General features: G+C 72.1%; 109 protein-coding genes, 4 pseudogenes and 1 riboswitch (2 of these 114 running past the window's edge). Of the genes and pseudogenes, 58 read left to right on the plus strand and 55 right to left on the minus strand.

Features of this window, described 5'->3' with window-relative positions; genetic code table 11:
* From ACFZDC_RS27135 to ACFZDC_RS27145, 3 genes are all read right to left on the minus strand, one after another.
* On the minus strand, positions 1-104 hold the start of the coding sequence (locus tag ACFZDC_RS27135) for an extracellular solute-binding protein (protein ID WP_391327927.1). The gene continues 1,267 nt to the left of window position 1, outside the view; 104 of the gene's 1,371 nt are visible here — the first part of the coding sequence; its start codon is at positions 102-104; its stop codon lies off the left edge, out of view.
* Positions 105-180: 76 nt separating this feature from the next.
* Positions 181-951 carry a DeoR family transcriptional regulator gene (locus tag ACFZDC_RS27140; RefSeq protein ID WP_391327929.1) on the minus strand — a complete coding sequence of 257 codons (771 nt, stop codon included), beginning with the start codon at positions 949-951 and terminating at the stop codon, positions 181-183.
* A gap of 264 nt (positions 952-1,215) precedes the next feature.
* Positions 1,216-2,025, minus strand: a complete 810-nt coding sequence (locus tag ACFZDC_RS27145; protein ID WP_391327931.1) for an NAD-dependent epimerase/dehydratase family protein — start codon at positions 2,023-2,025, stop codon at positions 1,216-1,218.
* Between the two features lie 253 nt (positions 2,026-2,278).
* Between ACFZDC_RS27145 and ACFZDC_RS27150 the strand changes: the two genes are divergently transcribed.
* The 10 genes from ACFZDC_RS27150 to ACFZDC_RS27195 all read left to right on the plus strand — a co-directional run bounded on the left by ACFZDC_RS27150 (position 2,279) and on the right by ACFZDC_RS27195 (position 11,515).
* Positions 2,279-3,274, plus strand: a complete 996-nt coding sequence (locus ACFZDC_RS27150) for a 5-dehydro-4-deoxyglucarate dehydratase (RefSeq protein ID WP_391327933.1) — start codon at positions 2,279-2,281, stop codon at positions 3,272-3,274.
* Positions 3,271-4,434: a hypothetical protein gene (locus ACFZDC_RS27155; RefSeq protein WP_391327935.1), complete on the plus strand. Its 1,164-nt coding sequence runs from the start codon at positions 3,271-3,273 to the stop codon at positions 4,432-4,434. Before ACFZDC_RS27150 ends, ACFZDC_RS27155 begins: the two co-directional genes overlap by 4 nt.
* Before the next feature lie 221 nt (positions 4,435-4,655).
* Entirely contained in the window at positions 4,656-5,243 is a 588-nt protein-coding gene (locus ACFZDC_RS27160) for a TIGR03086 family metal-binding protein (RefSeq protein ID WP_391327937.1), read from the plus strand.
* Positions 5,244-5,525: 282 nt separating this feature from the next.
* Positions 5,526-6,287: an MBL fold metallo-hydrolase gene (locus ACFZDC_RS27165; RefSeq protein ID WP_391327939.1), complete on the plus strand. Its 762-nt coding sequence runs from the start codon at positions 5,526-5,528 to the stop codon at positions 6,285-6,287.
* A gap of 157 nt (positions 6,288-6,444) precedes the next feature.
* Positions 6,445-7,101: an FCD domain-containing protein gene (locus ACFZDC_RS27170; RefSeq protein ID WP_391327941.1), complete on the plus strand. Its 657-nt coding sequence runs from the start codon at positions 6,445-6,447 to the stop codon at positions 7,099-7,101.
* Positions 7,098-8,009, plus strand: coding sequence for a dihydrodipicolinate synthase family protein (locus ACFZDC_RS27175; protein ID WP_391327943.1), 912 nt, complete (start codon positions 7,098-7,100; stop codon positions 8,007-8,009). Before ACFZDC_RS27170 ends, ACFZDC_RS27175 begins: the two co-directional genes overlap by 4 nt.
* A complete protein-coding gene (gene araD / locus ACFZDC_RS27180) occupies positions 7,997-9,739 on the plus strand; it encodes an L-arabinonate dehydratase (protein ID WP_391327945.1) in 1,743 nt (580 codons plus the stop codon). The genes ACFZDC_RS27175 and araD overlap by 13 nt, the downstream gene beginning before the upstream one ends.
* Before the next feature lie 142 nt (positions 9,740-9,881).
* A complete protein-coding gene (locus ACFZDC_RS27185) occupies positions 9,882-10,019 on the plus strand; it encodes a hypothetical protein (RefSeq protein WP_391327947.1) in 138 nt (45 codons plus the stop codon).
* Positions 10,003-10,473 carry a hypothetical protein gene (locus ACFZDC_RS27190; RefSeq protein ID WP_391327948.1) on the plus strand — a complete coding sequence of 157 codons (471 nt, stop codon included), beginning with the start codon at positions 10,003-10,005 and terminating at the stop codon, positions 10,471-10,473. Before ACFZDC_RS27185 ends, ACFZDC_RS27190 begins: the two co-directional genes overlap by 17 nt.
* Positions 10,474-10,717: 244 nt before the next feature.
* Positions 10,718-11,515 (plus strand): HAD family acid phosphatase, encoded by a 798-nt coding sequence (locus tag ACFZDC_RS27195; RefSeq protein ID WP_391327950.1) that lies wholly within the window; start codon positions 10,718-10,720, stop codon positions 11,513-11,515.
* Positions 11,516-11,524: 9 nt separating this feature from the next.
* On the opposite strand, the pseudogene ACFZDC_RS27200 reads toward ACFZDC_RS27195, so the two are convergent.
* Positions 11,525-11,913 (minus strand): annotated as a pseudogene (locus ACFZDC_RS27200) (1,4-beta-xylanase); the annotation flags it as partial.
* A 115-nt stretch (positions 11,914-12,028) separates the two neighbouring features.
* Here ACFZDC_RS27200 and ACFZDC_RS27205 point away from each other — a divergent pair.
* A complete protein-coding gene (locus ACFZDC_RS27205; protein ID WP_391327951.1) occupies positions 12,029-13,480 on the plus strand; it encodes a solute carrier family 23 protein in 1,452 nt (483 codons plus the stop codon).
* Between the two features lie 158 nt (positions 13,481-13,638).
* On the opposite strand, the gene ACFZDC_RS27210 is transcribed toward ACFZDC_RS27205, so the two are convergent.
* From ACFZDC_RS27210 to ACFZDC_RS27225, 4 genes and pseudogenes are all read right to left on the minus strand, one after another.
* Positions 13,639-15,093 (minus strand): penicillin-binding transpeptidase domain-containing protein, encoded by a 1,455-nt coding sequence (locus ACFZDC_RS27210; protein WP_391327953.1) that lies wholly within the window; start codon positions 15,091-15,093, stop codon positions 13,639-13,641.
* 55 nt (positions 15,094-15,148) lie between these two features.
* Positions 15,149-15,727, minus strand: a pseudogene (locus ACFZDC_RS27215) (response regulator); the annotation flags it as partial.
* 125 nt (positions 15,728-15,852) lie between these two features.
* On the minus strand, positions 15,853-16,323 hold the full coding sequence (locus ACFZDC_RS27220; RefSeq protein ID WP_391327955.1) for a GNAT family N-acetyltransferase: 471 nt from the start codon (positions 16,321-16,323) through the stop codon (positions 15,853-15,855).
* Between the two features lie 42 nt (positions 16,324-16,365).
* Complete coding sequence (locus tag ACFZDC_RS27225; RefSeq protein WP_391327957.1) at positions 16,366-17,139, minus strand: IclR family transcriptional regulator C-terminal domain-containing protein; 774 nt, start codon at positions 17,137-17,139, stop codon at positions 16,366-16,368.
* A gap of 140 nt (positions 17,140-17,279) precedes the next feature.
* Between ACFZDC_RS27225 and ACFZDC_RS27230 the strand changes: the two genes are divergently transcribed.
* The 5 genes from ACFZDC_RS27230 to ACFZDC_RS27250 all read left to right on the plus strand — a co-directional run bounded on the left by ACFZDC_RS27230 (position 17,280) and on the right by ACFZDC_RS27250 (position 22,369).
* On the plus strand, positions 17,280-18,809 hold the full coding sequence (locus ACFZDC_RS27230) for an aldehyde dehydrogenase family protein (RefSeq protein WP_391327959.1): 1,530 nt from the start codon (positions 17,280-17,282) through the stop codon (positions 18,807-18,809).
* Positions 18,810-18,852: 43 nt separating this feature from the next.
* Positions 18,853-19,461 carry a DUF1349 domain-containing protein gene (locus ACFZDC_RS27235; protein ID WP_391327960.1) on the plus strand — a complete coding sequence of 203 codons (609 nt, stop codon included), beginning with the start codon at positions 18,853-18,855 and terminating at the stop codon, positions 19,459-19,461.
* 434 nt (positions 19,462-19,895) lie between these two features.
* Positions 19,896-20,411, plus strand: coding sequence for a GNAT family N-acetyltransferase (locus ACFZDC_RS27240; protein ID WP_391327962.1), 516 nt, complete (start codon positions 19,896-19,898; stop codon positions 20,409-20,411).
* A 73-nt stretch (positions 20,412-20,484) separates the two neighbouring features.
* Positions 20,485-21,210 (plus strand): DsbA family protein, encoded by a 726-nt coding sequence (locus ACFZDC_RS27245; protein WP_391327964.1) that lies wholly within the window; start codon positions 20,485-20,487, stop codon positions 21,208-21,210.
* A gap of 97 nt (positions 21,211-21,307) precedes the next feature.
* Positions 21,308-22,369 carry an aminotransferase class V-fold PLP-dependent enzyme gene (locus tag ACFZDC_RS27250; RefSeq protein ID WP_391327966.1) on the plus strand — a complete coding sequence of 354 codons (1,062 nt, stop codon included), beginning with the start codon at positions 21,308-21,310 and terminating at the stop codon, positions 22,367-22,369.
* A 61-nt stretch (positions 22,370-22,430) separates the two neighbouring features.
* On the opposite strand, the gene thpD is transcribed toward ACFZDC_RS27250, so the two are convergent.
* The 5 genes and pseudogenes from thpD to ACFZDC_RS27275 form a co-directional block, all read right to left on the minus strand.
* Positions 22,431-23,318: an ectoine hydroxylase gene (thpD, locus tag ACFZDC_RS27255; RefSeq protein ID WP_391327968.1), complete on the minus strand. Its 888-nt coding sequence runs from the start codon at positions 23,316-23,318 to the stop codon at positions 22,431-22,433.
* Between the two features lie 5 nt (positions 23,319-23,323).
* Positions 23,324-23,728, minus strand: coding sequence for an ectoine synthase (locus ACFZDC_RS27260; RefSeq protein ID WP_391327969.1), 405 nt, complete (start codon positions 23,726-23,728; stop codon positions 23,324-23,326).
* A 30-nt stretch (positions 23,729-23,758) separates the two neighbouring features.
* Entirely contained in the window at positions 23,759-25,030 is a 1,272-nt protein-coding gene (ectB, locus tag ACFZDC_RS27265) for a diaminobutyrate--2-oxoglutarate transaminase (protein WP_391327971.1), read from the minus strand.
* A 13-nt stretch (positions 25,031-25,043) separates the two neighbouring features.
* Positions 25,044-25,562 carry a diaminobutyrate acetyltransferase gene (gene ectA / locus ACFZDC_RS27270; RefSeq protein ID WP_391327973.1) on the minus strand — a complete coding sequence of 173 codons (519 nt, stop codon included), beginning with the start codon at positions 25,560-25,562 and terminating at the stop codon, positions 25,044-25,046.
* A gap of 310 nt (positions 25,563-25,872) precedes the next feature.
* A pseudogene (locus ACFZDC_RS27275) lies at positions 25,873-26,970 on the minus strand (aminotransferase class V-fold PLP-dependent enzyme).
* 150 nt (positions 26,971-27,120) lie between these two features.
* On the opposite strand from ACFZDC_RS27275, the gene ACFZDC_RS27280 reads away from it, so the two are divergent.
* The 5 genes from ACFZDC_RS27280 (at position 27,121) to ACFZDC_RS27300 (ending at position 31,737) form a co-directional block, all read left to right on the plus strand.
* Positions 27,121-27,966 (plus strand): transporter substrate-binding domain-containing protein, encoded by an 846-nt coding sequence (locus ACFZDC_RS27280; protein ID WP_391327975.1) that lies wholly within the window; start codon positions 27,121-27,123, stop codon positions 27,964-27,966.
* Positions 27,963-28,796: an ABC transporter permease subunit gene (locus tag ACFZDC_RS27285; protein ID WP_391327976.1), complete on the plus strand. Its 834-nt coding sequence runs from the start codon at positions 27,963-27,965 to the stop codon at positions 28,794-28,796. The genes ACFZDC_RS27280 and ACFZDC_RS27285 overlap by 4 nt, the downstream gene beginning before the upstream one ends.
* Positions 28,793-29,587, plus strand: coding sequence for an ATP-binding cassette domain-containing protein (locus ACFZDC_RS27290; RefSeq protein WP_391327978.1), 795 nt, complete (start codon positions 28,793-28,795; stop codon positions 29,585-29,587). Before ACFZDC_RS27285 ends, ACFZDC_RS27290 begins: the two co-directional genes overlap by 4 nt.
* Before the next feature lie 18 nt (positions 29,588-29,605).
* Positions 29,606-30,697: an amidohydrolase family protein gene (locus ACFZDC_RS27295; protein WP_391327980.1), complete on the plus strand. Its 1,092-nt coding sequence runs from the start codon at positions 29,606-29,608 to the stop codon at positions 30,695-30,697.
* Between the two features lie 143 nt (positions 30,698-30,840).
* Entirely contained in the window at positions 30,841-31,737 is an 897-nt protein-coding gene (locus ACFZDC_RS27300; protein ID WP_391327982.1) for an SCO1860 family LAETG-anchored protein, read from the plus strand.
* A 47-nt stretch (positions 31,738-31,784) separates the two neighbouring features.
* Here ACFZDC_RS27300 and cobC read toward each other — a convergent pair whose 3' ends face one another.
* The 6 genes from cobC to cobM are packed head-to-tail and all read right to left on the minus strand — an operon-like array spanning position 31,785 to position 38,132.
* A complete protein-coding gene (gene cobC / locus ACFZDC_RS27305; RefSeq protein ID WP_391327984.1) occupies positions 31,785-32,858 on the minus strand; it encodes an Rv2231c family pyridoxal phosphate-dependent protein CobC in 1,074 nt (357 codons plus the stop codon).
* Complete coding sequence (locus tag ACFZDC_RS27310; RefSeq protein ID WP_391327986.1) at positions 32,848-33,777, minus strand: CbiX/SirB N-terminal domain-containing protein; 930 nt, start codon at positions 33,775-33,777, stop codon at positions 32,848-32,850. The genes cobC and ACFZDC_RS27310 overlap by 11 nt, the downstream gene beginning before the upstream one ends.
* A complete protein-coding gene (locus ACFZDC_RS27315) occupies positions 33,774-34,361 on the minus strand; it encodes a precorrin-8X methylmutase (protein ID WP_391327988.1) in 588 nt (195 codons plus the stop codon). Before ACFZDC_RS27315 ends, ACFZDC_RS27310 begins: the two co-directional genes overlap by 4 nt.
* On the minus strand, positions 34,358-36,085 hold the full coding sequence (gene cobJ, locus ACFZDC_RS27320; protein ID WP_391327990.1) for a precorrin-3B C(17)-methyltransferase: 1,728 nt from the start codon (positions 36,083-36,085) through the stop codon (positions 34,358-34,360). Before cobJ ends, ACFZDC_RS27315 begins: the two co-directional genes overlap by 4 nt.
* A complete protein-coding gene (gene cbiE / locus ACFZDC_RS27325) occupies positions 36,082-37,317 on the minus strand; it encodes a precorrin-6y C5,15-methyltransferase (decarboxylating) subunit CbiE (RefSeq protein ID WP_391327992.1) in 1,236 nt (411 codons plus the stop codon). Before cbiE ends, cobJ begins: the two co-directional genes overlap by 4 nt.
* On the minus strand, positions 37,314-38,132 hold the full coding sequence (gene cobM / locus ACFZDC_RS27330) for a precorrin-4 C(11)-methyltransferase (RefSeq protein WP_391327994.1): 819 nt from the start codon (positions 38,130-38,132) through the stop codon (positions 37,314-37,316). The genes cbiE and cobM overlap by 4 nt, the downstream gene beginning before the upstream one ends.
* A gap of 118 nt (positions 38,133-38,250) precedes the next feature.
* Between cobM and ACFZDC_RS27335 the strand changes: the two genes are divergently transcribed.
* Positions 38,251-38,982 (plus strand): ZIP family metal transporter, encoded by a 732-nt coding sequence (locus ACFZDC_RS27335; protein ID WP_391327996.1) that lies wholly within the window; start codon positions 38,251-38,253, stop codon positions 38,980-38,982.
* 14 nt (positions 38,983-38,996) lie between these two features.
* On the opposite strand, the gene cobI is transcribed toward ACFZDC_RS27335, so the two are convergent.
* The 10 genes from cobI to ACFZDC_RS27385 form a co-directional block, all read right to left on the minus strand.
* Positions 38,997-39,746 carry a precorrin-2 C(20)-methyltransferase gene (gene cobI, locus ACFZDC_RS27340; RefSeq protein WP_391327997.1) on the minus strand — a complete coding sequence of 250 codons (750 nt, stop codon included), beginning with the start codon at positions 39,744-39,746 and terminating at the stop codon, positions 38,997-38,999.
* Positions 39,743-41,128: a cobyrinate a,c-diamide synthase gene (locus ACFZDC_RS27345; protein ID WP_391327999.1), complete on the minus strand. Its 1,386-nt coding sequence runs from the start codon at positions 41,126-41,128 to the stop codon at positions 39,743-39,745. Before ACFZDC_RS27345 ends, cobI begins: the two co-directional genes overlap by 4 nt.
* Positions 41,122-41,730, minus strand: a complete 609-nt coding sequence (gene cobO / locus ACFZDC_RS27350) for a cob(I)yrinic acid a,c-diamide adenosyltransferase (RefSeq protein ID WP_391328001.1) — start codon at positions 41,728-41,730, stop codon at positions 41,122-41,124. The genes ACFZDC_RS27345 and cobO overlap by 7 nt, the downstream gene beginning before the upstream one ends.
* Entirely contained in the window at positions 41,730-43,727 is a 1,998-nt protein-coding gene (locus tag ACFZDC_RS27355; protein ID WP_391328003.1) for a putative cobaltochelatase, read from the minus strand. The genes cobO and ACFZDC_RS27355 overlap by 1 nt, the downstream gene beginning before the upstream one ends.
* Positions 43,724-47,374: a cobaltochelatase subunit CobN gene (cobN, locus tag ACFZDC_RS27360; protein WP_391328004.1), complete on the minus strand. Its 3,651-nt coding sequence runs from the start codon at positions 47,372-47,374 to the stop codon at positions 43,724-43,726. Before cobN ends, ACFZDC_RS27355 begins: the two co-directional genes overlap by 4 nt.
* On the minus strand, positions 47,371-48,915 hold the full coding sequence (locus tag ACFZDC_RS27365; RefSeq protein ID WP_391328006.1) for a cobyric acid synthase: 1,545 nt from the start codon (positions 48,913-48,915) through the stop codon (positions 47,371-47,373). Before ACFZDC_RS27365 ends, cobN begins: the two co-directional genes overlap by 4 nt.
* Positions 48,912-49,856 (minus strand): cobalamin biosynthesis protein, encoded by a 945-nt coding sequence (locus ACFZDC_RS27370; RefSeq protein ID WP_391328008.1) that lies wholly within the window; start codon positions 49,854-49,856, stop codon positions 48,912-48,914. Before ACFZDC_RS27370 ends, ACFZDC_RS27365 begins: the two co-directional genes overlap by 4 nt.
* 100 nt (positions 49,857-49,956) lie before the next feature.
* Positions 49,957-50,095: riboswitch (cobalamin riboswitch) on the minus strand.
* A gap of 119 nt (positions 50,096-50,214) precedes the next feature.
* Positions 50,215-50,442: a hypothetical protein gene (locus tag ACFZDC_RS27375; RefSeq protein WP_391328010.1), complete on the minus strand. Its 228-nt coding sequence runs from the start codon at positions 50,440-50,442 to the stop codon at positions 50,215-50,217.
* 34 nt (positions 50,443-50,476) lie between these two features.
* The gene (locus tag ACFZDC_RS27380; RefSeq protein WP_391328012.1) at positions 50,477-51,739 is read right to left on the minus strand and encodes an inorganic phosphate transporter; all 1,263 of its coding nucleotides are present in this window, start codon (positions 51,737-51,739) and stop codon (positions 50,477-50,479) included.
* A 143-nt stretch (positions 51,740-51,882) separates the two neighbouring features.
* Complete coding sequence (locus tag ACFZDC_RS27385; protein ID WP_391328013.1) at positions 51,883-52,653, minus strand: GH25 family lysozyme; 771 nt, start codon at positions 52,651-52,653, stop codon at positions 51,883-51,885.
* Between the two features lie 187 nt (positions 52,654-52,840).
* Between ACFZDC_RS27385 and ACFZDC_RS27390 the strand changes: the two genes are divergently transcribed.
* The 3 genes from ACFZDC_RS27390 (at position 52,841) to ACFZDC_RS27400 (ending at position 56,426) form a co-directional block, all read left to right on the plus strand.
* Positions 52,841-53,509, plus strand: a complete 669-nt coding sequence (locus ACFZDC_RS27390) for a class II aldolase/adducin family protein (protein ID WP_391328015.1) — start codon at positions 52,841-52,843, stop codon at positions 53,507-53,509.
* Positions 53,510-53,681: 172 nt separating this feature from the next.
* A complete protein-coding gene (locus tag ACFZDC_RS27395; protein WP_391328016.1) occupies positions 53,682-54,809 on the plus strand; it encodes an alpha/beta fold hydrolase in 1,128 nt (375 codons plus the stop codon).
* Positions 54,810-55,148: 339 nt separating this feature from the next.
* Complete coding sequence (locus tag ACFZDC_RS27400) at positions 55,149-56,426, plus strand: hypothetical protein (protein WP_391328018.1); 1,278 nt, start codon at positions 55,149-55,151, stop codon at positions 56,424-56,426.
* A gap of 25 nt (positions 56,427-56,451) precedes the next feature.
* Here the strand turns inward: ACFZDC_RS27400 and ACFZDC_RS27405 are convergent, their stop codons facing one another.
* Complete coding sequence (locus ACFZDC_RS27405; RefSeq protein WP_391328020.1) at positions 56,452-56,862, minus strand: VOC family protein; 411 nt, start codon at positions 56,860-56,862, stop codon at positions 56,452-56,454.
* A 239-nt stretch (positions 56,863-57,101) separates the two neighbouring features.
* On the opposite strand from ACFZDC_RS27405, the gene ACFZDC_RS27410 reads away from it, so the two are divergent.
* From ACFZDC_RS27410 to ACFZDC_RS27420, 3 genes are all read left to right on the plus strand, one after another.
* The gene (locus tag ACFZDC_RS27410) at positions 57,102-58,700 is read left to right on the plus strand and encodes an ATP-binding cassette domain-containing protein (RefSeq protein ID WP_391328022.1); all 1,599 of its coding nucleotides are present in this window, start codon (positions 57,102-57,104) and stop codon (positions 58,698-58,700) included.
* Positions 58,701-59,035: 335 nt separating this feature from the next.
* On the plus strand, positions 59,036-59,257 hold the full coding sequence (locus tag ACFZDC_RS27415) for a helix-turn-helix domain-containing protein (RefSeq protein ID WP_004002281.1): 222 nt from the start codon (positions 59,036-59,038) through the stop codon (positions 59,255-59,257).
* Positions 59,258-59,382: 125 nt separating this feature from the next.
* A complete protein-coding gene (locus ACFZDC_RS27420) occupies positions 59,383-60,186 on the plus strand; it encodes an enoyl-CoA hydratase-related protein (protein WP_391328024.1) in 804 nt (267 codons plus the stop codon).
* Positions 60,187-60,237: 51 nt separating this feature from the next.
* Here ACFZDC_RS27420 and ACFZDC_RS27425 read toward each other — a convergent pair whose 3' ends face one another.
* The gene (locus tag ACFZDC_RS27425) at positions 60,238-60,957 is read right to left on the minus strand and encodes a nucleopolyhedrovirus P10 family protein (RefSeq protein ID WP_391328026.1); all 720 of its coding nucleotides are present in this window, start codon (positions 60,955-60,957) and stop codon (positions 60,238-60,240) included.
* A gap of 87 nt (positions 60,958-61,044) precedes the next feature.
* Here ACFZDC_RS27425 and ACFZDC_RS27430 point away from each other — a divergent pair, with 87 nt between their 5' ends.
* Genes ACFZDC_RS27430 through amaP form a run of 5 tightly spaced genes read left to right on the plus strand, consistent with a single transcriptional unit; the run spans position 61,045 to position 63,362 of the window.
* Complete coding sequence (locus ACFZDC_RS27430; protein WP_391328028.1) at positions 61,045-61,518, plus strand: Asp23/Gls24 family envelope stress response protein; 474 nt, start codon at positions 61,045-61,047, stop codon at positions 61,516-61,518.
* A gap of 47 nt (positions 61,519-61,565) precedes the next feature.
* The gene (locus tag ACFZDC_RS27435; RefSeq protein WP_391328029.1) at positions 61,566-61,760 is read left to right on the plus strand and encodes a hypothetical protein; all 195 of its coding nucleotides are present in this window, start codon (positions 61,566-61,568) and stop codon (positions 61,758-61,760) included.
* Positions 61,757-62,140: a hypothetical protein gene (locus ACFZDC_RS27440; RefSeq protein ID WP_391328031.1), complete on the plus strand. Its 384-nt coding sequence runs from the start codon at positions 61,757-61,759 to the stop codon at positions 62,138-62,140. Before ACFZDC_RS27435 ends, ACFZDC_RS27440 begins: the two co-directional genes overlap by 4 nt.
* On the plus strand, positions 62,137-62,775 hold the full coding sequence (locus ACFZDC_RS27445) for a DUF6286 domain-containing protein (protein ID WP_391328033.1): 639 nt from the start codon (positions 62,137-62,139) through the stop codon (positions 62,773-62,775). The genes ACFZDC_RS27440 and ACFZDC_RS27445 overlap by 4 nt, the downstream gene beginning before the upstream one ends.
* Before the next feature lie 5 nt (positions 62,776-62,780).
* A complete protein-coding gene (amaP, locus tag ACFZDC_RS27450; protein WP_391328035.1) occupies positions 62,781-63,362 on the plus strand; it encodes an alkaline shock response membrane anchor protein AmaP in 582 nt (193 codons plus the stop codon).
* Positions 63,363-63,564: 202 nt separating this feature from the next.
* On the opposite strand, the gene ACFZDC_RS27455 is transcribed toward amaP, so the two are convergent.
* From ACFZDC_RS27455 to ACFZDC_RS27480, 6 genes are all read right to left on the minus strand, one after another.
* Complete coding sequence (locus ACFZDC_RS27455; RefSeq protein ID WP_391328037.1) at positions 63,565-64,320, minus strand: SDR family oxidoreductase; 756 nt, start codon at positions 64,318-64,320, stop codon at positions 63,565-63,567.
* 5 nt (positions 64,321-64,325) lie between these two features.
* On the minus strand, positions 64,326-66,110 hold the full coding sequence (locus tag ACFZDC_RS27460) for a glycoside hydrolase family 15 protein (protein ID WP_391328039.1): 1,785 nt from the start codon (positions 66,108-66,110) through the stop codon (positions 64,326-64,328).
* Positions 66,111-66,192: 82 nt separating this feature from the next.
* Positions 66,193-66,990, minus strand: a complete 798-nt coding sequence (locus ACFZDC_RS27465; protein ID WP_391328041.1) for an SURF1 family cytochrome oxidase biogenesis protein — start codon at positions 66,988-66,990, stop codon at positions 66,193-66,195.
* A 49-nt stretch (positions 66,991-67,039) separates the two neighbouring features.
* On the minus strand, positions 67,040-67,273 hold the full coding sequence (locus ACFZDC_RS27470) for a hypothetical protein (RefSeq protein ID WP_330457017.1): 234 nt from the start codon (positions 67,271-67,273) through the stop codon (positions 67,040-67,042).
* A 78-nt stretch (positions 67,274-67,351) separates the two neighbouring features.
* A complete protein-coding gene (locus tag ACFZDC_RS27475) occupies positions 67,352-68,338 on the minus strand; it encodes a DEDDh family exonuclease (RefSeq protein ID WP_391328042.1) in 987 nt (328 codons plus the stop codon).
* 2 nt (positions 68,339-68,340) lie between these two features.
* Complete coding sequence (locus ACFZDC_RS27480; RefSeq protein WP_391328044.1) at positions 68,341-69,090, minus strand: TetR family transcriptional regulator; 750 nt, start codon at positions 69,088-69,090, stop codon at positions 68,341-68,343.
* A 102-nt stretch (positions 69,091-69,192) separates the two neighbouring features.
* On the opposite strand from ACFZDC_RS27480, the gene ACFZDC_RS27485 reads away from it, so the two are divergent.
* The 6 genes from ACFZDC_RS27485 (at position 69,193) to ACFZDC_RS27510 (ending at position 75,342) form a co-directional block, all read left to right on the plus strand.
* Complete coding sequence (locus ACFZDC_RS27485; protein WP_391328046.1) at positions 69,193-69,990, plus strand: acetoacetate decarboxylase family protein; 798 nt, start codon at positions 69,193-69,195, stop codon at positions 69,988-69,990.
* Positions 69,990-70,874, plus strand: coding sequence for an SDR family NAD(P)-dependent oxidoreductase (locus ACFZDC_RS27490; protein ID WP_391328048.1), 885 nt, complete (start codon positions 69,990-69,992; stop codon positions 70,872-70,874). Before ACFZDC_RS27485 ends, ACFZDC_RS27490 begins: the two co-directional genes overlap by 1 nt.
* 12 nt (positions 70,875-70,886) lie before the next feature.
* Entirely contained in the window at positions 70,887-72,170 is a 1,284-nt protein-coding gene (locus tag ACFZDC_RS27495; protein ID WP_391328050.1) for an amidohydrolase family protein, read from the plus strand.
* On the plus strand, positions 72,167-73,393 hold the full coding sequence (locus ACFZDC_RS27500; protein ID WP_391328052.1) for an amidohydrolase family protein: 1,227 nt from the start codon (positions 72,167-72,169) through the stop codon (positions 73,391-73,393). Before ACFZDC_RS27495 ends, ACFZDC_RS27500 begins: the two co-directional genes overlap by 4 nt.
* Positions 73,394-73,447: 54 nt before the next feature.
* Entirely contained in the window at positions 73,448-74,158 is a 711-nt protein-coding gene (locus ACFZDC_RS27505) for a VIT1/CCC1 transporter family protein (RefSeq protein ID WP_391328054.1), read from the plus strand.
* Positions 74,159-74,292: 134 nt separating this feature from the next.
* Entirely contained in the window at positions 74,293-75,342 is a 1,050-nt protein-coding gene (locus ACFZDC_RS27510) for a zinc-binding dehydrogenase (RefSeq protein WP_391328056.1), read from the plus strand.
* Between the two features lie 5 nt (positions 75,343-75,347).
* On the opposite strand, the gene ACFZDC_RS27515 is transcribed toward ACFZDC_RS27510, so the two are convergent.
* The 3 genes from ACFZDC_RS27515 to ACFZDC_RS27525 all read right to left on the minus strand — a co-directional run bounded on the left by ACFZDC_RS27515 (position 75,348) and on the right by ACFZDC_RS27525 (position 79,535).
* On the minus strand, positions 75,348-76,358 hold the full coding sequence (locus ACFZDC_RS27515; protein ID WP_391328058.1) for a CopD family protein: 1,011 nt from the start codon (positions 76,356-76,358) through the stop codon (positions 75,348-75,350).
* A 100-nt stretch (positions 76,359-76,458) separates the two neighbouring features.
* Positions 76,459-77,838 (minus strand): CoA transferase, encoded by a 1,380-nt coding sequence (locus tag ACFZDC_RS27520; protein WP_391328060.1) that lies wholly within the window; start codon positions 77,836-77,838, stop codon positions 76,459-76,461.
* A gap of 170 nt (positions 77,839-78,008) precedes the next feature.
* On the minus strand, positions 78,009-79,535 hold the full coding sequence (locus ACFZDC_RS27525; protein ID WP_391328062.1) for a S8 family serine peptidase: 1,527 nt from the start codon (positions 79,533-79,535) through the stop codon (positions 78,009-78,011).
* Between the two features lie 283 nt (positions 79,536-79,818).
* Between ACFZDC_RS27525 and ACFZDC_RS27530 the strand changes: the two genes are divergently transcribed.
* The 3 genes from ACFZDC_RS27530 (at position 79,819) to moaA (ending at position 82,942) form a co-directional block, all read left to right on the plus strand.
* Complete coding sequence (locus tag ACFZDC_RS27530) at positions 79,819-80,175, plus strand: DUF485 domain-containing protein (RefSeq protein WP_391328063.1); 357 nt, start codon at positions 79,819-79,821, stop codon at positions 80,173-80,175.
* Positions 80,172-81,797 carry a sodium/solute symporter gene (locus ACFZDC_RS27535; protein WP_391328065.1) on the plus strand — a complete coding sequence of 542 codons (1,626 nt, stop codon included), beginning with the start codon at positions 80,172-80,174 and terminating at the stop codon, positions 81,795-81,797. The genes ACFZDC_RS27530 and ACFZDC_RS27535 overlap by 4 nt, the downstream gene beginning before the upstream one ends.
* A 155-nt stretch (positions 81,798-81,952) precedes the next feature.
* Entirely contained in the window at positions 81,953-82,942 is a 990-nt protein-coding gene (gene moaA / locus ACFZDC_RS27540; protein ID WP_391328067.1) for a GTP 3',8-cyclase MoaA, read from the plus strand.
* A gap of 27 nt (positions 82,943-82,969) precedes the next feature.
* Here moaA and ACFZDC_RS27545 read toward each other — a convergent pair whose 3' ends face one another.
* Both ACFZDC_RS27545 and ACFZDC_RS27550 read right to left on the minus strand, forming a co-directional pair.
* Positions 82,970-83,206, minus strand: a complete 237-nt coding sequence (locus tag ACFZDC_RS27545) for a hypothetical protein (RefSeq protein ID WP_391328069.1) — start codon at positions 83,204-83,206, stop codon at positions 82,970-82,972.
* A 215-nt stretch (positions 83,207-83,421) separates the two neighbouring features.
* On the minus strand, positions 83,422-83,823 hold the full coding sequence (locus ACFZDC_RS27550) for a DUF3099 domain-containing protein (protein ID WP_391328071.1): 402 nt from the start codon (positions 83,821-83,823) through the stop codon (positions 83,422-83,424).
* Between the two features lie 244 nt (positions 83,824-84,067).
* Here ACFZDC_RS27550 and ACFZDC_RS27555 point away from each other — a divergent pair, with 244 nt between their 5' ends.
* A complete protein-coding gene (locus tag ACFZDC_RS27555) occupies positions 84,068-84,346 on the plus strand; it encodes a GlsB/YeaQ/YmgE family stress response membrane protein (RefSeq protein ID WP_391328073.1) in 279 nt (92 codons plus the stop codon).
* Between the two features lie 54 nt (positions 84,347-84,400).
* Here the strand turns inward: ACFZDC_RS27555 and tyrS are convergent, their stop codons facing one another.
* Genes tyrS through ACFZDC_RS27570 form a run of 3 tightly spaced genes read right to left on the minus strand, consistent with a single transcriptional unit; the run spans position 84,401 to position 88,640 of the window.
* On the minus strand, positions 84,401-85,669 hold the full coding sequence (gene tyrS / locus ACFZDC_RS27560) for a tyrosine--tRNA ligase (RefSeq protein WP_391328075.1): 1,269 nt from the start codon (positions 85,667-85,669) through the stop codon (positions 84,401-84,403).
* A 56-nt stretch (positions 85,670-85,725) separates the two neighbouring features.
* A complete protein-coding gene (locus ACFZDC_RS27565; protein WP_391328076.1) occupies positions 85,726-87,120 on the minus strand; it encodes a metallopeptidase TldD-related protein in 1,395 nt (464 codons plus the stop codon).
* Entirely contained in the window at positions 87,117-88,640 is a 1,524-nt protein-coding gene (locus ACFZDC_RS27570) for a metallopeptidase TldD-related protein (RefSeq protein WP_391328078.1), read from the minus strand. The genes ACFZDC_RS27565 and ACFZDC_RS27570 overlap by 4 nt, the downstream gene beginning before the upstream one ends.
* A gap of 247 nt (positions 88,641-88,887) precedes the next feature.
* Here ACFZDC_RS27570 and fabG point away from each other — a divergent pair, with 247 nt between their 5' ends.
* The 3 genes from fabG (at position 88,888) to ACFZDC_RS27585 (ending at position 90,876) form a co-directional block, all read left to right on the plus strand.
* Positions 88,888-89,592, plus strand: a complete 705-nt coding sequence (gene fabG, locus ACFZDC_RS27575) for a 3-oxoacyl-[acyl-carrier-protein] reductase (protein WP_391328080.1) — start codon at positions 88,888-88,890, stop codon at positions 89,590-89,592.
* A gap of 5 nt (positions 89,593-89,597) precedes the next feature.
* Complete coding sequence (gene fabI / locus ACFZDC_RS27580; protein ID WP_391328082.1) at positions 89,598-90,365, plus strand: enoyl-ACP reductase FabI; 768 nt, start codon at positions 89,598-89,600, stop codon at positions 90,363-90,365.
* A 160-nt stretch (positions 90,366-90,525) separates the two neighbouring features.
* Positions 90,526-90,876 carry a hypothetical protein gene (locus ACFZDC_RS27585; RefSeq protein WP_391328083.1) on the plus strand — a complete coding sequence of 117 codons (351 nt, stop codon included), beginning with the start codon at positions 90,526-90,528 and terminating at the stop codon, positions 90,874-90,876.
* Here ACFZDC_RS27585 and ACFZDC_RS27590 read toward each other — a convergent pair.
* The gene (locus ACFZDC_RS27590) at positions 90,854-91,546 is read right to left on the minus strand and encodes an FCD domain-containing protein (RefSeq protein WP_391328084.1); all 693 of its coding nucleotides are present in this window, start codon (positions 91,544-91,546) and stop codon (positions 90,854-90,856) included. The genes ACFZDC_RS27585 and ACFZDC_RS27590 overlap by 23 nt on opposite strands.
* Positions 91,547-91,670: 124 nt before the next feature.
* On the opposite strand from ACFZDC_RS27590, the gene ACFZDC_RS27595 reads away from it, so the two are divergent.
* The 4 genes from ACFZDC_RS27595 to ACFZDC_RS27610 all read left to right on the plus strand — a co-directional run bounded on the left by ACFZDC_RS27595 (position 91,671) and on the right by ACFZDC_RS27610 (position 94,115).
* Positions 91,671-92,966 carry a CynX/NimT family MFS transporter gene (locus ACFZDC_RS27595; RefSeq protein ID WP_391328123.1) on the plus strand — a complete coding sequence of 432 codons (1,296 nt, stop codon included), beginning with the start codon at positions 91,671-91,673 and terminating at the stop codon, positions 92,964-92,966.
* 52 nt (positions 92,967-93,018) lie between these two features.
* A complete protein-coding gene (locus ACFZDC_RS27600; RefSeq protein ID WP_391328086.1) occupies positions 93,019-93,135 on the plus strand; it encodes an SGM_5486 family transporter-associated protein in 117 nt (38 codons plus the stop codon).
* Positions 93,136-93,311: 176 nt separating this feature from the next.
* Complete coding sequence (locus ACFZDC_RS27605) at positions 93,312-93,518, plus strand: hypothetical protein (protein WP_391328125.1); 207 nt, start codon at positions 93,312-93,314, stop codon at positions 93,516-93,518.
* 78 nt (positions 93,519-93,596) lie between these two features.
* Complete coding sequence (locus ACFZDC_RS27610; protein ID WP_391328087.1) at positions 93,597-94,115, plus strand: histidine phosphatase family protein; 519 nt, start codon at positions 93,597-93,599, stop codon at positions 94,113-94,115.
* 85 nt (positions 94,116-94,200) lie between these two features.
* On the opposite strand, the gene serB is transcribed toward ACFZDC_RS27610, so the two are convergent.
* Together serB and ACFZDC_RS27620 are read right to left on the minus strand one after the other, a co-directional pair.
* Complete coding sequence (gene serB / locus ACFZDC_RS27615) at positions 94,201-95,409, minus strand: phosphoserine phosphatase SerB (protein WP_391328088.1); 1,209 nt, start codon at positions 95,407-95,409, stop codon at positions 94,201-94,203.
* A 301-nt stretch (positions 95,410-95,710) separates the two neighbouring features.
* Positions 95,711-97,525: a streptophobe family protein gene (locus tag ACFZDC_RS27620; RefSeq protein ID WP_391328090.1), complete on the minus strand. Its 1,815-nt coding sequence runs from the start codon at positions 97,523-97,525 to the stop codon at positions 95,711-95,713.
* 223 nt (positions 97,526-97,748) lie between these two features.
* On the opposite strand from ACFZDC_RS27620, the gene ACFZDC_RS27625 reads away from it, so the two are divergent.
* Complete coding sequence (locus ACFZDC_RS27625) at positions 97,749-100,304, plus strand: FHA domain-containing protein (protein WP_391328092.1); 2,556 nt, start codon at positions 97,749-97,751, stop codon at positions 100,302-100,304.
* A 79-nt stretch (positions 100,305-100,383) separates the two neighbouring features.
* Here ACFZDC_RS27625 and ACFZDC_RS27630 read toward each other — a convergent pair whose 3' ends face one another.
* The 3 genes and pseudogenes from ACFZDC_RS27630 to ACFZDC_RS27640 form a co-directional block, all read right to left on the minus strand.
* Positions 100,384-101,172: a transglycosylase SLT domain-containing protein gene (locus tag ACFZDC_RS27630; protein ID WP_391328094.1), complete on the minus strand. Its 789-nt coding sequence runs from the start codon at positions 101,170-101,172 to the stop codon at positions 100,384-100,386.
* A 299-nt stretch (positions 101,173-101,471) separates the two neighbouring features.
* Positions 101,472-102,598: pseudogene (locus tag ACFZDC_RS27635) on the minus strand (S-adenosylmethionine:tRNA ribosyltransferase-isomerase).
* Positions 102,595-103,293: an SDR family NAD(P)-dependent oxidoreductase gene (locus ACFZDC_RS27640; protein WP_391328096.1), complete on the minus strand. Its 699-nt coding sequence runs from the start codon at positions 103,291-103,293 to the stop codon at positions 102,595-102,597. Before ACFZDC_RS27640 ends, ACFZDC_RS27635 begins: the two are co-directional and overlap by 4 nt.
* Positions 103,294-103,520: 227 nt before the next feature.
* Between ACFZDC_RS27640 and ACFZDC_RS27645 the strand changes: the two genes are divergently transcribed.
* The 4 genes from ACFZDC_RS27645 (at position 103,521) to ACFZDC_RS27660 (ending at position 106,164) form a co-directional block, all read left to right on the plus strand.
* Positions 103,521-104,699: a GAF domain-containing protein gene (locus ACFZDC_RS27645; RefSeq protein WP_391328097.1), complete on the plus strand. Its 1,179-nt coding sequence runs from the start codon at positions 103,521-103,523 to the stop codon at positions 104,697-104,699.
* On the plus strand, positions 104,692-105,333 hold the full coding sequence (locus ACFZDC_RS27650; protein WP_391328099.1) for a response regulator: 642 nt from the start codon (positions 104,692-104,694) through the stop codon (positions 105,331-105,333). Before ACFZDC_RS27645 ends, ACFZDC_RS27650 begins: the two co-directional genes overlap by 8 nt.
* A gap of 170 nt (positions 105,334-105,503) precedes the next feature.
* Positions 105,504-105,749: a chaplin family protein gene (locus ACFZDC_RS27655; protein WP_391328101.1), complete on the plus strand. Its 246-nt coding sequence runs from the start codon at positions 105,504-105,506 to the stop codon at positions 105,747-105,749.
* Between the two features lie 175 nt (positions 105,750-105,924).
* Positions 105,925-106,164, plus strand: coding sequence for a chaplin family protein (locus ACFZDC_RS27660; RefSeq protein WP_391328103.1), 240 nt, complete (start codon positions 105,925-105,927; stop codon positions 106,162-106,164).
* Positions 106,165-106,237: 73 nt separating this feature from the next.
* On the opposite strand, the gene ACFZDC_RS27665 is transcribed toward ACFZDC_RS27660, so the two are convergent.
* The gene (locus ACFZDC_RS27665) at positions 106,238-107,026 is read right to left on the minus strand and encodes a hypothetical protein (RefSeq protein WP_391328105.1); all 789 of its coding nucleotides are present in this window, start codon (positions 107,024-107,026) and stop codon (positions 106,238-106,240) included.
* A 150-nt stretch (positions 107,027-107,176) separates the two neighbouring features.
* On the opposite strand from ACFZDC_RS27665, the gene ACFZDC_RS27670 reads away from it, so the two are divergent.
* The 3 genes from ACFZDC_RS27670 (at position 107,177) to ACFZDC_RS27680 (ending at position 109,536) form a co-directional block, all read left to right on the plus strand.
* Entirely contained in the window at positions 107,177-107,968 is a 792-nt protein-coding gene (locus ACFZDC_RS27670) for an ATP-binding cassette domain-containing protein (protein ID WP_391328107.1), read from the plus strand.
* A 59-nt stretch (positions 107,969-108,027) separates the two neighbouring features.
* On the plus strand, positions 108,028-108,459 hold the full coding sequence (locus ACFZDC_RS27675; RefSeq protein ID WP_391328108.1) for an NfeD family protein: 432 nt from the start codon (positions 108,028-108,030) through the stop codon (positions 108,457-108,459).
* Positions 108,460-108,570: 111 nt separating this feature from the next.
* A complete protein-coding gene (locus ACFZDC_RS27680) occupies positions 108,571-109,536 on the plus strand; it encodes an SPFH domain-containing protein (RefSeq protein WP_391328109.1) in 966 nt (321 codons plus the stop codon).
* 108 nt (positions 109,537-109,644) lie between these two features.
* Here ACFZDC_RS27680 and ACFZDC_RS27685 read toward each other — a convergent pair whose 3' ends face one another.
* The 3 genes from ACFZDC_RS27685 to ACFZDC_RS27695 all read right to left on the minus strand — a co-directional run.
* Positions 109,645-110,145: an HNH endonuclease gene (locus ACFZDC_RS27685; protein WP_391328110.1), complete on the minus strand. Its 501-nt coding sequence runs from the start codon at positions 110,143-110,145 to the stop codon at positions 109,645-109,647.
* Between the two features lie 166 nt (positions 110,146-110,311).
* A complete protein-coding gene (locus ACFZDC_RS27690) occupies positions 110,312-110,851 on the minus strand; it encodes a YbhB/YbcL family Raf kinase inhibitor-like protein (protein WP_391328112.1) in 540 nt (179 codons plus the stop codon).
* A 40-nt stretch (positions 110,852-110,891) separates the two neighbouring features.
* On the minus strand, positions 110,892-110,990 hold the 3' portion of the coding sequence (locus tag ACFZDC_RS27695; RefSeq protein WP_391328114.1) for a sporulation protein. 684 nt of this gene lie beyond the right edge of the window; only the last 99 of its 783 coding nucleotides appear in the window; the start codon falls outside the window, past its right edge — the gene reads right to left on this strand; it ends in the stop codon at positions 110,892-110,894.

Raw genomic sequence — 110,990 nt, forward strand, 5'->3', positions numbered from 1 at the left:
CCGCCCGCACCGGCCCAGCAGCCGGAGAGCAGCGGGGCGAGCAGCGTCCCTGCGGCGGCCATGGCGAGCGTGGCTCGGGGCCTCCGTCGGCTCGGGGTGCGCATGGATCGCTCCTGGATGTATCGGGATATAAGGGGCAGGGATTGATGCGAACAGCCCTGGAGGTGGGCGGTTTGTTTTTCAGACCCGGATGACCTGCGGGCCCAGCAGGGAGTAGCGGTGGGCCTCGGCCGCCGGAAGCAGGGTGCTCGTCACGATCGCCTCCAGCGCGCCGACCTCGGCGAACCGGCAGAAGCTGGCCGCCCCGAACTTGGTGTGCACGCCCGCGAAGACGGTGCGCCGGGCCGCCCTGATGGCCTGGGCCTTGACCTCGCTGACCGCGGGGTCGGGGGTGGTCAGGCCGTGTTCGCGGGAGATGCCGTTGGCGCCGATGTAGGCGAGGTCGACCACGAAGCCGGCCAGCATCCTGGTCGTCCAGTGGTCGACGGTGGCCAGCGTGCCGGCGCGGACCCGCCCGCCGAGGAGCAGGACCGAGATGTGCTCGGTCTCGGCGAGAGCGCCCGCGACCGGCAGGGACGCGGTGACCACGGTCAGCGGCCGGTCGGTGGGCAGGGCCTCGGCGATGAGCTGCGGGGTGAAGCCCTCGTCCACGAAGACCGTCTCCGCGTCCCCGAGCAGCTCGGCCGCGGCGGCCGCGATCCTGCGCTTCTCGGGGACGTGGCTGGTGGCGCGGAAGGCGAGCGTCGTCTCGAAGCCGGCGCTCTCCACCGGGTAGGCGCCACCGTGCGTACGACGGACCAGACCGTGGTCCTCCAGCGCGCGCAGATCGCGCCGGATGGTCTCCTTGGCCACGCCCAGCTCGGCGGCGAGCACGGTGACGTCGACCGAGCCGGTGGCGCGCGCCGCCCGCACGATCTCGCGCTGGCGTTCTTCCGCCGTCCTCGTGCTCATGTCGTCACCCGCTTTCCTCCGGAGCTGCCCGTTCGGGCCATGGGGGAAGTTCTACAGCGGGTGTGCGGCGCTGACCAGGCCTGTTGCGGGCCCGATAGCGCCCGTGTGTGCCCGTTCACGGTGCGGTGTGCCCGCCTCGGACCTGCGCGGCTGTGCGGGCGGGCGTGGGAGCGGGCGGGCCGGATGCCCGAACACGGCGGCGGGCGGGCCCGTTCGGTGCCCGCCCGCCGCCGTGAGCGATCGTTTTCCGCCGCCCGGGGAGGCTCAGTACGGCCAGATCGGCGGATCGTTCACGAAGTGGCCGCCCAGATGGGTGTGGGCCGGGTTCTCCGGGTCCAGCTCGCCCTGGTCGGCGGTCAGCTTCTCGGCGTACGGCTCGGAGTCGTCCTGGGGCTCGTAGCCGAGTGCCCGCGCGGTCGTGAGGTCCCACCACAGGCGGGTGTTGGCAGAGGAGCCGTAGACGACCGTGTGGCCGACCCCCTCGGCGGTCAGGGCCGCGTGGAAGAGACGGGCGCCGTCGGCCGGGCTCATCCACACCGAGAGCATGCGCACGCCGGTCGGCTCCGGGAAGCAGGAGCCGATGCGCACGGAGACGGTCTCCAGACCGTGCTTGTCCCAGTAGAGCTGTGCCAGGTCCTCGCCGAAGGACTTCGACAGCCCGTAGAAGGTGTCCGGGCGGCGCGGGGTGTCGACCGGGATCAGCGGGTCGTCCGCGCGCGGGGCCGGGGTGAAGCCGACGGCGTGGTTGGAGGAGGCGAAGACGATCCGCGGCACGCCTTCCAGGCGGGCGGCCTCGTACAGGTTGTAGGTGCCCTCGATGTTCGATTTCACGATCTTCTCGAAGGGCGCCTCCAGGGAGATGCCCGCGAGGTGCAGGATCGCGTCCACGTTCCGCACCGCCTCGCGCAGCGCCTCCTTGTCGGTGAGGTCCGCGGTGATCGCGTCCGGCGCGTCCTGGAGGGGGCGCACGTCGAACAGGCGCAGCGTGTAGCCGTACTCCGGCAGCAGGGACCGCATCAGGGTGCCGAGCCCGCCGGCGGCGCCGGTGAGCAGAACGGTGCGGGGAGCGGGCATCCTCGGTCTCCTTGCTGTTCTTGGCGATGTCCTGACCGGCGGGCGTATCCGTGGACGCAATTCACATGCATGGACACGCTAGAGAGGGCCGCGGTGCCGGGTCAAGTGTGCCGTGGAGTGCGGAAATCCGCTGCTGTGTCGGGGGTTTGGCCGCTTGACCGCCCTTGAGAAGGCCCCGTAGCGTGAAGCCGTTCAGAAATATGGACTCTGATCAGCCACATGCACCGATGGCATGCACCGACAGGGAGCGCCCGTGACGCCAGCCCCTCTCGCCGCCCGGCTCCGCGACCCGAGCGGGCCGCTGTTCTTCCCCGTCACGGCCTACGGCCCGGACGGCTCCGTGGACCTCGACGCCTACCGCACCCATGTGCGCCGGGGCGTCGCGGCCGGTGCCGCCGCCGTGTTCACCTGCTGCGGCACCGGGGAGTTCCACGCGCTGCTGCCGGAGGAGTTCGAGGACTGCGTCCGGGCGGCAGTGGAGGCGGCCGGGACGGGAGCGGCCGGGACGGGGGTCCCACCCGGTCGGGCGGAGCCGGGAGCTCGGGGGCGCGTCCCGGTGATCGCGGGCGTCGGCTACGGCACCGCGCTCGCCGTCCGCTACGCGCGTCTCGCCGAGGGCGCGGGCGCGGACGGGCTCCTCGCCATGCCGCCGTACCTCGTGCTCGCCGCCCAGGAGGGGCTGCTGCGGCACTACCGGGAGATCGCCGCGGCCACCGCCCTGCCGGTGATCGTCTACCAGCGGGACAACGCCGTCCTCACCCCGCGAACCGTGGTCGAACTCGCCCGCACCGACGGCGTCATCGGCCTCAAGGACGGCCTGGGCGACCTGGACCTCCTGCAGCGGATCGTCAGCGCCGTCCGCACCGAGGTCCCCGGCGACTTCCTGTACTTCAACGGCCTGCCCACCGCCGAGCAGACCCAGCTCGCCTACCGCGCCCTCGGCATCCCCCTGTACTCCTCGGCCGTCTTCTGCTTCGCCCCCGAGATCGCCCTCGCCTTCCACCGGGCCCTGGAGACGGACGACCAGGACACCGTGCGCCGCCTCCTGGACGGCTTCTACCGCCCGTTCGTGGAGCTGCGCGCCCAGGGCCGCGGTTACGCCGTCTCGCTCGTCAAGGCGGGCGTACGGCTGCGCGGCCTCGACGTGGGCGAGGTCCGGCCCCCGCTGCACGAGCCGGCCGAGGAGCATGTCAAACAGCTCGCCCAGCTGATCGAGCGTGGATACGCGCTGCTGGAGGAGGACGCGTGAAGGCATCGGCGTTCGTCTACCCCTGGGACGTCAACGGGGACCCGGAGGCCCCCGCCCGCATCGCCGCACTCGGCGTCGAGCAGGTGACCCTCGCGTCCGCCTACCACTCCACCCGCGCCCTGACCCCCCGCCACCCGCGCCACCGCATCGTCACCGCCGAGTACGCGGCCGTCCTGTACCCCGTCGGCAACCGCTGGGCGGGCCGCGGCCTGCGACCGTGCCCGGCCGGGCGCTGGGCCCCCGGGAACGCCTGGGAAGAGGCCGCCGAGGCGCTCACCGCCGCCGGTCTCGAGGTGCACACCTGGGCCGTCCTCGCGCACAACTCCCGCATGGGCGCCGAAAATCCGGACACCTCGGTCGTCAACGCCTACGGTGACCACTACCCGTGGGCCCCCTGCATCGCCCAGCCCGCCACGCGCGCGTACCTGGTCGACCTGGCCGCCGAGGCCGCCGTGCGACCGGGCGCGCGGGGCACCGAACTGGAGTCCCTGGGCTGGTACGGCCTGCAGCACCTGCACGCCCACGACAAGACCTCCGGGGTCGGCCTCGGGGACGCCGGGCAGTACCTGATGTCGCTCTGCTTCTGCCCGGTCTGCCGCGCCGGGTACGGCGAACAGGGAGTCGACGCCGAGGGGGTGGCGGCCGCCGTACGGGACGCCCTCGAGCCGCTGTGGCGCGGCGCGGCCGCCGACGGGGGCTGGCCGACGGTCGAGAAGCTCCTCGGCGAGGACAGGGCGGCCGCCACGCGCGCGTGGCGCGACACCACCGCCCGCACCCTCCAGGAGGAGGCCGTCACCGCCGTGCGCGCCGCCGCACCCGACGGCTTCCGGATCCTGCTGCACGCTGACCCGGTGCCGTACCACTGCGGCGCCAACGTGGGCGTCGACCCGGCCCACATCCTCTGCGTCGCGGACGGCGTGGTGGTGCCCTGCACGGGCGGTACGGCCCTGCTGGCGCCCTTCGCCGAGCAGGCGCGCGAGCACACGGTGCTGGCCGCCAACCTCACGGTGGTCTCCGGCATGGGCGGCAGCCCCGGCACGCTCGCGGCCGACGCGGCACGCGCGCGTGCCCAGGGCGCGACGGAACTGCGCCTGTATCACGCCGGGTTGGCGTCCGACGGGGACCTCACGGCGGTGCGCGAGGCGCTCGCCGCACGCTGAGCCGCGAGCGTGCCGGCCGTCAGGAACAGCGCCAGGCCGTACAGGCGCAACAGCGGACCCGGGCCGGCCGGTTCGATCAGGGCCGCCCCGACGGCCTGCCCACCACGTTCGGCGTGAAGATCAGCGTGTGCGCGGTGGCGCGGGCGCACCGCACCGATGAGTTTCCGGGAGCCGACCGGTCAGCCCTCCGTACAGGTAGCGCAACCACCAAGGAGCAGGCCATGACCGGCACGATCCTCGATCTCGGCCCCCAGACCCGGATGGTGGCGCGGCTCGCCGAGACCGTGACCGACGACCGGCTGGCGGCCCCCACACCGTGCCCGGGCCTGGCGGTGCGGAACCTGCTGGGCCACCTGCTGGGGCTGTCCGTCGCCTTTCGTGACGCCGCCCGCAAGGACCTCGGCGCGACGACCGACACCAACCCGAACGCCGCCGTCCCGGACGTCGGACCCGGCTGGCGCGAGGAGCTGCCCAAGACGCTGGACGAACTCGCCGACGCCTGGCGCGACCCGTCCGCCTGGACCGGCATGACCCGTGCGGGCGGGATCGAGCTGCCCGGCGCGGTGGCGGGCGCGGTCGTCGCCGACGAACTGGTGATCCACGGCTGGGACCTGGCCCGCGCGACCGGGCAGCCCTACGCCCCCGACCCCGCCGCACTCGACTCCGCCCACGGCTTCCTCCTCGCCGCGGTCGACGCCCCGAACCGCGGCAACGGCCTCTTCGGCCCGGTCGTCCCGGTCCCACCGGAGGCTCCCCTGCTGGTCCGGGCGGTGGGCCTGAGCGGACGGGACCCGCAGTGGCGTCCGTAGGCGTCCCCGCCCCAAGGGGGAGCACGGCGCGGTCGGCCCCAGCGGCGGGGCTCCCGGCGGCGGCCGGCGGCCTGCCGGTTCCGGCGGACCGGCCGCTGCCGGCCCGCGCGGTGGGCCTGAGCGGCCCGGGTGCGGGGCGGCTGCCGTGGGGGCCCTGGACGCCGACCGCGCCGTCCGTCACGTCGGTGACGTCGCGTTCCCCGCCGCAACGGCCGCGTCGCCCCGGATTCCACTTGGTCAAGTGAGCCGGGGGAGGGCGCAGGGCGTCGTACGCTCCCTGCTATGCCGCTCACCCTCACCGTCCTCGGCACCGCCTCGCCGCACCCCGGCCCGGACCGGCCCTGCTCCGGGTACCTGGTGTCCGGTGGGGGAGCCGAGGTGTGGGTGGACGCGGGACCCGGTACGTTCGCCGCGTTGCAGCGGCACACGGACCCCGCCCGGCTCACCGCGATCTGGATCTCGCATCTGCACGCCGACCACAGCGCCGACCTGCTCGCCGCCGCCTACGCCTTCGCCTTCGGCGGGATGACCCCGCCCGCACCCATCCCCGTGTATGCGCCGCAGGACTGCGCGCGGCGGCTGGCCGGCTTCTTCGGCCGCCCGGACGTCCAGTTCCTGAAGGGCCTCTTCGACTTCCGGGACCTGTACGACGGCCACGACGTCCGGCACTGGAACCTCCGCCTGACCACCCGCGCCGTCGTCCACGACACCGAGGCGTACGGACTGCGCGCCGAGTCCCAGGGCAGCGTGCTGGCGTACTCGGGAGACAGCGGCCCCTGCCCCGCGCTCACCGAACTCGCCTCCCGCGCCGACCTGTTCCTGTGCGAGGCGGACATCGACGCGCATCACGAACGCGAACAGTTCCAACAGGTTCATCTGACGCCGGAGGACGCCGGGCGCGTCGCCCGTGACGCGCGCGTACGGGAGCTGCTCGTCACCCACGTCGGACCCACGCTCACCAGGGAAGCGGCGACCGGGCGTGCCGCCGTCGCCTCGGGCCGGCCGACCCGCACCGCCGTCGAGGGCGACACCCACACCCTCTGAACCGCCCGGCCCGGCATCGCCGTTCTCTCCCGGCCCCAGCCGCCTCGACTTCCTTTGTCAGAAGCATTGACGAAACACGGGCCCCTTCCTACCTTCAACCGCGTCGTACTTCGTACGTCATATATGAGACGCGATATGTGAGATCCGAGAGGGCCGCATGACCTCTGTGCCCATCCCGATCCCGTCCCGCACGCAGTACGTGCTGGACGCGATCAGACACCGCATCCTGACGGGGCGGCTGACGCCCGGCCAGGCCCTGGTCGAGACGGCGCTGGCCGCGCAGTTCGGGGTGTCCAAGACCCCGGTTCGAGAGGCGCTGAAGACCCTCGCCGGGACCGGTCTCGTCGTGATGAGCCAGTACAAGGGCGTCACGGTGCGCATGGTGGACGCGGACATGGCGCGCGAGGTCTACGACGTGCGGCTGCTGCTGGAACCCGAAGCCCTGCGCCGGGCGGTGCGGCGCGGGGCGCCCCTCGACGCCGCCCGCGACGCGCTCACCCGGGCCGACGCCGCCACCGACGCCGCCGAACGCTCCCTCGCCAACCGCGAGTTCCACCGCGCCCTCTACCTGCCGTGCGGCAACCCGCTGCTCGGCCGGATGCTGGACGAGGTCCGCGACCAGGCGGCGCTCGTCTCGGCCGTCGCCTGGGCGGCCGACCCCTCCTGGGAGCGGGAGGCCGCCGAGCACCGGGAGATCCTGCGGCTCGCGCTGGACGGCGACGCGGCCGGCGCCGCGAGCGCCCTGCACGCCCACATCGCGTCCTTCGTGCGGCGAGCTTTCCCCGAGCCCCACCCAGAGGGAGGTCATCCATGAGCAGCCTGACGTTCGAGACCCAACGGGCGGCCCTGGCCGACGTGGTGGCCATCCCGGTGACTCCCTTCGCCGAGGACGGCTCCGTCGAGCAGGACACCCACCGGGCCCTGCTGCGCCGCCTGCTCGACGGCGGGATCACCACCCTCACCCCGAACGGCAACACCGGCGAGTTCTACGCCCTCACCCCCGAAGAGCGCCGCCTGGTCACCGAGGTGACCGTCGACGAGGCCGGCGACCGTGCCGTGATCCTCGTGGGTGTCGGGCACGACCTGCCCACCGCGATCGCCTCCGCCCGGCACGCCCACGGCCTCGGCGCCCGGATGGTGATGGTGCACCAGCCCGTGCACCCGTACGTCTCGGCCGCCGGCTGGGTCGACTACCACCGCGCCATCGCCGAGGCCGTGCCCGAACTCGGCGTCGTCCCCTACATCCGCAACGCCCAGCTGCCCGGCGCCCGCCTCACCGAACTCGCCGACCACTGCCCGAACGTCATCGGCGTGAAGTACGCCGTCCCGGACGCCGCACGCTTCGCGGCCTTCGCGCGGGACGCCGGCCTGGACCGCTTCGTGTGGGTGGCCGGGCTCGCCGAACCGTACGCCCCCTCCTACTTCTCCGCCGGCGCCACCGGCTTCACCTCGGGCCTCGTGAACGTCGCCCCGGCCGTCCCGCTGCACATGATCGAAGCACTGCGCTCCGGTGACTACCCGGCCGCCATGAAGGTCTGGGAGCACGTCCGCCGCTTCGAGGAACTGCGCGCCGCCCACGGTTCCGCCAACAACGTCGCCGTCGTCAAGGAGGCCCTCGCCGCCCTCGGCCTGTGCCGCAGGGACGTCCGCCCGCCGAGCAGGCCGCTGCCCGAGGACGAGCGCGCCGAGGTCGCCGCCATCGCCGCCGGATGGTCCCTGTGAACGCGCCGCGCAGGAACCCGGAGGAACTGAGGAGCCACCAGTGGTACGGCACCGAAGGCCTGCGCTCCTTCAGCCACCGCGCCCGCACCCGCCAGCTCGGCTACCTGCCCGAGGAACACCTCGGCAAGCCGGCCGTCGCCATCCTCAACACCTGGTCCGACATCAACCCCTGCCACGTCCATCTGCGCGACCGGGCCCAGGCCGTCAAGCGCGGGGTGTGGCAGGCCGGCGGCTTCCCGCTGGAGTTCCCGGTCTCCACCCTCAGCGAGACCTTCCAGAAGCCGACCCCGATGCTCTACCGCAACATGCTCGCGATGGAGACCGAGGAACTGCTGCGGTCGTACCCCGTCGACGGCGCCGTGCTCATGGGCGGCTGCGACAAGTCGACCCCCGCCCTCCTCATGGGCGCCGCCTCCGCCGACCTGCCGGCCGTGTTCGTACCGGCCGGGCCCATGCTCCCGGGCCACTGGCGGGGTGAGGTCCTCGGCTCCGGCACCGACATGTGGAAGTACTGGGACGACAAGCGGGCCGGCCTCATCGGCGACTGCGAGATGACCGAGCTGGAGAGCGGCCTGGCCCGCTCGCCCGGCCACTGCATGACCATGGGCACGGCGTCCACGCTGACCGCGGCCGCCGAGGCGCTCGGCGTCACCGTGCCGGGCGCGTCCAGCATCCCGGCGGTGGACTCGGGACACGAGCGGATGGCGGCCCGGGCGGGCCGGACGATCGTCGAACTGGTCGCCAAGGACCGCAGGCCGAGCGACATCCTCACCCGTGAGGCCTTCGAGGACGCGGTCACCACCGTCCTCGGGCTCGGCGGCTCCACCAACGCCGTGATCCACCTGATCGCCATGGCGGGCCGGGCAGGGGTGAGGCTGACCCTGGACGACTTCGACCGCATCGCCCGCACGGTCCCGGTCCTCGCCGACGTCCGGCCCGGCGGACAGCGCTACCTGATGGAGGACTTCCACTTCGCGGGCGGCCTGCCCGGCTTCCTCTCCCGCATCCCGGACCTGCTCCACCTCGACCGGCCGACGGTGTCGTACGACACCCTGCGCGAGCAACTGCGAGGCGCGCGGGTACACAACGACGACGTCATCCGCACCCGCGACAACCCGGCCGCCGGGGAGGGCGGGGTCGCCGTCCTGCGCGGCAACCTCTGCCCGGACGGCGCCGTCATCAAGCACATCGCCGCCGAGCCCCACCTGCTCGAGCACACCGGCCCCGCGGTCGTCTTCGACGACTACAGGACGATGCAGCGCACCATCGACGACCCCGCCCTCGGCATCACCGCCGACAGTGTGCTGGTGCTCCGCAACGCCGGGCCCAAGGGCGGCCCGGGCATGCCCGAGTACGGGATGCTCCCCATCCCCGACCACCTGCTCAGACAGGGCGTACGGGACATGGTGCGCATCTCCGACGCCCGTATGAGCGGCACCAGTTACGGGGCCTGTGTGCTGCACGTGGCACCGGAGTCGTACGTCGGAGGCCCGCTGGCGCTGGTGCGCACCGGGGATCCCATCACCCTGGACGTCGGGGCCCGAACCCTCCACCTCCACGTGGACGACGAGGAGTTGGAGCGCAGGCGGGCCCAGTGGACACCGCCACCCGCCCGTTACGAGCGCGGCTACGGCGCCCTCTACAACGAGCAGATCACCCAGGCCGACACCGGCTGCGACTTCGAGTTCCTGGCCCGCCCGGGCAAGGTGCCGGACCCGTACGCCGGCTGACCCCCCGACCGGGTGAGGTCCCTCACCCGTGTGTAGAGAGCAAGCGCTTCCCGTCTCCCGCTGCACCGCCCGTCCGTCGCCCGACCACCGCGCCACGGACCCCCTTCGGGCGGCACCTCCCCACCGTGAACGGAGGACAGTCATGGCCCAAGCCGCAGCCGTGGTGAAACCGCCCGCGCCACCCCGGCGCCGTGCCTCCGCGACCCCGCGCAGGCTGCCGTACCTGCTGATCGCCCCGGCGGCCCTGTTCATGCTGGGCTTCGGTGGCCAACACCGCTGAGAGGCTGCTCTCCTGGACAGCGGCGGACCCGCGGCATCCGGTGCGCCGGCCGACCCGGTGGCTCACCCGTGGCGCCCTCGTGTCGAACAGCGCGTTCCGGCCCGACGGCACAGTGCTCGCCGTCACCGACGGCAAGGACACCACGCGTCTTTGGCGGATCGAGAACGGCCGGATCACCACACGCCTGGTCGTGGTGCGCACGATCGGCTCGGGAGCGGACCTCGCCTTCGGCCCGGACGGCCGGACCCTCACCTGGGGAAGCTCCGGTGATCTGGGCAATGCGAGGGGAGAGGTCCTGGGGCACATCGAGCTGTGGGACGTGAGCAACCCGAGAAGTCCCGTCTACAAGGGCACCTTCGCCTACGACACCGACAGCCCAGGGAGTTTCAAGCGGCCTGTCGTACAGCACCCAGGGGAAGAGGCCCCTGCCGGCCGCCGGCGGCAAGACCGTTGAGGTCTGGGACACCAACGCCTCGGACCTCACGTACATCCCGTGCAAGAGCATCGGTGACGTGATCACGAGGCCCGAGTGGGCGGCGTACGTCCCCGGTGAGCCGTACGACCCGCCGTGCCAATGACCCGGCCATCTGGCCGAATTGGAGTGTATCGATCGGATAAAAAGACTCGTTTTCCGGGTGTGATGCGCGTAGACAGTGCGTGACCTGGTGCAACAATCACCGACACATCCCGGAGTTTCCATGCGGAAGTCCCTCAGGGCGGCTGCCGTCGTCGCGGCCTGTACCGTCGCGGGCGGTGCCCTGTACGCGGCCGGCGCGGCCACCGCCGGTCCGTCCACGGCGAACTCGACCCACGAGCCCTACAACATCGGGCTCCTGGTGAAGGACATCGACACCTACTACGGCACCACCGCCGACAGCAACGGCGTCTACCAGGCGTCCCCGGACAGCCCGTACGCCAAGGACCTGGCGGGCATCGACGCCGATGCCAGGCGCTACATCGACAAGACGGCCCGCAAGGCGCACCGGCACGGCGAGAAGGCGGCCGTCGTCTTCGACATCGACGACACGCTGTTGCTCAGCCTCGACTACGAGAAGCGCTACAACTACACGTACAACGGCACCACCTGGGCCGACTACGTGAACAGGGCCGACCGTCCGGCCGTGTTCGGCAGCCCCGAGCTGGTCCGGTACGCCGAGTCCAAGGGCGTCGAGGTCTTCTACAACTCCGGTCTCAGCGAGGCGCAGCGCACCGCCGCCGTCGAGAACCTGAAGAAGATCGGCGCCGATGTGAACCTCGACGCCGACCACATGTTCCTCAAGGACAAGGCCAACCCGCCGGCCTACCTGGGCGACTGCGCCACCCCGGGCGCCTGGAACTGCACGACCGTGCAGTACAAGTCCGGCACCCGCAAGCACATCGAGGACGACCTCGGGTACGAGATCATCGCCAACTTCGGCGACCAGTACTCGGACCTGGACGGCGGGTACGCCGACCGCACGTACAAGCTGCCGAACCCGACCTACTTCGTCTCCTGACGATCACCCGTAGGTCCTGAGCAGCCGCTCGTACTCGGCCCCCGTCACGGCAGTACCGTGCCGTGACGGGGGCCGGCGGGCAGCGCGTAGTCCGTGGACGTCGTCCACTGGCCCGACGCGAGATCGGTGGTATCGGTGGTCTCGACGGGCACGTAACCGCGCAGGCCGTACTCGTCGATGAACAGGGACCACTTCTTCCCGGTGTTCGGCCTGAACACCGCCGGCCCGTCGCCCCGCTGGATCGAGCCGCTGCCGATGCGGTCGGAGACGAAGTCGTACGACGTGCCGGTCGGGTCCCGTGACTTCTCCGCGGTGCTGGACTTCGAGCACGGGGAGCCGGAGCTCGGATCCCGCTCGTCCTTCGTGAACCGGTAGTACGTCTTCCCGTCCTTGATCACCGCATGGCGGACCGAACCCGATTCCGTAACACGGTGAAAACCTGAAACGGGTTCAACGGGGGAACAATCCAGCCAGCATCCGCACACCGCTCATCAGGCAACGAGGAGTACGACCATGTCCGAGACGCAGAAGGTGGAACCACGGCAGAGCGCCGCACCACCTGCTGGGAACAGCGTCGACCGGTACTTCAGAATCTCCGAACGGGGATCCACCTTCGGCCGGGAGATACGCGGCGGTCTGGCCACGTTCTTCACCATGGCCTACATCCTTGTCCTGAATCCGATCATCCTGGGCAGCGCCAAGGACAAGTTCGGCCACTCCCTCGACACCGGCCAACTCGTCACCGCCACCGCGCTGGTGGCCTGTGTGATGACGATCATCATGGGCGTCGGCGGCAACCTCCCGCTCGCCATCGCCGCCGGGCTCGGTCTCAACGCCGTCGTCGCCTTCCAGCTGGCCCCGCTGATGAGCTGGGCGGACGCGATGGGCCTCGTCGTCCTCGAAGGCCTGATCATCTGCCTCCTGGTCGTCACCGGACTCCGGAAGGCGATCATGAACGCGATACCGCAGCAGCTGAAGCAGGCCATCGGCGTCGGCATCGGCCTGTTCATCGCCTTCATCGGCTTTGTGGACGCCGGGTTCGTCAGCCGGATCCCGGACGTCGCGCACACCACCGTGCCCGTGCAACTCGGCGCCGTCGGGCGCCTCACCGGCTGGCCCGTCCTCGTCTTCTGTCTCGGCGTCCTGCTGACCATCGCGCTGCTCGCCCGCAAGGTGAAGGGCGCGATCCTCATCAGCATTGTGACGATGACCGTCGTCGCGATCGTCATCAACGCCGTCGCGGACATCAAGAGCTGGGGCCTGACCACGCCGAAGGTCCCTGACAAGATCGTCGCGGCCCCGGACTTCGGGCTCATCGGTCACTTCAGCCTGTTCGGCGGCTTCGCCAAGGCCGGCGTGCTCACCGCCGTCCTGCTGGTCTTCACCCTGATCCTGTCCGACTTCTTCGACGCCATGGGCACGATCGTCGGCATCAGCGCCGAGGCCGGACTGCTCGACGAGCAGGGGCAGGTGCCCGGCATCGGCCGGGTGCTGTTCATCGACGGCGCCGCCGCCGTCGCCGGCGGTGTCGGTTCCGCCTCCTCCAACACCGCCTACATCGAGTCCGCGGCCGGTGTCGGCGAGGGCGCCCGCACCGGTTTCGCCAACCTGGTCACCGGCGGGCTCTTCGGCCTCGCGCTCTTCCTCACCCCGCTGCTGACGATCGTTCCGCTGCAGGCGGCGGCGCCCGCGCTGATCGCGGTGGGCTTCCTGATGATGACCCACGTCAAGCACATCGACTGGGACAAGTACGAGATCGCCATCCCGGCGTTCCTCACCATCGCCGCGATGCCGTTCACGTACTCCATCACCGACGGCATCGGCGCGGGCTTCCTGTCCTACGTGCTCATCAAGACGGTCCTCGGCAAGGCCAAGGAGGTCAACTGGCTGCTGTGGGCCGTGTCGGCGCTGTTCCTCGTCTACTTCGCGATCGACCCGGTGGAGCAGATCCTCGGAGTCAAGTGAGGTCGAGGGTCTGTCCGGCGGATCAGGCCGGCTCCGGGCAACGGTGTCTTGCCGGTACGGACGGGCGTGCCATGCCCCGCGATTCCGGCATGATCCGCCGGACAGGCCCAAGGGGGCCCTGGGGGGCGGTTCCGCAGAACCGCCCCCTGCGTGCGCACCTACTCGAGTGCCGCCCGCATCATCGCCCTGGCCACCGGCGCCGCCAATCCGTTGCCGCTGACCTCCGACCGAGCCGCATCGGACTGCTCGACCATCACGGCGACAGCGACCTCCTTGCCGCTGCTGTCCGACTTGCCGTAGGACGTGAACCAGGCGTACGGCGTCTTGCTGTTGTTCTCACCGTGCTGCGCGGTACCGGTCTTGCCGCCCACGGTCACCCCGTCGATCAGCGCGTTCGTACCGGTGCCGTCCTTGACCACCGTCTCCATCGCCGACTGCAACTGCTCGGCCGTGCCGGCGCTGACGATCTGCCGTGTGCTCGCGCTGTCGTCGTAGTCCTTCACCACATCACCGCCACTGTCGGTGATCCGCGCGACCATGTGCGGCGACACCGATTTCCCGCCGTTGGCAATGGCCGCCGACACCATGGCCATCTGGAGCGGGGTCGCGGTGACGTCGAACTGGCCGATGCCGGAGAGGGCGGTCTGGGCCTTGTCCATGCCCGACGGGTACACGCTGGCGTAGGCCCGTACCGGCACGTCCTGCGCGGCGTCGTTGAAGCCGAACTTCTCGGCCATGGCCTTCACCTTGTCCTGCCCGAGCCGGACGGCCATCCTGCCGAAGACGTTGTTGCAGGAGTACCGCAGGGCGGTGCGGATCGAGGCGTTCCTGCACGGAGCCGACTTGTTCTCGTTCGACAGCACCCTCGTCGTACCGGGCAGTGTGTACGGGTCGGGGCTGTCGGTGGGGTCGCCCACGTTCTCGTACAGCCCGTCCTCCAGCGCGGCCGCCGCCACGACCAGCTTGAACGTGGAGCCCGGCGGCAGCGGCTGGCGCAACGCGCGGTTGGTGAGCGGCTTGTCCTTGTCCGCGTTCAGCTTCTTCCAGGCCGCCCCGGCCGTGTTCGCGTCGGTGAGCTGCGAGGGGTCGTACGACGGGGTCGACACCACCGCGAGGATCTTGCCGGTCTTCGGGTCGATGGCGACGGCCGCGCCCTTGTTGCCGCCGAGCGCGTCGTACGCCGCCTTCTGCACGGCGGGGTCGATGGTCGTGAGCACGTTGCCCGGCTCGGCGCGCTCACCGGTGATCGTGTCCATCACGGTCTTCAGCTGGTTGTCCGTGCCGTTGAGCAGGTCCGCGTAGATGCCCTCCAGCTGGGTCGGTGCGTAGGCCTGCGAGGCGTAGCCCGTCACCGCCGCGTACAGCGTGCCGTTCCTGTACGTCCGCTTGTACGCGAGGTCGCCGCCCTTCGTCCGTGCCGAGCCGGTGATCGAGTTCCCGGCCACGATGATGTTCCCGAGCGGCTGTGAGTACGTCTCGATCGCGTTCCGCCGGTTGTCGTTGTCTTCCGCGAGGGCCTTGCCGTCGTAGAACTGCACCCAGGTCGCCCTGACCAGCAGAGCGAGCACGAGGAGCAGGGCGAAGACGGACGCCCGCCTGATCGTCTTGTTCATCCCGCCCGTGAAGACGATCGGGACCGGGGCAATCGTTCCCCTACGCCCCCTTTTCTCATCGCGCGTTCAGAAAGCCGGCCTCGCACGCGGCGATCACCGCCTGTGTCCGGTCCCGGGTGCCCGTCCTGGCCGGTACCGCCGCTACGTGCGACGTCACGGTGGCGGGGCCGACGTCCAAGCGCCGGGCCATCGCCGCGTCGGTCGGCCCGGCGGCCCTGTGCCGCAGCACCTCGCTCTCGCGCCCCGTGAGCCTGCTCTCACCCACGCCGGGGGTGCGGGGCCCGGCGCGTGTGCGGGGACGCGAGGGCCCGTACGGCCGATGGGAACAGCAGGCGCTCCGCGCGACCAGCCGTACCGCCTGCGCGAGCGCGTCGGCGTCCACCCGCTTCAGCGGGAACCAGGCGGCTCCGGCGCGCAGCGCGTCGTGCACGGGGGAGTCGTTCCCGAACGTGGTCACGGCCACGACCCGGCGCGGTTGGCCGAGGGCCGCGAGGATCCGCTCGTGGCCCGGATGCCGTCGGCCTCCGGCATACGGACGTCCCTCAGGCCGACGTCGGGGCGCGGCTCACCGGACGGCGGACACCGCCTCGGGACCGGCCGCCGCCTCGCCGACCCCCTCCGGGCCGGGCTCGGCAGGGGGTACGGGCAACGGGGGCCGGGGCGGCCGCGGTTGCGGAGGTCGGCCCCCAACGCTCCCGCGCCGGCCCGCGCGTTCACCGCGTGCGCGCGGACGATCCGCCTCCGCCGGACGGGCGAGGGTCACTCCTCCAGCGTCAGGATCACCTCGTCGATCTCCGCCCCGCGCCCGTTGGCGAACCCCCGCGCCCGCGCGCGCTCGCGGAAGCCGCACTTCTCCAGCACCCGCAGCGATCCGGCGTTGTCGGCGGCGGCGCGGGCGTACAGCGGGCGTTCGGGCACCTCCGCGAGCAGGGCGCGCAGGGCCGCCGTCGCCACGCCCCGTCCCCAGTACGCCCGCTCGATCCAGTACGTCACCTCGCGCTCGCCGGGCTCCCCGTAGACCGCCGCGCTGCCCACCACGTCGCCGTCGGCCAGGACCGTGCGCAACACGTCGGCGGAGGCCCGGATGCGCCGCCAACGGGCCTCGAAGGCATCTCTGTCGGCAGGGTCCTTCGGGCCGAACGCGGCCATCCGGAGGGCCGCGGGATCGGTCATCTGCCGGAAGAAGACCGGCAGATCGCTGTCCTCGACGGCACGCAGCGCGATCTCCATGGGCCAGAGCCTACGCGTCCGCCACGCGCCGTCTCCAGGTGCTCAGAGCCGACGTGTCGCCAGCGTCAGCCGGTCCCGTGCGTCGAACAACGCGTCCTTGATCATCTGCTCGTGGGCGGGGGTCAGCCGGGCCACCGGGACCGAGCAGCTGATGGCGTCGCGGGCGGGGGTGCGGTACGGGATCGCCACACCGAAGCAGCGCAGCCCCAGCGTGTTCTCCTCGCGGTCGACGGCGAAGCCCTGCTCGCGGACCTGGTGCAGTTCCTCGATCAGCTTCTCGCGGTCGGTGGTCGTGTGCTCGGTGAGGGCGGGCAGCGTCTCCGGCAGCAGCTTGCGGACCTGCTCGTCGGTGTGCGTGGCGAGCAGCGCCTTGCCGAGGGAGGTGGAGTGGGCGGGCAGGCGCCGGCCCACCCGGGTGAAGGGGCGCAAGTAGTGCTGCGACTGGCGGGTGGCCAGGTAGACGACGTTCGTGCCGTCGAGACGGGCCAGGTGGATGGTCTCCGTGGTGTCGTCGGAGAGGCGGTCGAGGGTCGGCCGGGCCGCCGCCACCACCTCGTCGCCGTCGATGTAGGACGTGCCCACCAGCAGCGCCCGCACCCCGATGCCGTACCGCGTCCCCGTCGCGTCCGTCTCCACCCAGCCCAGCTCCACGAGGGTGCGCAGCAGCATGTACAGGCTGGACTTGGGATAGCCCATGGCCTCCTGGACGGCCGCGAGCGAGTGCATACCGGGCTTGCCGGCGAAGTACTCGAGCAATTCAACGGTTCGCACCGCGGACTTGACCTGAGCCCCGCCGCCTGTCTCGCCTGCCGACATCGCCCCTGACCCCTTCGTTCGACGAGGACCTAGCTATATAGTCTCCGAGCAGCGAATTCATCATCAGAGACAGTGTTCAGTATATCGAACGCGGCTGATGGTTGACCCAGGAAATGCGGCCTTAGTCGGAGGGACCCGCGGTGGCAGCAGCACCAGTCTGGAGTGTCGACCCGCGCACGGGGAAGCAACGCGAGCAGGTTGCGGTGGAGGCCACAGCCCAGGAGGTGGACGCGGCCGTCCGGGCGGCGCGCGCCGCGCGCGGTGTCCTGGCCGACCGCACCGTCCGCTCCGCCTTCCTCCGCTCGGCCGCCGCCGGCCTGGACGCGGCCAAGGACGGCCTGATCGAGACCGCCGACGCCGAGACCGCCCTCGGCCCGGTCCGGCTGACCGGCGAACTCGCCCGGACGTCGTACCAGTTGCGGGCCTTCGCCGACCTGGTCGACGAGGGCGCCTTCCTGGACGTCATCATCGACCACCCCGACGACACCGTCACCCCGCCCATCCCGGACCTGCGCCGCTACAAGGTCCCGCTCGGCGTCGTGGCCGTCTACTCCGCCTCCAACTTCCCCTTCGCCTTCTCCGTGGCCGGCGGCGACACCGCGAGCGCGCTCGCCGCCGGCTGCCCGGTCGTCGTCAAGGCCCACCCCGACCACCCGGCCCTGTCCGGGCTGGTCGCGGAGGTCCTGCGCCGGGCCGCCGCCGAGCACGGGATCCCCGAGGGCGTCGTCGGCCTCGTGCACGGCTTCGAGGCGGGCGTGGAGCTGATCAAGCACCCGCTGGTCGCCGCCGCGGGCTTCACCGGTTCCGTGCGTGGCGGACGCGCCCTGTTCGACGCGGCCGCCGCACGTCCGGTGCCGATCCCGTTCCACGGTGAGCTGGGCTCGTTGAACCCGGTGGTGGTGACCGAGGCCGCGGCTGCCGAGCGCGCGGAGGAGATCGGGTCCGGGCTCGCCGGGTCCATGACCCTCGGCGTCGGCCAGTTCTGCGTCAAGCCGGGCCTGGTGCTGGTGCCGTCCGGCGCGGCGGGCGACGGGCTCGTCAAGGCCCTCGCGGACGCCGTCGGCGACACCGGCGCGGGCGTCCTCCTCGACCACCGCATGCGGGACAATTTCATCGCGGGCGTCGCCGAGCGGGCGCAGCTGCCCGAGGTGGAGACGCCGGTCGCTCCGGGAGCGGGCGGCGAGCACACGGTCAGCGCCGGGTTCCTCACGGTGCCGGCGAGCAGGCTGGCCGAGGAGGGGGCGTACGACCTGCTCCTGGAGGAGTGCTTCGGGCCGGTCACCGTGGTGGTCCGGTACGAGGACGAGGGCGAGGTGACGGCGGTTCTGTCGCGGCTGCCGGGCAACCTGACGGCGACGGTCCACCTGTCCGGCGAAGAGGCCTCCGGCCAGGGGCGGGGTGCGGACATCCTCGCCGAGCTGACTCCGCTGGCCGGACGCGTGCTGGTGAACGGGTGGCCGACGGGAGTGGCCGTGGCTCCGGCCCAGCACCACGGTGGGCCCTACCCCGCGACGACCTCCACGTCCACTTCCGTGGGTGGTACGGCCATCGAGCGGTGGCTGCGGCCGGTTGTCTATCAGAACGCGCCCGAGGCGTTGCTGCCGGCCGAGCTGAAGGACGGCAATCCGCTGGGGCTTCCTCGCCGGTTCAACGGGGTCTTGGAGCGGTAGCGCCGCCGGGGCGCGCCGTGTCGCGGTCTGCGAGAATCCGGCGATGGACATAGAGCTTCCCGAACTCCCCTTCCCCCTTCGGACCTACGGCCCCGACGGCCACTGGTCCCACGAGGACGGCGTACTGACCGGGTGGGCCGGGCCCCGGCAGGACCGGTTCGTCCCGCCCACCGGTGAGGCTCGGGAGCCCGCCTGCGACGCACCCCGGCTGCTGGGGGCGCCCGAGGGCGACTTCCAGCTGATCGCGCGCGTCACCGTCGGGTTCAGCGCGTCCTTCGACGCCGGGGTCCTCTACGTCCACGTCGGCGAACGCGCCTGGGCCAAGCTCTGCCTGGAGTACTCCCCGGACGTGCCCACCGTCTGCACGGTGGTCACCCGGGGACACTCCGACGACGCGAACTCCTTCACCGTGGAAGGGAGTTCGGTATGGCTGCGGATCAGCAGGACCGGGCGGGCCTTCGCCTTCCACGCCTCCCGGGACGGTGCGCGCTGGACCTTCGTCCGGCTCTTCACCCTCGGCGAGGAGAAGGAGACCGGCGCGGCGCTCGTCGGCTTCATGACCCAGTCGCCGCTGGGGGAGGGCTGCGTGGTCACCTACGACCACATCGAGTTCAGGCCCGCCTGGCCGAGCGACCTGAGAGACGGAAGCTGAGGGCGAACGTCACCGCGAGCGGCGCCGCGCCGATGGCCGGGCTCAGCCGCACACGGCCTCGAAGCCGCCGGCGACCAGCGCCCCGACCACCGCGGATCACGCCCTGCGGCCACCTCCCGCGCCGCGTCGAGCACCCCGGCCGCCCGCCCCGCCCGCCCCGCCCGCCCGGCGGGTACGGCGTCCGTCATCGCGGTGGTCGGCGGCGGCCCCGCCGGCGCGCGGCCCGGCACCGGCGGGACGAGGAGCACGGCCACCAGAGCCGGCGGCGCGCGGGCGCCGACGTACAGCGGGACGAGCAGCCCCAGGGGCGGCCGGCCCCTGCCCCACCGGCATCGGCAGCCGCGCGCCGTGGCGCCCCGCGAGGCCCGCAGCGCCTACCGCGCCCGGTTCAGCCGCCGCGGAACCGGAGCCTGTGCCCTCACGTCCTCCGTTGCATGATCAGTGAACGCGTGCACCACGCTCTCGTGATCCGCACCGCCCTGCCCGCCGAAGCCGAGGTCATCGCCGATCTGCACGTCCGGGCCCGTTCGACCTACTACCCGGACGGCGTCCCGCAGGCCGACGTCGACTGGGCCGAGGCCTGGCGCGGTTCCATCGAGCGGCCGAACGCTCATGTCCTGTGCGCGGTCGAGCGGGGCCGGATCGTCGGCATCGCCTCCTTCCGCACCCCGGACGGCGCCCCCGCGGATACGGTCAAGCTGTTCCAGTTCCACGTCGACCCCGGTCACTGGCGCGCCGGCATCGGCACGGCCCTGCACGCGGCCTGCGTGGAGGAGTGGCGGGCCGACGGCAAGCGCACGGCCGTACTCGACGTGCACGTGGACAACCGGCGGGCCCAGGCCTTCTACGCCCGCCAGGGCTGGCTCCCCGACCCGGAGAACCCTCCCGCCGAGGGCGACCACCACCGCTTCCTGCGCTACTGCGTGCCCCGGGAAGGAACGCGGGAATGATCGCCGCTGTTTGAACGTTCACGTACCGGGCGGAGAGAGCCTCCGCGCCCGTACGACCTGGAGAGCCGAAGACATGCGCGTCGAGATCTGGAGCGACATCGCCTGCCCCTGGTGCTACGTGGGCAAGGCCCGCTTCGAGAAGGCGCTGGCTGCCTTCCCGCACCGCGACGAGGTCGAGGTGGTGCACCGCTCCTTCGAGCTGGACCCGGGCCGCGCCAAAGGCGACGTCCAGCCGGTGATCACCATGCTCACCAGGAAGTACGGCATGAGCGAGGCGCAGGCCCAGGCCGGCGAGGAGAACCTGGGCGCCCAGGCCGCCGCCGAGGGCCTGGACTACCGCACCCGGGGCCGCGACCACGGCAGCACCTTCGACATGCACCGTCTGCTGCACTTCGCCAAGGAGCGGGGCAGGCAGGACGAGCTGATCCAGATCCTGTACCGGGCCAACTTCGCCGACGAGCGGTCGGTGTTCACCGAGGGCGACGAGCGGCTGGTGGAGCTGGCCGTCGAGGCCGGCCTGGACGCCGAGGCCGCCCGCAAGGTGCTCGCCGACCCGGCCGCCTACGCCGACGAGGTCCGCGCCGACGAGCGCGAGGCCGCCCGGCTCGGCGCGAACGGTGTCCCCTTCTTCGTCCTGGACCGCACGTACGGCGTCTCCGGCGCCCAGCCCACCGAGGTCTTCACCCAGGCCCTGAGCCAGGCCTGGGGCGGGCGTTCCCCGCTCAGGCCGGTCGACCAGGGTGACCAAGGGGACGGTGCGGCCTGCGGCCCGGACGGGTGCGCGGTGCCGCAGCAGTGAGAAACCGCAGGTCGGCGCGGACGTATAAGGGTTCCTGAGCGGTTCCATGGAAAAAAGCGCAATGGACTACCACTTCGTGGGGCCGCAGAGTGGTCCCATGGAGACCACGGAGACGTTCGAGAGCCTCGTCCGCGCCGAGTTCGCCCCCAGCAGCACCTACCTCAACACCGCCGGCAACGGCCTGCTGCCGGCCCGCACCGTCGCCGCCCTGCACGAGGCGGCGCTGCTGCGGGCCGAGGGCCGGCCGCTGACCCCGCTGTACGAGGACGTCGAGGCCTGCCGGGCCGGGTACGCCCGGCTCGCCGGAGTCCCGGCCACCCGGGTCGCGGCGGGCGCCTCGGTCGCCGCGCACACCGGGGTGATCGCCGCCTCGCTGCCGGCGGGCGCCGAAGTTCTCACCGCCGAGGACGACTTCACCTCCGTGCTGAACCCCTTCCACGTCCGCGGCGACCTCAAGGTCCGCACGGTCCCGCTGGAGCGCCTCGCCGAGTCCGTCCGTCCGGGCACCGCGCTGGTCGCGGTCAGTGCCGCCCAGTCCGCCGACGGACGCGTTGCCGACCTGGCCGCCCTGCGCGAGGCCGCCCGCGAGCACGGCGCGCGCACCTATGTCGACTTCTCCCAGGCCGCCGGCTGGCTGCCCGTGAACGCGGACGCCTACGATTTCACCGCCGCGGTCTCCTTCAAGTGGCTGCTCGGCCCGCACGGGGCGGCCTTCCTCACGGTCCCCGAGGACCTCGGCGGCCTGACGCCGGTGCTCGCGGGCTGGGTCGCGGCCGAGAAGCCGTGGGACAGCTGTTACGGCCCGGTGGCCGAACTCGCCCACTCCGCCCGGCGGTTCGACCTCACCCATGCGCTGTTCACTTTCGCGGGCCTGCGCCGTTCCCTCGCCCTCGTCGAGGAGCTCGGCGTGGCGGCGATCCACGCGTACGACGTGGCCCTGGCCGACCGGTTCCGCGCCGGACTCGGGGACCTCGGCCACGAGCCCCTGCCCGCTCCCGGCTCGGCGATCGTCTCGGTGCCCGGACTCGGTTCCCGGCAGCCGGAGCTGAGCGAGAGGGGCATCGAGGTCTCCAACCGCGCGGGCAACCTGCGCGCGGCCTTCCACCTCTACAACACCGCCGCCGACGTGGACCGCCTGCTGGCTGCGCTGTCCGGCTGACATGACCGGGCCGGGGCCCCCCGTCCCACACGTGGAGGCCCCGGCCGATGGTCTCAGGCGGTCACTTCACCGGAGTGAAGTCCCGCGCGCCGATGAACTCCGGTCGGCGCACCGGTGCCGCGAACGGCTCCACCGCCTTGTTCTCCGCGCTGTTGAAGACGATGAAGACGTTGCTGCGCGGGAACGGCGTGATGTTGTCGCCGGAGCCGTGCATGCAGTTGCAGTCGAACCAGGTCGCCGAGCCGGCCCTGCCCGTGAACAGCCGGATGCCGTACTCGCCCGCCAGCTTGGTCAGCGCCTCGTCGGAGGGGGTGCCCGCGTCCTGCATCTGCAGCGACTTCTTGTAGTTGTCCGTGGGCGTGGCACCGGCGCAGCCCAGGAACGTCCGGTGCGAGCCCGGCATGATCATGAGCCCGCCGTTGGTGTCGTAGTTCTCGGTCAGGGCGATCGAGACGGACACCGTGCGCATGTTCGGCAGGCCGTCCTCGGCGTGCCAAGTCTCGAAGTCCGAGTGCCAGTAGAAGCCGCTCGCACCGAAGCCCGGCTTGACGTTGATCCGCGACTGGTGGACGTACACGTCCGAGCCGAGGATCTGCCGGGCGCGGCCGACCACCCGCGGATCGCGCACCAGCTTCGCGAACACCTCGCTGATCCGGTGCACTTCGAAGACCGAGCGGATCTCCTTCGACTTCGGCTCGACGATCGAGCGCTCGTCGGCCCGGATCGCCGGGTCGGAGACCAGCCGGTCCAGTTCCTGCCGGTAGACCTCGACCTCGTCGGGGGTGATCAGCTGGTCGACGGCGAGGAAGCCGTCCCGCTCATACGCGTGCAGGTCGGCCGTCGAGATCGGGCCGGGCGTGTCCGGGGAGCCCCAGACGACCGGGTCCTGGCGCGGGACGGTCACTTCGCTCGTTCCGCGGCTGGGGTACAGGTCGGTGACAGTGGTCATGGGTGTCACACCTCCTCGGGCTCGGTGAGCAGCGGGTAGACGCCGTTCTCGTCGTGGTCCTCCCGTCCGGTGACGGGCGGGTTGAACACGCAGATGCAGTGGAAGTCCTCCTTGACGCGCAGCGTGTGCCGCTCGTGCCCGTCGAGGAGGTACATGGTGCCGGGGGTGATCGTGTACGTCTTCCCGGCCTCGTGGTCGGTGAGTTCGGCCTCGCCCTTGGTGCAGACGACGGCCTCGATGTGGTTGGCGTACCACATCGACGTCTCGGTCCCGGCGTACAGGATGGTCTCGTGCAGGGAGAAGCCGACCCGCTCCTTGGCGAGGACGATCCGCTTGCTCTCCCAGGTGCCGGACTCCGCCCTGACGTGCCGGTCGGTGCCTTCGATGTCCTTGAACGATCGGACGATCACGGTGCTGTGCTTCCTCCTCGGCGGTGGGTGTCAGGCGGTTTCGCGGACGGCGCGGGCGAGGACGCTGAGGCCCTCGTCCAGCTCGTCGGGGGTGACGGTGAGGGCGGGCAGCAGCTTGACGACCTCGCCCTCCGGCCCGGACGTCTCGATCAGCAGCCCGAGTTCGAAGGCCCGCCGGGCCACTCGTGAGGCCCGCGCCTTGTCATGGAACTCCATGCCCCACACAAGGCCGCGCCCGCGGTACTCCCGTACGTCGGCGAGGTTCTCCTCGGTGATGGAGATCAGCGCCTGCTCCACCTGCTCGCCGCGGGCGCGGGTCTGCTTCTCCATGGCGGAGCCGTCGGTCCAGTACGTCTCCAGGGCCGCGGTGGCGGTGACGAACGCGGGGTTGTTGCCGCGGAAGGTGCCGTTGTGCTCGCCCGGCTCCCAGATGTCGAGCTCGGGCGTGAACAGGCACAGCGACATCGGCAGCCCGTACCCGCTGATCGACTTGGAGACCGTGACGATGTCGGGCGTGATGCCCGCCTCCTCGAAGGAGAAGAAGGCGCCCGTGCGACCGCAGCCCATCTGGATGTCGTCGACGATCAGCAGCATGTCCTGCCGCTCGCACAGCTCCTTGAGGGCGCGCAGCCACTCCGGGCGCGCGACGTTGATGCCGCCCTCGCCCTGCACGGTCTCCACGATCACGGCGGCGGGCTTGTTGAGCCCGGAGCCCTGGTCCTCGAGCAGCCGCTCGAACCAGAGGAAGTCCGGGACCTTGCCGTCGAAGTAGTTGTCGAACGGCATCGGCGTGCCGTGCACCAGCGGGACACCGGCGCCGGCCCGTTTGAAGGCGTTGCCGGTGACGGCGAGGGAGCCCAGCGACATGCCGTGGAAGGCGTTGGTGAAGGAGACGATCGCCTCCCGCCCCTTCACCTTGCGGGCGAGCTTCAGCGCCGACTCCACCGCGTTGGTGCCGGTCGGGCCCGGGAACATGACCTTGTACGGCAGGTCGCGCGGGCGCAGCACCAGGTCCTGGAAGGTCTGCAGGAAGGACCGCTTGGCCGTGGTCGACATGTCCAGGCCGTGGGTGACGCCGTCCCGGGACAGGTAGTCGATCAACGCCCGTTTCAGGACCGGGTTGTTGTGCCCGTAGTTGAGTGAGCCGGCCCCGGCGAAGAAGTCCAGGTACGCGTGGCCGTCCTCGTCGTACATCCGGCTGCCCTGCGCACGGTCGAACACGGTGGGCCAGCCGCGGCAGTAGCTGCGCACCTCGGACTCGAGGGTCTCGAAGACGCTGAGGTCGGGCTGGGTGATGGTCACGGTGAATCGCTCCTCAGTGCGAGGTGGTGGGGGTGAACGGGCCTATGCGGTACAGGACTTCGGGTTCGTGCGGACCGTCCGGGAAGAGCCCGGCGGGGAACAGCACCTCGCGGGCGAGGTCCGCGCCGTGGCGGGCGGCGAACGAGGTGAACAGGCGCTCGGAGGCGGTGTTCCCGGGGGTGATGGTGGTCTCGATGCCGGTGATCCCGCGCTCTGCGGCGAGCCGGGCGGTCAGCCCGTCCAGCAGCGCGGCGGCGATGCCGTGACCCCGGTGGGCGGCGTCGACGGCGACCTGCCAGACGAGCAGGGTGGTGGGGTCGTCGGGCCGCACGTACCCGGTGACGAAACCGACGGGCTCGCCGTCCGCGCCGCGCGCCACCGCCGAGGTGGCGGCGAAATCCCGACACCACAGCAGATAGCTGTACGAGGAGTTCAGGTCGAGGGTTTTCGATTCCTTGGCGAGACGCCAGAGCGTGGCTCCGTCGGTCACCGCCGGTCGGTCGATGAGCAGGTCTGCTGGTGCGGCAGTCATGCGGCACGAATTTAGCGAGGCAAATTCAGGAATGCACGGGCGAGTCGATCGAGACGGACGTCGTGATTGGCGATATGACCGACTTACCCCAGTCGAAATCGGGACAAAAACCCCCGCTTGTGGAGTCCGTCACAGCCCGGAAATCCACGCGGAAACTCGTTGTTTAGCCTCGCAAAAACCGGGCAGAAGAAGACGGGAAGCTATCGCCGAATGAATTCGCAGGAATTGTGAAGCTCATTTGAATTCTGACTCGGGTGACGAAAACGGACCGTGCGAAAGGCGCGGGTCGCTCTTTCCCGGACACCTGCGGCTACCGGCAGGCCGCGTCCGCCGCGCGGCGGGCCCCGGCCAGGTCCACCGGTCAGCCCCCGCTCGGTCGGAGCCGTGCCGAGGGCCGTCAGGGAGCCGTGCACGGCGGCCGGGGTCGCGGCGGGGCCGTAGTGGTTGACCCGGATCATGTCCTTGGCCAGGTCGCCACCGCCGGCGGCCAGGCGCAGCGCGGGGTCGCTCTCCAGGGCCCGGGCCACCAGCTCCGAGGCCACCAGCCCGGGGGAGACCCGCAGGGTGGTGGCGACCGGGGCCGCGTCCCGCGCCTCGTACACGTACGGCTCCAGGCCGCCCACGGCCGCCGCGCCCGCCCGGGGCGCCGTGGCGGCGGAGGCGTGCCGGGCCATCACCGGCTGCGGGGCCGCCGACTCGATCCGCTCCGGACACGCCTCCAGCGCCGGCATCTCCAGCTGCGCGGGAGCGTGCGGCAGCGCTGTGCGGCCGCCGTCGATCCAGCGCTGCTTCCGGTCGAGGAGGGAGAGGTGGGAGCGGCGCGGGGCGTCCGGGTCGGCCGCCATGCGGGCCCACGCCCGCTCGCTCACCGAGATCGCCGACACACCCGCCGGTCCGCCCATGGCCTTCTGGGCCCCGATCACGCACAGGTCCACGCCCCACGCGTCCGGCAGCACCGGCTCGGCGCCTACGGAGGCGACGGCGTCCAGGGAGAACAGCGCGCCCTGTTTCCGCACCGCCTCGCCGATCTCCGCGACCGGATTGGTGTTGCCGGTCGCCGCCTCCGCGTGGACGAGGGAGACGAAGTCGATCTCCGGGTGCTCGGCGAAGGCCTCCCGGACCCGGGCGGCCGTCACCGCCGCGTGGCAGGGTACCGAGAGGTCGTACACTCTCGCGCCGCGGTCCCGGAGCCCGTTGCCGAAGTTCTGCCCGTAGGGGCCCGTGATCACGTTGAGGGCCACCGCGCGGGACCGGCCGCCGCACGGATCGCCCCCTCCAGCGGAAGCAGCGCCTCGCCCTGCGTGATCACGACGTCCTGCCGGGTGTCCAGCAGCCGGGTCACCCGGTCCTCGATGGCGGCGAATCGCTCGGTACTGAGCGGGGGCAGATCGAGGAAGGGGTGGGTCACGGCGGTGCTCTCCTCGTTCTCGGGGTAGCTCTCGGGGTGTCAACTCCATCGATCTCAGGGCGAACGACCCCGTGACCATCGGTTTGATTTGAGAGACTCAAACTCTTCCTTATAATCGGAACCCACCGTTCCCCCACAGGGAGATCCCCCATGAAAACGCTCCTCGGGCGCCGGACCCGCCTTCTGGCCGCCACCACCGCGACGGCCGGGCTCGTGCTCGTCGCCGGCTGTTCCTCCAGCGACTCGGGGAGCGGCAAGACCACCGTCAAGGGGGTCCACCTCGTCAAGGGCGGTCAGCTGACCACCTGCACCCATCTGCCCTACCCGCCGTTCCAGTCGGAGATCAACGGCAAGGTGCAGGGCTTCGACGTCTCCCTCATCGACCTCGTCGCCAAGGACCTGGGCGTCAAGCAGCAGATCCTCGACACGCCGTTCGAGAACTTCAAGACCGGCGCGTTCCTCAACTCCGGCCAGTGCGACCTGGCCGCCGCCGGCATGACGATCACCGCCGAGCGTAAGAAGAACGTCGACTTCTCCGACCCGTACTTCGACGCCACCCAGGCCGTCCTCGTCGACAAGAAGAGCGGTGTCAACTCGCTCGCGGACGTAAAGGCCAAGGGCAAGAAGCTCGGTGCCCAGGCGCAGACCACCGGTGAGGACTACGTCAAGAGCAAGGGCTACGACCCGATCTCCTTCGAGTCCTCCGACGCGGTCCTCAACGGCCTGCGCACCGGCCAGGTCCAGGCGGTCGTCATCGACTACCCGGTCGTCCAGGGCTGGCTGAAGGACAAGGCCAACGCCGACGCCTTCAAGGTCGTGGACAACCTCAAGACCGGTGAGCAGTACGGCTTCACGGTGAAGAAGGGCAACACCGCCCTGCTCGCCGCCGTCAACAAGGCGATCAAGGACGCCAAGGCCGACGGCACGTACAAGAAGCTGTACGAGAAGTGGATCGGCCCCTACGACGCCTCCGTGGCCTCTCCGGCCGCCTCATGACCGAAGCCGACGTACAGGTCCAGCCGAAGAGGAAGGGACTGACCCGGCGCCAGAAGCGCCGGCTGTCCCGGGGCGTGCAGTACGCCGTCTTCGTCGCCGCCGTGCTCGCCTTCGCGGTCACGGCGGACTGGGGCCGGCTGCAGAACCAGTTCGCCCAGGTTGACATCGCCCGGCAGATGTTCCCCGAGGTCATCACGCTGGCGCTGAAGAACACCGTGCTCTACACCCTGTCCGGCTTCGTCGTCGGGCTCGTCCTCGGCATGGTCGTCGCGCTGATGCGGCTGTCCTCGGTGGGGCCGTACCGCTGGCTGGCGGGCGTCTACATCGAGATCTTCCGGGGCCTGCCCGCGCTGCTTATCTTCATCTTCGTCGGCGTCGCCGTCCCGCTCGCCTTCCCGGGCACGGAGATCCCCGGCGGCACGTACGGCAAGGTCGCCATCGCGCTCGGACTGGTCTCGGCCGCGTACATGGCCGAGACGATCCGCGCGGGCATCCAGGCCGTGCCCAAGGGACAGACGGAGGCGGCCCGGTCACTGGGCTTCTCGGCCGCCCGGGCCATGGTCTCGATCATCATCCCGCAGGCCTTCCGCATCATCCTGCCCCCGCTCACCAACGAACTGGTCCTGCTCTTCAAGGACTCCTCGCTGGTGCTGTTCCTCGGCGTCACGCTGGAGGAACGTGAACTGTCCAAGTACGGCCGGGACCTGGCCAGTACGACCGCCAACTCCACGCCGATCCTGGTCGCGGGCCTGTGCTACCTGCTGGTGACGATCCCGCTCAGCTATGTCGTGCGCCGCATGGAGTCCAAGGCCCAGGAGGCGATCCGGTGAGCCGCCCGGAGATTCAGGTACGCGCGCTGCACAAGTCCTTCGGCGACAACGAGGTGCTGCGCGGCATCGACCTGGAGATCGGCCAGGGCGAGGTCGTCTGCGTCATCGGCCCGTCCGGCTCCGGCAAGTCGACCCTGCTGCGCTGCGTCAACCTGCTGGAAGAGCCCACCAAGGGCCAGGTCTTCGTCGGCGACACCGAGATCACCGACCCGGACGTCGACATCGACGCCGTACGCCGCCGTATCGGCATGGTCTTCCAGCAGTTCAACCTGTTCCCGCATCTCAACGTCACCGAGAACCTCACGCTCCCGCAGCGACGGGTCCTCGGGCGCGGCAAGGCGGCGGCCGCGAGGATCGCCGCCGAGAACCTGGCCAGGGTCGGCCTGTCCGAGAAGGCGGACGCCTACCCGTCCTCCCTCTCCGGCGGCCAGCAGCAGCGCGTGGCCATCGCCCGCGCGCTCGCCATGGGCCCCGAGGTGATGCTGTTCGACGAGCCGACCTCCGCGCTCGACCCGGAACTCGTCGGGGACGTCCTCGCCGTGATGCGCAGGCTCGCGGAGGAGGGCATGACCATGATGGTGGTCACACACGAGATGACCTTCGCCCGCGAGGTCGCCGACCGGGTCGTCTTCATGGACGGTGGCGTGATCGTCGAGGACGGCAGCCCCGACCAGGTCATCGGCAGTCCCCGGCACGACCGCACCCGCCACTTCCTCTCCCGTCTGCTCGACCCGGCGATGGCCGAGGTGGAGGAGGAGACCTCGGACCAGGTGGGGAAGTCCGAGCAGTAGCTCACTAAGGTGCCGTACATGAGCGATCAGGCGGTGCTGCACGTGAAGGGCCGGGTGCTGGCGGGGCCCGAGGACGTCCGCGACGAGCTGTGGGTGGTCGGGGGCCGCGTCTGCTACGACCGCCCCGCCGGCGCCCGTGACGTCCGGACCGTCGAGGGCTGGGCGCTGCCCGGCCTGGTGGACGCGCACTGCCACGTCGGCCTCGGCCCTGAGGGCCCGGTCGACGCGGCCGCGGCCGAGAAGCAGGCGCTGACCGACCGGGAGACCGGAACCCTGCTCATCCGGGACGCCGGCTCGCCCTCCGACACCCGCTGGATCGACGACCGCGACGACCTCCCGAAGATCATCCGGGCCGGCCGGCACATCGCCCGCACCCGCCGCTACGTCCGCAACTACGCCCACGAGATCGAGCCGGACGAACTCGTCGCGTACGTGGCCCAGGAGGCCCGGCGCGGCGACGGCTGGGTCAAGCTGGTCGGCGACTGGATCGACCGCGACCTCGGCGACCTGTCCGCCTGCTGGCCGCGTGAGGCGGCCCAGGCGGCCATCGCCGAGGCCCACCGGCTCGGCGCCCGCGTCACCGCGCACTGCTTCGCCGAGAGCTCGCTGCGCGACCTGGTCGAGGCAGGCATCGACTGCATCGAACACGCCACCGGCCTCACGGAGGACCTGATCCCGCTGTTCGCCGAGCACGGCGTGGCGATCGTGCCGACCCTCGTCAACATCGCGACCTTCCCGCGGCTCGCGGCCGGCGGCGAGACCAAGTACCCGCGCTGGTCGGCCCATATGCGCAGGCTCCACGAGCGCCGCTACGACACCGTGCGCGGCGCGTACGACGCCGGCATCGCGGTGTACGTCGGCACGGACGCGGGCGGCTCACTGGCCCACGGCCTGGTGGCACAGGAGGTCGCCGAGCTGGTCACCGCGGGCATTCCGCCCGTCGACGCCCTCGCGGCGACGAGCTGGGGCGCCCGCGCCTGGCTCGGTCGTCCCGGGCTGGAGGAGGGCGCACCGGCCGACCTGGTGGTGTACGAGTGCGACCCCAGGGCGGACGTACGGGTGCTGGCGGCACCGCGCCGGGTCGTGATCAACGGCATCGTGGTGGAGTAAGGGAACGCGTGTGCCCGGTGATTCGAAGGACTGTGCGGAATATTCACGTTTGAGTGAAGTGACGCCGGATCACTGACCGTTCACCCACAGTGCGTACAAGGTTGACGGGTCCCAAGCATGTTCCGTCTGGGGGGCCCACCGCCTTGAACAGCAACAACTTCCGCATGCCCGCACGCCGTCTCGCCACGGTCGCGACAGTCACCGCCCTGGCCACGGCTCCCGCGGTCCTGGGCGCGGGCGCCGCGCACGCGACCGCCGACCACGGTCGCGCCTCCGCCGTCGTGCTCCGCACCGGACTCGACGTGTCCCTGCTCAACAAGACCGTGAACGTCCCGCTCGCGGTCACCCTCAACGAGGTCCAGGCACCCCGGAGCGCCGAGAGGACCGCGCTCACGGCCCGGCTCGACGGCGTCGACGGCGGCAGGCCGTTCACGGTCCTCGGCGCCGAGGTCGCCACGGCCACGGCCACGGCGAACGGGAAGCTCGCCGAGGGCTCGGTCCGCGTCGCCCACGCCAAGCTGCACGTCCCGGGCCTGCCCCTGCTCTCCCTCATCGAGGTCGGCACCGTCACCGCCAAGGCGACCTGCGAGGCCGGAAAGGCGCCCGTCGCCTCCGCCGACGTCCTCGGCGCCGTCACGGTCCTGGGCAAGCGGGTCACGCTCACCGCAGGCGGCGCGACCGAGGTGAAGGTGCCCGGTGTCGGAGAGGTCCGCCTCGACCTCTCCCAGCGCCGGACCACCTCTCGCACGGCAGCCGCGACCGCCCTCGAACTCAAGGTCTCCGTCAACCCGTTGAAGCTCAACGTGGCCGAGGTGGAAGGAACGGTCACCCTGGCCAAGGCGACCTGCGAGGCTCCCGTACCCGCCAGGCACCCGGTGCCGGGCCACGACCCGGAAGCCGGCGTGAAGCCCCAGGGCGCCCGGGCCGACCTGGCCGAGACGGGCGGCAACTCGGCGACGCCGTACATCGCGGGCGGCGCACTGGCGTTGCTGCTGGTGGGCGGGGGAGCGGTGGCGGTGGCGCGCCGCCGCAAGGGCTGACACGACGCCCTGTCCGGCCGACGGGGCCAGGTGGGCGGGTGGGCGGACTACGGCAGGACTGCCGACAGTGCCCGCACGAACCCGCTCACCGTGGCCCGGTCCCGCACCGCCACCCGTACCCAGTCCGTACCGAGCCCGGGAAACGTGTCCCCACGCCGCACCGCGTAGCCGAGCTCACGCAACCGCCGCCGTACCGCGGCGGCGCCAGGCATCCGGACCAGCACGAAGGGCCCCTCCGCAGGCCCCACCACCCGCACCCCGCGATCCGCGAGCGCGGCCAGCCCCGCCACCAGATGGGCCCGGTCCGCCGCGATCCGATGCGCCGCGTGCGCCGCCTCCGCCAGCGCCCTGGGCGCCACACACGCCTCGGCCGCGGTCAGCGCCGGCGTGGACACCGGCCACAACGGCTGAGCCCGTTCCAGGGCCACGATGGTCTCCGGGTCGGCCAGCACGTACCCGATCCGCAGCCCGGCCAGTCCCCATGTCTTGGTCAGGCTGCGCAGCACGACGAGACCGGGCACATCGGTCCGCCCCGCCAGCGCCTCCCGCTCACCCGGCACCGCGTCCATGAACGCCTCGTCGACCACCAACGTACGCCCCGGCCGGGCGAGTCGGACGATCGTGTCCGCAGGATGCAGCACCGACGTGGGATTCGTCGGGTTCCCGATCACCACCAGGTCCGCGTCCCCGGGAACGGCCGCCGGATCCAGCCGGAAGCCGTCGGTCTCCCGCAGCAGCACCCGGTCCACGCTGTGCCCCGCATCCCGCAGTGCCGCCTCCGGCTCCGTGAACTGCGGGTGCACGACGACCGGCCGGCGCACCTTCAGCGCCCGCGCCAGCAGCACGAACGCCTCCGCCGCCCCAGCCGTCAGCAGCACCCGCTCCACCGGCAGCCCGTGCCGCGCCGCCACCGCCACCCGGGCCGTCCGCCCGTCCGGGTAGGCCGCCAGCGCCGCCAGCGATCCGGCGATCTCCTCCCGCAGCCACAGCGGAGGCGTGTCCGCGCGGACGTTGACGGCCAGATCGACCAGCGCGGCCCCGTCGTCACGCACCTCGGCGTCGCCGTGATGCCGCAGATCGTGCCCGGTGTCCCCGGTGCCCCCGGTGTCCTCAGTGCGCATGGCTGTGCGAGTGCCCCCCGTGATGGTGGTGCCCGTGCTGGTGCCCCTCGTCGTCCGGGTGGAAGTGCGGCTGCTGCGGCAGCCCCACCTTGTCCTCGAAGCCCGGCAGCGCGATCCGGTACACGCACGAGTCGCAGTTCATGCGCAGATCGCCCCTGACAGCCTCCTCGTACCGCTCCATCACCAGATCCAGCAGCTCCGGCTCGGGCCCGATGACGTCCGCCGAGCGCACCTCGACCTCAGGATGCGCGGCCGCCCAGCCCTCGGTCTGCCGCCGCACCCGGTCCGGCAGGATGCCGGTGAACAGGAAGTAGGGGAGGACGACGATCCGCCCCGCCCCCAGCTTCGCGCAGCGCTCGAGGCCGCTCGGCACGTCCGGCGCCGCCAGCGACACGAACGCCGTCTCCACACCGGCGTACCCGCGCCCCTCCCACAGCAGCCGGGCCGCCTTGTAGACCTCGGCGTTGGCGTCCGGGTCGGTGGACCCGCGCCCCACCAGCAGCACGGTCACGTCGGCGCGGTCCCCGGGCGTACGGGCCGTGCCCCCGAGGGCCTCGTCCAGCCGCCGCTCCAGCACGTTCAGCAGCGCGGGGTGCGGACCGAGCGGGCGGCCGTATGTGTACGAGATCCCCGGGTGCCGTTCCTTCTCACGGGCCAGCGCGGCCGGGATGTCACCCTTGGCGTGCCCGGCGGACACCAGCATCAGCGGCACGGCCGCGAACCGCCGTACACCGCGCTCGACCAGTTCGGTGACGGCCTCGCCCAGCGGCGGCGGGGACAGCTCGATGAAACCGCCCGCGACGGGCAGCTCGGGGTGGCGGCGGCCCAGCTCCCGTACGAAGTCGCGGAACGCCTCGGCTCCGGCCTCGTCCCGGGTGCCGTGGCCGGCGATGAGCAGAGCGGGCGGCGGGGTGGTCACGGGTTCTCCTCGGTGGGCATCGGGTGGTAAAGCAGGGCGTTGAGCGCGGCGGCGGCGACCGCCGAACCGCCCTTCTCGGACACGTTGCTCACGGCGGGCAGCCCGCTGGCACGCAACGCCTCCTTGGACTCGGCCGCGCCGACGAAGCCGACGGGCAGGCCGATGACGAGCGCCGGGGAGGCGTCCAGGGTCAGCAGCTCCTCCAAGGCGGTCGGCGCACAGCCGATCACCCACAGGGCGCCGGGACCCACCTCCTCGTACGCGAGCCGGATCGCGTGGGCCGAACGGGTCAGCCCGGGACCCGACGTGGCGTCCCTGAGCCGGCAGACGGTCTCGCGCCGGGTGATGCCGGCCGCGACCATCTCCACGTCCACGACGACGGGCGCCCCGGCGTGCAGCGCCGCATGCGCCTCGGTCAGGTCGCCCTCGTCCATGACGAGGTCACTGGCGTACTCCAGGTCGGCGGCGGAGTGGATGACCCGCTCCACCACCGCCCGGGTCAGCGGCGGGAAGTGCGAGGTGTCCAGGCGGGCGCGCAGTCGCCGGAAGGACTCCTGCTCGATGGGGTGGATCACGCGGTTCACCGGAGGCCCTCCTGTCCCGCGGCGGAGGCGCTCGTCGATGCAGCCTCCTGCCAGCGGTAGCCGCGCGGGGTCACCATGCGCCCGGCGATGTTGCGGGTCGCGGTGTTGCCCACGGTGACCACCGTCATCATGTCGACCGTCGCCGGGTCCAGCTCGGCCAGCGTCGTGACCCGGCTCGACTCGTCCGGCCGCGAGGCGTTGCGCACGACACCGACGGGCGTCGCCGGCTCCCGGTGCCCGGCGAGGATCGCCAGCGCCTTGGGCAGCTGCCAGTCGCGGCCCCGGGAGCGCGGGTTGTAGAAGGTGACCACGATGTCCGCCTCGGCCGCCGCCCGCACCCGGCGCTCGATGACCTCCCACGGCGTGTGCAGGTCGGACAGGCTGATCGAGACATGGTCGTGGCCCAGCGGCGCGCCCAGGATCGCCCCGGCGGCCAGCGCGGCCGTCACGCCCGGCACGCCGACCACGTCGATGTCGTCGGACGCCTCGGCGAGAGCGGGGGAGGCCATGGCGTAGACGCCCGCGTCCCCACTGCCGACCAGCGCCACCGCATGCCCCTTGCGGGCCTCGGCGACCGCCGTACGGGCCCGCTCCTCCTCCGCGCCGAGCCCCGACTCCAGCACCCGGGTGCCCGGCCGCAGCAGGTCGCGGATCTGGTCGACGTACTGGTCGAGCCCGACCAGCACGGAGGCCCGCCGCAGCTCCGCCGTCGCGCGCGGGGTGAGCAGGTCCCGGGCACCCGGCCCGAGCCCGACCACCGCGAGCCGACCGCGCCCGGGGCGTCGTACGACGGCACAGGTCGCCATGGCCGGCTGCCCGTCGGCACGCTCCGACTTCCGCTTGGGAACGAGGAGTTCACCGCCGCGCACCAGCGCCGCCGCCTCCGCGACGGAGGGGGTGCCGACGGCCGCGAGCGGCGCATCGGACGGGTTGGGCACCTCCACGGCCGCCAGCTCCCCGGCCGAGTACGTCACCAGGGGCACCCCCAGCCGCTCGGCGGCGGTCACGATGCCGGGCTCCTCCGACTTGGCGTCCACGGTGGCGAGTTCGGCCACCGCCCCGACGGACAGCCCGGCCTCCCGCAGCGCGTCCTCGACCAGAGCGAGCACCTCCTCGGCCGGCGCGCCGCTGGAGGCGCCGACACCGACCACCAGGGACGGCGGCCGCAACAGCACCTCCCGCTCGCCCGGTTCGACGGCCCGGTCGGTGAGCCGGATGGTGTACGACCCCCGCGGCGCGGTCGGCAGCGGGGGCAGCGGCCACGGGACCTCGGCCTCAAGGACGACGGGTTCGCCGTCCAGCAGGGCCCGCGACACCGTGGCGACCGACCCCTCGAACGGGAACCCCAGGGTGTCCAGACCCGGCAGTCCCACGGCGTCCGTGGCGGTCGTCACCACCGGTTCGGCCCCCAGCAACGCGCCCACCTCACGGGCGAGTCCGTTGGCACCACCGCCGTGCCCGCCGACCAGCGACACGGCGAACCGTCCGCCCTCGTCCACGCACACCACACCCGGGTCCGTCGCCTTGTCGCCGAGCAGCGGCGCGAGCAGTCGTACCGTCGCGCCCGTGGCCAGGAAGCACACCAGCTGCTCGCACTGAGCGAAGGCGGCGCGGACGGCCTCCCCGACGGGACCGTCGTACACCCGCGTACGGTCCGGCCAGGCCGCGGCCAGCCGGTCCCGCGCCGCCGCCCCCGCCGCGGTGGCGGAAATGAGGCCGATCACTGAGCAACTCCTTCACTCGACTCCGGGGTTCTGACGCCCCACAGCAGGAAAACGGGATTGGTCGCGGCCAGCCGGGTCACCTGGCCCGGCAGCGGCGCCAGCCGGGACGACTGCAACAGCACCCCGTCACAGGTGAACCCGGCACGCGTCAGCGCCTCGCGCGCCGCCGGTACCCGGTCCAGGGCGGCCATGGCGACGACCACGGTCCGCCGCGCCCGCCGCGCGCAGGCGTCGACGACCGCGGACAGCTCGCGCCCCCCACCGCCGACGAACACCGCGTCGGGGTCGTCGTCGAGGCCGGACAGCGCGTCCGGTGCCGCGCCGTGCACCACGCGTACGTAGACACCGTGAGCGGCCGCGTTGGCGCGGATCCGCTCGACGCCGTCCGGGCTCTTCTCGACGGCGACGACGGCCGCGCCGAGCCGCGCGCACTCCACGGCCACCGAACCCGAGCCCGCGCCGACGTCCCACACCAGGTCGCCCAGGCGCGGACCGAGCCGGGCCAGGGCCAGCGCCCGCACCTCGAACTTGGTGATCATCGAGTCCCGGTGGGCGTACGCGCTCTCGTCCAGGGCCCATCGGACCGGCTGCTCGGGCACTGCGGCGACCGTGCGCACGGCGCCCGGCGCCCGCGCCTCGTCCAGGCACAGCACCACGCTCACCGCCGCACCCCAGTCCCGGGCCGCGGCCTCGGCGGGCGTCACCCGCTCCACGCGCTCGCGCTCCGGATCGCCGAGCGCGCTCGCCACGACGAGGACCCTGCCGTCGCCGAGCGCGGCCCCCAGCTCGGCGGGGCCGGCCCCGGGTCCGGTCAGCACGGCCACCTTCGGCTGCGCCCGGCACACGTTGACGGCCGTGCGCAGGTCACGCCCGTGGGCACTCACCACGACCGCGTCGTCCCACGGCAGCCCGATCCGCGCGAACGCGGTCGCCACCGACGACACCCCCGGACGCACCTCCAGCCGCCCGGCGCCGAACCGCTCGGCCAGCGCCCGCACGATCCCGAAGAACCCGGGATCCCCGGAGGCCAGCACGACCACCGGCAGCCCCTTGCCGACGTACTCCCCGATCGTCTCCAGGGCGGGCGCCAGCGGCCCGAGCACGACCCGTTCGGCGCCCTCGGGTAGTCGCACGGCGTCCAGATGGCGCCGCCCGCCGACGACCAGCGCGGCCCCGGCGAGGACGTCCCCGGGGACCGGCGCGCCCGTCCCGGTACCGACGACCGTGATCAACTCTTCGTCCTCTGCTCGCGCAGGGCCCGCCGGGCCTCCGGGTCGGCCTTGCGGTAGCCGTGGAAGTGCCCCGGGTGGTACAGGTGCGACCGGGTTCCGTGGGCGTCCAGTGCCGGCCCGACCAGGAAGAGCGTGTGCTTCCAGAGCTTGTGCTCCTTGACCGTCTCCTCCAGCGTGCCGATGGTGCACTTCACGACCAGCTCCTCCGGCCAGGTCGCCTGGTACGCGACGACGACCGGGGTGTCGGTCGGGTAGCCGCCCTCCAGCAGCTCCCGCACCAGCTGGCCGCTGCGGGCCGCCGACAGGAAGACCGCCATGGTGGTGCCGTGCCGGGCGAACTCGCGCACCTCCTCACCGGGCGGCATCGGCGTCTTGCCGCCGCCGAGCCGCGTCAGGACCACGGACTGGGCGACCTCCGGAATGGTCAGCTCGCGCTGCGCGAGCGCGGCCACGGCGGAGAAGGAGGAGACGCCCGGCACGACCTCCGTCGTGATCCCGATCTCGGCACACCGGTCCAGCTGCTCCTGCGTACCGCCCCACAGCGCCGGGTCGCCGGAGTGGATCCGGGCGACCTTCAGACCCTCGGCCAGGGCCCGCCGGTAGACGGCCACGACGTCCTCCAGGGACATGGTGGCCGAGTCCAGGATCTCCGCGTCCTCGCGCGCGTGCTCGAGGACCTCCGCCTGGACCAGGCTCGCCGCCCAGATCACCACGTCGGCCTCCGTGATCGCGCGCGCGGCACGGAACGTCAGCAGGTCGGCGGCGCCGGGGCCGGCACCGACGAACGTCACCTTGCCGGTGGGGGCATCGGCCATGGGAAGGGGTCCTCTCGTACGGAAACGCAAGGCGGAATCAGTGAAATGTCAGGGTCTGGGGGAGTGCGGCCGACGCCGGATGTGCGCGAAGGCGCCTCCATCGGATAGCAAGGGGCCTATGGCGGTCTTCGTCGCGCTCGGCGCGTTCCTGATGACGCTGGCCGGCGGCTGGACGGCACAGCGCGTGACCGACCGTCGCCATCTCGTCCTGGGACTGGCCGGCGGTCTGATGCTGGGCGTGGTCGGCCTGGACCTGCTCCCGGAGGCGCTGCACGCGGCCGACCGCGAGATCTTCGGCGTACCCGCGGCCCTGCTGCTGTTCGTGGCCGGTTTCCTGCTGGCCCATCTGGTGGAGCGCACGCTGGCCGGGCGCCAGGCCGCCCACGGCGGCGCCGAGCACACCCACCGGGCGCCCGAGGTGGGCCTGACGGCGGCCGCCGCGATGGTCGGCCACAGCGCGATGGACGGTGTGGCCATCGGCGCGGCCTTCCAGGTGGGCGGCGGCATGGGCACGTCCGTCGCGCTCGCCGTGATCGCGCACGACTTCGCCGACGGCTTCAACACCTTCACCCTCACGAGCCTGTACGGCAACGCCCGCCGCCGGGCGATAGGCATGCTGGTGGCCGACGCCTGCGCACCCCTGGTGGGCGCGCTGTCGACCGCCTTCTTCCACATCCCCGAACCGGTGCTCGGCGGCTATCTCGGCCTCTTCGGCGGGGTACTGCTCTATCTCGCCGCCGCCGAGATCCTCCCCGAGGCCCACCACGAGCACCCCGCCCGCTCCACCCTGCTGTGCACGGTGGCGGGCGCGGCCTTCATCTGGCTGGTGGTCGGCATCTCCGGCGGCTGACCGCACCGGCCGGCTCACAGCTTCCCGCCCCGTCCGCCGTCCCGCCGCGGCGGCGCGATCAGCGTCGACAGGTACGGCAACGGCGCCTCGTCCAGCTCGGCGGCCGGCCGCACCGACTCCTCCGGCAGCCCCAGCGCCGAGCCCCACACGGCGTCCCCGATCCGCCCGGTCTCCCGCAGCGCCTCCGCCACCTCGGCGGCCTGCCGACCGAACTTGTACGCCACGACGGTCCCCGGCCCGGCCAGCGCCTCCTTGAGCGCGGCGGAGCCCGCCGTCACCGGCACCAGCGTCAGCGGCTCGGTCCCCTCGGTGAGCACGGCCCCCGACCGCGCCGCCAGCTCCTGCATGGCGGTGATCCCCGGCACGGTCTCCACGACGACGCCCGGCACCAGCTCGACGATCGTCTGCGCGAGATACGTGAAGGTCGAGTACACGTTCGGGTCCCCGATCGTGGCGAAGGCGACCGATCCGTGCTTGCCCAGCAGCCCGGCGACCCGCGCCCCGGCCGCGTCCCAGGCCGCCTCCCGCCGCGCCCGGTCGGTCCGCTCGTTCAGCGCGAACACCACCCGGACGACCTTGTCCTCGGGCACGTAGTGCAACACCGTGGCCTCGGCCCGCCCGCGTTCGCCGCCGTCCTTTCCGTCAGGCGCAGCCATCACGGGTACCACGACGACGTCGGCCGCCCGCAGTGCGTTGACCCCCTTGACGGTCACCAGCTCCGGGTCGCCCGGACCGACCCCGACACCGATCAGCCTGCTGCTCATGACGTCCCGCACCTCTCCACGAACCGACGGGCCACACCGGGCTCGGACGCCCAGTGCGTGTGCAGATAACTCGCGTGCACGCCCTGCTGTACGAAACCTTCGACCCGCCGGACCGGGGCGCGCAGCCCCCAGGCGGGAGCCGCACCGGCGCCGGGCTCGACGACGGTGCGGTGGAACTCGTGCCCCCGCATCCGCGTCCCCGCGACGGCCAGCACACTGTCCCCGACGGCCACGGCGTCCCGATAGCCGAGGGTGAGCCGTTCACTCATCCGCGCCGTGGCGTCCAGGACCGCGCACATGGGCAGGCCGTCGAGCTCCCGGCACAGGTAGAGCAGTCCGGCGCATTCGGCGGCCACGGGAGCACCACTGAGGGCAAGCTCGGCGATCGCCTTCCGGAGCGGCTCGTTGGCCGACAGCTCGGCGGCGTACACCTCCGGGAACCCACCGCCGACGACCAACCCCGCGGTCCCCTCGGGCAGTTCCTGATCCCGCAGCGGATCGAAGGTCACGACGTCGGCACCGGCGGCGGCAAGCAGTTCGGCGTGCTCGGCATAGGAGAAGGTGAACGCCTCCCCGCCGGCGACCGCCACGGTGGGCGCCCGCCTCCGGGCCGACCGGGTCGGACGGTCGTGGGTGGACGAGGCAACGGCCTCGGCCGCCTCCCAGGCCGCGCCCGACAGCGCACCGGCACTCCGCGCCAGCGCCATCAGGGCATCCAGGTCGCACCCCTCGACCACCTGCGCGGCCATCGCCGCGACCGCCTCGACCGCGGCAGCGCGCCGCTCGGCGACCGGTACCAACCCCAGGTGCCGGGAAGGCGTGTCCACCTGAGCCGCCCGCCGCAAGGCACCCAGCACCGGAACCCCGGCCGCATCCAGTGCCTCGCGCAGCAGCGCCTCGTGCCGGTCGGAGCCGACCTTGTTGAGGATCACGCCCCCGACCCGCACCTCGGGATCCCAGGACGCGAACCCGTGCACCAGCGCCGCCACCGACCGCGACTGCGACGACGCGTCCACGACCAGCACCACCGGCGCCCGCAACAGCTTGGCGACCTGGGCGGTGGACGCGAGTTCCCCCTCGCCCGCGGCCCCGTCGTACAGCCCCATCACACCCTCGACGACGGCCAGATCACACCCCTGCGCGCCGTGCAGGAACAGCGGAGCGACCAGCTGCGGCCCGCACAGGTACGCGTCCAGGTTCCGCCCCACCCGCCCGGTGGCGAGCGCGTGATACCCGGGGTCGATGTAGTCGGGCCCCACCTTGTGCGCGGACACGGCGAGCCCCCGCGCGGCGAACGCGGCCATCAGCCCCGTGGCGACGGTGGTCTTGCCGCTGCCGGACGACGGCGCGGCGATGACCAGCCGAGGAACGGACGTCACCACTCGATGCCCCTCTGGCCCTTCTGGCCCACGTCCATGGGGTGCTTGACCTTGGACATGTCGGTGACGAGGTCGGCGAAGTCCACGAGCTTGTCCGGCGCGTTCCGGCCGGTGATCACGACATGCTGGGTACCGGGCCGGTTGCGCAGCACGTCGACCACCTCCTCGGTGTCCACCCAGCCCCAGTGCATCGGGTAGGCGAACTCGTCCAGCACGTACAGCCGGTACGTCTCGGCCGCCAGGTCGCGCTTGACCTGCTCCCAGCCCTCCCGGGCCTTCTCCTCGTTGGTCGCGTTGTCACCCTGGATGTCCCGCTGGACCCAGGACCAGCCCTCGCCCATCTTGTGCCAGTCGACGCTCCCGCCCTGCCCGGAGGCGCCGAGCACCCGCAGCGCGTTCTCCTCGCCGACCTTCCACTTCGCCGACTTGACGAACTGGAACACCCCGATCGGCCACCCCTGGTTCCAGGCGCGCAGCGCGAGACCGAACGCGGCCGTCGACTTGCCCTTGCCGATGCCCGTGTGCACGACGACCAGCGGCCGGTTGCGCCGCTGCCGGGTCGTCAGTCCGTCGTCCGGGATCACACTCGGCTGTCCCTGAGGCATTACGCCGCCCTCCTCGAAGTCCCCTGCACGTCCCTGACCAGCCCGGCGATCGAGTCGGCCCGCAGCTCGTCCAGCGTGACGGCCGTACCGCCCAGCTCACCGGCGAGCTGCCCGGCGAGCCCGAGCCGCACCGGCCCCGACTCGCAGTCCACGACCACCGAGGCGACCTGGCCGGCCGCGAACAGCCGGGCCGCCCGTCCCGCCAGCGCCACCGGCTCCGGACCGCCGGTGGCCCGCCCGTCGGTCACCACCACGACCAGCGCCCGCCGCGCGGGATCGCGCAGCCGCTCCACCCGCAGCACCTCGTGCGCCTTGAGCAGCCCGGCCGCGAGCGGGGTACGCCCGCCGGTGGGCAACGACTCCAGCCGCGCCGCCGCCGCGTCCACGGAGGAGGTCGGCGGCAGGGCCACCTCGGCCGACGCGCCCCGGAAGGTCACGAGCCCCACCTTGTCCCGCCGCTGGTAGGCGTCCAGCAGCAGGGACAGCACGGCACCCTTCACGGCGCTCATCCGCTGCCGCGCCGCCATCGACCCGGAGGCGTCGACCACGAACAGCACGAGGTTGCCCTCGCGCCCCTCGCGTGCCGCCTGCCGCAGATCGTCCCGGCGCAGCACGAGACCGGGCCCGGACCGCCCGCGCGCCCGCTGGTGCGGGGCGGCGGCCTGCACGGTGGCCGCCAGGTGCAGCTTGGTCAGCGCACCCCGGGGCCGCCTGGCCCCGGTGGTCCGCCCGCGCTCGGTACGCGCCCGGGAGCGCCGGCCGGCGGCACCCTCGCCGATACCGGGGACGCTCAGCACCTTCGTGCGGAACGGCTCGGCGGCACGCGCCGGGGTCTGCTCGCCGCCACCGGAAGCCTGCGGCTCCCCGCCCTCACCGGCCTCGGGCCGCGCGGAGGCGTCCCCGCCGCCCTGCGGGCCGCCGTCGGACCCCGGTGGCTGCCCACCACCCCCGCCGGGCCCCTCGGGGTCGGGATCGTCGTCGCCCTCTCCCGAGAACTGCTCCAGCGTCTCGTCCAGCTTGTCCTCGTCCAGGCCCGGCGCGTCGAACGGGTTGCGCCGCCGCCGGTGCGGCAGCGCCAGCAGCGCGGCCTGCCGCACGTCCTCGGCGAGCACGTCCGTCCGCCCGGCCCACGCGGCCAGCGCGGTCGCCGTACGCGCCATGACGATGTCGGCGCGCATCCCGTCCACCTCGAAGGCCGCGCAGGTCGCCGCGATCTGCCGGAGCGCCCCGTCGCCCAGCCGCACCTGGGGCAGCAACTCCCGTGCCGCCACGATCCGCTGCCGTACGGCGGCCTCCTCGTCGGCCCACCGTGCGGCGAAGCCGGCCGGATCGTCGTCGTACGCCAGCCTGCGCCGTACGACCTCCACCCGCTGGTCCGGCTCCCGGGAGGCCGCCACCTCCACCGTCAGCCCGAACCGGTCGAGCAACTGCGGCCGCAACTCGCCCTCTTCGGGATTCATGGTGCCGACGAGCAGGAACCGGGCCGCATGCCGCACCGAGACGCCCTCGCGCTCCACGTACGAGGCACCCATCGCCGCCGCGTCCAGCAGCAGGTCGACCAGGTGGTCGTGGAGCAGGTTGACCTCGTCCACGTACAGGATCCCGCGGTGCGCGTCGGCCAGCAGGCCCGGCTCGAACGCCTTCACGCCCTCGGCGAGCGCCCGCTCGATGTCGAGCGCGCCGACCAGCCGGTCCTCTGAGGCACCGACGGGCAGTTCCACCATCCGCGCCGGACGCGCCATACCGGCTCCCGGCTCGTGCGGGCCGTCCGGACACCCGGGGTCCGGGGCGTCCGGGTCGCAGGAGAAACGGCACCCGGGGACGACGGACACCTCGGGCAGCAGCGCCGAAAGGGCCCGCACGGCCGTTGACTTGGCGGTGCCCTTCTCGCCGCGCACCAGCACACCGCCGACCGCCGGCGACACGGCGTTCAGCAGCAGCGCGAGCCGCAGGTCGTCCTGTCCGACGACGGCCGTAAAGGGGAAGGGGGTGGTCACTGGTCGTCCTCCAAGTCGCCTTCCAGCTCCAGGTAGGTGGCGCGCAGCCGCTCCAGCGTGTCCGCGTCCGGCTCGGCCCACAGCCCGCGGTCCGCCGCCTCCAGCAGCCGCTCGGTGATCCCGCGCAGCGCCCACGGGTTGGACTGCTTCATGAAGTCCCGGTTCTCCGGGTCGAAGACGTACTCCGCGCTGAGCTTCTCGTACATCCAGTCGTCGACCACGCCCGCCGTTGCGTCGTAGCCGAACAGGTAGTCCACGGTCGCCGCCATCTCGAAGGCGCCCTTGTAGCCGTGCCGTCGCATCGCCGCCATCCAGCGCGGGTTGACCACCCGGGCCCGGAACACGCGGTGCGTCTCCTCACCCAGCGTGCGGGTCCTCACCTGGTCCGGTACGGCACTGTCACCCACGTACGCCTCCGGGTTGGCGCCGGTCAGGTGCCGGACCATGGCGACCATGCCGCCGTGGTACTGGAAGTAGTCGTCGGCGTCGACCAGGTCGTGCTCGCGGGTGTCGACGTTCTTCGCCGCGACCGCGATCCGCCGGAACGCCGTCTCCATGTCCCCGCGCGCCGCCCGCCCGTCGAGCCCGCGCCCGTAGGCGTAACCGCCCCACACCGCGTAGACCTCGGCGAGGTCGGCGTCGCTGCGCCAGTTGCGGGCGTCGATCAGCGGCAGCAGGCCGGCGCCGTACGCCCCCGGCTTCGAGCCGAAGATCCGGGCCGTCGCGCGCCGCCGGTCACCGTGCTGTGCCGCGTCCTCCTCCACGTGCGCCCGCACGTAGTTGGACTCGGCCGGCTCGTCCAGCCCGGCCACCGCCCGCACCGCGTCGTCGATCAGTCCGACCACATGCGGGAACGCGTCCCGGAAGAAGCCGGAGATGCGGACCGTGACGTCGATGCGCGGCCGCCCCAGCTCGGCCGGCGGAATCACCTCGAACCCCGTCACCCGGCGCGAGGCGTCGTCCCACACCGGCCGGCAGCCCAGCAGGGCCAGGATCTCGGCGATGTCGTCGCCCTGGGTGCGCATCGCCGACGTGCCCCACACCGTCAGACCGACCGACTTCGGGTACTCCCCGGTGTCCTGCAGATACCGCTGGACCAGCGAGTCGGCGAGCGACTGGCCGACCTCCCAGCTCAGCCGGGAAGGGATGGCCTTGGGGTCGACGGAGTAGAAGTTCCGGCCGGTCGGCAGCACGTTGACCAGACCGCGGGTCGGGGAGCCCGAGGGGCCGGCCGGGACGTAACCGCCGTCCAGGGCCCGCAGGATGTGCCCGATCTCGTCGGTGGTCCGGGCGAGCCGCGGCACGACCTCGGCGCAGGCGAACTCCAGCACCGCCACGGCGTCCGCGGGTTCGGTGCCGAGCACGTCACGCAGGACGCGGCGCACGGTCGTGCCGTCCCACGCCTGCCCTTCCATCTCCTGCGCCATCCGCCGGCACAGCTGCTCCAGCAGGTCGATCGCGTCGGCGGCCGTACGCGACGGGCCCTCGACGAGGTCCGTCAGCTCCACCGGCACCTTCACCGGCGCTCCCGGCGCGGCCAGCAGCTCCTTCTCGACGAGCCCGAAGTGGGCCGCCAGCGAGGCCCGCAGCCCCGGCAGTGCGTTCGCCTGCCCGCCCCACACTTGCGAGGCCCGCAGCACGGCCAGCACGAGGTTCACGCGCGGCTCGCCCACCGGGCCGCCGCCGAGGATGTGCAGACCGTCCCGGATCTGCACGTCCTTGATCTCGCACAGATAGCCGTCGATGTGCATGACGAACTCGTCGAAGGCGTCGTCGTCCGGCTGCGCGTCCACATGCAGGTCGTGGTGCAGCTCGGCCGCCTTCACCAGCGTCCAGATCTGCGCGCGCACGGCCGGTGCCTTCGCCGGGTCCAGGTCGGAGACGAGCGCGTACTCGTCCAGCAGCTGCTCCAGCTTGGCCAGGTCGCCGTAGGTGTCGGCACGCGCCATCGGCGGCACCAGGTGGTCGACCACCGTGGCGTGACCGCGCCGCTTGGCCTGCGTGCCCTCGCCGGGGTCGTTGACGATGAACGGGTAGATCAGCGGCAGATCGCCGAGCACGGCGTCCGGAGCACAACCGGCGCCCAGCCCGAGGCCCTTGCCGGGCAGCCACTCCATCGTGCCGTGCTTGCCCATGTGCACGAGCGCGTCCGCGCCGAAACTGTTCTCCAGCCAGCGGTAGGCCGCCATGTAGTGGTGGGAGGGCGGCATGTCGGGGTCGTGGTAGATCGCGATCGGGTTCTCGCCGAAGCCGCGCGGCGGCTGGATCATCACGACCACGTTCCCGAACCGCAGGCAGGCGAGGACGATGTCGTCGCCGTCCACGTACAGGCTGCCCGGCGGCTCGCCCCACGCCTCGAGCATCGCGTTCCGCAGGCCGGGGTCGAGCGTGTCGAACCACGCCCGGTAGTCGGCGAGCGGCACCCGCGCGGGGGCGGCCGCCAGCTGTTCCTCCGTCAGCCACTCGACGTCGTGCCCGCCGGCCTCGATGAGCCGGTGGATCAACTCGTCGCCGTTGTCCGGGTGCGCGGTGAGGCCGTATCCCGCGTCCCTGAGGGCGTCCAGCACCCGTACCGCCGAAGCGGGCGTGTCCAGACCGACCGCGTTGCCGACCCGGGAGTGCTTGGTCGGGTAGGCGGTGAAGACCAGCGCGATCCTCTTCTCGGCGTTCGGCTTGTGCTTCAACCGGGCGTGCCGTACGGCGATTCCGGCCACCCGCCGGGCCCGCTCGGGGTCGGCGATGTACACCGGGACCTCGTCCGGACCCTGCTCCTTGAAGGAGAACGGGACGGTGACGAGCCGTCCGTCGAACTCGGGGATCGCGACCTGCATCGCCGCGTCCATGGGGGAGAGGGCGGCGTCCGACGCCTCCCAGGCCGCCCGCGAGGAGGTGAGGCAGAGCCCTTGCAGCACGGGCACGTCGAGATCGGCCAGTGCTCCGATGTCCCAGGACTCCTCGTCGCCGCCCGCCGAGGCCTGCGAGGCGTGCGTACCGCCCGCGGCGAGCACGGTGGCGACCAGGGCGTCGGCCCGCCCCAGCAGTTCGTAGAGCCCGGGGTCCGCGCCGCGCAGCGAACCGCAGTGCACGGGAAGGGCGTTGGCGCCGTGCGCCTCGATCGCGTCGCACAGCGTGTCCACGAAGGCGGTGTTGCCGCTCAGCTCGTGCGCCCGGTAGAAGAGCACGCCCACGGTCGGACGGCCGTCCCGGATCTCGTACGCGCCGTGCACCCCGAACTCCGGCATCTTCCGGGGCGCTTCGAACCCCTCGCCGGTCAGCAGCACGGTGTCGGAGAGGAACCGGGCCAGCTCGGTCAGGTTCGCGGGGCCGCCCTCGACCAGGTACTTCAGCGCCTCCGCCACGACACCCGCCGGAACCGACGACTCGGCCATCAGCTCGGCGTCCGGCACGGTCTCGCCGCCCAGCAGCACGGTCGGCACGCCCGACGCCTTCAGCGCGGCGAGCCCGTCCTCCCAGGCGCGCTTGCCGCCCAGCAGCCGTACGACGGCGATGTCCGCGCCCTCGACCAGGGCCGGCAGCTCCTCCGTGACGTCCACCCGGGTCGGATTGCCGATCCGGTAGCCGGCGCCGGAGGCCCGGGCCGCCAGCAGATCGGTGTCGGCGGTCGACAACAACAACACTGTGCTCATGCGGGCGCTCCCGGTGGAATGAAAGGCAGTCCTTGCGGCGCGCCGGACTCGATGAGCCGCCACAGCGCGTCCGTGTCCGCGTGCTGTTCGATGAGGTCGCCGAGCCGGTCGAGCTGCTCCTCGCGCAGCGCGGCGAAGGACGTGTCCGGGGCCGGTACGAAGCGGCGCCCCGCGGCGGCCGCCACCTCGCGCAGGAAGGCCCGCCGGAAGCCGTCCGACTCCAGGGAGCCGTGCCAGTGGGTCCCCCAGGTCTGCCCGACCCGGCAGCCGTCCAGGAAGGCTTCCCCGCCCAGGACTTCGGCCACTCCGTGGTGGATCTCATATCCCTCGACCGGTTCGCCGAGGGCCTCACCCACCGGCCGGGTCAGGGTCTTCTCCCGGGCGAAGCGCACCCGCACGGGGAGCACTCCGAGCCCCGGGACCTGGCCGGCCCGCGACTCGACCTCGTCCTCGATGTGCCGGCCGAGGATCTGGAAGCCGCCGCAGATGCCGAGGACGGGCCGGTGCTGGGCAACCCTGCGCACCAGCGCGTCCGCAAGACCCCGCTCCCGCAGCCACTCCAGCGCCCGCACGGTCCCGCGCGTGCCCGGGATCACCACCAGGTCGGCGTCGGCCAGCTCCTCCGGCCGGTCCACGAACCGCACCACGACACCCGGCTCGGCGGCCAGCGCGTCCACGTCCGTGAAGTTGGACATGAGCGGGATCGCGCAGACGGCGATCCGCAGCACGTCCTCGCCGACCGGCGGTACCACCGCGGACTCCCGTACGGTGCCGTGCGGCGAGACCCTCCCCCACGCTCGGCTTCGCTCGCGCGGGGGGACCCCCATCCCGTCCTCCTCGTCGATGCCGAGCCCGTGCCGGAACGGCAGCACACCGTAGGTGCGCCGCCCGGTGAGCCCGTGCAGCATGTCGAGGCCCGGCTCCAACAGCGAGACGTCCCCCCGGAACTTGTTCACCAGGAACCCGGCGACCAGCTCCTGGTCCTCGGGCGAGAGCAGGGCGACGGTCCCGAAGAAGGAGGCGAAGACGCCCCCGCGGTCGATGTCGCCCACCACCAGCACGGGCAGCCGCGCGTTCCGCGCGATCCCCATGTTCACGATGTCCGTCCGCCGCAGATTGATCTCCGCGGGCGAACCGGCCCCCTCACAGATCACCGCGTCATACGTGCCCCGCAACTCGGCCAGGCAGTCCAGCACGGTGCCGAGCAGCCGCTGCTGGCGCCCGCCGTGATACCCGCGTGCGCTCAGCTCGCCCACCGGCTTGCCCAGCAGCACCACCTGGCTGCTCTGTTCGCCGCCCGGCTTGAGCAGCACCGGGTTCATCAGCGCGGTCGGCTCGACCCGGCAGGCCTGGGCCTGCATGGCCTGCGCCCGCCCGATCTCCGCGCCCTCCCGGGTGACGAACGAGTTGAGGGACATGTTCTGCGCCTTGAAGGGCGCCACCTTCACGCCCTGGCGCACGAGCCACCGGCAGATCCCGGCCGTCACGACGCTCTTGCCGGCGTCGGAGGTGGTGCCGGCGACGAGGAGACCACCGTTCACTTCCCACGTCCCTTCACGAGTCGGCGCCCGGCGACCGTGACGCCGAGCGCGAGCAGGCCGACGCGGCGGGAGAGCCGTACGGCCCGGTCGATGTCGGTGACCCGGACGGCCCGCCCGGTGCCCCCGTTCAGAACGGGCCGGTGTTCGACGCGGCCGCCGTAGGAGAGCGTCCCGCCCAGCCGCACACCGAGGGCGCCCGCGAACGAGGCCTCCACGGGCCCGGCGTTGGGGCTCGGGTGCCTGCGCGCGTCGGCCTTCCAGGCGTGCAGCGCGCCGCGGGGATCGGGGCCGGCCGCTGCGGCGAGCACGGCGGTCAACCGCGCACCCGGCCACCCGGCGACGTCGTCGAGGCGGGCGGAGGCCCAGCCGTAGCGCCGGAAGCGGGGCGACTTGTGCCCCACCATCGCGTCCAGGGTGTTGACGGCCCGGAACCCGAGCAGCGCGGGGACCCCGCCCACGGCACCCCACACCAGCGCGCCCACGACGGCGTCGGAGGTGTTCTCGGCGACCGACTCGACCACGGCCCGGGCGATCCCGTGGGTGTCCAGCGCCTGCGGATCACGGCCGCACAGATGCGGCAGCCGCTCGCGGGCGGCCGCCACGTCGCCGGCCGCGAGGGCGTGCCCGATGACCCGGGCCTCCCGCGCGAGGGAAGTACCCCCGACGACGGCCCAGGTGGCGGCGGCGGTCAGGGCGACGGAGGCGGCGGGAGACCGGCGTACGGCCCGTTCGGCGAGAGCCCCGAGCGCGACGGCACCCCCGGCGCACACCCCCGTGTGCAGCGCCCCCCACCCACGGTGGTCGCGCCACAGCACACGTTCCACGGCCCCGGCGGCCCGCCCGAACGCGGCGACCGGATGCCCCCGGCGCGGATCGCCGAGGAGCAGGTCGCCGAGAAGGCCGGCGGCGGCGCCGTACGCGTAGAAGCGATCGGCACCCATCGGCTCAGCCGGCCGCGGGGGCAGGCAGAACCCGGTTACTGAACCTCAATCGGCAGCCGCGCATGGCGATATGTCCTCACTCAGGGTGTCCGCGCCCTGGTTCGACGAGACCGGCGGTGAGAGTTCCTGGCTCCCGGGATTCCTTCCCCGGTGACAGTGGCGGGACCGCGCCGGATTCGCACCGGCTTCCTCTCTGCCGCCGTACATGGCCCGGGCAGTCCACCACGCGCCCGGAAGGGCCGTCAACTTGCCTTTGACCTGCGAGGGGAGAGTGTGCTGAGCCCCACACCGGTGAGGTCCGGGCATGCGGAAGGCTCCTTGCCGGGACACGCCGGCAAGGAGCCTTTCGGACGGTGGGTCAGGGCTTGGCCACGATCAGGTAGATCCCGTAGGCCACCGCGGCCGCGCACGCGGCGAAGCACACGTACGCACCGGTCGCGGTGAGCGCCGCCGAGTTGCCCTGCGCGGTGGCCTTCTCGCGTCGCGACAGGCCGTTGATGCCGAGGGTGAACAGGGCCACCACGCCCACCGTGAACGCGAGGCTGACGCCGAAGACGGAGCCGAGAGCCGCCCAGTCGATCTTCATGGGGATGCTTCCTTCAGTTACCGGGTGCTCGGGGTCAGACCGTCGCGGCCGGCGGAACCGCCGGCGCCGCGGTGTCGGTCGCGGCCGGAGCCGGGATCGTGGCCGTCAGGTCCTCGGTGACGGTGAGGGTGCCCGTGGGCGGCGGGGTCACCGCGGCGATGGCGGCGGTCACCACGCCGGCCGGCTCCTCGGTTCCGTCGACGGCGTTGACGTTGGCGCTGTCCACGACCTCGCGCCGGGAGAACTTCCAGATCGCGGCGCTGGCGCCGACCAGGAAGACGGCGACGACCGCGGTGCCCCAGTCGCCCAGGTCCGTGACGGACTCGGCGAGCGCGCCGACCAGGGCGGCGGCCGGGAGGGTGAGGGCCCAGGCGACGACCATGCGGGTCGCGGTGGACCAGCGGACCACACCGCCCTTGCGGCCCAGACCGGCACCCATCACCGAGCCGGAGACCACGTGGGTGGTCGAGAGGGAGAAGCCGAGGTGGGAGGAGGCCAGGATGGCGGTGGCCGCGCTGGTCTGGGCGGCGAAGCCCTGTCGCGGCTCCAGGTCGGTCAGGCCCTTGCCCATGGTGCGGATGATGCGCCAGCCGCCGATGTAGGTGCCGAGTGCGATGGCCAGACCCGCGGAGAGGATCACCCAGGTGGGAGGGTTGGAGCCCGGGGCGATGGCACCGCCCGCGATCAGCGCCAGGGTGATGATGCCCATCGTCTTCTGCGCGTCGTTGGTGCCGTGCGCGAGGGAGACCAGGCCGGCGGAGGCGATCTGACCGGCGCGGTAGCCCTTGCGGGTGGCCTCGCCGTCGGCCGTGCCGCCGATGCCGTAGGAGAAGCGGGTGGCGAGCATGGCCGCCACACCGGCCACCACCGGGGCGGCGACGGCCGGGAGCAGAACCTTGGTGACCAGGACGTCACCGTGGACGGCGCCGAAGCCCGCGGAGGCGACGGTGGCGCCGATCAGGCCGCCCATCAGAGCGTGCGAGGAGCTGGAGGGCAGTCCCACCAGCCAGGTCATCAGGTTCCAGAGGATCGCGCCGACCAGGGCGGCGAAGATGACCTCGGGACGGATGCCGTTCTCATCGACGAGACCCTTGGAGATCGTGTTGGCGACCTCCACGGAGAGGAAAGCGCCTACAAGGTTGAGGGCGGCGGACATGGCCACCGCGACCTTGGGCTTGAGCGCACCGGTCGAGATGGTCGTGGCCATCGCGTTGGCGGTGTCGTGAAAACCGTTCGTGAAATCGAACGCGAGTGCGGTTATTACCACAATCGCGAGGATCAGCGAGAAGTTTTCCATTTACCCAGGCAATCGTTCGAGGTCGTTGGCTGTTGGACCGTAGGCAACCTGGGTGAACGGAAGATGAACTGGGGCAGGCGTGAGGGTGTCGATAACAGGGGATCGGAGTTCCGTTCGCGCCCGACGCCCCATATGCCGCTTGGCTACCAGCCCCGCACGAAGGCCCGCAGCCGGCTCGGCGGCCCGTTGAAGAGATTCTGGTCACCCGGCAGGCCGCCCCGGTCGCCGTATTGCCAGAAGGTCCAGTCCGACCACCCGCCCGGCAGCGATCCCGGGCCCGAGGAGCCGTGACGGGCGATCCACAGAGCATGGTCCGAGGCGAAGGCGCGGCTGTCGCCGGTGCAGGCGTCCCACCAGTCGGCGGTGGTGTAGATCACCGGGCGGCGGCCGGTCTGCCGTGCGACCTCCTCGCTGAAGGACCGGATCCAGTGGACCATCTGCCCCTGGCCCAGCCCGTAGCACTTGTCCCGCCTGTCGTACGGGTTGTACTCGATGTCGAGCGCGGGCGGCAGCGTCCAGCCGTCCGCCCGCCAGTCGCCGCCGTGCCGCACGAAGTACGCGGCCTGCTCGGCGCCCGAGGACCTGTCCGGCCGCGCGAAGTGGTACGCGCCGCGGATCAGGCCGGCCCGGCGCGCGCCGTCGTACTGCCGGTCGAAATAGGGGTTGCGGTAGGTCGTGGCCTCGGTCGCCTTGACGTAGGCGAACCGAGCGCCCTCCGACCGTGCGGCCGGCCAGTCGACGTGCTTCTGGTAGGACGACACGTCGTGCCCCCGGGGCAGGCCCATCGCGGCCACCGGCGACACGGCGCAGACGGCGGACGCGGCCTGGGCGCCCGCGAGGGCCAGCGCCGCCGTGGCGGCGGCGAGGGCGCCGACGCGGTGGCGGAAGCGGGAGGATGTGCGATCACGAGCCATGCGTCCCCCTGGAGAGGCGGCGGAACGTCGTCCAGCGAGCAGGAAAGATCATTGAATGACCGGCGATCGTGTGGAAAAGCCGATTCCGGATGTTTCAAGGCCATGTCCACCCGTTCGGCGGTGCGACTTCCGACCTGAAATGCGCGGGCGGACCGCCCCCTGCCGGGCCGGCTGGCAGGATCGCGGCATGGCTGAACAGCGGCGGAATGCGGAAGAGGAAGCGGCGCGCGTCTGGCAGGCGCTGGTCGCGACGGCCCGCCGGACCGTCGCCGACGGGCTGGTCGTCGGCACCTCCGGTAACGTCTCGGCGCGCGTCGGGGACCTCGTGCTGGTCACGCCTTCGGGCGTGCCCTACGACCGGCTGACCCCGGACGACATCACCGGCGTCGACCTCGCCGGTGAGCAGGTGCTCGGCGCGCTCGTGCCGACCAGCGAACTGCCCATGCACCTCGCCGTCTACCGCACCACCGACGCCCGCGCCGTCGTCCACACCCATGCCGTGCACGCCACGGCCGTCTCCACTCTCGTGACCGGGCTTCCCCCGATCCACTACATGGCCGCCGCCCTCGGCGGCCCCGTCCGTGTCGCGCCCTACGCGACCTACGGCACCGACGAGCTGGCAGAGAACATGCTCCGCGCCCTCGCCGGCCGCTCCGGCTGCCTGCTGCAGAACCACGGCACGATCACCTACGGCACCACCCTCGACCAGGCCTACGACCGCACCGCCCAACTGGAGTGGATGTGCCGCCTGTGGCTGACGGCGTCCTCGGTACCGGGGCTGACGCCTTCCCTGTTGTCGGAGGCACACATGGCCGAAGCCGGGGCACGTTTGAAGGGGTACGGCCAACGGAGGTGACCCCTTGCCGCCCAGCCCCCTGCTCCGGCCCCTTCTCGACCGGCTCCGCCGCGACGGCGCCCGGCCGCGGCCCCGGATCCCCGCGCCGCCGAGCCCCCGCACGCCCCGGGGGACCCCCCGCCCGCCCGCCCTTCCACTGGCCGTCCGCACGGACCGCCACGACACTGGACCCGTGCGCACCGTCAGAGCGACCGCCGCCGCACTCACCGCCGTCCTGGCCGCCGGCGCGGCTTCCGTCGCCGCCGGACGTCTCGCCAGCGACGCCGCGCTGAAGGCGCCGCCGGGCCGTCCGCTGCCCACGGAACCCCGGCTCACCGTGCACGGCACGGCCGCGGGCCGGATCACCCTCACCCGCGATCTGGCCTCGCTGCGCCCGGGCACCTACGGCCTGGCCGGTGACGGCTCCCACGCGGTCGTCGGTCCCGTCCTCGAAACGGCCGAGCACACCGCGGACACCGTCGTGCGCCGCCTGATCCGTGTCACGCACGGCACCTTCGCCCCCGGCGACGCCGTGTGGCTCACCCCGAACGTGTACGTCGGCAACCCGGGCGCCGCCCTGGGACTCGACCACGCGGACGTCGACGTGCCCGGCGAACTCGGTGCCCTGCCCGCCTGGTTCGTGCCCGGCAACCGGGACCTCTGGGTGATCGCGGTGCACGGCCTCGGCACCACCCGTGAGCAGGCCCTGAACGTCATGGAGTTCCTGCACGGCCGCCGCCTGCCGGTCCTCGCGCTCGCCTACCGCGGCGACCTCGGCGCCCCGCGCCCGCCGGACGGCCTCCATCACCTCGGCGAGACCGAGTGGCGCGACCTGGACGCGGCGATCCGCTACGCCGTCCGCTACGGCGCCCGCCGGGTCGTCCTGCTCGGCTGGTCCACCGGCGCCACCATGGCCCTGCGCGCCGCCGAGCACTCCGCCGTGCGCGACCGCATAGCAGGGCTGGTCCTCGACTCGCCGGTGCTCAGCTGGCAGGCCACGCTGCGCGCCCTCGCGCAGGCCCGCGGCACCCCGGAAGCCCTGCTGCCGCTCGCGGTGCGGGCCGCGCAGGGCCGCGCCGGGCTGCACGCCGACCGGGTCGCCGAGATCACCGACCCCGACCGGCTCGACGTGCCCACCCTGATCGTCCACGGCCCGGACGACACGGTCGCCCCGTGGGAGTACTCCCGCCGCCTCGCCGCCCGCCGCCCCGAGCGCGTCGCCCTGCACACGGTGCCGCAGGCCCCGCACGCGGCGATGTGGAACGCGGACCCCCAGGAGTACCAGGAACGCCTGCGCCGGTTCCTCACCCCGCTGATGTGAGGACGCCCCGATCCCGCACGCCCCTCCGCCCGAGTCGGAAGCCCCGGTTCCAGTCGTTCCGTTTAAGGCCGCACCACTGGCCTGATCATGACTGTTCGCCCGCCACCGGACGCGGTGCGTTGGCCAGCCCCGTCGCCCCCCGTGACATTCCGTTTGGGTTTTCCGACCGTCAAGCGGAAGACTGCACCTGTGACGTCCCGTATCCCGCGCGACTCCAGGCTCCGACTCGTCCGACCGCGACCCCTGGCCGCCGCCCCCAGAGCTGTGAACCAGCGGCGTCCGCGCCGCCCCGCACCCCGGCCGCCGGAGGGCACCCCGGCCCCCGGGGAACTGGCCAGAATGGCGCGCACCGGTCTGGCCGGCGCGGTCCGCGTCGCCCGCTGGGCCGACGCCGCCCTCGGCCCCGGGAGCGACGCCGCCACGGCCGACGGCAAGGCCACCCTCTCCGACGCGACCGCCGAGCGTGCCGCCGCCGACATCGGCCTGAGCGCCACTCAGGTCCGCGCCGACTGGGACACCGCCCGCCTCGCCGGACTGGTCGAGGTGCACGGGGACAGCGCGCGCCCCGGCTGGCGCCTGCGCGCCTGGGACCGCGACGACAGCGCCGTGCTGCGCGGTTGGGTCGCCCTCTTCGACGCCTGGTCACTCGCCTGCCCGGAACCCGCGGACCACGAGCCGGCCGCCGTCGCCGAGGTCGTCTCGGCCATGCCCCAGGTGCTCTCCTTCCTCCAGCTGTCCGCCGGTCCGGTCCCGGTCGAGCAGCTGCTCGACCTGCTCCAGCAGCGGGTCACCGAACTGCGCACCGAGCGCTGCGAGGTCGCCTACGGGCCCGGCCCCGCCGAGTCCGCGGGGCACGCCGGGACCCTGAGGCCGGCGGAACCCGCACCCGCCGGGGACACCCCGCTCGCCCCCCTCCTGGACTGGGCCCTGACGGCCCTCGCCTCCGTCGGCGCCCTGACCTGCGGCGACGGCCAGGCCACGCTGACGCCGCTGGGCAGCTGGGCGGTCTGGGTCAAGCTGGAGCAGATCTGCGTGGCCGCGCAGAGCCCCGCCGGGAACATCGAGCAGTCCGCCGAGGACATGCTCCGCGGCTGCGCCCAGCTGCGACCCAACGCGGCCCGCGCCGAGTACCGCGCCTGGCTCGCCGCCCGCCCCGTCGGCAGCGCCGTCGCCGAACTGCTCGCCGCCGCCCGCGGCGAGGACGCCCTGCTGCGCGGCCTCGCCTTCGAGGCGCTGCGGGTCGTCGGCGCCCCCGCCGAACCCGAGGTGCGGTCCGTCGTGGACGAGCCGGCCCTGAGGCCGTACGCCCTGCTGTGGCTCGCCGAGCACGACGGCATCGACCCGGAGGACGCCCACGAGGTCCTCACCCGCGAGGAGGCCACCTGGCTGTGGGTCGACACCGCCGCCGCCGTCGCCGATCACGGCGAGACGGCGATGCTGGTACGGCATCTGGAGGCCGCGGTGCAGCCCACCGTCCCCGCGCTGCTGGACGAGGTCCGCGCCGTCGGCCACCCGCGCACCGTGCAGGTCCTGGTCGCGCTCGCCGCCGCCCATCCGGACCCGGCCCTCGCCAAGGCCGTGCGCCGCGCCGCCTTCCAGGTGCACACCGGGGGATAGCCGGCGGGCTGCGGGACCGCGCCGCTCAGGCGCCGATCTCGGGGGCGTAGGTGCCGAAGCTCCAGATGTTGCCCTCGGCGTCCCGGGCCATGTAGTCCCGCGAGCCGTAGTCCTGGTCCGTCGGGGGCATCAGGATCTCCGCGCCGTGCTCCGCGGCCCGCTGGTGGTGGGAGTCGACGTCGTCCACGACCACGTACACCCCCGCGGGCCCCGCGCCCTTCATCGCCAAGTCGAACAGGCCGCCGCGGCCCTTGGAGCCGACCATCACCGCACCCCTGCCCTGGACCAGCTCGGCGTGCATCACCGTGCCGTCCTCGGTCTCGTACACCGACAGCTCGGTGAACCCGAAGGCCTCCGTGAGCTGCTTGATCGCCGCCTTCGCGTCCGCGTACAGCAGCGTCGGGTAGATGCTCGGCCGTCCGCCCGTGCCTGCCATGCAGATCACTCCTTCGCGCGTCGGTTCTGCCGTGGCTTCGAGTCTTGCAGCCCCCACTGACAACGCCTCCCGGTGCCAGGAAGCGGGCCCGAGCACCCCGAGCACCCCGAACACACGGACGGAAAAACCGCTTGCACGGCCCCGTTAGAATTACTCCATGGCCATTCTCCTCGCGCATTAGACGGCGGGAACGTCCTCAGCCGCCCACCCGCCAACCACGTACGCCCTGGAGTCTGTCCGTGATTTCCGCCTCCGGTATCGAGCTGCGCGCCGGTGCGCGCGTCCTCATCGAGAACGCCACCTTCCGTGTCGCGAAGGGCGACCGCATCGGCCTCGTGGGCCGTAACGGCGCAGGCAAGACCACCCTGACCAAGGTCCTCGCCGGCGAAGGCATCCCGGCCGCTGGCACCGTCACCCGCTCCGGCGAGGTCGGCTACCTCCCGCAGGACCCCCGCACCGGCGACCTCGACATCCTCGCCCGTGACCGTGTCCTGTCCGCCCGCGGACTCGACGTGCTGATCCGTAAGATGCGCGAGAACGAGCAGCGGATCGCGAACGGCCAGGGCGCGACCCGCGAGAAGGCCCTGAAGCAGTACGAGCGCCAGGAGACCGAGTTCCTCACCAAGGGCGGATACGCCGCCGAGGCCGAGGCCGCGACCATCGCCGCCGCGCTCAACCTGCCCGACCGCGTGCTCGGCCAGCCCCTGCACACCCTCTCCGGCGGACAGCGCCGCCGTATCGAGCTGGCCCGTATCCTCTTCTCGGACGCCGACACCCTGCTGCTGGACGAGCCGACCAACCACCTCGACGCGGACTCGATCATCTGGCTGCGCGACTACCTGAAGACCTACCGCGGCGGCTTCATCGTGATCTCCCACGACGTCGACCTGGTCGAGACGGTCGTCAACAAGGTCTTCTACCTGGACGCCAACCGCTCCCAGATCGACGTCTACAACATGGGCTGGAAGCTCTACCAGCAGCAGCGCGAGGCCGACGAGAAGCGCCGCAAGCGCGAGCGCGCAAACGCCGAGAAGAAGGCCGCCGCACTGCATTCGCAGGCCGACAAGATGCGCGCCAAGGCCACCAAGACGGTCGCCGCGCAGAACATGGCCCGCCGTGCGGACAAGCTGCTGTCCGGCCTGGAGGCGGTCCGCCAGTCCGACAAGGTCGCCAAGCTCCGCTTCCCGGAACCCGCGTCCTGCGGCAAGACCCCGCTGATGGCCGAGGGCCTGTCGAAGTCGTACGGCTCCCTGGAGATCTTCACCGACGTCGACCTCGCCATCGACAAGGGATCGAGGGTGGTCATCCTCGGCCTCAACGGCGCGGGCAAGACCACCCTGCTGCGGCTGCTGGGCGGGGTGGAGAAGCCGGACACCGGCGAGGTCGTCCCCGGCCACGGCCTGAAGCTCGGCTACTACGCGCAGGAGCACGAGACCCTCGACCCGGAGCGCACGGTCCTGGAGAACATGCGCTCCGCGGCCCCCGACATGGACCTCGTCGAGGTCCGCAAGGTGCTCGGTTCGTTCCTGTTCTCCGGTGACGACGTCGACAAGCCGGCCGGCGTCCTGTCCGGCGGCGAGAAGACCCGCCTGGCCCTGGCCACCCTGGTCGTCTCCTCGGCGAACGTCCTGCTCCTGGACGAGCCGACCAACAACCTCGACCCCGCCAGCCGCGAGGAGATCCTCGGCGCCCTGCGCACCTACAAGGGCGCGGTCGTCCTCGTCACCCACGACGAGGGCGCCGTCGAGGCGCTCCAGCCGGAGCGGATCATTCTGCTGCCGGACGGTGTCGAGGACCTGTGGGGCTCCGACTACGCGGATCTCGTCGCCCTGGCGTGATCGAAAGGCTGATCCACTGCGTATGGATCATTCGGCCGATCCGTGATCCATCATCTGTGTGAGATCTCCTCGTATCGAGGTGTGTCGTACATCGATTTCGCGGCCGGTCCCTTCTCTCCCAAGGGATCGGCCGTTGCGCATCCCTGACCTGGCACTTCGCGAATCCGCCCGTTCGGCCCCACGGACACTCCGCGGTGGAATCCTTGATTCCGCTTGTGTGGATGCGCTCCTGTCGTCACAACGATGTCTCACGGACCTTGCCGAATGGGTGGCCATCCCGCCCCGGAGGGGTGATCATGAGGAGACCAGAGCGCACTTCCCATGAGGAGGCACGGGTGGCCGAGACTCTGAAGAAGGGCAGCCGGGTGACCGGCGCCGCGCGCGACAAGCTCGCGGCAGACCTGAAGAAGAAGTACGACTCCGGTGCGAGCATCCGGGCGCTGGCCGAGGAGACCGGCCGCTCGTATGGCTTCGTACACCGGATGCTCAGCGAGTCGGGCGTCACGCTTCGTGGGCGAGGCGGAGCGACCCGGGGCAAGAAGGCCGCATCGTCCTGACTCCGGGAGGCCCATCGGCTTCGATGGTGGCCACCCGGTCGGTGCACTGATCGGCCGGGTGGTTACTGTGCAGTCGCTTAGCATGCTGACGCATGCTTGATGACCGCACTCATCGGAGGCGCCCCATGGCTTCGCCCGACCAGGACCTCGCTCCTGCACTCGACAAGGACGGCGTACGGCTCACCGTCGACGACGCGCTCGCCACGGTGACGCTGACCAATCCGGCCAGGCGCAACGCGCAGAGCCCCGCTCTGTGGCGGGCGCTCACCGAGGCCGGTCGGTTGCTGCCGGGCTCCGTTCGTGTCGTGGTGCTGCGCGGCGAGGGCAAGTCCTTCTCCGCCGGGCTGGACCGGCAGATGTTCACTCCGGAGGGGATCCCGGGCGAGCCGACCTTCACCGATCTCGCGCGCCGTGACGACGCCGGGCTCGACGCGACCATCGCCGAATTCCAGGAGGCGTTCACCTGGTGGCGGCGGAACGACATCGTGTCCATCGCCGCCGTGCAGGGGCACGCCATCGGGGCCGGGTTCCAGCTCGCGCTCGCCTGCGATCTGCGGGTCGTCGCGGACGACGTGCAGTTCGCCATGCGCGAGACCGCCCTCGGCATCGTCCCCGACCTGACCGGCACGCATCCGCTGGTCGGGCTGGTCGGGTATGCCCGCGCGCTCGAGATCTGCGTGACCGGGCGGTTCGTCGGCGCCGAGGAGGCGGTGGCGACCGGGCTGGCCAACCTCGCGGTGCCTGCCGGGGAACTCGACGGTGCCATGCGGGACTTGTCCACCGCGGTGCTGGCCGCGCCGCGGGACGCCGTGGTGGAGACGAAGGCCTTGTTGCGGGGTGCGCAGGGGCGTGACTACGACGCTCAGCGTGCCGCGGAGCGGGCTGCGCAGGGTCGGCGGTTGCGGGACCTGGCCGGCGTCGGCGAATGACCTTTCCGGGCAGGCGCCTGGCCGCAGGCCGGCGCCGCCCACGGCCGGCGGTCATTCCACGCTCGTGACCAGGACCGCCACCGTGGGGTGATCGTCCAGCGCGTCCCGTACCGCCCCACGCACCTGCCGGGCCACGTCCACGGCCCGGTGGCCCGCGCTCGTCGCCAGCTCCACCCGTACGTGCCGGTGGGGCAGCGACATGTCGCCCGCGCGTTCCTCGACGTGCACCGCCCGGCCCAGGCCCCCGAGCGAACCCGTCAGACAGGTCACCCCGGGAACGGCGAGCGCGGCCTCGACGACGCGGGTCTCGTCCGGATCCGTGGTCACCCGGGCGGGCAGCGGCTGCGGTGCGGGTGCCGCCGTGGGCTGCCCCACCGCTTCCAGCAGCCCCGTCACCCGGAGATCGACCTCCGTGACCGCGAGGCCCAGGTGTTCGGTCGCGGCCGCCGCGAGGGTCAGTCGCAGCCGGGACGCCGTCGCCGGCAGGGGCTCGGCGGAGGTGGCCGCGAAGTCCGCCGTCACCCGGAGCGAGCCCGGGGACAGTGCGCTCGGCGGAGGCGGTACGACGGGTTCGTGGACGTCGTCCGGATCGGCGAGCCTGATCCGCAGCGCCCCCAGCCGCACCCCCGGCACCCCTGACGCGGCACGGCTCAGGACCGCCACGGCCGCCCCTTCGGCGATCCACGCCCCGTCGCGCGGGCCGCCGAGCGGCAGCAGCCTGCCCAGTCCCAGCTGGTGCCTGACTTCCTGTGTCCACCGGTCCGCCGTCATTCGTCCAGCCTGCCGCATCCCCGGCGCGCAACCGAGCATCCGTGCTTACGGTGGTCGCAGAACGACGACCGAAAGGGACGTACGGCGATGACCGAGATGACGACGACCCCAGACGGTGACAACGAGCCGCAGGTGTCGACCCGTAAACCCACCAGACGCGGCGGCGGAGACCCGGCGACCCGGGGACGGACGACCATCGCCGACGGTGTCGTGGAGAAGATCGCCGGACTCGCCGCCCGGGACGTGCTCGGCGTCCACGCCATGGGCAGCGGGCTGGCCCGAACCCTCGGGGCCGTGCGCGACCGGGTGCCGGGCGGCTCGAAGTCCGTGACCCGGGGCGTGAAGGCCGAGGTCGGCGAGGTGCAGACGGCACTCGACCTGGAGATCGTCGTGGACTACGGCGTGTCGATCGGCGATGTCGCCCGCGCGGTACGGGAGAACGTGATCGCCGCCGTGGAACGGATGACCGGACTGGAGGTGGTCGAGGTCAACATCGCGGTGAGCGACGTCAAGCTCCCCGAGGAGGAGGAAGAGGAGCTCGAGCCGCCCCGGATCCAGTGAGGCACCGGCATGGACACCCGCACACCTGATGAGCTGAGGAGCGCTGCATGAGCATGGCCGTGGTCGGCATGATCGCCGGAATGGCGCTGGGCTTCGCCGGGTACTTCGGCGGGTTCGGAGCCTTCCTGCTGGTGGCGGCGCTCGGCGCCGTCGGGTTCGTCGCCGGCCGTTTCCTGGAGGGTGACCTGGAACTGGGCGACTTCGTCCGCACCCGCGGCGACCGGCGCGACCGGCGGCGGTGACCGCCGTGAGCGCGCAGACCGGCACGGTACGCCGGCCCGTGACCCTGATGCCGCCCGGCGAGCGCGGCGCCCTCCGGATCGCCGACTCCGTCGTCGCGAAGATCGCCGCACGGGCCGCGCGCGAGGCCCTCGCCCCGCTGCCCGAAGGCGCCGCGTCCCCGCGCGCCACCGTGGTCGTCCACCATGGGACGGCCCGCGTCCGCGTCCGTCTGGAACTCGGGTACCCCTGCGACATCGGCGCCCGCTGCGCGGCCGTGCGTCGCCAAGTCGCCCAGCGGGTGGGCGCGTTGCTGAGCATGGAGGTGCCGGAGGTCGCCGTCCGGGTCGAGCGGCTGCACCTGACACCGGCGCCCGGCGCGCCCCACGGGAGGACGTCATGAGCGAGCCCCGGCCACCCGAGAGCACCCCACGACCACTGCCCGTCCTCCACGTCGACGAGCCCCCCGACGTCCCACCGCCCCCGCTTTCCGAGAGCAGCGGCCGCTTCTGGTCGGCGCGCCGTGTCCCGGCGGCCATCGTCGCCCTGCTCCTCCTGGCCGGTGCCGGCGTCTTCCTGTACGACATCGCCGCCGTACGCGCGCACCGTCCCGCGATGCGATGGCGCCGCGCCCTGGCCCGGCAGCTCGCCGAACGGCCCCTGGACGACACCTGGGTGCTGGTCGGGGCGGGCATCACCGCCGCCCTCGGTCTGTGGCTTCTCGTCCTGGCCGTCACGCCCGGCCTGCGCGACCTGCTGCCCATGCGGCGCCCGCACCACGACGTCCGCGCCGGACTCCGGCGGGAGGCGGCCGCCCTGGTGCTGCGCGACCGGGCCATGGAGGTCTCCGGTGTGCGGGCGGTGCGGGTGCGGCTGCGCCGCAGGCGTGCCAAAGTCCGTGCCGTCTCGCACTTCCGCGACCTGGACGACGTGCACGCGGACCTGGACGCCGTACTCGCCGACGCGGTCCGCGGGCTCGGGCTCAGCCGCGAGCCCGCGCTGTCGGTACACGTCCGGCGGCCCGGACGGAAGGGGTGAGCCGGATGCACAGGGGCGGCGTGAATCGCGTACTGACCGGCTTCGTCGGGCTGTTGCTGCTCGCCCTGGGCGGCTCGGTGCTGGCCGTGGGCCTGGGCGCACCGCCGCCGCACCCCTGGCTCCACACCGGCCCGCACGACGTCCTGCTCAGCACGCCCGAGCGCACCCGCTGGCGGGGCGCCGACTGGTGGTGGCCGACGGTCATCGGCGCCCTGACCCTCCTCGTGCTGTTCGCCCTGTGGTGGCTCACCGCGCTGGTGCGCCGGCACCGCCTGACCGAGGTCCTGGTCGACACCGGCGACGGCGAGGGCGCCCTGCTGGACGGGAAGGCCCTGGAGTCGGTCCTCGCCGCGGAGGCGGCCCGACAGCGGGGGGTGAACTCCACCGACGTCCTGCTGACGGGCCGCCGTACGGCACCGGCGGCGAGGGCCCGGCTGCGGCTAGAGCCGGACGTGGACCCCTGGACGGCCCTGACCGACTTCACCGCTCAGTCCCTGGTCCACGCACGGGAGTCGGCGGGGCTGACGTCACTTCCGGCGGAAGTACGACTGGGGGCGGTCAAACACCGGGCGGAAAGGGTCACTTGAGGGCTCGGCCGAGCGGAAAGAGGCGCGCGGGGCTGGAGCGGCCCCGCGCGCCGCCGCGTAGGCCCGGCCGGCCCCCCCGGGCGCTGAACCGACCCGCGGCTCCGCCGCGTACGCCCGACCAGCCCCGCACCGGGCGCTGTACCGAATTGCGGCTCCGCCGCACAGCCTCGACCAGCCCCCGCACCCGACCAAGAACCGGCCCTCAGAAGCCGTGCCGCATCCCCCCGTCCACGGGCAACATGATCCCGGTCAGATAAGAAGCCGCCGGGGACAGCACAAACGCGGCCACCCGCCCGAACTCCTCGGGCGTCCCGTACCGGCGCAACGGAATCCGGGACTCATTGGCGGCCCGAGTGGCCTCGGGATCCGCGGACAACCGGTCCAGCTCGCGCACGCGATCCGTGTCGATGCGCGACGGCAGCAGCCCCACGACCCGGATCCCGCGCGGCCCCAGCTCGTCCGCGATCGACTTCGCGAACCCGGCGAGTCCGGGCCGCAGCCCGTTGGAGATCGTCAGCCCGGGAATCGGTTCGTGGACCGACCCGGAGAGCACGAACCCGATGACCCCGCCCGCCTCCAACTCGGCCGCGGCCTCGCGAGCGAGCCGTACCGCGCCGAGGAAGACCGACTCGAACGCGTTGCGCCACTGTTCGTCCGTGTTGTCGGCGACGAACCCGGGCGGCGGCCCGCCGACGCTCACCAGGACGCCGTGGAAGGCGCCGAAGTGCTCCCGTGCGGCCGCGACGAGCCGTTCGGGAGCCCCCGCCTCGGCGTTGTCGACGGCCACGCCCACCGCGTTCGGGCCCAGTTCGGCGGCCGCGTCGGCGACCCGCTTCTCGTCACGGCCGGTGATGACCACTTTCGCGCCGTCGGCGACGAGTTCCCGCGCGGCCGCGTTGCCCAGTCCGCGCGTGGCGCCGGTGACGACGTACACCCGGTCCTTCAGTCCAAGATCCATGGCCCCTATCCTGCCTCCTGATCCCCGAACAGGGTGAGGGCGGTGTTCACCAGCCCGATGTGGCTGAACGCCTGCGGGAAGTTGCCCACCAGGCCGCCGCTGACCGGGTCGTACTCCTCGGCCAGCAGTCCCACGTCGTTGGCCAGGCCCAGCAGTCGCTCGAACAGCTCCCGGGCCTCGTCCGTACGGCCGGTCATGTGCAGGGCGTCCGCCAGCCAGAAGGAGCAGGCGAGGAAGGCGCCCTCGCCGCCCGGCATGCCGTCGACACCGATGGCGTCGGTGTCGTACCGGCGCACGAGGCCGTGATGGCCCAGGTCCTCGCGGATCGCGTCGACCGTGCCGATCACCCGCGGATCGTCGGGCGGCAGGAAGCCGACGCGGGGGATCAGCAGCAGGGCGGCGTCCAGCTCCCGCGACCCGTAATACTGGGTGAAGGTGTTGCGCTCGGGGTCGAAGCCCTTCTCGCACACCTCCCGGTGCACCTCGTCACGCATCGCCCTCCAGCCCTCCAGGTCGCCCTTCAGCTCCTGGTGGGTCTCCAGCGTCCGCACGGCGCGGTCGGCGGCCACCCACACCATCACCTTGGAGTGCACGAACTGGCGTCGGCCGCCACGCACCTCCCACAGGCCCTCGTCGGGCTGCCGCCAGACCGACACCAGGAAGTTCATCAGCGAGCACTGAATCGACCACATGTGCGGCTTGGTGGGCAGGCCCGCGCCGCGGGCCAGCGACAGCGAGTCCATGACCTCGCCGTACACGTCCAGCTGGAGCTGGTCGACGGCGCCGTTGCCCACGCGTACGGGCGCGGAGTCGGCGAAGCCGGGCAGCCAGGGCACCTCCCACTCCGGCAGCCGTCGCTCACCCGCCAGGCCGTACATGATCTGCAGATCCGCCGGGTCGCCCGCGACCGCGCGCAGCAGCCAGTCGCGCCAGGCCTCCGCCTCCTTGTGGTAGCCGGCGGCCAGCAGGGCGCCGAGGCTGAGGGTGGAGTCGCGCAGCCAGCAGAAGCGGTAGTCCCAGTTGCGCACACCGCCCGGCTCCTCGGGCAGCGATGTGGTGGCCGCGGCGACGATTCCGCCCGTCGGGGCGTAGGTGAGCGCCTTGAGCGTGATCAGGGACCGTACGACTGCGTCCCGGTACGGGCCGTCGTACTGGCAGCGCGCCGCCCAGCGCCGCCAGTCCCGGACGCTGTTGCTCAGCGCCTCGTAAGGGTCGATGAGCGGGGGACGCCGCTCGTGCGCGGGGTGCCAGGTCAGGACGAACGCGACCCGCTCGCCCTCGGCGACGGTGAACTCCGCGTGGGTGGCGAAGTCCTTGCCCCACAGGTGCACGTGGGGCTCGGTGCGCAGCCACACCGAGTCCGGTCCTGCGACGGCCACCCGGTGCCCGTCGGAGCGGCGCATCCACGGGACGACGGATCCGTAGTCGAAGCGCAGGCGGAGGGTGCCGCGCACGGTGACACGTCCGCTGACGCCCTCCACGATGCGTACGACGTCGGGGGCGCGGTCACGCTGTGGCATCAGGTCGGTGACGCGTACCGTGCCCTCGTCGGTCTCCCACTCGGTGTCGAGGACCAGGGTGCCCGGCCGGTAGGCGCGGCGGGTGCAGGTGCCCGCGTCCTTCGGCGCGATTCTCCAGTGGCCGTTGTCCTCGTCGCCCAGGAGTCTGGCGAAGCAGGCGCCGGAGTCGAAGCGGGGCAGGCACAGCCAGTCGATCGAGCCGTCCCTGCCGACCAGAGCCGCGGTCTGTTCGTCGCCGATGAGGGCGTAGTCCTCGATGCGCGCGTTCACGGGATGCGGTTTCCCTGTGGACCTGGGGGCCAATCAGGTGGTGCGCCGGGGGAGTGAGGTTCCCCGGGGGCGGCCCGGGCCGTCACACGGTGGCCGGTTCCGCCGCCTCCGGCTCCTCCTCTGCCGCGGCCTCCTCGCGGTCGCGGATCTCGCGCCGGACGAGGAACCACCAGCCCACCGGGACGCCCGCGGCGAACAGCCACCACTGGAGCATGTACGCGTAGTTCAGCGGCGCGTCCTCGCTGCCGGGGTCCGAGATCTGCTCGGGGGAGCCGCCCTTGGGCTGGGGTGCCGTCTGCTCGACGTAACCGCCGAGCACCTTCGCGCCGAGCCGCCGTGCCTCCTGCGCGCTGTTGATCAGCATGATCTGCCGGTCCGGCAGGCCCTTGACGTTCTTGATGCCGCTCGCCGCGGTGGTCTCGTCGGCCATCAGCCGTCCGCTGAGCGTGGTACGGCCGGCGGGCGGCGCGGGGACCTTCGGGAAGGCCGTCTGCACGCCGGTCGCCGGGATCCAGCCCCGGTTGACCAGCAGCACCCTGCCGTCCGTGAGGACGAACGGGGTCAGGACGTGGAAGCCGACCTCGCCGTCGGAGTTGGTCCGGCGCCGGACCACGACCTGCCGGGACGTGTCGAAGGTGCCGGTCGCCGTGACCGAGCGGTACTTCTCGGTGCGGGTCACGGTGTGCCCGGGGGAGGTGAGCCGCTCCACGGGGACCGGCTTGGCGTGCAGCGCGCCGGAGACCAGGTTGTTCCGGGCGGTCCGCTCCTCGTACCGGTGCTGCTGCCAGAAGCCGAGCCTTGTCATCGTCGGGATCAGCGCGATCGCGACGAGGGTGAGGATCACCCACTGGCGGGACAGCAGGAAGCGGTAGCGGTGCACCCCACGACGGTACCTCCGAGCCGTGGGGTGCTTTCGGGCGGGTGCCGCGTCACACCCGGTCCACCACCCCCGTCTTCCCCTCCGCCCGGGCGCAGTGGGCGCCGCAGTACCAGTGGCCGTCCACCTCCACGCCCTGACCGATGATCTGCACCCGGCAGTGTTCGCAGATGGGTGCCATGCGGTGGATCGCACAGGAGAAGCAGTCGAACACATGCACTGCGCCCTGCGCGTGGACCTCGAAGGTCATTCCGTAGTCATTGCCGCAAACTTCGCATCTCGCCATGCGCCACAGGGTGAGCCGTCACCGACTCCCGGGCGAGCGGGCGCCGGGCGAGTCGCCGGGAATCACCCATCCGCACGGTCACTCGTCGGAGGGCTCCACGTCCCTCAGCAGCTGCCCGAACGCGGCCTCGTCGACGATCGGCGTGCCGAACTGCCGCGCCTTGACCACCTTCGAGGTGCCCGACTCGGGGTCGTTGGTGACCAGCAGGCTGGTCAGTCGCGACAGGCTCGTCGCCACGTGCAGCCCGGCCTCGGCGGCCCGGTCCTCCAGCAGCTCCCGTTCGGTGGAGGTGTCTCCGGAGAACGCCACCCGCATGCCCTGTTTGAGGCGTCTGCCGTCTTCGTAGCGTCCCGGGTTGGGGTAGGGGCAGGCGGGCCGCTTCCGAGTCGGGCGCCAACCGCCGGGACGGTATCCGCCGTATCCGCCGCTCGCCTGCCGGCCGATCCGGGGCGTGTCCGACCACTCCGTCAGCGGCCGGCACTCCAGCAGCGGCAGCCGTACGCCGCCCGCCGCCGCGGCCCGCAGGCTGGGCCGGAACGCCTCGGAGAGCACGCGCGCGTCGTCCAGCGCGTGGTGCGCCCGCTGCTGCACGACCCCGAAGTGCGCCGCCAGCGACTCCAGCTTGAAGTTGGGCAGCGGCAGCGCCAGCTCCTTGGACAGCGCGATGGTGCACAGTCGCTGCCGCACCGGCGCCTCGCGCCGTGCGCGCGCGTACTCGCGTGCGATCATCTGCCAGTCGAAGACCGCGTTGTGCGCGACCAGCACCCGGCCGTCGAGCCGGGCCGCGAACTCCTCGGCGACGTCCGCGAAGAGCGGCGCCCCGTCGAGCACCTCGCTCGTCAGACCGTGTATCCACACGGGGCCCGGATCGCGCTCCGGGTTGACCAGGGTGTACCAGTGGTCCTCGACCTCGCCGCGCGCGTCCAGCCGGTAGACCGCCGCGGAGATGATCCGGTCGTCCCGGGCAAGGCCGGTGGTCTCCACGTCAACGACCGCGTATCCCTTGGGATACGCGGCCGGCCACTGGGTGGGGGAGGACACTGCGGTCGCACGGTCTTCGAGCATGGTCACTGAGGATACGGGCCACGACTGACAGCACCGTTCCTCAGGGGCGGACCCGCCTGCTCGCGGCCGTTCCCCTGATCGGCCGCCGCACACGCGTGCGTGCCCCGCGGGGGGTTGGCCGCCGTTCCTCTGCCGTGCGGCGCGAGCAGCGCCCGTACCAACGCCCGTACGGAGGTGGCGAACAGCCGCTCCGGGTCCACGGGGCGGCCCAGCGCGCGGGCCAGGGCGGGGTCGTCGCCGGCCGCCTCGGCGCTCCACAGCTCCTCCTCGCCGGGCCGCTGGACCGGGGCGCGTTCGCGGTTGCGCTCGACCAGCACATGGCCGACGACTTGGAACTGCACCGCCCGTACGAACTCGGCCGCCCGGGCGCCGCGCAGCCCCGCCGCGTGCGCCTCGCGCACCAGAGCCTGCTGGGCGGGCAGGAACATCCGCTCCGTCAGCCCGCGCTCGTGCACCAGGGCCACCAGGTGCGGACGGTCGCGCAGCTGCCGGCGCAGGGCGCGTGCGACGGAGACGACCCGCTGCTCGGGCGTGCGTCCGGACGGACGGATCTCGCCGAGTCCGGCCACGGTCCGCTCCACCAGGGCGTCCAGCAGGGCCTCACGGCCCCCGACGTGCCAGTAGATCGAGGTGACGGCGGTGCCCAGCTCGGCGGCGAGCCCCCGCATCGTCAGCGCGTCCGGCCCGCGTCGCCGCATCAGTTCGGCGGCGGCCTCCAGGACCTCCTCCCGGCTGAGCGCCATTCTCGGCATCCCCGCCCCCCGATCCGTAGGTGCACGCGTATTTACCCCGTCCCCCGTCTGCTGTAACCGTGTTACAGGTGACGGTCCGTCAGAAGAAGGGCGGTACGGCGTATGGCACGCGTACGGTACGGCGCACGGACCGAGCGGGAGATCGCCGCCACGCGCACCGCGAGCGCGCGGCTCCCCGCCATCTGGTCCACCGGTGTGGTGGCCGTCTGGGAGACCGACCCGGACGCGGTCGCGGCGGTGCTGCCACCACCCCTGAAGCCCACGGCCGATCCGCTCGTCCGGGTGAACATCAGCAAGGTCGACCTCCCCGGTTACCCGCTTGGCGCGGGCTCCGTCGCGGTCGCCGCCGCCCACGGCGAGGTCGACGGCTGGTACCCGCTGGTGATGCCGATGACCCACGAACGCGCCCTCATCGGCGGCCGCGAGGTCTTCGGGGAGCCCAAGAAGCTCGGCCGGGTGACCGTCGAGCGCGACGGCCCCGTCGTACGGGCGTCGCTGGAACGGCACGGCATCGCCTTCGTGGAGGTGCGCGGCGCGGTGAGCGGCGAACTGCCCCTCCCGGAGCCGTCGCGCACGACCGACTTCTACTTCAAGTTCCTCCCCTCGGTGGACGGTTCCGGCTTCGACGGCGACCCCGTGCTGGTGCACTGCGTACGCCACGAGAAGATGCGTCGGCTGGAGCGGCTCACCGGGGACGTCCTGCTCCGCGAGTCCGGGTACGACCCCGTCGCCGACCTCCCGGTGCTGCGTCTGCTGGGCCTGACCCTCGGCGAGAAGACCAGCGACCAGAGCGGCCGGGTCGTCGAACGGGTCGACGCGCAGGCCCTGTTGCCCTACCTCCACCAGCGCTACGACGACCCGCTCCACACCCATGACGGTCCGCCCGAAGGGAGCGCGTGATGGACCTGCGGGCGGGACAGGTCGCCGTCGTCACCGGGGCGGCGAGCGGGATCGGGCTCGCGACGGCGCGGCGGTTCGCCTCCGAGGGCCTGAAGATCGTCCTCGCCGACGTCGAGGAGGCCGCACTGGACAAGGCCGCCGCGGACCTGCGCGCGGAGGGCGCCGATGTGCACGCGCGCGTGGTCGACGTCGGCGTGCGCGAACAGGTCATGGAACTGGCCGACTCCGCGTACGAGGTCCACGGCGCCGTACACGTGCTGTGCAACAACGCGGGGGTCGGCTCCGGCGCCGAGGGGCGCATGTGGGAGCACGAGCCGAACGACTGGCAGTGGGCCTTCGCCGTCAATGTGTGGGGCGTCTTCCACGGCATCCAGGCGTTCGTTCCACGGATGATCAAGTCCGGTCGGGACGGTCATGTCGTCAACACGTCCTCCGGCGACGGCGGCATCGCACCCCTGCCGACGGCATCCGTGTACGCGGTCACCAAGGCGGCCGTCGTCACGATGACCGAGTCCCTGTACGCCCATCTGAGGGCGGAGCACGCGCGCGTGGGCGCCTCCGTGCTCTTCCCCGGGCCGCACATGCTGCGCACCGGCCTGTGGGAGTCGCACCGCAACCGGCCGGCCCGCTACGCCGAACAGCGCCCCCGGAAGACGCCGTACCGCAGCCTCGACCAGTGGGAGGCCGCGATGAGCGCGGCCGGCCGCGAGGTCCGCTTCACGCCCGTGGAGGAGGTCGCGGAACTGGTCGTGGACGGCATCCGCGCCGACCGCTTCTGGCTGCTGCCGGCGAGCGAGCACAGCGACGCCCAGATCCGCGCGCGAGCGCGCTCGATGCTGGAGCGCGCGACCCCGTCGTACCTCGAGAGCTTCATTCTGGACTGAGAGGGGGTTGCGGTGACCGACCAGGACCCGTACCTGATCATCTCCTCCGACTGCCACGCCGGGCTGCCCACCGAGCAGTACCGGCCCTACCTGGAGTCCCGTTTCCACCGGGACTTCGACGAGTTCCTCGCGGGCCGCGGCCGGCGCCGCGAGGAGATGACCCGGCTCGGCATCCGCAACGAGGCCTTCGCCGACCGGTGGTTCCACGACAACGAGGAGGGGCTGCGCGGCGGCTGGGACAGCGCACGGCGCCTGAAGGAACTGGACGGGGACGGCGTGGCGGCCGAGGTCGTCTTCCCGGACGCCGACGCCGTGGACAGCCGGACCGCCGCGCCCTTCGGTGTCGGCCTGGGCCTGTCCGGCGACCAGGACCCGGAACTCGGCATGGCGGGCGCCCAGGCGCACAACCGGTGGCTCGCGGACTTCGTCTCCGAGCACCCCGAACGGCACTGCGGGGTCGCCCTGCTGCCCGTCACGGCCCCCGTCGAACGGGTCGTCGCCGAGCTCCACCGGGCCAGGGAGTCGGGCCTGCGCGCCCTGATGATCCCCGCCATGTGGGCCGGCAGGGAGCCGTACCACGACCGCCGTTACGACCCGGTGTGGGCGGCAGCCGCCGAGTGCGGGATGCCGGTGCTCACCCACTCGGGTGCGGCCCCGCGCGAGGAGTACGGCGACCACCTCGGCATCTACGTCAGCGAGGTGACCTGGTGGCCGGCCCGGCCGCTGTGGTTCCTGCTCTGGTCCGGTGTCTTCGAACGCCATCCCCGACTGCGGTTCGGCATCGCGGAGTCGGGCTGCTGGTGGCTGCCGAACCTGCTGTGGTTCATGGACCGCCTCTACCTCGGCGCGCACGGCGGCAAGAAGCTCTCCCCGTTCCAGGAGCTGAAGCGCCCGCCGCACGAGTACCTCGACCGGCAGGTGTTCCTCTGCGCCACCAACACCAAGCGGCGCGAGCTGGCCCAGAGGTACGAGATCGGCGTCGACAACATCCTCTGGGGCAGCGACTTCCCGCATCCCGAGGGCACCTGGCCCGACACGCGCGCGTGGCTGCGCCGCACCTTCCACGACATCCCGGTCGCCGAGACGCGCCGGATGCTGGGCCTGGCGGCGGCGGAGGTCTTCGGCTTCGACGTGCGCGGGCTGACACCCCTGGCCGAGCGCATCGGCCCCACCCCCGCCGACCTCGGCCAGCCGGCCGACCAGACGGCCGTGGAGGCGTCCTGGGCGCGCTCGCGCGAGGCGGGCCGGCACTGGCTGACCGGCCATGACTTCCCGGTCCTGGGGGTGACGCGATGAGCGAGCGGTACACGGTGATCTCCGCCGACTGCCACGCGGGAGCCGACCTCCTGGACTACAAGCCGTACCTGGAGAAGCGCTACCACGACGACTTCGACGTCTGGGCGGCCACCTACGTCAACCCCTACGAGGACCTGCTCGCCGACTCCGCCGACCGGAACTGGAACTCCGAGCGGCGGCTCGCGGAGTTGGAGGCGGACGGGATCGTCGCCGAGGTGATCTTCCCGAACACCATCCCGCCGTTCTTCCCGTCCGGCTCCCTGATGGCCCCGCCCCCGAACGCCGAGGACTTCGAGCGGCGCTGGGCCGGCCTGCGCGCCCACAACCGCTGGCTGGCGGACTTCTGCGCGGCCGCGCCCGGCCGCCGGGCCGGGGTCTTCCAGATCCTCCTCGGTGACGTCGAGGAGGCCGTCAAGGAGATCAGGTGGGCCGTCCCGGCGGGACTCAAGGGCGGCCTGATGCTGCCCGGCACCCCGCCGGGCTCCGGCCTGCCCGAGCTGTACTCGCGCGTGTACGACCCCGTCTGGGCCGTCTGCGCGGAACTCGGCGTCCCCGTCAACCACCACGCGGGCTCCGCCTCACCTCCGCTCGGCGACGAACCGGCCGCCCGCGCGGTCTTCATGGTCGAGACGACCTGGTTCTCCCACCGCGCGCTGTGGCACCTGGTCTTCGGCGGCGCCTTCCGCCGCCACCCGGGTCTGCGGCTGGTGCTCACCGAGCAGGGCTCCGGCTGGATCCCCGGCGTCCTGGACATGCTGGACTACTACCACGGCCGCCTGGTCGCGGCCGCGTCGAAGGCCGGCACCGCCGAGGCCAAGTTCGGCGCGGGCCTCGCCGCACACATGGGCCGGCCACCCTCCGAGGTCTGGCGGGACAACTGCTACGTCGGCGCGAGCTTCATGCGCCCGCACGAGGTCCCGCTGCGCGACCGCATCGGCATCGACAAGATCATGTGGGGCAGCGACTACCCGCACGACGAGGGCACCTACCCGTACACCCGGGAGGGCTTGCGGTTCGCCTGCGCGGGCGTCCCGCGCGCGGAGCTGACGGCCATGCTCGGCGGCAACGCGGCCCGCGTCTACGGCTTCGACCTCGACCTCCTGGATCCCGTCGCGGCGAGGGTGGGCCCGACGGTGGCGGAGCTCGCCGAGCCCCTGCCGGAGCCACCGGCCGACGCGACGAGCCCGGTGTTCGCGCGGGGGGCGTCGGTGCGGGTGTGGTGAGGCGCGGGGCGCCGAGGTGTGCGGTTCGGCGTCCGGGGTGCGATCCTCCGTCGTGTGACGGAACCAACCCACGAGGAGTCCCACACAGGCGCGCTCGGCTCCCGGCTGAACTGGCTGCGCGCGGCCGTGCTGGGCGCGAACGACGGCATCGTCTCCACCGCGGGACTCGTCGTCGGCGTGGCCGGCGCCACCCAGGCCCGGGCCGCTCTCCTCACCGCCGGGCTGGCCGGGCTGCTCGCCGGGTCGATGTCCATGGCGGCCGGGGAGTACGTCTCCGTGTCCACCCAGCGCGACTCCGAGATGGCCGCGCTGGCCGTGGAGAAACGGGAGCTGAGGGAGCAGCCGGAGGCCGAACTGGAGGAGCTCACCGAGCTGCTGCAGGAGCGCGGCCTGTCCAGGGAGGTGGCCCGGGAGGCCGCCGAGCAGCTCACTGCGCGGGACGCCCTGAGGGCGCACGCGCGCGTGGAGCTCGGCATCGACCCGGACGAGCTGACCAACCCCTGGCACGCGGCCTGGGCGAGCTTCCTGGCCTTCACCGTGGGCGCGCTGCTGCCCCTGCTGGCCATCGTGCTGCCCCCGGCCGACCGGCGGCTCCCGGTCACCGTGGGGTCCGTGCTGGCCGCGCTCGTCCTCACCGGTTGGAGCAGCGCCCGGCTGGGAGCGGCCGACCCGAAGCGCGCGGTGCTGCGGAACGTGCTGGGCGGTGCGCTCGCGATGGGGGTGACGTACGTCGCGGGGCGTCTGCTGGGGGCGGCGGGGGTCTGATCGCCCGACGGGCGGTTCCCGCTGGTCCCGGGCACCCTCGCTGAGCGGCCCGGGTCCGCGGCGGCGTACCGTGAAGTGCGCTCGACCACCCCCGGGCGCACCGCACCGCACCCCGCACGAGAAGGACCCCCGCCATGCGCGCCACCACCATCCACGCCCCGTACGACATGCGCGTGGAGGACGTGCCCGAGCCCGTGGTGCAGCTGCCCACCGACGCCGTGGTGCGGGTGCTGCGCGCCTGCATCTGCGGCAGCGACCTGTGGGCCTACCGCGGCGAGGCGGCCCGGCAGCCGGGACAGCGCATCGGGCACGAGTTCCTCGGCGTCGTCGAGGAGACCGGCTCCGAGGTGGGCACGGTCCGCCGCGGCGATCTGGTGGTCGCGCCCTTCATGTGGTCCGACGGCGTCTGCGACTACTGCCGCGAGGGCCTGACGACCTCCTGCGAGCACGGCGGCTTCTGGGGCTCCGTCGGCTACGACGGCGGCCAGGGCGAGGCCGTGCGCGTGCCGTTCGCCGACGGCACCCTCGTCCAGCTGCCCAAGGAGGCGGTCTGCGACGACCACCTGCTGTCCGCCCTGCTGACCCTCTCCGACGTTCTCGGCACCGGCCACCACGCCGCCCTCGGCGCGGGCGCCCGCCCCGGCGCCACGGTCGCCGTGGTCGGCGACGGAGCGGTCGGCCTGTGCGCCGTGCTGGCCGCCAGGCGGCTGGGCGCGGAGCGAATCATCGCGCTGGGCCGTCACGAGGTCCGCACCGACATCGCGCGCCGTTTCGGCGCCACCGACGTCGTCGCCGAGCGCGGTGACGCCGCCGTCGAGGCCGTCCGCGCACTCACCCGCGGCCAGGGCGCGCACGCCGTCGTCGAGGCGGTCGGCACCGAGCAGTCCATGCGCACGGCCGTGAACATCACCCGCGACGGCGGCGCGATCGGTTTCGTGGGCGTGCCCCACGGCAGCGGCACCGGCCTGGACCTCGGCGTCATGTTCGACCGGAACATCGCCCTGCGCGGCGGTGTCGCGCCGGTCCGCGCCTACATCCCCGACCTGCTGCCCGACGTCCTCGACGGCACGATCGACCCCTCGCCGGTCTTCGACATGACCGTCGGCCTCGAAGGCGTGCCGCACGGCTACAAGGCGATGGACGAGCGCACCGCGCTCAAGGTGCTCGTCACCAACGACCAGTGACGGCCCTAGGACCAGCGGATCGGCAGCGGCAGCGCCGTGAGCAGGCCCGAAACCGCGACCACCGCGCCGAGGGCGACCACCTCGGCCCGCGCCGGGACACAGGCGGCCAGCGGGTCGGCCGCCCGGCCCAGCCGGATCCGCGCCCACAGGGCGAGCAGGGCGACGACGGCGACCAGGAGCACCTTGGCCAGCAGGGCGCGTCCGTACGCCGTCGTCGTCAGCTGGTCCAGGATCGTGGCGGCCGGCATGCGCCGCAGTGAACTGCACACGCCCGTGGCGGTGATCGCGGCGAGCAGGACGGCCGCCACGCGCGCGTAGCGTCCCAGCAGGGCGGCCCCCGCCGCACCGTCGTGCCAGACCCGCAGCGTCCGCAGCGTGTGCAGCAGGCCGCCCACCCACCATGCCGCGCACGTCAGGTGGACCAGGGTCAGCCCGGAACCGGCCAGCGGGCTGTGCTCGGTCGGGGGATGGGCGCGCAGCGCCTCCGCGACCACCACGGCGGCCGGCGGCCACGTCCGGGCCGCCGGGCGGCGCGAGCGGGCGCACAGCGCCGCCAGCAGGAAGGCGTTGACCTCCAGCAGTGCCAGCTTGCCGTCACGGGAGTCGTACAGGCCGCCCACGTCGATCTGGCCGACGCTGTGCGGGACCAGGTTGCCGGTGGAGACCACCGAGGCCAGGGCCAGCGCGGCGACGAATCCGGCGGCGGCCGCCAAGGGCGCCCAGCTGCACGGCCGTTCGGGCGGCGCACCCGGCAGGTGCCGGGCGATCCGGAGCACGAACAGCTCGCCCAGCGGGACGCACAGGGCGGCGAACAGCACCCCGCGCAGCAGCGCTATGCCGCCCACGCCGGGAGCGGCGGCCTCCCCGGTGCCGTGCAGAGCGGCGGACGGCCCCCACAGGGGTATCAGCGCGGCGAGGGCCACCAGGACCAGGACGGCGACGGCCCGGCCGGTACCAAAACGTCGGGCCGGGTCGTTCACGTCGGCAGCCTCGCCGGTGGGTCGTTGCAAGGTCACCCCGTGATCCTCACCAGCCGTCGCAGAACCGGGCAAGTCCAGGAAAGCGACTGGCACTACGGCATTCCACCCATACGTACGTTTCCGGCCGCCCGAGCACTCAGCTCCAGGAGGCCGGGTCCGAACCCCACGGCACCGGAGGCCGTGCCCAGTCGGCGGGGCCGCCCGCGAAGGACACCGGCGGCAGGACGTGCCGCAGCCGGCCGAGGCGGCTGTCCCTCTCGGCCAGCCAGGCGTCCGGGCCCTCTTCCACGGTGTCGCCCGTGGCCGGATCGGGCCGGATCCCGTCCGTCAGCCAGTGCGCGGTCCGGGCGAGCGCCAGCCGCACACCACGGCTGTGTCCGTCGTACGACTGCTCGGTGACCGCCCGCAGTACGGCCGCCGCCAGCAGATACCCGGTGCCGTGGTCCAGTGCCTGCGCGGGCAGTGCGCCGGGCTGTTCGGCCGATCCCTCGGCCGCCGCGATTCCCGTCGCGACCTGCACCAGGCTGTCGAAGCCGCGCCGGCCGCCCCAGGGGCCGTACGCGCCCCACGCCGAGACCTGTGCCACGACCAGCCCCGGGCGCCGCTCGGCCAGTGCCTGCGGGGAGAGCCCGAACCGGTCCAGGGCGCCGGGCCGGTAGCCGGTGACCACGACGTCCGCCGAGGCCAGCAACGCCTCGAAGGCGTCCCGGTCGGTGGTCAGGTCGAGAGCCGCCGACCGCTTCCCGAAGCCCGTGTCGGCGTGCTGGTCGGGCAGTTCGGGCAGCTGCGGGGCGTCCAGACGCAGTACGTCGGCGCCGAGCAGCGCGAGGGTGCGGGTGGCGACCGGGCCGGCCAGCACCCGGGTCAGGTCGAGGACGCGCAGCCCGGCGGCGGGCAGCAGGGGAGCGGCGGCCGGGTCGAGCGGCGGGAGCACGCGCGCGGGTGCCGTGTCCAGCCTTTCGCTGTCGACCAGTGGCCGTGCGGCCACCTCGGCGGCCTGTTCGTGCGCCGCCCACTCCTTCCGGGTGCGCAGGGCCACCGCGAGGCCGCCGGCGCGGTACACCGTCTCCTCCACCTCCAGGGCGGAACGTTCGGCGAGCCGACCGGCCGTCTCCTCCGCCGAGGCGTCCTGCGGCAGACCCAGCGCGCCGAGCAACCGGCTTCGGTGGTGCGGGTAGTTGGCGTGGGTGCGCACCCAGCCGTCGGCCGTCCGCCAGAACCGGGACAGCGGCGCGAAGGCGACCGGCGCCCGCCCGTCCACCTGCAGCAGCCGCTCACTGTGGAAGGCGGCGGCGACCGCGCCGTCGTCCACCCGGACCTCGGGCACCTCGGGGAGCCCGGCCCGCCGCGCCCCCAGCTCGGCGGCGGCCAGCGCACACGCGCCCACACAGGCGCGAGCCAGCTCCCGTACCGGCAGTCTCGCGGCCGGCAGTCCCTTCCGCACGACGGCCGAGACCCTCGACACGAGCGCGGGGTCACCACCCAATGCCGACCATGCGTCACCGTGATTGGTCATGCATTCACTATGCATTATTGATTGAATCAATATATGGAGGGGCGGCGGTTCCGGTCGGTCCACGCATGCGGCGGTTCCGGTCGGTCCACGCCGACCGAGGCCGGCGCGGTGCGCGCGGCATCGGAGGAGCCCCTCGCGCACCGCACCGACCGTCCCGGCGGCCGGTCGGCCTACCGCACCGCGCGAAGCGCGTCGACGACACCGAAGCCGTAGAACCCGTTGACGCGCTTGCCGCCGACGCAGGTCGCGTCCACGACCCCGTCGCCGTCCCCGTCGTAGGGCTCGCTCGGGCAGCCGGGGTTGTCCGCCTGGGCCTTCAGCAGGGCCCGCAGCTGGGCCGGAGTGGCGTGCGGGTGGGCCGACTTCAGCAGCGCGGCCACGGCGGCCACGTGCGGGGACGCCATCGACGTGCCCTGGAGGAACCCGTACTGGTCGTTCGGCAGCGTGGACAGGATGCGGCCGTTCTTCGACGGCGTGTCCGGGATCTGGTACTTGTCGCCGCCCGGCCCCGCCACGTCGACGACGCCCTGGCCGTAGCTGGAGTAGTACGACTTCGTGCCCTTGACGCCCACCGCGCTCACGGTGACCACGCCGGGCAGCTGGGTCGGCACGTCGAAGCACTCGTGCGGGTCGACCGTCCGCGGCACGGCGGTCGAGTCGTCCGGGCTGGAGTCGTCCACGAGCGCGTGCGAGTCGAGGTCGTCGTTGGAGTTGCCGGCCGAGGCCACACTGAGCGTGCCCTTGTGCTGTGCGTACAACTGGGCCCTGTTGACCGCGTCAACGATGGCACGTTGATCGGGGTCGTCCATGCAGTTGTACAGCCACGGGTCCACGTAGTAGCTGTTGTTGGTGATCTCGACGCCGTGGTCCGCCGCGAAGACGAAGGCGCAGACCACGCTCTCCGGGTAGAACAGCGAGTTCGCGTCCGGCTGGGCCACCGTGATGCTCGCGACCCTCACCCCGGGCGCCACGCCCGCCACGCCTATGCCGTTGCGGGCCGCGGCTATCTCGCCCGCCACATGGGTGCCGTGGTAATGGCCGGCGTCCACCGGCCGCCAGGCGCCGTACGTGGTGTCCGCCTTGCCGCTCACGCAGTTCGCCGACTGGGCCGCGGAGAAGTTCGGGGCGATGTCCGGGTGCGTGTCGTCGACGCCCGTGTCGATCACTCCGACGGTCACGCTCCGGCTCCCGGGGTTGACCGTCGCGGCCTTGTCGGCGCCGATCGCCCGCAGGTCCCACTGGTCGGCCTCGAGGGGCTCCTCGCCCGCCGCGGCAGCCCCGGCGATCTTCGCGGCCTCCGCCTTCGACAGGACCTGCACCGCGCCCTCGTCCGTCGTCCCGGCCGCGGTCAGCGGGGCGGTACGCGTGGCACCCGCCGAGTCCACGCCCCGCACCGCGCGCATCTGCTTGCCGAAGTCGGGGTTCGCGGAGTGGACGACCATCACCCCGATCCGGTCGTAACTCGCCACGACCGTGCCGCCATTGCGCGTGACCGCCCGCTGCACCGATTCGATCGTGTGGTGGTCCGTCCCGGTGTTGACCACGTACGCGAGGTTCGGGCCGTCCGCAGTCCGCGCCGTCGGCGCAGCCGGGCTCGACGCCGAGGCCGCCGTCGGCAGGAAACCGAGCGAGGCGGTCAGCGACAGCACGACCGGCACGGCGAGCGCGAGCCGGCGTCTGGAACGCAGATGAGCCATGGGATCTCCACATCATCCGGATACAAAACCGCCCGAGACACAGGTGGCGCTCGGGCAGGTACATGACGGGTGGTGCAGGGCGAAGCTATCCCCACCGACTGATCTCCGAAAGAGCCCGGCGGACTTGAACCGCTCCGCGCGTGGCGCCGTGACCGTGGACGGAGGGCCCAGCAGGATCGTGCCCCCCACCGGAATCACGCTGAGGAGTCGACGGTGACTCTCTGTAGCGTGATTCCCGTCCTGTGAGATCGGAAAGCGCATGTCCGCAACGCGAGGAGACTCCGTGGCCACCGAGACACCGCCCCCCGCGAAACCCCAGGTCCACCTTCCCTCCACCGAGGAGTTCACCGAGGTGCAGCAGAGCGCGGAGTTCGGTGAACTACGCCGCTCGCACCGCTCCTTCGCCTTCCCCCTGACCTTCGCCTTCATCGCCTGGTACCTGCTGTACGTCCTGCTCTCCAACTACGCGGGCGGCTTCATGGGCACCAAGGTGGCCGGCAACGTCAACGTCGCCCTCGTCCTGGGCCTCGCCCAGTTCCTCACCACGTTCCTCATCGCCTGGTGGTACGCACGGCACGCCGCCGCCAAGCTCGACCCCAAGGCCGAGGCCATCAAGTCCCGGATGGAGGGCGGAGCATGAGCCCCGCACAGCACACCCTGCTCGCCGCCGGCGAGGCGAGCGAGCACCGGCCGCTGATCATCACCCTCTTCGCGGTGATCGTCGCCGCGACCCTCGTCATCACCGTCTGGGCGGGCCGGCAGACCAAGGACGCCGCCGACTTCTACGCCGGCGGCCGCCAGTTCACCGGCTTCCAGAACGGCCTCGCCGTCTCCGGCGACTACATGTCAGCCGCCTCCTTCCTCGGCATCGCCGGCGCCATCGCCCTCTTCGGCTACGACGGCTTCCTCTACTCCATCGGCTTCCTGGTCGCCTGGCTTGTGGCCCTGCTCCTGGTGGCCGAACCGCTGCGCAACTCCGGCCGCTACACGATGGGTGACGTGCTGGCGTACCGCATGCGCCAGCGCCCCGTGCGCACGGCGGCGGGCACGTCGACCATCGTCGTGTCGATCTTCTACCTGCTCGCCCAGATGGCCGGCGCGGGCGTACTCGTCTCGCTCCTGCTGGGCATCACCAGTGACGGCGGCAAGATCGGCATCGTCGCCCTGGTCGGCGTGCTGATGATCGTGTACGTCACCATCGGCGGCATGAAGGGCACCACCTGGGTCCAGATGGTCAAGGCGGTGCTGCTCATCGCGGGTGCCCTGCTGCTGACCTTCCTGGTCCTGCTGAAGTTCCACTTCAACATCTCGGACCTGCTCGGCAAGGCCGCCGACAACAGCGGCAAGGGCTCCGCCTTCCTCGAGCCCGGCCTGAAGTACGGCGCCACCGGCACCACCAAGCTGGACTTCATCTCGCTCGGCATCGCCCTGGTCCTCGGCACCGCGGGCCTGCCGCACATCCTGATCCGCTTCTACACGGTCCCGACCGCCAAGGCCGCCCGCAAGTCCGTGATCTGGGCGATCGGCCTGATCGGCGCCTTCTACCTGATGACCCTGGCCCTCGGTTTCGGCGCGGCCGCGCTGATCAAACCGGACGAGATCATCGCCTCCAACAAGGCGGGCAACACGGCGGCCCCGCTCCTCGCGCTGCACCTGGGCGGGGTGGACTCCAACGGGGGCGCGATCCTGCTCGCCACCATCTCGGCGGTCGCGTTCGCCACGATCCTCGCGGTGGTCGCGGGCCTGACCCTGGCCTCCTCCTCGTCCTTCGCGCACGACATCTACGCGAACGTCATCAAGAAGGGACAGGCCACCGAGAAGCAGGAGATCAACGCGGCCCGCTACGCCACGGTCGGCATCGGCGCCGTCTCGATCGTCCTCGGCGCCCTGGCCCGCGACCTGAACGTCGCCGGCCTCGTCGCCCTCGCTTTCGCCGTCGCCGCCTCCGCCAACCTGCCCACCATCCTCTACAGCCTGTTCTGGAAGCGGTTCACCACGTCGGGCGCCCTGTGGTCGATCTACGGCGGCCTGGTCACCGCGGTCGGCCTGGTGCTGTTCTCCCCGGTGGTGTCGGGCAAGCCGACCTCGATGTTCCCCGACGTCGACTTCCACTGGTTCCCGCTGGAGAACCCGGGCATCATCTCGATCCCGGTCGGCTTCCTGCTGGGCGCCGTGGGAACCCTCCTGTCCAAGGAGGTCCCGGACGCCGGCAAGTACGCGGAGCTGGAGGTGCGGTCCCTCACCGGGACGGGAGCCCACTGAGGTTCGTACGGACGGCCGCGTCGTTCAGGGCTGTACGGTCCTACGACGCGGCCGCTTCCTACCTCGTGGGATCGGGCCGCTGTCGTTGTCCGTGGTCTCACGTAGGCTCACAGGTGACGGAAAATGAGTGCTCCGCAACGAGGGAGGGGGCCCACGTGCTCATCGACACCTACGGCCGAGTGGCAACCGACCTGAGGGTCTCGCTGACCGATCGGTGCAATCTGCGCTGCACCTACTGCATGCCGGAGGAAGGCATGCAGTGGCTCGCCAAGTCCGACCTGCTCACGGACGACGAGATCGTCCGTCTGATCGACATCGCGGTCCGTCTGCTCGGCATCGAGGAAGTCCGCTTCACCGGCGGTGAGCCCCTGCTCCGCCCCGGTCTGGTCGGCATCGTCGAGCGTGTCGCGGGCCTCGCCCCCCGCCCCCAGATGTCCCTCACGACGAACGGCATCGGCCTCAGGCGCACCGCGTCCGCCCTGAAGGCGGCGGGCCTGGACCGGGTCAACGTCTCCCTGGACACGCTCCGCCCCGACGTCTTCAAGGCCATCTCCCGTCGCGACCGCCACAAGGACGTGATCGAGGGCCTCCAGGCCGCCCGCGAGGCCGGCCTCACCCCGGTCAAGGTCAACACCGTCCTGATGCCGGGCCTGAACGACGACGAGGCGCCGGACCTGCTGGCCTGGGCCGTCGAGCACGACTACGAACTGCGGTTCATCGAGCAGATGCCTCTCGACGCCCAGCACGGCTGGAAGCGCGAGGGCATGGTGATCGCCGGGGACATCCTGGCCTCCCTGCGCACCCGCTTCGACCTCACCCCCGAGGGGGCGGACGAGCGCGGCTCGGCACCGGCGGAGCGCTGGCTGGTCAACGGCGGCCCGTACCGGGTCGGCGTGATCGCCTCGGTCACCCGCCCGTTCTGCGCGGCCTGCGACCGCACCCGCCTGACCGCCGACGGCCAGATACGCACCTGCCTGTTCGCCACCGAGGAGACCGACCTCCGGGCGGCCCTGCGCTCCGGCGCCTCCGACGAGGAGATCGCCCGCATCTGGCGCCTGGCGATGTGGGGCAAGAAGGCGGGAGCGGGCCTGGACGACCCGTCCTTCGTCCAGCCGGACCGCCCGATGTCGGCGATCGGCGGTTAGTGCTGCGACCGGTTTCCGGTCACAGCACTAAGGCCTGTCCGGCGGAGCCTGGGACCCCTCGCGCGCTTCCCAGTCCTCGAGCTTCACGACGTCCTTCAGGAAGCCCCGAACCCCGAGGAACTGCGAGAGGTGCTCGCGGTGCTCCTCACAAGCGAGCCACGTCTTCCGCCGCTCCGGCGTGTGGATCTTCGGGTTGTTCCACGCCAGCACCCACACGGCAGTGGCTCGGCAGCCCTTGGCGGAACAGATAGGTGTCTCACTCACAGGTTCGTCTCACAGAACGGGTGCAAACAAGGCGACGCCGAGCAGCCACGGGGGGAGCTGCCCGGCGTCGGTCCGTCGCTCCGACGGGGGATGCGGAGCGCGTACGCAGTATGTCATGGGTCACCCGCCGCCCGGCACTGGAACGGCACGATTGATCTGAGCTTTTCTTGAGCTTCGCGGGGGACGGCCTTCCGCTTCCCTTGAGTCCGCCGTGGTCACGCCCTTTCGGGCCGCTCCCCCCGCACCCCCGCCGCCGGATCCGGCGCCACGTCCTCCGCATCGGGTTCCGCCTGCGTCCCCTCTTCCTGCGCGCGCGTCGGCGTGATCATCGGCCGCATCGGTGTGGTGACGAAGGTCGACGGAAGAGAGGGCGGCCGCTCCCGGCCCGCGTTCGCGATCACCACGGCGATGTAGGGGAGGACCGCACCCAGCACCAGCGCCACGACGGCGACGTACCGTTCGACGTTCCACAGCGTGGCGGCGAGGATCACCGAGACGGTGCGGATCGACATCGAGATGACGTACCGCCGCTGCCGGCCCCGTACGTCCTCGGCCAGCCCGGTCCGGGCGCCGGTGATCCGGAACACCTGGACGCTGCCGCCGTGCTGCTTCCGCATCGCATTCCACCATCCGCCCGCATCGGACTCTCCCGGCCCGCACCTTCGTCCACGCCCGGCGGGGAACCGGGCCGGAACCATTCCCACGTTACGCCCCGCCCGCCCCGCCCACGAGACCGGGTCGCCCGCTGCCTGGGCGAACGTCCTCGGCCGTGCCGCGTACGGGCGTACCCGACATGCGTCGTACGGCGGACGGACCGAGACTGACCGTAGTGCTCACGTCGAGCCGTACGAGGAGGCAGTCATGGGCTGGTTGTGGGCGATCATCGTGGGGTTCGTCCTGGGCCTCATCGCGAAGGCGGTCATCCCGGGCAAGCAGCACAGCCCTCTCTGGCTGACCACCATCTGCGGCATCCTGGGCGCGATCGTGGGCAACGCGATCGCCCGCGCCCTCGGTGTCGCGGCGACCCCGGGCATCGACTGGAGCCGGCACGCCTTCCAGCTCATCGCCGCGATCATCATCGTCTTCGCCGTCGACATGCTCTACATGGCGACGCTGGGCAAGAGGAGACAACACGCCTGACGGCAGACACGCACAAGGGCGGTTCCCGACGCGGGAACCGCCCTTCGGCCCGTCCTAGGCGCCCGTGACCTCCACCGCGGCCAGGTTCTTCTTCCCTCGCCGCAGCACCAGCCACCGCCCGTGCAGCAGATCGTGCTCGGCCGGGACGGCGTCCTCCGCGGTGACCTTCACGTTGTTCACGTAGGCACCGCCCTCCTTGACCGTCCGGCGCGCGGCCGACTTGCTCGGGACCAGTCCGACCTCGGCGAACAGGTCGACCACCGGGCCCAGCTCGGCGACGCGGACGTGCGGCACCTCCGACAGCGCCGCCGCCAGCGTCTTCTCGTCCAGCTCCGTCAGCTCGCCCTGGCCGAACAGGGCCTTGGACGCGGCGATCACGGCGGCCGTCTGGTCGGCCCCGTGCACCAGTGTCGTCAGCTCCTCGGCGAGTGCGCGCTGCGCGGCACGGGCCTGCGGACGCTCCTCGGTCTGCTGCTCCAGCTCCTCCAGTTCCTCACGGGACTTGAAGGACAGGATCCGCATGTATGTGGAGATGTCACGGTCGTCCACGTTCAGCCAGAACTGGTAGAACGCGTACGGCGTCGTCATCTCCGGGTCGAGCCAGACGGCACCGCCCTCGGTCTTGCCGAACTTGGTGCCGTCCGCCTTGGTCATCAGCGGGGTGGCCAGGGCGTGCACCTCGGCGTCCGGCTCCAGCCGGTGGATCAGGTCGAGCCCGGCCGTGAGGTTGCCCCACTGGTCGCTGCCGCCCTGCTGGAGCGTGCAGCCGTACCGCCGGTACAGCTGCAGGAAGTCCATGCCCTGCAGGATCTGGTAGCTGAACTCGGTGTAGCTGATGCCCTGGTCGGACTCCAGGCGGCGGGCCACGGAGTCCTTGGTCAGCATCTTGTTGACGCGGAAGTGCTTGCCGATGTCCCGCAGGAACTCGATCGCGGAGAGGCTCGCGGTCCAGTCGAGGTTGTTCACCATGACCGCCGCGTTCTCGCCCTCGAAGGACAGGAACGGCTCGATCTGGCCGCGCAGCTTGTCCACCCAGCCGGCCACCGTCTCCGGGTCGTTCAGCGTGCGCTCGGCGGTGGGGCGCGGGTCACCGATCAGGCCCGTGGCACCGCCGACCAGCGCCAGCGGCCGGTGCCCGGCCTGCTGGAGCCGGCGCACGGTGAGCACCTGCACCAGATGCCCCACGTGCAGCGACGGCGCCGTAGGGTCGAAACCGCAATAGAACGTGACGGGACCGTCCGCGAGCGCCTTGCGCAAAGCGTCCTCGTCGGTGGACAGGGCGAACAGCCCACGCCACTTCAGCTCGTCGACGATGTCCGTCACGGTTCTCGTGTCTCCTTGGTGATCTTGGGGCAGCCGGGTGACAGCCGCCTACGAGGTTATACGCCCTGACTGACAGAGCTCATGTTGAAATCGGGGATCCGCAGTGCGGGCATCGCGGCCCGGGTGAACCAGTCGCTCCACTCACGCGGCAGCGTCTTCTCCGTGCGCCCGGCCTCCGCGGCCCGGCCGAGCAGGTCCACCGGCGACTCGTTGAACCGGAAGTTGTTCACCTGCCCGGTCACCTCGCCGTTCTCCACGAGGTAGACGCCGTCCCGGGTCAGCCCGGTGAGCAGCAGCGTCGCCGGGTCCACCTCGCGGATGTACCACAGGCAGGTCAGCAGCAGCCCGCGCTCCGTGTCCGCGACCATCTCCTCCAGGGAGCGGTCCCGGCCGCCGTCCAGGATCAGGTTCCCCAGCGCCGGGGCGACCGGCAGCCCGGTCAGGCCCGCGCTGTGCCGGGTGGTGGTCAGGTGCTTGAGCACGCCCCCGCTGATCCACTCGGTGGGATGCGTCGGCAGCCCGTTGTCGAACACGGACAGGTCGCCGCCGGAGGAGTGGGCGATCACGAAGGGCGGGCACTCCAGGCCCGGCTCGTTCGGGTCGCTGCGCAGCGACAGCGGCAGCTCGCTCAGCCTTTCGCCGACACGGGTCCCGCCCCCGGGCTTGGAGAACACCGTCCGGCCCTCGGCCGCGTCCCGGCCCGAGGCCGACCACAGCTGGTAGATCAGCAGGTCGGCGACCGCGGTCGGCGGCAGCAGCGTCTCGTACCGGCCGGCGGGCAGCTCCACGCGCCGCTCGGCCCAGCCGAGGCGTACGGCCAGCTCGGCGTCCAGGGCACCCGGGTCGACGTCCTTGAAGTCCCGGGTGGACCGGCCCGCCCACGCCGAGCGGGTACGGTCCGGGGACTTGGCGTTCAGCTCCAGCGTGCCGGTGGGCTGGTCGTGCCTCAGGCGCAGCCCGGTGGACGTGCCGACGTACGTCGAGACCAGTTCGTGGTTGGCGAAGCCGTACAGCTCCCGGCCGCCGGCACGCGCGCGTGCGAAGGCCTCGCCGAGCGCGGGGGCGAAGTCCGCGAAGACGGCGGAGGAGGTCTCGGCGGGCGCGTCGGTGAAGTCCGGGGACTCCGGGACGCCGCTGACCAGCGGCTGGGCGTCCTCGGCGGGCCCGGCTCCGCGCGCGGCGGCCTCGGCGGCCCGCACCAGCGGCTCCAGCTCCTCGGCGGTCACGGCGGACCGCGAGACGACACCCGAGGCGGTGCCCTCCTGCCCGTCCACGGTCGCGATCACCGTGAGGGTACGACCGCGGGTGACACCGTTGGTGGTGAGCGCGTTGCCCGCCCAGCGCAGGTTGGCCGTGGAGTGCTCGTCGGCGATGACGACACAGCCGTCGGCCCGGGACAGCGCCAGCGCCTGCTCGACGACCTCGTGCGGCTTGTGGGTACGGGCGCTCATCGACCGGCCTCCTGCGTGGTGTTCAGAATGTTGACGCCCTTGAAGAGAGCGGAGGGGCACCCGTGGGACACGGCGGCGACCTGGCCCGGCTGGGCCTTGCCGCAGTTGAAAGCCCCTCCTAGTACGTAGGTCTGGGGACCTCCGACTGCTTCCATGGAGCCCCAGAACTGGGGGGTGACCCCCTGATATGCAAAGTCCTTGACCTGTCCCTCAAGGCGGCCGTTCCGGATCATGTATGCCCTCTGACCCGTAAACTGGAAGTTGTAGCGCTGCATGTCGATCGACCAGGAGCGGTCACCGACGACGTAGATGCCCCGGTCGACGCCGCCGATCAGGTCCTCGGTGGACAGTCCGGCAGGATCCGGCCGCAGGGAGACATTGGCCATGCGCTGCACCGGAACATGGCCCGGGGAGTCGGCGAACGCACACCCGTTGGACCGCTCGAACCCGGTCAGCCTCGCGATCCTGCGGTCCAGCTGGTACCCGACGAGCGTGCCGTCCTTCACCAGGTCCCAGGACTGCGCCTCGACGCCCTCGTCGTCGTACCCGATGGTCGCGAGGCCGTGCTCGGCGGTGCGGTCACCGGTGACGTTCATCAGCTCGGAGCCGTACCTCAGCTTGCCCAGCTGGTCGAAGGTGGCGAAGGAGGTGCCGGCGTAGGCCGCCTCGTAGCCGAGCGCGCGGTCCAGCTCGGTGGCGTGCCCGATGGACTCGTGGATGGTCAGCCACAGATTGGACGGGTCGACCACCAGGTCGTACAGGCCCGGGTCCACGCTGGGCGCCCGCATCTTCTCGGCCAGCAGCTCCGGGATCCGCTCCAGCTCGGCGTCCCAGTCCCAGCCGGTACCGGTCAGGTACTCCCAGCCGCGCCCGACGGGCGGCGCGATGGTGCGCATCGAGTCGAACTCACCGCTCGACTCGTCGACCGACACCGCCGTCAGCTGCGGATGCAGCCGCACCCGCTGCTGGGTGGTCACGGTCCCGGCGGTGTCGGCGTAGAACTTGTTCTCGTGCACGGTGAGCAGCGAGGCGTCCACGTGGTTGACGCCGTTCGCCGCCAGCAGCCGCGTGCTCCACTCCGCCAGCAGCGCGGCCTTCTCCTCGTCGGGCACCGAGAAGGGATCGATCTCGTACGACGAGATCCATGTCTTGTCGGCGTGCACCGGCTCGTCTGCCAGTTCCACCCGCTCGTCGGATCCCGCCGCCTTGATCACCTGAGCCGACAGCTTCGCCATCGCGACCGCCTGCGAGGCCACCTTCGCGGCCGCGTCCAGGGTCAGGTCGACGCCGGACGCGAAGCCCCACGTGCCGCCGTGCACGACCCGGACCGCGTACCCGAGGTCGGTGGTGTCCGACGACCCCGCCGGCTTGGCGTCCCGCAGGCGCCAGGACGCGCTGCGCACCCGCTCGAACCGGAAGTCCGCATGCTCGGCCCCCAGCGCACGCGCGCGTGCGAGCGCGGCGTCGGCCAGGGCCCTTAGCGGAAGCGCCGTGAAGGCGTCGTCGATGGAATGAGGCACGGAGGTCTCCCTGCTGTCGTGGCCTGTCGGTCCGATCATGTCGCGGGAGCGCGCCGGCGGACCACAGGTTTCGCTCCGGTGCCGACCGTTTCTGTAGGGATCCGACAGTGACGCCCTCTCGTCACTGTCGGTGCCCGCTTGCCCGCGGAAGGGGCGCTACCGATAGGTTTCGGATGGAGCCGCCTGCCATCCAGATGTCCGGGCGGGTTGTCGGACCGCATCAGACCGCTATCGAAAGGGTGATCCGTTGAGCCGCTCGGTTCTCGTCACCGGAGGCAACCGGGGCATCGGCCTCGCCATCGCCCGCGCTTTCGCCGACGCCGGCGACAAGGTCGCGATCACGTACCGCTCGGGTGAGCCACCGGCCGGCTTCCTCGCCGTCAAGTGCGACATAACTGACGCCGAGCAGGTGGAGCAGGCCTACAAGGAGATCGAGGAACAGCACGGTCCGGTCGAGGTCCTCGTCGCCAACGCCGGTGTCACCAAGGACCAGCTCCTGATGCGCATGTCCGAGGAGGACTTCACCTCGGTCATCGACACCAACCTCACCGGTACCTTCCGCGTCGTCAAGCGCGCCAACCGCGGCATGCTGCGGGCCAAGAAGGGCCGCGTCGTCCTGATCTCCTCCGTGGTCGGTCTGCTCGGCTCGGCGGGGCAGGCGAACTACGCCGCCTCCAAGGCCGCGCTGGTCGGCTTCGCGCGCTCCCTCGCCCGTGAGCTGGGCTCGCGCAACATCACCTTCAACGTCGTCGCGCCCGGCTTCGTCGACACCGACATGACCAAGGCGCTCACCGAGCAGCAGCGCGAGGGCATCGTCTCGCAGGTGCCGCTCGGCCGTTACGCGCAGCCGGAGGAGATCGCCGCGACGGTGCGGTTCCTCGCCTCGGACGACGCCTCGTACATCACTGGAGCCGTCATCCCCGTTGACGGCGGACTGGGAATGGGTCACTGATCACCATGAGCGGAATCCTCGAGGGCAAGCGCGTCCTGATCTCCGGTGTGCTGATGGAGTCCTCCATCGCCTTCCACACCGCCAAGCTGGCTCAGGAGCAGGGCGCCGAGATCATCCTCACCGCCTTCCCGCGTCCCACGCTCACCGAGCGCATCGCCAAGAAGCTGCCCAAGCCCACCAAGGTCATCGAGCTCGACGTCACCAACGAGGAGCACCTCGGGCGTCTCGCCGACGTCGTCGGCGAGGAGCTCGGCGGCCTCGACGGTGTCGTGCACTCCATCGGTTTCGCCCCGCAGGACGCGCTCGGCGGCAACTTCCTCAACACGCCGTTCGAGTCGGTCGCCACCGCGATGCACGTCTCGGCGTTCTCCCTGAAGTCGCTGACCATGGCCTGCCTGCCGCTGATGCAGAACGGCGGCTCGGTCGTCGGCCTCACCTTCGACGCCCAGTACGCCTGGCCGCAGTACGACTGGATGGGCCCGGCCAAGGCCGCCCTGGAGGCGACCAGCCGCTACATGGCGCGCGACCTGGGCAAGCAGAACATCCGCTGCAACCTCATCTCGGCGGGCCCGATCGGCTCCATGGCCGCCAAGTCCATCCCGGGTTTCGGGGAGCTGGCGTCCGTCTGGGACACCCGTGCGCCGCTGGAGTGGGACCTGAAGGACCCGGACCCGGCCGGCCGCGGTGTCGTCGCCCTGCTGAGCGACTGGTTCCCGAAGACCACCGGCGAGATCATCCACGTGGACGGTGGCCTGCACGCCATCGGCGCGTGACCCTCGTCCGACGTCGGCGCCCCGTTCTCCGCCAGTGTGCGGGAGCGGGGCGTCACTCGTTCGGCGTACCCGGCCGGGCGTGGCCCGGAGCCTGCGGCGCACTCTGGATTACGGGTTCACCCCGCGCATCCCTCCGCAGCCCGGCCGAGGAGGTCCCCTTGTGCGCCTGTCCCGAAGCCTGGCCCCGGTGAGCGTGGCCGTAGCCCTCGTACTCTCCCTGCCGTACGACGCGAGGCCCCACGGTCGCGCGGGTGACGGCAAGCCGCCCGCGCCGAGCCTGTTCGGTGCCGCGTGCCGTACGGCCGTCCACGGCTCCCATGTGGTGGCCTACTGCCACAACCCGTACGTCGACACCGACCGGGTGCGCCTGCACATCGAGTGCGCCCGCTGGTGGGACATCGACACCGACAGCGCCCCCGTGGACACCGGGGCCGCCATGACCGTACGGCTGACCGGCCGGTGCTGGAAGGAAGTCCGCTCGGTGTGGATCAGCCACCAGAAGGCGCGCTGAACCTTCCGGGGCGGCACAGGAACGGGTAGCTCCCGGCCTGCGCGGCGGCTGCCTCGGCGTCGCCCGCGCGAATCGCGTCCACCAGCCGGGTGTGCTCCATGTACGTCTCCGGCGTCAGCTCGGCGCCGACGTCCGCGCGCAGCCAGTCCCGCAGCACCTCGCCCAGGTCGGCGTACATCGCCGTCATGACGTCGTTGTGGGAGGCGGCCACCACGGCCAGGTGGAAGGTCGCGTCGGCGGCCACGAACGCCTCGGCGTCGCCGGTCTCCCAGGCCACCTCGCGCCGCGCCAGGAGCGCGTCCAGCTGTTTGAGGTCCTTCTCGGTGTGCCGTTCGGCGGCCAGCCTGGCCGCCGCCGACTCCAGCGTCGAACGCAGCTCGGCGATGTGCCGGGGGTCGGCGTCCGCGAACCGGCGGTGCATCACGCCCGCCAGCTCGCTCGTCGCCACCACGTACGTGCCCGAGCCCTGGCGGATGTCCAGCAGACCGTTGTGCGCGAGCGCGCGGACCGCCTCGCGCACGGTGTTGCGGGCGACACCCAGCTGCTCGACCAGCTCCGGCTCGGTCGGGATGCGCGAACCGACCGGCCACTCGCCCGAGGCGATCTGATTGCGCAGCTCGGCGATGACCTGCTCGGACAGCGCCGACCGGCGCGGGTGGCTCAGGGGCATGGCACACCTTCGCACGGGAGGCCCGGGCAGCGACGTCCCGGGGATGGACAACAAATCATCCCATGATTCTATGATGGTCGACATGGCCTGTGAGGAAACCCGGACCGCGGAAACCCGTACGCAGATGTCTTCGAGCGAACGGGCTACGACCACCGCGGCGCGCACACGTGAGACGCCCCGCACGCAAGCATGGGCGACACGGCTGGTCGTCGTCGGCATCGTGCTGTCCGCGCTGAACCTCCGGCCGGCCATCACGAGCCTCGGCGCGCTGCTGCAGGAGGTACGCGACGGACTCGGCATGAGCGGCAGCGTGGCCGGGCTGCTCACCTCCGTGCCCCCGCTGTGCTTCGCCGTCTTCGGTGTCACCGCACCCCGGCTGGCCCGCCGCTTCGGACCGGCCGCCGTGGTGTGCGCCGGCATGGCCGCCATCACCGCCGGCCTGCTGATACGGCCCTACGCCGCAAGCACGGCCGGCTTCCTGGCGGCGAGCGCACTCGCCCTGATGGGCATCGCCGTCAGCAACGTGCTGATGCCGGTCATCGTCAAGCGCTGGTTCCCCGACCGGGTCGGTTCCATGACCGGCCTGTACTCCATGGCCGTCGCCCTCGGCACCTCCCTCGCCGCCGCGGTGACCGTGCCCATGACCGACGCCCTGGGCGGCGGTTGGCAGTCCGGGCTCGCCGTCTGGGCAGGGCTCGCGGCGGCCGCCGTACTGCCCTGGCTGCCGCTGGTACGGCGCCGGGGAGCCGGCCCGGGGCCGGAACGTACGGCGGGGGAGCAGCCACGGCACACCGCCGTCCGCGAGGCGGGCGAGCAGCGGCCGCAGCCCCCACTGCGCATCACCCGCAGCCGCACCGCCTGGGCGCTCGCCGTCTTCTTCGGACTCCAGGCCACCGCCGCGTACATCACCATGGGCTGGATGGCCCAGATCTTCCGCGACGCCGGCGTCCCCGCCGGTACGGCGGGCGTCCTCCTCGCCGTCACCATGGTGATGGGCGTGCCGCTGGCCTTCGTCATCCCGCGGGTGGCCACCCGGCTGCCCCACCAGGGGCCGATATCGCTGGTCCTGGGCGCCTGCGGCCTCGCCGGATACGCCGGCCTGTACTTCGCGCCGGCCGCCGGTGCCTGGGCCTGGGCCGTGCTGCTCGGTGTTTCCAACTGCGCGTTCCCGCTGGCCCTGACCATGGTCGGGATGCGAGCCCGGACCGGTCCGGGCGTGGTGCAGCTGTCCGCCTTCGCACAGAGCACCGGCTATCTGATCTCCATCCCCGGCCCGCTGCTGGTCGGCGTCCTCTACCAGCACAGCGGCGGCTGGGGGCTGCCGATCGCCCTCATGGCGGCCCTGATGCTGCCCCAGATGGCGGTGGGCTTCCTGGCGGGCCGCGACCGCGTCGTGGAGGACGAGGCGGCGACACGCTGACCGGCCGCACCCCGGCGGAAGGGGCGCGCCCGAAGGGTGCGAGACTGGCCGCATGCCCGTGCTCGACCCGAACCCCCAGAACGGCCAGAAGAAGCTGCTGCTCGTCTTCGGCTCGTTCCTCGCCATCTTCGTGATCATCGCCGTCATCGCGACGATCGCCTCACCCTGATCCGGCCCGACCCGGTTTCACGCCCCGATGGTGGGGCTGGCCCCACCATCCCCTAGGGGGCCAGGGTCAGGGTCAAGTGGGTGGATCACCGGATGGGTTGGCAGCCCCGGATTCCGTAGCTTCGAGGGGTGACCGCGCCAGCGGCCACCACCACTCGAAGACCCCCGGAGGCGACCATGCCGGCCCGCACGCACACCCGGCCCCACCCGGCGACCACGGGCGGCGTCGACATCCGGCTGCCCTGGTGGGCGCTCGCCCTGCCCGCACTCGCCTTCATCGCGCTGCTCGCGCTGATACTGAACCCGTCGGACGCCCACGCGGCCGGCGGCGACCCGGCGATCAGGCTGCTCCTGGAGCGGGTGCAGCAGCTCGTCGCGCGCTGACGCGCAGCCTTCACACGCGGTGAATTCGCATGTCAACTCCCTGCGCCGCGTGGCCTGTTTCATGCGAAGCTGGATTCCATGAGCGTCGCAGAACCCCGCAGGATCGTCCTCTTCCGGCATGCGAAAGCCGACTGGCCCGAGGTGTCCGACCATGAACGCCCGCTCGCCGAGCGGGGCCGCAAGGACTCCGCAGTCGCCGGACGCAAGCTGGCCGACACCGGCATCACCTTCGACCTGGCCCTGTGCTCCACCGCCGTCCGGACCCGAGAGACCTGGAAGCTCGCCGTCCACGAACTCGCGCACCGGCCGAAAACCATCTATGAGGAGCGGGTCTACGAGGCATCGCCCGGCGAGCTGATCGCCGTGCTCAACGAGATCCCGGACGACGTGCAGAACGCGATTCTGATCGGCCACAACCCGGGCGTGCACGGCCTGGCCGAAATCCTGGCCGGCGAGTCCGAGGGTGACGCCCGCGAGCGGATGAACCGCCGCGGCTTTCCCGCCGCGGCCTTCGCGGTGCTGACCGTCGACGGCACCTGGAAGAGCCTGGAGCCGGGCGTGGCCACACTCACGGACTACTGGGCGCCCTCCGAGTGACGGCACACACGGCAGGAGGAGGGCCCGGCACCGCAGTGGTGCCGGGCCCTCCTCGCATCCGGTGCGCGACCCGTTTCCAGGCGGCTCAGCCCTCGTCGTGGGTGTCGGCCGCCTCGACCTCTTCGCGGGTGACGCCCAGCAGGTACAGGACCGTGTCCAGGAAGGGGAAGTTCACCGCCGTGTGCGCGGCCTCGCGGACCACCGGCTTGGCGTTGAAGGCGACACCGAGACCGGCCGCGTTCAGCATGTCCAGGTCGTTGGCACCGTCGCCGATCGCCACCGTCTGCGACAGCGGCACACCGGCCTCCGCAGCGAACCGGCGCAGCAGCCGCGCCTTGCCCGCGCGGTCCACGATCTCGCCGGTGACCCGCCCCGTCAGTTTCCCGTCGACGATCTCCAGCGTGTTGGCCTGCGCGAAGTCCAGCCCCAGCCGCTCCTTCAGATCGTCCGTGACCTGGGTGAAGCCACCGGAGACGACACCGACTTGGTAGCCGAGCCGCTTCAGCGTGCGGATGAGCGTGCGCGCGCCCGGCGTCAGCCGTACCTCGTTGCGCACCTTCTCCACCACCGAGGCGTCCAGCCCCTCCAGCAGCGCCACGCGCGCGTGCAGCGACTGCTCGAAGTCCAGCTCTCCGCGCATCGCCGACGCCGTCACTTCGGCGACCTTGTCCTCGCAGCCGGCGTGCGCGGCGAACAGCTCGATGACCTCGTCCTGGATGAGGGTGGAGTCCACGTCCATGACCACCAGCCGCTGGGCGCGCCGGTGCAGACCCGCCGAGACCACGGCGATGTCGACACCCAGTGCCGCCGCGTCGGACGCCAGGGCCGTGCGCAACGGCTCGGTCTCCACGCCGGAAACGGCGAACTCCACGGCGGTCACCGGGTACTTGGCCAGGCGGAAGATCCGGTCGATGTTGCCGCCGGCCTTGGCGATCCGGCCGGCGATGGCGGCCGTCGACTCGGCGGTCAGCGGGTGGCCGAGCACCGTCACCAGGGAGCGCCCGAGACCGCGCGGACGGTTGTCGCCGTGCCCCGAGATGATCTCCGCCTGCATCTTCATCGACTCGGCCCAGCTGTGCACGGTGGCCCGCAGATCGCCCTCGAGGCCGGCCGGCGGCTGAGTGACCAGCGCGCACAGGACCAGGCGGCCCCGGGTGACGACCTGCTCGATGTCGACCACGTCGACGAGGTAGGCGGCAAGGGTGTCGAAGAGGCCGGCCGTGATGCCCGGCCTGTCCTTGCCGAAAATCTTGACGAGGAGAGTGGGGACCTCGGGGGTCTGCGAAGCGCTCATGGTGTCACCACCGTATCCGGCACCCAGTGCCTTCCGCCCGCGAGGTCCGCCTGACGGACACGGAACAATGGGTGACCGGCCGATGTCGTGCATCTTGCCTCCGGCCGACGCCCGCCCGGCGCCACGGCTCCGGCCCCACCACGACTGTGCCACGGCGAAGGCCCCGATGGGCAGTGCCCGGACGATGCCCTCGCCGGGCAGCCCAGGCCCAGCTTCCGCGACGGGCGGTGCGAGGGGCAGCTTCAAGGAGATGGCCCGAACGGGGGGCAACGGGCGCGTCTGCCGCCACGGCGGCACCGGCTCACCTCCTCGGCCTCCGTGGGGGACGCGGTGGCAGTGGGGGAGGTGGTGGTGGCCCCTCTCCCGGTGCATCCGGTGCAGCCGGCGCATCCGGAGCGCGATCACGTGGGCGCGCGCCGGGACGGCCCCTGGGGACGGGGGGAGGCGGGCCGAGGGGGCGGGCGATGGTGGGGGCGCCGTAGACGTCGTCCCCGGCCGACGGCGGCCGCGCGTCCTCGGGCTCCGCCCGCAGTTCCTCCGGCACCTTGAGGTAGGGATTGGTGCCGGGGTTCGGTGGCCGGTACGGACTGCTCGGCACGTACGGTCCGGTCCCGCTGCCGTACCCGGACCGCCCGGAGCCCCCGGCGTCGTATCCGGACCGCCCGGAGCCCCCTCCGCCGTCCCCGGCGTACCCGGAGTCCCCGCCGCCGTCCTCCACCACCGCCCTGCCCCGTCGCGGCCACAGTGCCCGCGCCCCCGCCGCCCCCGTCGTCCGGGCGAGCAGCGCTCCCGCCGCCCCGGCCCCCGCCCCCCACACGGCGCCCAGGAGCAGCGCCATGCCCAGGTGCCCGTGCAGTTCGATGCCCGCGCCGAAGGCGTCGAAGCCCAGTACGGACAGCGAGGCGCCCACCGAGACGTCCGCCAGCCAGGCGAGGAAGGGCAGGGCGAGCGCGGTCGCGATGCCGAGCCGCAGAGCGCAGCGCCCGGCGAACCCCGCCGCACCGCCCTGCCCGTGCACCGGTGTCCGCATCGCCGTCAGCACCCCGGCCAGCAGCATCATGAGCGCCGCCGCCACCGCGAGCAGCCACACCCGCCCGTCCAGCTCGGCCAGCCGGCCGAGCGTGACGGGCTGGTCCGGCTTCGTGCTCAGCAGCCGGTCGAGGGGGTGCGGCAGCAGCGTGCCCAGGACGCCGGTGGCCCTGCCGTCCCAGGGGACGAACAGGCCGACGGGGATGCCGAGCCACACGCCGTTCGGGGCGCCCAGCAGGGCCGCGCCCGCGATCCGGCGCGGATGGCCGTCGCCGATCGCCGCGTACACCGCCGCCGCGAGCCCGGCGGCCACGGCCACGAGCAGCACGGTGACGAGCGCGGAGACGGCCGGCCGCACCACCCGGTGCACTGCCTCCCAGCCGGGCGGCAGGGGAGTGCGGCGGGAGGCGAGCAGGGCGATCAGCAGGACGCCGGCGGACCAGCCGAGGCCGCCGAGGAGGGTGGGTGCGGTGTCCACGGTGAAACCCACGGCGGCCTTCGCGTGGATCAGATCGCCGATCCGGTCCGGCAGCAGCCCGCCGACGTCCCCCAGGCCGGGAATGTTCAGGCCGCCCCCCTTGCCGCCCCCGCCGGGCAGCCGGTTCAGACCGAGCGAGCCGCCGTCGATCGTGATGACGTCGTGCCCCGCCCAGGCCAGGCCGCCCAGCGTCGCCACGAAGAGCGCGACAACGGCGCCCGCGCGCGCCAGGAGTTCGGACGGCGCGATCGCAACTCCGGCCGCGCGCAGGGACCGTAGGAAGAACCATGACAGCAGCAGGGCGCCGACCAAGCTCACCCCGAGTGGCGTGATCTCGACGGCCGTGTGGGCCTCGGCGCCCTTCAGTCCGAAAGCGGACACATCGCCCGACGGTGAGACCGAACCACCCGCCCCGAGCGCCACAACGGCCGCTGTCATGGGGCCGAGTGAGCCCGCCGCGTCGGCCTGCAGCAGGTGCAGACCCAGTGCGGCCGTTCCGGCCATCCCTATCAACGCCCAGCTCACCGCGGCGATCGCGGACAGCAGGATGTCCGTCCACGGCAGCGGCGTGCCGTGCCGTGCCGTCTCGACGCCCGTGGCAGCGCTCATGGCAGACCCCCCGACCCGCGGCACCGCAGCCGCGCTTGTCCCCCTCGCGGGGATTACCACTCTCCGGTCCGGTTTCAACCCCGTCAACGGGGCGAGTTGAAGCGCGCACCGGCGCCCTTCGCAAGGCCCGGCTTTCGGTCACGGGGCCGAGCCTGAAATAGTTCCCCACGATGTTCGACATCCCTAGACTCCCTGCGATGGGGACAACTCGGGGGACAACTCAGTGGGGCATGGAGTGCCGGAACTCGTACTGGAATCAAACGGACGGACCTGGACGCTCGATGCGTCCAGGCCCTACACCCTCGGACGCGATCCGCAGGGTGACATCGTCTTCGACGACGCCAGGGTCTCCTGGCGTCACGCCACGGTCAGCTTCAACGGTCGCAGTTGGGTCATCGAGGACCACGGCAGCACCAACGGCACCTTCGTGCAGGGTCAGCGGATCCACCAGGTGGAGATCGGCCCCGGCTCGGCGGTGCACCTCGGCAACGCGACCGACGGCCCGCGCCTGAACCTCTCCGGCGCCGCGGGCGTCCAGCCCCAGCAGCAGTCGCAGGCGGCACCGTACGCCGCCCAGGGCGCGGGTCCGGGCTGGGCACAGCAGACGCCGCAGACGGACTGGCAACAGCCGCAGCAGCCGGCGCCGTTCCCGCAGCAGCAGCCCGCGTCGTTCCCGCAGCAGCAGAGCGGTCCGCAGGAGCAGTACGCGCAGAAGACGCCCGGTGGTGGCGCGGGGGCGCCGCCGGTCTACGGCGACCGCAGCCCGACCACGTTCCACCAGTTCTCGCTCGACCGCGTGATGCGTATCGGCCGTGCCCTGGAGAACGAGCTGGTCGTCTCCGACCTGCAGGTCTCCCGCAACCACGCCGAGTTCCACGCCACGCCCGACGGCCGCTTCGAGATCCGTGACCTGGGCTCGCACAACGGCACGTATGTCAACGGTATGCCGATCGCCAAGGGCGGTACGGCGCTGCTCGGCCCGAACGACATCGTCGGCGTCGGCCACTCCACGTTCCGCATCGTCGGCGACCGCCTCGAGGAGTTCGTCGACACCGGTGAGGTCTCCTTCTCCGCGCGCCACCTGACCGTCACGGTCGACGGCGGCAAGCAGATCCTGAAGGACGTCTCCTTCGGCGTCCCGGAGAAGTCCCTGATCGCGGTCATCGGCCCGTCCGGCTCCGGCAAGTCGACCCTGCTGAAGGCGCTCACCGGCTACCGGCCCGCCAACCAGGGCGAGGTGCTGTACGACAACCGCGACCTCTACAAGCAGTTCGCCGAGCTGCGCCAGCGCATCGGTCTGGTCCCGCAGGACGACATCCTGCACAAGGAGCTGACCGTCAAGAAGGCCCTGAAGTACGCGGCCAAGCTGCGCTTCCCGGCCGACACCACGGCCGCCGAGCGCGACGCCCGCATAGACGAGGTGCTGCGCGAGCTGAAGCTGGACATCCACAAGGACAAGAAGGTCACCTCGCTCTCCGGCGGCCAGCGCAAGCGGGTCTCGGTGGCCCTGGAGCTGCTCACCAAGCCGTCGCTGATCTTCCTGGACGAGCCGACCTCGGGTCTCGACCCGGGCATGGACCGTGACGTCATGCAGCTGCTGCGCGGCCTCGCCGACGACGGCCGTACGGTCCTCGTGGTCACCCACTCGGTGGCCGAGCTGGCACTGTGCGACAAGCTGCTGGTGATGGCACCGGGCGGTGCGGTCGCGTACTTCGGGCCGCCGGAGGAGGCGCTGAACTTCTTCGGCTACGACAGCTGGGCCGACGTCTTCTCCGCCTTCGAGAACTACCGCGACTACGACTGGGCGGGCCGCTGGAAGGGCTCGCAGCACTACCAGATGTACGCCGCGGACATCGACGCGGTCGCCCCGCAGTCCGTACACATGCCTCCGCCGCAGGCCATCAAGCCGCCCAAGCCGCAGGGCTGGGGCTCGCAGCTGATGACCCTGATCCGGCGCTATGTGACGGTCATCGCCTCGGACAAGGGCTTCCTGGCGCTCACGGTGATCCTGCCGGCGGTTCTCGGCGCGGTCAGCCTGCTGATCGACCACAACCGCGGCCTGCTGGTGAACCCGGTCAACCGCAACACCGGCGTGCCCGTGCCGAACGGCACCGCCACCACCGTCCTGCTGATCCTCGCCGTCGGCGCGTGCTTCGCCGGCGCCGCGAACTCCGTCCGTGAGCTGATCAAGGAACGGGTCATCTACGAGCGGGAGCGCGCGACCGGCCTGTCCCGTTCGGCGTACCTGATGTCCAAGGTGGTCGTGCTCGGGGCCGTGACCGTGCTGCAGGGGCTGATGGTCGGCCTGATCGGCTTCTCCAGCCGCGAGATCCCCGACCGGGGACTGGTGCTCGGCGGCTCGACGCTGTTCGAACTGTGCCTGCCGATCATGGCGCTCGGCTTCACCTCGATGATGTTCGGCCTGGTGATCTCGTCGCTGGTGAAGACCGCCGAGAAGACCATGCCGCTGCTGGTGATGTTCGCGATCATCCAGGTCGTCTTCACGGGTTGCCTCTTCACCCTGCATGGCACCCTCGGCGTCAACGAGTTCTCGTACCTGATGCCGTCGCGCTGGGCGGTGGCCGCCGCCGGCGCCACGCTGGACTTCAACAACATCGCACCGAACACCGACGACCCGGGCAGCACCGACCCGCTGTGGAACCACCAGGCCTCGGCCTGGGGTCTGGACATGGTCGCGCTGATCGTCCTCGGTGTGGTCTGCGGCTTCTTCGTCGCCCGCTTCCTGCGCCGGCACGAGCCGGAGGTCATGCGGAAGTAACCGCGGTCGCACACGCGAAGGGCGGTACCCCCCCGAGGGGTACCGCCCTTCCGCGTTACGTCAGAGGTCCGCGCCGACCTCAGTACGCGCTGTTGACGTTGTCGATCGAGCCGTACTTGTCGGCCGCGTAGTTGGCGGCGGCGGTGATGTTGGCGACCGGGTCGTAGATGTTCCACGAGGTGCCGGCGACGTGGTACGCGTTGAAGGTCGGCGGGATGACCTGCAGCAGGCCCTTGGACGGGATGCCGTTGACCGCGTTGACGTCCCAGTCGTTGATGGCGTGGGGGTTGCCCGAGGACTCCCGCATGATGTTCTTGTGCAGGCCGTTGTAGCTGCCCGGGATGCCCTTGGCCTTCATGATGTCCAGCGCCTGCCGGATCCAGCCGTCGAGGTTGTTGGCGTAGGTCTTCGCGGCGACCGGCTGCATCGTGATGCGCTGCGCGGAACGGCTCGCGGCCGCCTTGGCGGCGCGCTCCTGCGCGGCCTTCTTGGCGGCGGCCTCGGCCGCGGCCTTCTGCTTCGCGGCCTTCTGCTTCGCCTCGGTCTCGGCCGCGGCCTTCTGCTTCACCTCGGCCTGCTTCTTGGCGGCCGCGTCGGCCTCCGCCTTCTTCTGGGCGGCGAAGGTGTCGAGCTTGACGGTCTCGGTGGCGAGCTGGTCGGTGAGCGTGCCCTTGACGTTCTTGACCTGCGGGGCGGCGGCGACCTGGGCGGTAGTGGCCGGGGCACCGGTGGTGACGGTCGCGGCGCTGCTGGGGACGGCCGAGAAGGCGAGGGCGGCGGCGCCGAGCGCACCGACAGTGGCGATCGCGATCTTCTGCTGCTTCGTCACGGTACGACTGAGACGGCGATTGAGGATGTTCTTGGGCATGGCTGATGGACCTCTTCGTTAGCGCGGAGGTCGCTCCTGCGTCCGCCGGGGGAATCGGCTCCTCCCACACGAACGCCGCGGGCCGAAACCCACGGCGCTGAGCGACGAAAGCAATTCTTAGCGGGCGCAAAATGCCCAGGCAAAGGTGTGACGTACGATCCCGGGTAGTGGATCAGGGAAGGGCAAAACGGGACAGATTGAGCCATCTGCCCCGTTCATGTGGGGACGCTTTATCTCCTATGCCCTTTCGTACGTGATGTGCGCCCTATGCGCGGGCTCACACGGCTGGCACGGTGGTCTCACCAGGAGTTGCCGTCGCAATGCGCTCTGTGAGGGTCTCCGGGGGGCAGGACGAGATGGACGTCCCCGAACTCGTGCCACAGGTAGAGCCCGCGCAGCGCCTCCTCGTAGGCCCGCTCGACCGCGGGCCGCCCCGCGACCGCCTCCAGCATCAGCAGATGCGAGGCCTCCGGCTCGTGCAGCCCGGTCAGCAGCCCGTCCACGACGCTTACCCCGCGCTCGGGCGTGACCACCAGATCGGTCCACCCCTCGGCCGCCCGCACCACCCCGTCCGGCCCGGTCGCCGACTCCACGGCCCGCACGGCCGTCGTCCCGACCGCGATCACCCGGCCGTCTCCCGCCCGCGCGGAGTCGATCAGCCGCGCCGACGCCGTCGGCACCGCGAACCGCTCCGGATACGGCGGCTCGTGCGCCTCCGCCGAGGCCACCCCCGTGTGCAGCGTGATCGGCGCACCCCCCGGCTCACCAGCTCCGCCACCAGCCGCGCGGTGAAGGGCCGCGCCGCGCTCGGCATCTCCGCGCTGCCCGCCCCGTCCGGCGAGGGGAGCGCGAACACCGTCTGGTAGACGGACAGCGGCTGGTCCCGCTCCGTGTAGGAGTAGCGGATGGGCCGCCCGTGCTCCCGCAGCACCCGAAGGACCTCCGCGCCGTCCGGACGCGCCCACCACAGCCGCTCACCGCGCCCGCTCAGCGGCTCCTCCAGCACCAGCAGCGCCCCGCCGGGCAACCTCACCTCCGTGCCCGTGGGGCCGCCCTCCCGTCGCCCGCCGCCCTTGCGAGGAGCGCTGCGCGCCCCGCTCTCCTTACGCGCGCGCGTGGTGCCGCGCCCGTCCGGGTCCCGCAGCTCGACCGCCCACCGCCCGTCGTCCCCGCGCGTGGAGAAGTGCACCACTACGCGCGCGTGCCCGATCCGCCCGTCCACGGCTGCGGCCAGGGTCGGCGAGGTGTTCACCACCAGCAGGTCCCCGGCCCGCAGCAGTCGCGGCAGCTCGGCGAACGCGTGGTGCGTCACCTCGGTGCCGTGCGACACCAGCAGCCGTACGGCGTCCCGGTCCAGGCCGGGCCCCCGCTGCTCGGCCGGCACCCGCGCGGACAACTCGTCCGGCACCCGCACGACGACGGTCACAGCGCCTCCAGCAGCGCCGCCGCGGTGTACCGGCCGCCGGCCGGGCGTTTGGCGAGCAGCCGGAGGAAGGCAGGAGCGACCTCCCCGGGCGCCGGTGTCCCCGACAGGTCCTCGCCGGGCTCCGCGGCGGCCAGCATGTCCGTCCGCATGCCGCCCGGATCCACCCACCACACCCGCAGTCCCGGCTCCTCGACCGCGAGCACGGCGGAGAGCTGGTCCACGGCCGCTTTCGTCGCCCCGTACGCGCCCCACGTCCGGTAGGCCTCCACCGCCGCGTCCGAGCTGACGTTGATCACCGCCCCGGCGGGTGCCGTGCGCAACAGGGGCAATGCCTCCTGCAGCAGCCCCAGCGGAGCCACCACGTTGGTCTCCAGCGCGGCCCGGAAACCGTCCAGCGGCTGGCTGTCCAGCGGGACCAGGGGCTCGCCGCCCAGGATGCCCGCGTTGTTCACCACCAGGTCGAGGCCACCGAGCGTCCGTGCGGCCGCCACCACGTCGGCCCGGTGCCCTGCGTCCGTGACGTCCCCGGGCAGCGCCTCCACCCGCCTGCCGTGGCCGGCGACCGCCTCCGCCGCCTCCTTCAGGGGCCCCGCGCCCCGGGCGTCGAGCACCAGATCCCAGCCCCGGGCGGCCAGTGCCTCCGCGAGCGCCCGGCCCAGGCCCTTGGAGGCCCCCGTGATGATCGCTACCGGCATGACAACCGTCCCCTCGTCGCTTGCCGCCCCCGGCGGGCGGTGACCACAACGTAGGAACGGCACCCCCGGCGCCGCCTCGGACGCGGGCCGCAAAGCGGCGGGGCCCTTCGGCGTACGCCGCACGTCGGGGGCCCGGGGACCTACCCCGTCGGCCCTAGGTCCAGGGACCGGGCCCCGCCGTCACAGGTCCGATCCGCGCTGTCGCACCCCGCCGGTACCGTGAGGACATGAGCCAAGGCCCCCGGTCCGGCCTCGCCGCGGTCAGCTCCGCGCTGCTGGCCATGAGCAGGCACCTCGAGGTGCGCGACGTCCTCAAGACGATCGTCGCCTCCGCCCGCGAGCTGCTCGACGCGCAGTACGCCGCCCTCGGCGTCCCCGACGACCACGGCGGCTTCGCCCAGTTCGTCGTCGACGGGGTCAGCGACGCCCAGTGGAAGGCCATCGGCCCGCTGCCCCGCCAGCACGGCATCCTCGCCGCGATGCTGCACGAGGCCCGGCCCGAGCGCCTCGCCGACGTGCGCAAGGACCCGCGCTTCGAGGGCTGGCCGTCCGCCCACCCGGAGATGTCCGACTTCCTGGGCCTGCCCATCAGGGACGGCGACGAGGTCATCGGCGCCCTGTTCCTCGCCAACAAGCTGCGTCCTGCGGGGGGACACCCCCCACACCCCCCGAGCCCCGAACCGGAAGGGCGTTGCGGCTTCACCGAGGAGGACGAGGAACTCCTCTCCATCCTCGCCCAGCACGCCGCCATCGCCCTCACCAACGCCCGCCTCTACGAGCGCAGCCGCGAGCTGACCATCGCCGAGGAACGCTCCCGCCTGGCCCACGAACTGCACGACGCGGTCAGCCAGAAGCTCTTCTCCCTGCGCCTGACCGCCCAGGCGGCGGCCGCGCTGATCGACCGCGACCCGTCCCGCGCCAAGGGCGAGCTGCACCAGGTCGCCGCGCTCGCCGCCGAGGCGGCCGACGAACTGCGTGCCGCAGTCGTCGAGTTGCGACCCGCCGCCCTGGACGAGGACGGCCTGATCGCCACCCTGCGCACCCAGACACAGGTCCTCGACCGCGCCCACACCGCGCGCGTGACCTTCGACGGCAGCGGCGTCCGCCCCCTGCCCGCGGCCCAGGAGGAGGCCCTGCTGAGGGTCGCCCAGGAAGCCCTGCACAACGCGCTGCGCCACTCCGGCGCCGAACACGTCGACGTGACCGTGGACCGGCGCGGCAGCGGAGCCGTCCTGCGCGTCACCGACGACGGCAGCGGCTTCGACCCGAGGTCCGTGCGCCGCGCCGGGCGCCACCTGGGCCTGGTCTCGATGCGGGACCGGGCGAGCGGCGTCGGCGGCACGCTGACCGTGGAATCGGCGCCCGGCAAGGGCACCACGATCGAGATGGAGGTCCCCGGTGGCTGACGCAATCAAGGTGCTGATCGTCGACGACCACCAGGTCGTCCGCCGGGGCCTGCGCACCTTCCTGGAGGTGCAGGACGACATCGAGGTCGTCGGCGAGGCCGCCGACGGGGCCGAAGGAGTCGCCCGTGCCGAGGAGTTGCGGCCCGACGTCGTTCTCATGGACGTCAAGATGCCGGGCACGGACGGCATCGACGCCCTGCGCAAGCTCCGCGAGCTCGACAACCCCGCGCGCGTGCTGATCGTCACCAGCTTCACCGAGCAGCGCACGGTCGTCCCGGCCCTGCGCGCGGGCGCCGCCGGGTACGTGTACAAGGACGTGGACCCCGACGCCCTGGCCGGGGCCATCCGCTCCGTGCACGCCGGGCACATCCTGCTGCAGCCGGAGGTCGCGGGCGTCCTGCTCTCCCAGGAAGAGTCCAACTCGGGTCAGGGAAGGGGCGGTTCGCTCACCGAGCGGGAGCGCGAGGTGCTCGGCCTGATAGCCGACGGCCGCTCCAACCGGGAGATCGCCCGAGCGCTCGTGCTGTCCGAGAAGACCGTCAAGACGCACGTGTCCAACATTCTGATGAAACTCGACCTCGCCGACCGCACCCAGGCCGCCCTGTGGGCCGTACGCCATGGCGTGACCGGCTGAAACACCCTCCCCAACGCCTCACCGACGGCAACTCGGAAGGTTCCGTTCCGGACTGAGATTCATACCGTCGTGGGAATGTCACCCGGATGGCGCATCCTCCGGCGATCTCCGCCGTTCTTCAGTGCGTGCCGCGGTGATCGCCGCGGTGAACGCTCAGGAGGGGTTGGAAAGTGAAGAACCTGAAGAAGGCAGCGGCCGTGACGATGGTGGCCGGTGGCCTGATCGCCGCCGGTGCGGGGATGGCCTCCGCCACGGACGGTGCCTGGGCCGGCGGCGAGGCCCATCACTCCCCGGGTGTCGTCTCGGGCAACGTCGTTCAGGCCCCGGTGCACGTCCCGGTGAACGTGGTCGGCAACACCGTGAACGTCATCGGCGCGCTGAACCCGGCCTTCGGCAACCTCGGCGTCAACCACTGATTCCGCCGCCGCGCCCAGGCCTCCCGGGCCCACCGGGAGGCCTGTCAGGTTGTCGTCCGAGTGACCTGAACGGGGGCTCGAACCCGGACTCCCGTACCCCGGCGCAGGCTCCTGCGTTGGTCAGGGCACGACCCACGACTGGGTCGGACACGCACACGCAGGAGGAACCCGTCCCATGAACATCGCCAAGAGGGCCGCCATCGCCGTGACCGTCGCCGGTATCGCCGCGGGCGCCAGTGCCGGTGCCGCCGTCGCCGACGCCGGTGCGAGCGGCGCGGCCGCGAACTCCGCGGGCGTCGGCTCGGGCAACGCCGTCCAGGTCCCCGTCCACGTCCCGGTCAACGTCAGCGGCCTGTCCGTCAACGTGATCGGCGCCCTGAACCCGGCGTTCGGAAACCAGGCTCTCAACGGCTGAGGTCGCGAGGAACTACAAGAGGGCTCCTGGAGCGACCCCGACTCGGGGAGCCGGCTCGGGGAGCCCTCGCCGTTCAGCGAGCCCCCCGCTCCCGCTCCTCCACGACGGAGTTGTACGCCGCCACCTGCGCCCGCCGGGCCGTCCGCTCCACCGGCCGCAGCGCCTGGGACCGGGCTGCCATCTCGGACGCGCTCACCGCACCCCCGTGCCCGTTGCCGTAGGCGAGGGAGATCAGCAACCCGACCCGCTGCGCCAGCTCCAACACCCGAGCCGCCCGCGGCGGATACCCCGGCGCCAGCGCCTCCCGCCCCCGCTCGGCCCGCGCCCGGTACGCGTCGATCGCGGCCTCGGCCACCGGACCCGACCCGGTGACATCCAGCTTCGACAGCACCTCGGTCGCCTCCCGCAGGGCCTCCGCCAGCTCCCGCTCCGCCTCGCCCAGCGACGGCACGTCGGCGGGCGGCGCCTCCCGCACCGGCAGCACGTGCCAGACCACCTCGGCAAGCACATCGCCCTCGGGCCCGGCCTCGTACACCTCCGGAACCAGCCCGAACGGGGCACCGAAGCACACCACCGCCTCCTCGGCCTCCAGCGCCCGCGCATTGAACTCCGGCGGTCCGCTCAACCCCAGCGGATGACCGGGCGCCGGCAGCGCGACCCGCAGACCGGTCACCCCCAGCGCCCGCAGCCGCCCCAGCGCGAGCGTGAGCCCGACCGGCGCCGGCTCACTCGGCAGCCCCTCCACCCGGTGCACCGTGTCCTCGCCCACAATGGCGAGCGCGGCGTCGTCCGGAGAGACAAGTCCGGCCAAAAGGGCATTTCCCCAAGCGGCAAGGCGTCCTGAACGCGGTTCCGTGAGCATGCCCCCACCCTAAGGACCGGACCGATGGAATGGAGCGGAGCACTCGTGGCGTAGATTTCATAAGGGCTGCGCCCACCGGCGCGGCGGACCCGAGCCACAGGCGTACGCGACAGCCGAGACCGGCACACTGCAAGGGGAGACAACGCGCTCATGAGCGATGTTCTGGAGCTTCAGGACGTATCCGTGGTCCGCGAGGACCGGGCTCTGGTGGACCAGGTCTCCTGGTCGGTGAAGGAGGGCGAGCGCTGGGTCATCCTCGGCCCCAACGGCGCCGGCAAGACCACCCTCCTGAACGTCGCTTCCAGCTACCTGTACCCCAGCAAGGGAACCGCCACCATCCTCGGCGAGACCCTCGGCAAGGTCGACGTCTTCGAACTGCGCCCCCGCATCGGCATGGCCGGCATCGCCATGGCCGAGAAGCTCCCCAAGCGCCAGACCGTGCTCCAGACCGTCCTCACCGCCGCCTACGGCATGACCGCCGGCTGGCAGGAGGAGTACGAGGACGTCGACGAGCAGCGCGCCCGCGCCTTCCTCGACCGCCTCGGCATGAGCGACTACCTCGACCGCCGCTTCGGCACCCTGTCCGAGGGCGAGCGCAAGCGCACCCTGATCGCCCGCGCCCTGATGACCGACCCCGAGCTGCTCCTGCTCGACGAACCCGCCGCCGGTCTCGACCTCGGCGGCCGCGAGGACCTCGTCCGCCGCCTCGGCCGGCTCGCCCGCGACCCCGTCGCCCCCTCGATGATCATGGTCACCCACCATGTCGAGGAGATCGCCCCAGGCTTCACCCACGTCCTCATGATCCGTCAGGGGAAGGTCCTCGCCGCGGGCCCCATCGAACTGGAGCTCTCCTCCCGCAACCTCTCCCTCTGCTTCGGCCTCCCGCTCGTCGTCGAACAGGTCGGCGAGCGCTGGACCGCCCAGGGCCTGCCCCTGTCCTGAGCCGCCCCGCCCCCGTTCGCGCCCTGTCCGCCGCCCGACCGCGGCCCTACCATGACCATGTGAACGACATCTCCGCATGGGTGTGGTGGCTCGTCGGCGCGGCGGCGCTCGGAATCCCGCTCGTGGTCACCGCGATGCCGGAGTTCGGCATGCTCGCGGTCGGAGCCGTCGCGGCCGCGGTCGTCGCCGGACTCGGCTTCGACGCCGTGATCCAGGTGCTCGCCTTCGTCGTCGTCTCGGTCGCCCTCATCGCCGTGGTCCGGCCCATCGCCGCACGGCACGACAGACAACGGCCCCGACTCGCCACCGGTGTCGACGCCTTGAAGGGCAAGCAGGCGGTCGTCATGGAACGCGTCGACGGCACCGGCGGCCGGATCAAGCTCGCCGGAGAGATCTGGTCGGCCCGCTCCCTCGACACCGGCCGCGCCTACGAGGTGGGCCAGGAGGTGGACGTCGTGGACATCGAAGGGGCCACCGCGATCGTCATCTGAAGCATCCTGCCCACGAGTTGGGCGGCCGTCTGTCAGACTCGACCAGCAAGATCTTCAACAGGCACGGGATCTGCCGAGGACGCCGAGGCGGAGAGGGGCACGGGGAACACGATGGAACCGGTCATCATCGTCCTGGTCATTCTGGTGGTGTTGGTCTTCATCGCCCTGATCAAGACCATCCAGGTCATTCCACAGGCCAGCGCTGCCATCGTCGAGCGCTTCGGCCGCTACACACGGACGCTGAACGCGGGCCTGAACATCGTGGTCCCGTTCATCGACACCATCCGCAACCGCATCGACCTGCGCGAACAGGTCGTACCTTTCCCGCCCCAGCCGGTGATCACCCAGGACAACCTGGTCGTGAACATCGACACGGTCATCTACTACCAGGTGACCGACGCGCGGGCCGCCACCTACGAGGTCGCCAGCTACATCCAGGCCATCGAGCAGCTCACCGTCACCACCCTGCGCAACATCATCGGAGGCATGGACCTCGAGCGCACCCTGACCTCCCGCGAGGAGATCAACGCGGCCCTGCGCGGCGTTCTCGACGAGGCCACCGGCAAGTGGGGCATCCGCGTCAACCGCGTCGAGCTGAAGGCCATCGAACCGCCCACCTCCATCCAGGACTCGATGGAGAAGCAGATGCGCGCCGACCGGGACAAGCGCGCGGCGATCCTCACCGCGGAAGGTACGCGCCAGGCGGCCATCCTCACCGCCGAGGGTGAGAAGCAGTCCCAGATCCTGCGCGCCGAAGGCGAGGCCAAGGCGGCCGCTCTGCGCGCCGAGGGCGAGGCCCAGGCCGTCCGTACGGTCTTCGAGGCGATCCACGCCGGCGACCCGGACCAGAAGCTCCTCTCCTACCAGTACCTCCAGATGCTCCCGAAGATCGCCGAAGGCGACGCGAACAAGCTCTGGATCGTCCCCAGCGAAATCGGCGACGCCCTCAAGGGCCTGTCCGGAGCCATGGGCAACTTCGGTCCCTTCGGCGGCGGTCAGGGCGGCGGTGGCCACTCCGTCCCGCCCCAGAACCACGGCCCCGGCACGGAGCGCCGCGAGAAGCCGTCCATCGACTGACGACCACGGACACGTAACCCCGCGCCCCCGAAGACGGGGCGCGGGGACGCGCGAGAAACCCGGGACCACCCACAGCCGGCGAACTCCGCACGGCCCTACGGCGCACGGTCAGGCAGCGGCCGGCCAGCCGGGCAGAGCCGTCAGATCCTCCTGCCCCAGCGCCAGCAACATCGCATCCGCCGGCGTCGGCTCGAACGGCTCCCGCAACAGCGCCATGCCCGCCTCCGCCGGAGTCCGGTTCGCTTTCCTGTGGTTGTCCTCCGCACACGCGGCGACCGTGTTCAGCCACGTGTCCTGCCCACCCTGTGCCCGCGGCACCACGTGATCCACGGTCGTCGCCCTGCGCCCGCAGTAAGCGCACCGGTGCCGGTCCCGGACCAGCACCCCCCGCCTCGACCATGGGGCCTGTCTTCGGAACGGCACCCGTACGTATCGGCACAGCCTGATCACTCGGGGCGCGGGTATGTCCACATCGGCACCGCGCAAACGCAGTTCGGGGTGGGCCTGCTCGACGACGGCCTTGTCCTGGAGGACCAGCACGACGGCTCGGTTCAGAGTCACTGTCGACAGCGGCTCGAAGCTCGCGTTCAGGACCAACGTGTCACGCATCCAGCCCACCTCCCATGTGCGCCTGCCCACCCCCGGCGGGCTTGGATCAACTCTGGACGGGCGCGCCGAGATGGACAACGCAATAAAAAAGGCCCGCCCCTGATCACTTCCAAGACCAGAGGCGGGCAAACGTTCAATGAACGCTCGGCCGAATTCGTGCGGTGCGTCAGCCCTCGGCGGGGTTCTCGTACTCGCCGATGAGCTGGGCGCGCGCGATCGCGTGGAACCGCAGATGGAAACCGACGACGGCCGGGGACGCGTCCGAGTCCGGACCGAGCTTCTCCTGGTCCACCGCGTACACCGTGAAGACGTACCGGTGCGGGCCGTCCCCGGGCGGCGGAGCGGCGCCGCCGAAGTCCTTCGCCCCGTAGTCGTTGCGCGCGTGCACCGCGCCCGTGGGCAGGCCCTCGAATTTACCGCTGCCCGCACCGGCCGGCAGCTCCGTCACGGAGGCCGGGATGTCGAACAGGACCCAGTGCCAGAACCCACTGCCGGTCGGCGCGTCGGGGTCGTAGCAGGTCACGGCGAAGCTCTTGGTCTCCGCGGGGAAGCCCTCCCAGCGCAGCTGCGGCGAGGTGTTCCCCTCCGCCTGGACCTGGGCGCTGCCCAGCGTCGCGCCCTCCTCGATGTCCTCACTCGTCACCGTGAACGACGGCACGGGCGGATGGAAGTCGTGGGGGAGCGGCCGCCGCTTGAGCTCGGTCACCTCGGTACCTCCTGATCGTTCTCGTTGAGTGGGGCCGAGCCTAGAACCAGTTCCGCTTGCTGCCGACCTCGGACAGCCACTGGTTGAGGTAAGCCGCCCAGTCGGTCCCATGGAAGTCGTTCAGACCCACTTGGAAGGA

The organism is Streptomyces sp. NPDC007905 (assembly GCF_042959345.1).
Taxonomy (GTDB): domain Bacteria; phylum Actinomycetota; class Actinomycetes; order Streptomycetales; family Streptomycetaceae; genus Streptomyces.

Excerpts from the sequence above, each read along its gene's own strand:
- ACFZDC_RS27140 (WP_391327929.1), bottom strand. The coding sequence starts at position 951 with ATGAGCACGAGGACGGCGGAAGAACGCCAGCGCGAGATCGTGCGGGCG.
- ACFZDC_RS27145 (WP_391327931.1), bottom strand. The coding sequence starts at position 2,025 with ATGCCCGCTCCCCGCACCGTTCTGCTCACCGGCGCCGCCGGCGGGCTC.
- ACFZDC_RS27160 (WP_391327937.1), top strand. The coding sequence starts at position 4,656 with ATGACCGGCACGATCCTCGATCTCGGCCCCCAGACCCGGATGGTGGCG.
- ACFZDC_RS27165 (WP_391327939.1), top strand. The coding sequence starts at position 5,526 with ATGCCGCTCACCCTCACCGTCCTCGGCACCGCCTCGCCGCACCCCGGC.
- ACFZDC_RS27170 (WP_391327941.1), top strand. The coding sequence starts at position 6,445 with ATGACCTCTGTGCCCATCCCGATCCCGTCCCGCACGCAGTACGTGCTG.
- ACFZDC_RS27175 (WP_391327943.1), top strand. The coding sequence starts at position 7,098 with ATGAGCAGCCTGACGTTCGAGACCCAACGGGCGGCCCTGGCCGACGTG.
- araD (WP_391327945.1), top strand. The coding sequence starts at position 7,997 with ATGGTCCCTGTGAACGCGCCGCGCAGGAACCCGGAGGAACTGAGGAGC.
- ACFZDC_RS27185 (WP_391327947.1), top strand. The coding sequence starts at position 9,882 with ATGGCCCAAGCCGCAGCCGTGGTGAAACCGCCCGCGCCACCCCGGCGC.
- ACFZDC_RS27195 (WP_391327950.1), top strand. The coding sequence starts at position 10,718 with ATGCGGAAGTCCCTCAGGGCGGCTGCCGTCGTCGCGGCCTGTACCGTC.
- ACFZDC_RS27205 (WP_391327951.1), top strand. The coding sequence starts at position 12,029 with ATGTCCGAGACGCAGAAGGTGGAACCACGGCAGAGCGCCGCACCACCT.
- ACFZDC_RS27210 (WP_391327953.1), bottom strand. The coding sequence starts at position 15,093 with ATGAACAAGACGATCAGGCGGGCGTCCGTCTTCGCCCTGCTCCTCGTG.
- ACFZDC_RS27220 (WP_391327955.1), bottom strand. The coding sequence starts at position 16,323 with ATGGAGATCGCGCTGCGTGCCGTCGAGGACAGCGATCTGCCGGTCTTC.
- ACFZDC_RS27225 (WP_391327957.1), bottom strand. The coding sequence starts at position 17,139 with ATGTCGGCAGGCGAGACAGGCGGCGGGGCTCAGGTCAAGTCCGCGGTG.
- ACFZDC_RS27235 (WP_391327960.1), top strand. The coding sequence starts at position 18,853 with ATGGACATAGAGCTTCCCGAACTCCCCTTCCCCCTTCGGACCTACGGC.
- ACFZDC_RS27240 (WP_391327962.1), top strand. The coding sequence starts at position 19,896 with ATGATCAGTGAACGCGTGCACCACGCTCTCGTGATCCGCACCGCCCTG.
- ACFZDC_RS27245 (WP_391327964.1), top strand. The coding sequence starts at position 20,485 with ATGCGCGTCGAGATCTGGAGCGACATCGCCTGCCCCTGGTGCTACGTG.
- ACFZDC_RS27250 (WP_391327966.1), top strand. The coding sequence starts at position 21,308 with ATGGAGACCACGGAGACGTTCGAGAGCCTCGTCCGCGCCGAGTTCGCC.
- thpD (WP_391327968.1), bottom strand. The coding sequence starts at position 23,318 with ATGACCACTGTCACCGACCTGTACCCCAGCCGCGGAACGAGCGAAGTG.
- ectA (WP_391327973.1), bottom strand. The coding sequence starts at position 25,562 with ATGACTGCCGCACCAGCAGACCTGCTCATCGACCGACCGGCGGTGACC.
- ACFZDC_RS27280 (WP_391327975.1), top strand. The coding sequence starts at position 27,121 with ATGAAAACGCTCCTCGGGCGCCGGACCCGCCTTCTGGCCGCCACCACC.
- ACFZDC_RS27285 (WP_391327976.1), top strand. The coding sequence starts at position 27,963 with ATGACCGAAGCCGACGTACAGGTCCAGCCGAAGAGGAAGGGACTGACC.
- ACFZDC_RS27295 (WP_391327980.1), top strand. The coding sequence starts at position 29,606 with ATGAGCGATCAGGCGGTGCTGCACGTGAAGGGCCGGGTGCTGGCGGGG.
- cobC (WP_391327984.1), bottom strand. The coding sequence starts at position 32,858 with ATGCGCACTGAGGACACCGGGGGCACCGGGGACACCGGGCACGATCTG.
- cobM (WP_391327994.1), bottom strand. The coding sequence starts at position 38,132 with ATGGCCGATGCCCCCACCGGCAAGGTGACGTTCGTCGGTGCCGGCCCC.
- ACFZDC_RS27335 (WP_391327996.1), top strand. The coding sequence starts at position 38,251 with ATGGCGGTCTTCGTCGCGCTCGGCGCGTTCCTGATGACGCTGGCCGGC.
- cobI (WP_391327997.1), bottom strand. The coding sequence starts at position 39,746 with ATGAGCAGCAGGCTGATCGGTGTCGGGGTCGGTCCGGGCGACCCGGAG.
- cobO (WP_391328001.1), bottom strand. The coding sequence starts at position 41,730 with ATGCCTCAGGGACAGCCGAGTGTGATCCCGGACGACGGACTGACGACC.
- cobN (WP_391328004.1), bottom strand. The coding sequence starts at position 47,374 with ATGAGCACAGTGTTGTTGTTGTCGACCGCCGACACCGATCTGCTGGCG.
- ACFZDC_RS27370 (WP_391328008.1), bottom strand. The coding sequence starts at position 49,856 with ATGGGTGCCGATCGCTTCTACGCGTACGGCGCCGCCGCCGGCCTTCTC.
- ACFZDC_RS27375 (WP_391328010.1), bottom strand. The coding sequence starts at position 50,442 with ATGAAGATCGACTGGGCGGCTCTCGGCTCCGTCTTCGGCGTCAGCCTC.
- ACFZDC_RS27380 (WP_391328012.1), bottom strand. The coding sequence starts at position 51,739 with ATGGAAAACTTCTCGCTGATCCTCGCGATTGTGGTAATAACCGCACTC.
- ACFZDC_RS27385 (WP_391328013.1), bottom strand. The coding sequence starts at position 52,653 with ATGGCTCGTGATCGCACATCCTCCCGCTTCCGCCACCGCGTCGGCGCC.
- ACFZDC_RS27390 (WP_391328015.1), top strand. The coding sequence starts at position 52,841 with ATGGCTGAACAGCGGCGGAATGCGGAAGAGGAAGCGGCGCGCGTCTGG.
- ACFZDC_RS27400 (WP_391328018.1), top strand. The coding sequence starts at position 55,149 with ATGGCGCGCACCGGTCTGGCCGGCGCGGTCCGCGTCGCCCGCTGGGCC.
- ACFZDC_RS27405 (WP_391328020.1), bottom strand. The coding sequence starts at position 56,862 with ATGGCAGGCACGGGCGGACGGCCGAGCATCTACCCGACGCTGCTGTAC.
- ACFZDC_RS27420 (WP_391328024.1), top strand. The coding sequence starts at position 59,383 with ATGGCTTCGCCCGACCAGGACCTCGCTCCTGCACTCGACAAGGACGGC.
- ACFZDC_RS27425 (WP_391328026.1), bottom strand. The coding sequence starts at position 60,957 with ATGACGGCGGACCGGTGGACACAGGAAGTCAGGCACCAGCTGGGACTG.
- ACFZDC_RS27430 (WP_391328028.1), top strand. The coding sequence starts at position 61,045 with ATGACCGAGATGACGACGACCCCAGACGGTGACAACGAGCCGCAGGTG.
- ACFZDC_RS27435 (WP_391328029.1), top strand. The coding sequence starts at position 61,566 with ATGAGCATGGCCGTGGTCGGCATGATCGCCGGAATGGCGCTGGGCTTC.
- ACFZDC_RS27445 (WP_391328033.1), top strand. The coding sequence starts at position 62,137 with ATGAGCGAGCCCCGGCCACCCGAGAGCACCCCACGACCACTGCCCGTC.
- amaP (WP_391328035.1), top strand. The coding sequence starts at position 62,781 with ATGCACAGGGGCGGCGTGAATCGCGTACTGACCGGCTTCGTCGGGCTG.
- ACFZDC_RS27455 (WP_391328037.1), bottom strand. The coding sequence starts at position 64,320 with ATGGATCTTGGACTGAAGGACCGGGTGTACGTCGTCACCGGCGCCACG.
- ACFZDC_RS27470 (WP_330457017.1), bottom strand. The coding sequence starts at position 67,273 with ATGGCGAGATGCGAAGTTTGCGGCAATGACTACGGAATGACCTTCGAG.
- ACFZDC_RS27475 (WP_391328042.1), bottom strand. The coding sequence starts at position 68,338 with ATGCTCGAAGACCGTGCGACCGCAGTGTCCTCCCCCACCCAGTGGCCG.
- ACFZDC_RS27480 (WP_391328044.1), bottom strand. The coding sequence starts at position 69,090 with ATGCCGAGAATGGCGCTCAGCCGGGAGGAGGTCCTGGAGGCCGCCGCC.
- ACFZDC_RS27485 (WP_391328046.1), top strand. The coding sequence starts at position 69,193 with ATGGCACGCGTACGGTACGGCGCACGGACCGAGCGGGAGATCGCCGCC.
- ACFZDC_RS27490 (WP_391328048.1), top strand. The coding sequence starts at position 69,990 with ATGGACCTGCGGGCGGGACAGGTCGCCGTCGTCACCGGGGCGGCGAGC.
- ACFZDC_RS27500 (WP_391328052.1), top strand. The coding sequence starts at position 72,167 with ATGAGCGAGCGGTACACGGTGATCTCCGCCGACTGCCACGCGGGAGCC.
- ACFZDC_RS27510 (WP_391328056.1), top strand. The coding sequence starts at position 74,293 with ATGCGCGCCACCACCATCCACGCCCCGTACGACATGCGCGTGGAGGAC.
- ACFZDC_RS27520 (WP_391328060.1), bottom strand. The coding sequence starts at position 77,838 with ATGACCAATCACGGTGACGCATGGTCGGCATTGGGTGGTGACCCCGCG.
- ACFZDC_RS27525 (WP_391328062.1), bottom strand. The coding sequence starts at position 79,535 with ATGGCTCATCTGCGTTCCAGACGCCGGCTCGCGCTCGCCGTGCCGGTC.
- ACFZDC_RS27535 (WP_391328065.1), top strand. The coding sequence starts at position 80,172 with ATGAGCCCCGCACAGCACACCCTGCTCGCCGCCGGCGAGGCGAGCGAG.
- ACFZDC_RS27550 (WP_391328071.1), bottom strand. The coding sequence starts at position 83,823 with ATGCGGAAGCAGCACGGCGGCAGCGTCCAGGTGTTCCGGATCACCGGC.
- ACFZDC_RS27555 (WP_391328073.1), top strand. The coding sequence starts at position 84,068 with ATGGGCTGGTTGTGGGCGATCATCGTGGGGTTCGTCCTGGGCCTCATC.
- ACFZDC_RS27565 (WP_391328076.1), bottom strand. The coding sequence starts at position 87,120 with ATGAGCGCCCGTACCCACAAGCCGCACGAGGTCGTCGAGCAGGCGCTG.
- fabI (WP_391328082.1), top strand. The coding sequence starts at position 89,598 with ATGAGCGGAATCCTCGAGGGCAAGCGCGTCCTGATCTCCGGTGTGCTG.
- ACFZDC_RS27590 (WP_391328084.1), bottom strand. The coding sequence starts at position 91,546 with ATGCCCCTGAGCCACCCGCGCCGGTCGGCGCTGTCCGAGCAGGTCATC.
- ACFZDC_RS27595 (WP_391328123.1), top strand. The coding sequence starts at position 91,671 with ATGTCTTCGAGCGAACGGGCTACGACCACCGCGGCGCGCACACGTGAG.
- ACFZDC_RS27600 (WP_391328086.1), top strand. The coding sequence starts at position 93,019 with ATGCCCGTGCTCGACCCGAACCCCCAGAACGGCCAGAAGAAGCTGCTG.
- ACFZDC_RS27605 (WP_391328125.1), top strand. The coding sequence starts at position 93,312 with ATGCCGGCCCGCACGCACACCCGGCCCCACCCGGCGACCACGGGCGGC.
- ACFZDC_RS27610 (WP_391328087.1), top strand. The coding sequence starts at position 93,597 with ATGAGCGTCGCAGAACCCCGCAGGATCGTCCTCTTCCGGCATGCGAAA.
- serB (WP_391328088.1), bottom strand. The coding sequence starts at position 95,409 with ATGAGCGCTTCGCAGACCCCCGAGGTCCCCACTCTCCTCGTCAAGATT.
- ACFZDC_RS27620 (WP_391328090.1), bottom strand. The coding sequence starts at position 97,525 with ATGAGCGCTGCCACGGGCGTCGAGACGGCACGGCACGGCACGCCGCTG.
- ACFZDC_RS27630 (WP_391328094.1), bottom strand. The coding sequence starts at position 101,172 with ATGCCCAAGAACATCCTCAATCGCCGTCTCAGTCGTACCGTGACGAAG.
- ACFZDC_RS27640 (WP_391328096.1), bottom strand. The coding sequence starts at position 103,293 with ATGCCGGTAGCGATCATCACGGGGGCCTCCAAGGGCCTGGGCCGGGCG.
- ACFZDC_RS27645 (WP_391328097.1), top strand. The coding sequence starts at position 103,521 with ATGAGCCAAGGCCCCCGGTCCGGCCTCGCCGCGGTCAGCTCCGCGCTG.
- ACFZDC_RS27660 (WP_391328103.1), top strand. The coding sequence starts at position 105,925 with ATGAACATCGCCAAGAGGGCCGCCATCGCCGTGACCGTCGCCGGTATC.
- ACFZDC_RS27665 (WP_391328105.1), bottom strand. The coding sequence starts at position 107,026 with ATGCTCACGGAACCGCGTTCAGGACGCCTTGCCGCTTGGGGAAATGCC.
- ACFZDC_RS27670 (WP_391328107.1), top strand. The coding sequence starts at position 107,177 with ATGAGCGATGTTCTGGAGCTTCAGGACGTATCCGTGGTCCGCGAGGAC.
- ACFZDC_RS27680 (WP_391328109.1), top strand. The coding sequence starts at position 108,571 with ATGGAACCGGTCATCATCGTCCTGGTCATTCTGGTGGTGTTGGTCTTC.
- ACFZDC_RS27685 (WP_391328110.1), bottom strand. The coding sequence starts at position 110,145 with ATGCGTGACACGTTGGTCCTGAACGCGAGCTTCGAGCCGCTGTCGACA.